Source organism: Acidovorax sp. GW835-FHT14G06 (genome assembly GCF_058793595.1).
In genome coordinates this window covers 171,689-281,953 of the sequence record NZ_JBXAGA010000008.1, presented here as the reverse complement: position 1 = coordinate 281,953, position 110,265 = coordinate 171,689, and the positions used below count along the sequence as shown (strand labels likewise).

Here is a 110,265-nt window from a genome sequence, read left to right as displayed (position 1 = left end):
CGTGGCCTTGTCCAGGCGCGGCAGCATCACCAGCGTAAGGGTGCTGTCGTTGCCCCTGGCGGATTCGGCAATCTGCTGCAGGGCCACGCTGCCGTCCTTGCCGGGCTTGCCCGAGGGGATGCGGATCTCGACGATCTGCTTGTCGGCAAACAGGCTCAAGGAGCCACCTGCCGCCAGCACCGCACTCCAGTCGAAATGGGCGCCGGCCACGGTGTAGCTGCTGCGCTCGGTGTAGCCCTGAGTGCGGGCGGTGGCGCGGATGGCGTCGGCCGCCTCCTGCTGCAGCAAGGGCTCATCGCCATGCAGGACATAAAGCGGCGACAGGCCCCGTTGAAGATGCTGAGAGAGTTGGGCCAGGGCGACTTGCATACGGCAAAGTTTATCGCCTAGGCAGGCCCGGCACTGCGCAAATTGCCAGCGTATGCCCTCACAGTGCACAAGAGAGACCACGAACTGATCAGCTGCAGCGCTATTCATTGGCGCCCAAAGCCCCGAGAATTCCCCCGGGGCGCGTGCACGCGCCCGCACCGACATTGACCGCCTTCCCAGAAAGCCCCCGTACCATGCCACCCACCGCCCTGCGCAGCGCCCAGCCCACCAGCCTGATCGGCGCCCCCACCGACATCGGCGCCGGGGCGCGGGGCGCCTCCATGGGGCCCGAGGCACTGCGTGTGGCGGGCCTGCAGGCAGCACTGGAGTCGCACGGACTGCAGGTGTTTGACCGGGGCAACTTGAGCGGCCCCGCCAACCCGTGGCTGCCGCCCGTGGACGGCTACCGTCACCTGCCGGAGGTGGTGGAGTGGAACCAGCGCGTGTTCGACGCTATGTATGCCGAGCTGCAGCTGGGCCACCTGCCCATCCTGCTGGGCGGAGACCACTGCCTGGGCCTGGGCAGCATCAGCGCCGTGGCCCGCCATTGCGCAGAGGTGGGTAAAAAACTGCGCGTGCTGTGGCTGGATGCCCATGCCGACTTCAACACCAGTGCATTGACTCCCAGCGGCAATGTGCATGGCATGCCCGTGGCCTGCCTGTGCGGGTTTGGGCCCGAGGCGCTGACCGGGCTTGCCCGCATGCCGGGCGGTGGGCCGGCGCTGCACCCGTCGCAGATCCGGCAGATCGGCATCCGCAGCGTGGACGCGGGCGAAAAGCGTTTTGTGCACGAGCAAGGCCTGGAGGTGTTCGACATGCGCTACATCGACGAGGTGGGCATGCGCCAGACCATGCAGCAGGCGCTGGCCGGACTGGATGCGCACACTCACCTGCATGTGAGCTTTGATGTGGACTTTCTGGACCCCGACATTGCGCCCGGGGTGGGCACCACGGTGCCCGGTGGCCCCACCTACCGAGAAGCGCAGTTGTGCATGGAGATGATTGCCGACAGCGGGCGTTTGGCCTCGCTGGACATTGTGGAGCTCAACCCCGCGCTGGATGTGCGCAACCGCACGGCCGTGCTGGCGGTGGACCTGGTGGAGTCGCTGTTTGGCAAGAGCACGCTCATGCGCGTGCCCTCGCACGGCCATGGGCCGACGCTGAGCGCCTGAGCGCGCACATTCTTAGAGCAGCTCACAAAACTCAGCGAAGCGGCCATGGCCAGGCGTTTCGCCGCAGGCAGCACGACTAGTACGACAAGGCGAGACAACAACGCCAGGGGAGTTCTGTGAGCTGTTCTTAGCGCTTGGCAGCCGCCAGGCGGCGCATAAGCTGCTGCACCAGATCCGTCCGCATGTCGCGGTAGAGCAGCGCCTCTTCGGCCTCTTTGGCCAGCGCAATGGTTTCGTTGTAGCTGATGTCGCGCTGCTGCAGCAGCTCGGTGTCAGGAATCAGCTCCACCCCAGTGGGCGTGCGCAGGCGGAACTTGATGCGCAGGCGCAGCTGCAGTTCGCGCACCTGGCCCGACGCATTGAGGCCCACCACCACACGCTCCTGCTGCTCCTGCAGCAGATCGAAGATGGCCTCTGCCGTCGGCATGCTGGCCGGGTCGCGCAGCAGCTTGAGCTGGCTGCCCGATCCGTCGAGTGTGCGCTGCAGCTCACGCGCCAGCGGCGAGGTGGAGGGGGCCGCAATGTAGAGCGAGCCAAACCCGAACTCCGGCACACCACGCAGCCGGAATCCGCAGGCAGACAACAGGGCCACCGGGGCCAGGCTGAGCAGGGTGCGTTTGTTCATGGGGTCAGACCACCACGTTCACCAGACGGCCCGGCACCACGATCACACGTTTGGGCGCGGCCCCGGCGGCCTGGGCGGTGAAGGCCTCGCTGGCCAGCGCAATGCGCTCGATCTCGGCCTTGTCGGCCTGGGCGGGCACATGGATGGAGCCTCGCAGCTTGCCGTTGACCTGCAGCATGAGTTCGATCTCGTCCTGCACCAGCGCACCGGCATCCACCTGCGGCCAGGGCGCATCGAGCAGATCGCCCAGCGCACCGGCGTAGCCCAGGCCCGTCCACAGGCTGTGGGCGATGTGGGGCGTGGCGGGGTAGAGGCAGCGCAGCAGGATGCCAAAGCCTTCGATCAGCGCCACCTGCGCACCGGCCGAGTCCGTGGCCTTGAAGTCTTCGAGCGCGTTGATCATCTTCATCGCGCCCGAGACCACGGTGTTGTACTGCATGCGCTGGTAGTCGTAGTCCACCTGCTTGAGCACGTAGTGGATCTCCAGGCGCAGGGCCTTGGCCTCCTTGCCAAACTGCACGTCCTGCAGGCTGCTGGCACCGGCCACGCTGGCCATGGCCGCATCGCGGTCAATGGCCGAGAGCTTGAGGCCGAAGTTCCACACGCGGCGCAGGAATCGGTAGCTGCCTTCGACGGCGGCGTCGTTCCACTCCAGCGTGGCTTCGGGTGGGGCGGTGAACATGGTGTACAGGCGGGCGGTGTCGGCGCCGTACTTTTCGATCAGGTCCTGCGGGTCCACGCCGTTGTTCTTGGACTTGGACATGGTGCCCACGCCCTCGTAGTCGATGGGCGTGCCCACAGGCAGCATGCCGTCGCCGCTGGTGGCTTCGTTCTTGAGCTTGGCGCCGATGATCTTGCCGCCTTCGTCCAGCACATGCTCCACGTCGTGCGGCCAGAAGTAGTCCTTGCCGCCCTTGGCGGTGCGGCGGCTGTAGATGTGGTTGAGCACCATGCCTTGCGTGAGCAGCTTGGTGAAGGGCTCGTCCACTTTCACCAGGCCCAGGTCGCGCATCACCTTGGTCCAGAAGCGCGCGTACAGCAAGTGCAGGATGGCGTGCTCAATGCCGCCGATGTATTGATCCATCGGCATCCAGTAGTCGGCACCGCCAGCCACCATCGCGTCCGCGTTCTTGGGGTCGCAATACCGCATGAAGTACCACGAGCTGTCCACGAACGTGTCCATGGTGTCCGTCTCGCGGCGGGCGGGCTTGCCACACACGGGGCAGGTCACGCCAGCGTGGAAGCCTTCGTGCTTGTGCAGCGGGTTGCCCGAGCCGTCAGGGATGCAGTCTTGCGGCAGCACCACGGGCAGGTCTTTTTCGGGCACGGGCACGGCGCCGTGCTCGTCGCAGTGGATGATCGGGATGGGTGTGCCCCAGTAGCGCTGGCGGCTCACGCCCCAGTCACGCAGGCGCCAGGTGGTCTTCTTCTCGCCCAGGCCCTTTTGCTGCAGCGCATGGGCCACGGCGTTCACGGCTTCCTTGTACGACAGGCCGCTGAAGCTGTCGGAGTTGATGGTCACGCCGCGCTGCTTGTCGCCGTACCAGTCATTCCACTGGTGGTAGTCAAAGTGCTCGCCATCGACCAGCACGACCTGCTTGATCTCGATGCCGTACTTGAGCGCAAACGCGAAGTCGCGCTCATCGTGCGCAGGCACGCCCATCACCGCGCCGTCGCCGTAGCCCATCAGCACGTAGTTGCCGACCCAGACCTGCACCTTCTCATCGGTGAGGGGGTGCGTGACGTACAGGCCTGTGGGCACGCCTTTCTTCTCTTGCGTGGCGAGTTCTGCCTCGGTGGTGCCGCCGCTCTTGCATTCTTCGATGAAGGCCTTGAGCGCAGGGTTGGTCTTGGCAGCGTGTGCGGCCAGCGGGTGCTCTGGGGCCACAGCGCAGAAGGTCACGCCCATGATGGTATCGGCCCGCGTGGTGAACACGTACATCTTGCCGTCGCCGATCAGTTCGCCGTCTTCACCGGCGATGTCGTGCGTGAAGGCAAAGCGCACGCCTTCGCTCTTGCCGATCCAGTTCTCCTGCATCAGCTTCACGCGCTCGGGCCAGCCGGGCAGCTTGTCGCCGGTCACAAAGCCCAGCAGCTCTTCGGCGTAGTCGGTGATCTTGAGGTAGTAGCCGGGGATCTCGCGCTTCTCGACCGTGGCGCCGGTGCGCCAGCCCTTGCCGTCAATCACCTGCTCGTTGGCCAGCACGGTCTGGTCCACTGGGTCCCAATTCACCACCTGGGTCTTGCGGTAGGCAATGCCCTTTTCCAGCATCTTCAGGAACAGCCACTGGTTCCACTTGTAGTACTCAGGGTCGCAGGTGGCCACTTCACGGCTCCAGTCGATGGCCAGGCCCATGGCCTGCATCTGCTTTTTCATGTACGCGATGTTTTCGTACGTCCACTTGGCAGGCGGCACGCCGTTCTTCAGCGCCGCGTTTTCGGCGGGCAGGCCGAAGGCGTCCCAACCCATGGGCATCAAGACGTTGTGGCCGTTCATGCGCAGGTAGCGCGTGAGCATGTCGTTGATGGTGTAGTTGCGCACATGGCCCATGTGCAGCTTGCCGCTGGGGTAGGGCAGCATGGAGCAGGCGTAGAACTTCTTCTTGCTGGTGTCTTCCGTCACGCGGTAGGCGTCGGTGGCGGTCCAGTGGTCGTGCGCCGCGCGTTCGACGTCTTGGGGAGAGTATTTGTCTTGCATGGGAGCTCGGGGGTGAGAGAAGAGTGCAGCCGCAGGGCCGCGCTGCAGGGATTTTAGGCGGTCAGGGACTGGCACCAGCGTGCCAGCAGCCGGGGTGGGTCAGCGGGACGGGGCTGGAGACGCAGGCGACACAGGATTCGCCGCAGGTTCGGCCACAAATCCGATGCGCTGCAGCCCAGCCAGGTGGGCCGCGCCCATGACTTCGACCACGCGGCCATAGGGCACGGCAGCGTCGGCGCGCAGCTGCACCTCGGTGTCAGGGCGCTCGGCGCCGATGCGGCGCAGGCGCTCTGCCAGCGCGGTTTGCGACAAAGGCTGGTCATCCAGAAAGGCCTGCCCCGAGGCATCGACCACCAGCGTAACGAATTGCGGGGCCGTGCCGGGCGTGGCGCCTTCGGTGCGCGGCAAGTCCAGCCGGATGGAGCTGGCCAGCAGCGGTGCCGTGAGGATGAAGATGACCACCAGCACCAGCATCACGTCCACCAGCGGCGTCATGTTGATGTCGCTCATGGGCTGCGGCCCTGTGGTGCGCTCCAGTCTTCCGAAGGCCATGGTGAGGTCACCCTTGCTGGCGCTCAGGGCCGGGAATCGGCGTGGGCCGATGTGTCGATGACCAGCTCGCGCAAATCACGCGCAAACCCTTCCAGGTCGGCCTCGATGCGGCCAATCAGGCGGCCAAACACGTTGTACGCCAGCACGGCGGGGATCGCCACGGCCAGCCCTGCAGCCGTCATCACCAGCGCCTCGCCCACGGGGCCAGAGACGCGGTCGATGGTGATCTGCCCCGCACCTGCCATGGCAGTGAGAGCGTGGTAGATGCCCCACACCGTACCCAGCAACCCCACAAAGGGCGCCGTGGAACCCACCGTGGCCAGCAGCACCTGGCCAAACTGCAGGCGGCCCAGCACATCGTGCAGGGCATCGCGCAACACGCGCGTGAGTTGCTGGGACAAGCTACCCGCCGTGGCCAGCGTGGGCTGGGCACCGCCGCCCGCATGAGTTGCTATTAAATTTGCAGCAATCACCAAAGGAAGCACTAGCGCATCCCGGTCAAAAGCCTGCAAACGCTGCTGCGCAAGAGCGAGCGATGGCGCCTGCCAGAACGCGGCCGTGCAGCGGGACACGTCGGCACTGGCGCGCCGCATGAGCCGAAGCTTCCACACAATGACCACCCAGCTGGACACCGACATGGCCAGCAAGACCAGTGCCGCGCTTTGCGTGACGGCATCGCCCTGGCGCCACCAGTGGAGCGCGTCCATGGGAGTCGGCGGATCAGTGCAAGCCCAGCACGTCGAACATGTCGAACATGCCAGTCTTGTGGGCCGACAGGAAGCGCACAGCGCGCAAGGCGCCCTGCGCGTACGTGGCGCGGCTGGAGGACTTGTGCGTGACCTCGATGCGCTCGCCGATGCCCGCAAACAGCACGGTGTGGTCGCCCACGATGTCGCCACCACGGATGGCGGCAAAGCCGATGCTGGAGGGGTCGCGCTCGCCCGTCACGCCTTCGCGGGCGTACACGGCGCAGTCCTTGAGGTCGCGGCCCAGGGCCTCGGCAATCACCTCGCCCATCTTGAGCGCGGTGCCCGAGGGTGCATCGACCTTGTGGCGGTGGTGGGCTTCGATGATTTCGATGTCGTACCCCGTGGCCATGGCCTTGGCGGCCATTTGCAGCAGCTTGAGCGTGACGTTCACACCCACGCTCATGTTGGGCGAGAACATGATGGCGGTGCGCTGTGCGTAGGCGTCGAGTTCGGCCTTTTGCGCATCGGTGAAGCCGGTGGTGCCGATGACGGCCTTCACGCCCAGCTGGCTGCACACGGCCAGGTGGGCCAGCGTGCCCTCGGGGCGGGTGAAGTCAATGAGCACCTCTGCGTTCTTCAGGCCGGCCGCCACGTCGGCCGTGATGGCCACTCCGCTGGCGTAGCCCAGAAAGGCGGTGGCGTCCGAGCCGATGGCCGGGCTGGCGGCCACATCCAGTGCACCGGCCAGCACGCAGTCGTCGCTGGCGCGGATGGCCTCGATCAGCATGCGGCCCATGCGGCCCGAAGCCCCGGCGACGGCCACACGGAGGGGGGATGCCGCGGGAGCCGCAGGCGAAGAAGTCGCGGTCATGAAAAGGTCCTGTTCAATGAAAGGGCAGCGAGCGCACAAGGCGCACTGCCAAGCCGCAAGGATCAGCGCGCAGGCGCTTCGAGCGGCGGGTAACTGGTGGTGGCAGGCAGCGCAGGCGTTGCAGCGGCTGCCGGTGCGGGACGTTCCTTGACGGGGTACTTGGCCAGTTGCTCCGGCGTGGCCTCGAGCACCGGCACCTTGCCCTTGGCGCCGTCGCGCGCGCCGAGCGTGGCGACGAATTCGGTCTCGGACGGCATTTCATCGCCTTCGGAGCGCTCCAGGGCATCGCCCTTGAAGAACACGGTCAGCTTGCGGGTCTGGATCTCTTCACCAGGGCGTTTGAGCGTGAACACGTACTCCCAGCGGTCCGCGTGGAACAGGCTGGTGACCAGGGGCGTTCCGAGAATCTCGCGCACCTGCTGGCGGCTCATGCCAGGCTGCAGGGCTTCGACCTGCTCACGGGACACGAAATTGCCCTGCACCACGTCCACCCGGTAGGGCTTGACGATGCTGGCGATGCGACTGCTGGCACCATCCAGACTGCCGCAACCGGTCAGGGCGGCCATGCTGGCACCGATCAACACAACCAGGCCCAGACGGGCGCTGTAACGGGCTTGGACGGGCATGGGTAAAAGGCCAAAGGATATGATCGTCCCATTGTAGCGGCAGCCCCTCCAGACCCTGAGGCGGCGGCCCGCCCCCGAAAGAGCCAGCCATGACCAATATCGACGAACTCAAAAGCACGGGACTCAAGGCCACACTGCCTCGCCTGAAGATTCTGGAGATTTTCCAGAAGGGTGCGCAGCGCCACATGACTGCGGAAGACGTGTTCCGCGTGCTGCTGGAAGAACGCTCGGACATTGGCCTGGCCACCGTCTACCGGGTGCTCACACAGTTCGAGCAGGCGGGCATCCTGATCCGTAGCAACTTCGAGAGCGGCAAGGCCGTGTACGAGCTCAACGAGGGGCAGCACCACGACCACTTCATCTGCACCTCGTGTGGCAAGGTGGAGGAGTTCTATGACCCCGAGATCGAAAAGCGGCAGCATGCCGTGGCCAAGGCCAAGGGCTGGCTGGTGCAGGACCACACGATGGCGCTGTACGGGCAGTGCGCCGACTGCGCAAAAAAAGGGTAACACCCTGAGTCGCTTCGCGCTTGCCCCCTGGAGGGGACGCCCCCGGCACAGCGGGGCAGATCTTGCGCGGGGACAGCGGCCTGGAGCGCGCCAGTGAGCACGCGTCTTTGGGCCTCAAAATCGGCCTTTTAGCCCGTACATCAAGCGCCAGCAGCTATCAAATACGAAGCAGACTAACCCCCTGCGTCGCGCTCCATGGCGCGGCGGTGGCGCTCGACGAACTCCTGGTAGGTGTCGATTCCGCGCAGTTGCAGGATGGTGTTGCGCACAGCAGCTTCGACCAGCACGGCGATGTTGCGGCCGGCTACCACCTGGATCACCACCTTGAGCACGGGCACGCCGAGCACGTCCTGGGTGAGCGGCTCATAGGGCAGGCGCTCGTAGTCACGCTCCAGCGTCTCTTTGCGCACCAGGTGCACGATGAGCTTGAGGCGCATCTTGCGACGCACGGCCGTCTCGCCAAAGATCGCGCGGATGTCGAGCAGGCCAATGCCGCGGACCTCCAGCAGGTTCTGCAGCAATTCGGGGCACTTGCCCTCGATGGTGGTCTGGTTGATGCGAAACAGGTCCACGGCATCGTCGGCCACCAGGCCGTTGCCGCGCGAGATCAGCTCCAGACCCAGCTCGCTCTTGCCCAAGCCGGACTCGCCGGTGATCATCACCCCCAGGCCCAGAATATCCATGAACACGCCGTGCATGGTGGTGCGGTCGGCGAAGTGCTTGGACAGGTAGGCGCGCAGCACGTCGATGACAAAAGCCGACGACTCGTGCGTGGAGAACATCGGAATCTGCGCACGTTCGCACATCGACACCAGCGCGTCAGGTGCGGTCTGGTTGTCAGCCAGCACCAGCACGGGCGGCTCCAGCGTCACGATGCGGGCGATACGGCGCTTGCAATCGTCGGGGGACGCGTTGCTCAGGTAGGCAATTTCGCGCTCGCCCAGAATCTGGACCCGGTAGGGATGGATGTAATTGAGGTAGCCGACGAGATCGGCCCCGGACCGCGCAGAGCGCACGGCCACTTCATCAAAACGGCGCTCGGAAGCTCCGAGACCTGCCACCCACTCCCATTTCAGGGGACCGCGAAATTCCTCAAAAAGGACATCGGCACTGACAACATTGGGCTTCACGGCAGGTCAGTCAGGATGAGCAGCGCAGGCGGCGGCTGGGGCACTCAGGCCGTTTGGGTGGACTGCCAGCCCGCGATCATGCCGTGCAGTTCGGCGGCATCGGCGCAGCCCTTGAGCTTTTCGCGCAAGGCCGAATCGCTGAGTAACTCGGCGATCTCGGAGAGGATTTCCAGGTGCTTTTGCGTGGCCGCCTCGGGCACCAGCAAAAAGATCAGCAGACCCACCGGCAACTCGTCCGGCGCATCAAACCCAATGGGATTGAGCAACTGAAACACGGCGGCCATCGGGGCCTTGAGGCCCTTGATGCGCCCGTGGGGAATGGCCACGCCATGACCCAACCCGGTGGAGCCCAGGCGCTCACGAGCAAACAGGCTGTCGGTGATCAGCGCCCGGGAGAGGCCGTGCTGGCTCTCGAACAGCAGACCCGCTTCTTCAAAAGCACGCTTCTTGCTGGTGGCGTCCACGCTCACAAGCACTTGAGCGGAGGGCAGGATGGAGGCGAGTCGGTTCATGGTCAAGGGTAACAATTATGCACATATTGGCGAAAACCCTGAGCGCGGCGCGTCAGGCAACAAAAAAACCGCCCGAGAGGGGCGGCTGCTGTGCCAAGCTCAGGGCTGGCGCATCAAGCGTGCAGTTCGCGCTTGGCGGCTTCGTGGTGGTGGTCTTGCAAACGGTCCTTGTGGCGCACCACCTGGCGGTCCATCTTATCGACCAGTTCGTCCACAGCCGCATACAGGTCGGCGTGGGAACTCTCGGCAAACAAGTCGCTGCCCTTGACGTGGATGTTGCATTCCGCTCGCTGTCTCTTTTCCTTTTCCTTTTGCTTCTCTACCGTCAGCAGTACCTTGACATCGACAACTTGGTCAAAATGGCGGGTGATCCGGTCCAGCTTGGTCGTGACGTAGTTGCGCAAGGCGGGAGTAACTTCGAGGTGGTGACCGCTGATCGTCAAGTTCATAAATAAGTCTCCTGTGGCTCTCGGTGGAAAAACGCCGCCCTGGATCAGAGGAGCGGCTCGGCGAACTTGGATGCATCTGTTGTTGACGTCGTGGGTTCACTATGCCCCCGCCCTCCCTGAAATGCAATCCCATACCGCCGCAGGCCACTGGGTTATGCCCGGCAAGGTGCCAAGCACCCGAAAAGCGCGCACAATGGACGGATTGAAGGGACCGGCCAAAGTGCAGCGCAAGCCCCTCCCTTGTCACCGTGCCGACGGCGTCGCACCATGCAGCGTGAGGCGCCCCACCACCAGCATCGACAGCAGGCTGGCACCGATGCCCACCAGCGCAGCCACCCAGTAGTTCTGTACCAGCCCCTGCGCATCGCGGCTGATCAGCACCCCTCCCACAAAAGACGCAACACCCATCGCCGCCGATTGCACGGAGGCGTTCAGCGTCATGAAGGTCCCCCGCAACGGCGCATGCGCCGCGGAGGCAATGATGGCCATGCCGGGAATCATGCGACCACTGACAAAAGTGAACATCAGCGTGGACACCATCAAGACGCCCCACAGCGGCAACCCCTGCACCAGCGTGATACCCAGGATGCAGGGAAGGCCTGCGAGCGCCAGCCACCGGAAGGTGGGCACTTTGCCATTCCGGTCGGTCATGCGCCCGAACAGGCGTGCCGTGAACAAGGTCACCACCCCGCCGCACAGGTACACCAGCGGCACCTGATCGGCGCGCACACCCGCATTGGTCTGCATGTAAATGGTGATGTAGGGAATCACCGTAAAACCTGTAAACATCAGCAACGCCGAGAACAGAAATGCCCAACGGTGGTTGCCATCCGCCAGCACCTGGGTGATGCCGCTCAGCACAGACCGCCCGTGGGCAGCCTGCACATGGCCTGCCATGGTCGGTAGGGTGCGGGCCGCCTGCACGGCCAGCACTCCCACCATGGCGGCAATGCCAATGAACGGCAGGTTCCAGCCCCCATACTGCGCGAGGATCAGCCCCAGGGGCACGCCAGCCACCGTGGACACAGAAAACGACGTCATCACGATGCCCATGGCACGCCCGCGCCGCTCGAAGGGCACCACGTCCGCCACGATGGTCTGCGACAGTGCTGACAGCACGCCGCCAAAAGTCCCCGCGAGAATGCGCGCCACCATCAGTGTGCCGTAGGTGGGCGCGAGGCCGCAGGCCAGCGTCGCCAGCCCAAACAGAACATACAGCACCAGCAGCAGCCGCTTGCGCCCGAAGCGGTCGATGTAAGTCGAAGCCAGCAGGCCCGACGCCCCCGCCGACAGCGTATAGGCCGACACCAGCAAGCCAAACTGCGCATCGGTGATCGCAAACAGCTGCGTGAGCTGCGGGCCCAGCGGCATCATGATCATGAAGTCCAGAATGTGGGTGAACTGGATGCCTGCCAGCGTCAGCAGCAGCCACAGCTCACGGCGGGGAGAAAGCTCGGGGGTAGAAGAAGACACAGCAGACGGCCGCAGGGGCCCAGGCAGGTTCAGGGCCGCCCAGTGTGCCGCATGCATCCCGGCTCGCACCCCTGCCGCCGCATTCCTTTGTGAAACCGCCGCGCTCCAGGTCGGCGCGTAAAATCCCTAGGTTGCGCCCAGGCGCTACCTGTCGCATCCCCTCCCCCTACGTTCTTCGGACTGCCCGCAGCGGATACCCACCGCCCACACCGACACCATGACCCAGCCCAGCTCCACCGCCCTGCACACTTCGGCCCTGACTTCGCTGCCCCTGCTGGCACGCGGCAAGGTGCGCGACAACTACGCCGTGGGCGACAACCGCATCCTGATGGTGGCCAGCGACCGCCTGTCGGCATTCGACGTCATCATGGGCGAACCCATTCCAGGCAAAGGCGAGCTGCTCACGCAGATGGCCCTGTTCTGGTTCGACAAGCTGGGTCATATCTGCCCCAACCACCTGACAGGCGACGCCCCCGAGAGCGTGGTGAGCCCCGAAGAAGCGCCCCAGATCCGTGGGCGCTCGATGCTGGTCCAGCGCCTCCAGCCTATCCCGGTCGAAGCCGTGGTGCGCGGCTACCTGGCCGGCAGCGGCTGGAAGGAATACCAGGAGTCGCGCTCGGTCTGCGGCGTGCCCCTGCCCGAAGGTCTGACCAACGCCGCCAAGCTGCCCGAGCCCATCTACACGCCCGCTGCCAAGGCCGCCATGGGCGAGCACGACGAGAACATCACCTTCGAGCGCACGGTGGAGATGATCGGTCTGGACCTGGCCACACGCATCCGCGATCTGAGCATTGCCATCTACAAGGCAGCGGCCGACATCGCGCTCACCAAGGGCATGATCATTGCCGACACCAAGTTCGAGTTTGGCCTGGCACCCGACGGCACGCTGGTGCTGATGGACGAGGTGCTGACCCCCGACAGCTCCCGCTACTGGCCCGTGGAAGGCTACGCGGAGGCTCTGGCCAAGGGCGAAAACCCGCCCAGCTACGACAAGCAGTTTGTGCGTGACTGGCTGGAGCAGGCCCAGGTCAACGGCAAGCCCTGGGACAAGACCCCCCCATCGCCCCGCCTGCCCCAGGCGGTGATTGAAAAGACGGCGGCCAAGTACCGCGAGGCCCTGGAGCGGCTGACAAGCTGACCTGGACTGCTACCAGCGTCTGTGCACCCGTGAAAAAGGCCCTTGACGGGCCTTTTCTCTTTGGCAGTGCGTTGTCTCAGCTCAGCACGACGCTCGACAACCGCCGGCGGTAAGTCGCCACCACCGGATCTTCGGGCGGGATCTGGCCATCGGCGACCTTGGGCTTGGGCGCCTCGATCAGTTCGAGGATGGCGACATAGGTCTTGCGGGCGATCTCTTCGCTCCACGCCTTGTCGCGCATGAGGATTTCGAGCAGCTCATCCATGGCGTCGGTCCAGCGCTGCTGAGTGATGAGCCAGCGGGCCCGGGCATAGCGGGTGTCAAAATCCCGCTTGTTCGCGGCGATTTTTGCCTCAAATCCGGCCTCAGCGCTAGCGTCATATGCGCCAGACGCTACAAAATCAAGAGCATCCATCCAGACCTTGAGGGCGCCTAGCTTGCGCGACATGGCGGCCTTGGCGATCACGGGTGCAAAAGCCACCTTGGCATCGTCCTCGCGCCCGAGCTGCAGCAGCAGCTTGACGTAGTCAAAGCGCGCGTCGTCGTTGGCAGGGTCTGTCACGACGGCGTGTTGCAGCTTCTCCAGTGCGGTGCCGGTATCGCCCTCGGCCAGAGCTTCCTGCGCTTCTTCTTCCTCGGCCTCGGCCACCATTTCTTCGGCAGTAGGCACGTGCTTGTCGAGGAAGGCGCGCACCTGGCCTTCGGGCAAGGCGCCCATGAAACCATCGACAGGCTGACCGTTCATCAGCAGCACGCAGGTGGGGATGCTGCGGATGCCGAACATGCCTGCCAGTTGCTGCTCCTGGTCAGAGTCGATCTTGGCGAGCTTGAAGCGGCCGGCATATTCCGTCTCCAGCTTTTCCAGCACCGGACCCAGCGACTTGCAGGGGCCACACCAGGGCGCCCAGAAGTCCACCAGCACGGGCACGTTCATGGAGGCAGCTACCACCTCGGCTTCAAAGTTCTCTACGGTGACGTCAATCATGATGGTGTGGGGCCCGGGGCCTGTGGAGCAGTTTGCGCTCTATTTTGGCCCATCGAAACAGCCCCACACCCGCCAGGGAGGCGCAAAAAGTAAAATCGCGGGTTCTACCTACAGCGGCTGGGCAGGCAACGCCTGCCGGCCAGCACCCTCCACACCATGAAACCCATCCAGATCGGCGTGGTCATGGGTTCCAGCAGCGACTGGGACACCATGCAACATGCAGTGCAAATCCTTGAACAGTTCGGCATCGCGCACGAGGCCCGCGTGGTGTCGGCCCACCGCATGCCCGATGACATGTTTGCCTACGCCGAGGTCGCTGCAGGCCGGGGCCTGAAGGCCATCATCGCCGGGGCCGGCGGCGCTGCGCACTTGCCCGGCATGATCGCGGCCAAGACCACCGTGCCCGTGCTGGGCGTGCCTGTGGCCAGCCGCCACCTGCAGGGCGTGGATTCGCTGCACAGCATTGTGCAGATGCCCAAGGGCATCCCTGTAGCGACGTTTGCCATCGGCACAGCCGGCGCGGCCAATGCAGCCCTGTTTGCCGTGGCCCTGCTGGCCAATGAGAGCCCCGAGCTGCGCCAGCGCCTGGAAGCCTTCCGCGCCGAGCAGACGGAAGTGGCCCGCAACATGACCCTGCCGCCCGCTGCATGAGCGCCGCCATGCAACCCTTGCTTCCCGGATCGACGTTGGGCGTTCTGGGTGGCGGCCAGCTGGGCCGCATGTTCGTGCACCAGGCCCAGGCCATGGGCTACTTCACGGCCGTGCTAGATGCCGACCCCACCAGCCCTGCCGGGCTGGTGAGCCACCACCACATCCAGACGGGTTACGAAGACCCGCAGGGCCTCGCGGAGCTGGCCCGCCTGTCGGACGCGGTGACCACCGAGTTCGAGAACGTACCCGCCGCTGCATTGGCCACCCTGGCCACGCAACGCCCCGTGTCGCCCGCTGCCGGCGCCGTGTCGGTGGCGCAAGACCGTGCGCGCGAGAAGGCGCACTTTATGGCCTGCGGCGTGCCCTGCGCGCCGTATGCCGTGATCGAAGCCGCAGAGCAACTGGCCGCCGTATCCCCCCACCTGTTGCCCGGCATCCTCAAGACGGCCCGCATGGGCTACGACGGCAAGGGCCAGGTGCGCGTGAAGACGCCCGCCGAGCTGGCCGCTGCATGGGATTCGGTCGGCCAGGTGGCCTGCGTGCTGGAGAAGATGCTGCCGCTGCAGCTGGAATGCTCCGTCATCGTGGCGCGTGGTACCGATGGCACGATGGTGCACCTGCCCGTGCAGCGCAACCTGCACCGCGACGGTATCCTGGCCGTGACCGAGGTTTATGAAGGAAATCTGCCGCAAGCGCTAGTGGTTCAAGCGGTAACCGCTGCAAAATCTGTAGCAGAAGGCCTGCAGTACGTGGGTGTGCTGTGCGTAGAGTTCTTTGTGCTGCAGGACGGCAGCCTGGTGGTCAACGAGATAGCCCCACGCCCGCACAACAGCGGCCACTACAGCCAGAACGCCTGCGATGTGTCGCAGTTCGAACTGCAGGTGCGCACCATGGCCCGCCTGCCGCTGACGCAGCCGCGCCAGCACAGCGCTGCCGTCATGCTGAACCTGCTCGGCGACCTGTGGTTTGCCCACGGCGACGCGGCGCAGACCCCGCCCTGGGCCCAGGTACTGGCCCTGCCCGGCACCCACCTGCACCTGTATGGCAAGCGCGACGCCAAGCGCGGCCGCAAGATGGGGCACCTGAACATCACCGCCGCCACCCCCGAGGCTGCGCGCGCCACGGCCCTGCAGGCTGCAGCGCTGCTGGGGATCGAGCCCTTCTGAGCCAGGCTGTTTCCATGATTCTCGACGGCAACGACCCCCAGGCCATCGCCACCGCTGCACGCGCAGTGCGCAGCGGCGCCCTGCTGGGTCTCCCCACCGAAACGGTGTATGGCCTCGCGGCCGATGCCAGCAGCGATACCGCCGTGGCGCAGATCTTTGCCGCGAAGGGGCGGCCCAGCGACCACCCACTGATCGTGCACGTGGCCAATGCCGAGGGCATTGCGCATTTCGCCAGTGAAGTGCCCGGCTTTGCACAAAAGCTCGTGGATGCCTTCTGGCCCGGCCCGCTCACGCTCATCCTGCCGCGCTTGCCCAGCGTAGCCACCGCCGCCACCGGCGGGCAGGACAGCGTGGGATTGCGCTGCCCCGCGCACCCCGTGGCCCACGCCCTGCTGGTGGCCTGCGCAGCCGCTGGCGACAGTAATGAGGCCGGCGGCCCTCCCGTGTGGGGCGTTGCAGCCCCCAGTGCCAACCGTTTTGGCCGCGTGAGCCCCACCGCCGCCCAGCATGTGCAGGACGAGCTGGGCGACGACCTGCTGGTGCTGGACGGCGGGCCCTGCGATGTAGGCATTGAAAGCACCATCGTGGACTGCACGCGTGGTGTGCCCGTGCTGCTGCGGCCCGGCGCCATCACCCGGGCGCAGATTGCGGCCGCTTGCGGCATGGCCCCGCTGTCCAAGGAAGACCTCCCCACGGCCACACCCCGCGCCTCGGGCACGCTGGAGGCTCACTATGCCCCTAGCGCCAAGGTGCGGCTGATGGACGCGAAGGCGCTGCAGACCAGCCTGGACCTGCTGGGTACCGATGCCGCCCACATTGCGATCTATGCCCGCGCTGCGTTGCGCAGTCGGTCCTCCAAGCTGGTCATGCGGCGCATGCCCGATGACGCGGCTGCCACAGCGCAGCAGCTGTTCGCCGTGCTGCGCGGTTTTGACGACGAGGGCGTGAAGCTGATCTGGATCGAGACCCCGCCGGCGAGCCCCGACTGGGAGGGCGTGCGCGACCGCCTGCAGCGCGCCTCCGCCGCCTGACCAGGCACGATGGCGCCGCTTTACATCCGTTGACTTTGCGTCGTTAAACTACCCCCCACTTTTCTGGAGAAATACATGGCAGCAAATTGGATGCGCCGCACCATCATGGTCGCCGCATGTGCGTCGGCCGCGTTGCTCGCGGCCTGCGGTTCCAGCACCACCGAATCGGCCATCTCGCCCCAGCGCTTTATTGCGTTCGGCGACGCCATGAACGATGTGGGGCAAAACGGCTCGCGTTACACCGTCAATGACGGCAGCGTCAACAACTGGACCCTGCAACTGGTGGCCAACTACGGCAAGTCGCTCGCCCCGGTCTCCGCAGGCGGCCTGAGCTACGCCACTGGCAACGCACGGGTCAGCGCCAAGCCCGACGCCGCAGGCAATGCCAGCACCCGGACCGTCACCGAACAAATCGATACCTTTCTGGCCAGTGGCAGCTTTGCGGCCACCGACGTGGTGATCGTGAGCGGTGGCGTCAGCGACGTGATCGCCGGCATGGCCGCTGTGAACGCAGGCACCCAGACCCAGGACGCCATGGTGGCCGCCGCCCGCAAGGCTGGGGAGGACCTGGCTGCACAGGTGCGCCGCTTGGTGACGGCGGGCGCCAAGTATGTGGTGGTGACCGGCACCTACGACCTGAGCAAGACCCCCTGGGCCAAGTCCATTGGCCGCGAAGCCCTGCTGAGCAACGCCAGCAGCCGCTTCAACGAAGGCCTGCTGGTGGGCATCGTGGACCTGGGCGCCAACGTGCTGTACGTGGACTCGGCCTACTACGTGAACCTGTACACCAGCGTGCCGGGCAACTATGGCTTCAACAACTCCACGGCGGCCGTGTGTACGTCGGTGGACGCGAACAACGGTATCGGCATCGGCGCGGGCCAGGTCAATTCGGCCCTGTGCACGTCGTCCACGCTGCTGTCGGGCGCGAATGCCACCTCGTTCGTGTTTGCCGACAGCGTGTACCTGACGCCATCGGCCCAGCGCCAGTTTGGCACCTACGCCTACGACCGCCTGCGCGCACGCTGGTAAGCCGGTGCGCTCCGCGCTCCACCCAGCAAAAAGCCGCCCAGTGGGCGGCTTTTTTGTGGGCCATCGATCTGCCCCGGATGAAGGTCAGAACCGATACACCATGCCCAGCGCCACCACGTTGGGGTTGAGCTTGACGTCGATGGTCTGGCCTGTGGACAGGGTGTTGCGGGTCTTCACAAAGGTCTTGTAGTACGCCACGTCCAGCGACCATTGGTCGTTGAGCGCAATGCTCACCCCCACCTGAGGCGTGAGGCCAAACCGCGATTCAGCGCTCAGCGTGGTGGGACGGGAGGGACTGCCACCGGTCAGACCAGTCAGCGCGGCGGTCCCCCGCTCCTTGAAGAACTTGGCGTAGGTCACGCCCAGGCCCACGTAGGGGCGCACCCGCGCATTGGCCTCCAGAAAGCGGTACTGCGCGAACACGGTCATGGGCAGCACCTTGACCTCGCCGATCTTGCCCACGCCGCCGATGGCTCCGGCGCCCATGATGTTGTGCTTGAAAGGCAGTGCCAGGGGCACGTCCACCGCCCAGTGGTCAGTGAGCATGTAGGTGATGCCGCCAGCCAGCTGCGTGTCGGCATGCACGTCCACCTTGGTGCCCGTGAAGCTGGGCGCGGACAGGTCGCCACTGGTGACCTGGGGCGCGATTTGCGTGGCGCCCGCGCGCACCAGCCAGCTGCCAGCGGTCTGGGCCTGCGCGCCGCCGGACAGGGTGAGCGCCAGTGCGGCCCCAACGCCAGCCAGGGAAGGGGTGATGGTTTTGTTTTGCATGGTGTATGAACCCTTCAACTGCCGATTACAGCCAGCCCGCGCGGGCCAGCGAACGCGATACCAGCTGGCTGACCAGCTGGTGGCCATACGGCGTGGGGTGGAAGCTGTCGGAGAACGCATAGGTCTTCCACCAGTCCGCGCCGCCCGTGGCGCCTGCGGGCGGCGTCTGTGCCGACAAAGCTGCCGCCGTGCACGTGGGGAAGGTATAGGTGGGCAGGCCGTCAGCACCTTGGCCGGTGATGGGGCACGCGGTGTTCTTGGCGTTGGTAAGCCCGAACTGTGCGGGGTTCGCCACCTGGTCGTTGAACGAGGTGTAGAAGTCCACCACCACCACCTTGCTATTGCCCGCAAAACGTTTGGCCAGCTGGGCGTTGAAGGCTTCGAGCCAAGCCTTGAGCAGCCCCTGCACTTGCGCGCTGGTGGCGGCGCCCGCTGACGCCGTGATACCGCCGAGCACCTGCTGCAGACGTGGCGTCTTGTCGATGGCCGGCATGTTGAGCACAGCCACACGCTGCGCGCCCTTGTTCAGTGCGTTGGCTTCTATCGCGTCGTGGAACTTGTCAGCCAGCGCCACCATATAGGCGCCGCCCACCTGGGCCTGACCCGTGGCGCCACCCGCGAGGCCGGCGTTGACCGTGGCCGCAGGCAGCAGAGTGGAGAGCAGGGCACCAAAGGCGGCACCGCCGTCCCTGGAAGCCGACAGGTAGGCACCGATGAGATCCGCAGCATCGTTGCCACCGCCGTCGATCAGCAGCAGATCACCCGCACTGAAGCCGTCGGCGCCTGCGTCAGTCAGTTGCTTGACGATGGACACGGGCGACGTGGGGGCCGTGAAGTTGTTGATGCGACCACCGCCGATGGCGTAATTGGTGCAGCCCGCCGCGTTGTTGAAGGCGCTGCCTGTGGACACATAGCGGGGGCACAGCGTGTTGCTGTAGCTGCTGGCCACCAGCTCCGGCCAGATGGGGGTGGACAATGGGCCTGTAGGCGCGCTGCCCTGCACCGTGAACTTGAAGCCGAACGTGCCGCTGTCGGCAATGCTGTCACCCATGACCTTGACGGTCTTGATGGGTGCCACCGGGGAGGTGTCGGCACCGCCGCCTCCGCACGCTACCAGCAACGACGCTGCTGCCAGAGAAACCCACAAAGCCTTGCGCTGGAAAACCATCGGTATCACTCCTGTTATCGTAAAAATAGAACGATCGTGCTATTCCTTTCCATCTTAGTTGCCAAAACAAAAAAACCCCACCGGGTAAACACCGGTGGGGCTTAGGGTGCAGGTTCTAAAAGCCTGTGTGGCGCTTCACACACGCCTCACAGCCGTCATTTGACGGTGTCGAACACCGCCTTGGCCTGCGCATGGCAGAAAGGTGGCTCATAGGTGCCGTGGTAGCTGCCGTAGTAGGTGGCAAACGCCGCCGAGGTGGGGTCGGTCGGCGCCTTGCCGCCGGGACCATAGGTGGCCTGGATGGCGGCGTCCACATCAACGGACGTCACATTGGTCACGCCACGGCTGTCAAAGTCGGCCTTCATGACGGACTGGTGCACGGCAGGGGGCACGGTGGGGTCACCTGCGCCACCACACAACATCACACGCGCCTTGGGGGTCCAGCCCAGCAGGTCGTTCTTTTTGGCGGCCAGGTACAGCGGGTGGGTGGTGCTGGTCTGCGAGCCAGTGATGAATGCCGACTGGAACAGCGCGTCACGCGCCTGGTTGGGTGTGCCCGAGGGCAGCGTACCCGTGGTCACCAGGGTGGTGTAGTTGAGCGTGGGATTGGGCAGCAGGTTCTCGATGTAGCCCGAGTACGGTGCCTTGAACACATCCTTCACATCGGTATAGACGTTGCCATAGACCTTCTGCCAGGCCGTGACAAGGTAGGGCACGAAGAACTGCACGCCCGCGATCGCGTCCGGAATGCGCAGCGAACCCGACAGGTTGTAGGGGCCTGCCAGGTGTGCGCCTGCGACCACATTGAATTCGTTGCCGTAGTCCCGCTCAGCGGCGCGCTGCGCTGCCATGGACGAGTGGCCGCCCTGCGAGTAACCAGTGAACATCACCTTGCCAGACAGCGTGGCTCCCACCGTGCCGGCCGCATTGCGTGCAGCACGCACCGAGTCAATGACCGAGGTGGCTTCCGAGTCGGCATGCAGGTAGGGGTGATAGCTGTAGCCCGACTTGGCAAAGCCCAGGTAGTCGGTGGCCACCACCGCATAGCCCTGCGCGGCGTACATGGCCGCCAGCAGGAAGGTTTCGCTGTCTTGCGGGTTGGCCAGGGTGCGTGGCTTTTGCATGTCGGTGCCCTTGGCATAGGCCACCAGCGGGGCGGCCGTGGTGCACGTGCCGGCCGGCACCAGCATCACGCCAGAGGCGTTGGTGTTTTCGCCGCTCTTGGCACCCACAGTCGCATAGTTCAGAGACACCACCTTCACATCGCACTTGGCCTTGCCGCTGAGCGCCTGCAGGCCGCTGCTGGCCGTGGCCGCGTCGATCTGCGCCACGGTGAGCGTGGTGAGCGTGGCAGGTGGGTCGATCAGTGCGCCGCGCGCCGGGTCGTCAGAGCCACCGCAGGCGACAAGCAGGACCGCTGCAGCGGCCACACAGGTAAGGCGGAAATAGGTCATGGATGGATACCTCGGTCAGTGAAGAACGACGCATCGTGCGCGCACCTGCGCTGCAGCATCCATAGGGGATAACGCGGGAGACCACGCGCGGCCAGACACCTAGGCGACAGCGCGCCGGCGCCTGCGTGACCGCTCAGTCGGGACGGCGTACGCCGTACAACACCTTCATGCCCAGAATGGTGCCCGCGAGGGCCAGGGTGATGGCATTGGCCACCACGATGGGCCAGGCCGCCAGCGCCAGGCCGTAGGCCAGCCACAGGGCAACCCCCACCGTGAAAACGCTGTACATGCCCAGCGAGATACCGCTCACGTCCCGCGTGCGAAAGGTATGCAAGGCCTGCGGTACAAAGCTGCAGGTGGTCAGGCAGGCGGCCAGGTAGCCGATCAGTTCATAGAGTTGCATGGTGGGGAAAGCGCAGGGCAGCAGCGATTATTCACTGCTCGCGCGCCGTCCAGTCGATGAGGCTGTCGAGTACGGGCCGCGCTGCCCCTGCATTGGCGTGGTTGACCACGGCCACCAGCACATAGCGGCGCCCGCTGGCGGCATGCACATAACCTGCGACAGCCATCACGTCGCGCAGGCTGCCTGTCTTGAGGTGGGCGGTGCCAGCACGGCTCTGGCTGCGGCGCAGCGTGCCGTCCACCCCCGTGATCGGCAGCGACGCCACCAGCTCGGGCATCACGGGCGACACCCAGGCCACCTGCAGCATGCGGGCGAGGGCCTGCGCAGTCAGGCGGGCGTCGCGGCTGAGCCCGGCGCCGTTGTCCACCTGCGGCAGGTCGGCATCGCCCATGCGGGCCTGCCACCACTGGCGCAGCACCTCGCGGGCGCCGTCGAACGTGGCCACACCGTTTTTTTGCAGCGCCAGGGTCAGAAAGACCTGCTGCGCCATCACGTTGTTGCTGTACTTGTTCACGTCGCGCACCACCTCGGCCAGTGCGGGGGACGTGACCACAAACGCGGGCTTGAGACCCGGGGGCACCTTGCCGTCGCGCACGCTGCCCGTGAGCTTTCCACCCAGTTCGCGCCACATGCCCTCCACTGCCCGCGCCGCAAAGCCGCGCGGGTCGGCCGCCGCCACCGGCCACACGCGTTCGCCACACGCTGCGGGGTACACGCCCTGGAAAGACACCCTGGAGGGGTCGGACAGCTCCGCCCGCAAGGCCGTGCGCCAGTCCCCACAGTCTGCGCCCGGCGCCGCCAGCGCCACCGTGGACTGACGCTGCACCCCGGCCAGAGGCGGGTCGTACTGGATGCGCGCCAGACCGGCGGCCCCATCGGGCACAAAGGTCATCACCGACGATTTGTAGTTGAGCAGCAGGGCGTCGGGTGAGGCGTTGTAGGGCCGCAGCGGCTCGCCATCAAACCGCGCCGGGTCCTGGTCGGGCACGTCGAACGCCGTGCGGTCCAGCACGATATCGCCCACGATGACCTGGATGCCCTGGCCCTGCAGCCGCCGCATCAGCAGCCACAACCGCTCCATGACCAGCTTGGGGTCGCCCTGGCCCTGGATGTACACATTGCCCCGCAAGCTGCCGTCCTGCACCGTGCCCTGCACGTACACCGGCGTGTTCCAGACATAGGCGGGGCCCAACTGCTCCAGCGCCGCGTAGGTGGTCACCAGCTTCATCACTGACGCGGGGTTCACGGGGGCCTGGGCGCGGTGCGAAAGGCGCGGGCCGGCCTTGCCGGCAGGTTGCGCGTCCACCACCATCACCGCCAGGGCCTCGCGGGGCAGCTTGGCGCGGGCCAGCGCGGCCTCCACCTCGGGCGGCACAGGGCCGGTTGCCGGCGCCACTGTCTGCGCACCCGCCGGGCCCGCCGCGCCCACCACAACGAGCCACGCAGCACCCCAACCCAACACACCACGCAGCACACGGCGGCGCCAAAGAGCAGAAACAGACAACATGGCGGTGAGTCTATCGCCCGCACACCCGCACTGGGCCCCGCGTCAGCACAGCATGCGGCGGGCGCCGATAATCGCGCGATGCGTTTTTCTCCCCGCACCATCGGCTTGCTGGCGGCCGTGGTAACCGTCACCATCTGGACGGGCTTCATCATCATCGCCCGCGCCTCGGCCCAGCGCACGCTCACCCCGTTCGACATTGCGCTGCTGCGCATCGTGGGCGCCAGCCTGGTGTTGCTGCCCTGGGGCTGGTGGATGGTGCGACAGCGCCAGGCGGCATCGGTTGCCTCGGCACCGCCGTCCAGCCTGGCGGGCATCTCCCCCCTGCCCTTGCGCACCACGGCGCTGCTGGGCAGCTTTGGCGGGCTGCTGTATGCGCTGCTGGCCTATTCAGGGTTCTTCCATGCGCCAGCCACCCATGCGGCCGTGCTCATGCCGGGCAGCCTGCCACTGTGGACGGCGCTGCTGGCCGCCTGGCTGCTGCGCGACTACATCACCCCGCTGCGCGCCGCCGGCCTGGCGCTGATCGTGGCAGGCGATCTGCTGGTAGGCGGGCGCAGCCTGCTGGCGGCGTTTTCGGGCGGGGACGTCTGGAAGGGCGACCTGCTGTTCGTGCTGGCCGCGTCGTCCTGGGCCACCTACAGCGTGCTGGCGCGGCGCCACGCGGTCGATGCGGTGCAGGCCACCATCGCCATCACCGCGTTTGCCTGCATGGTGTACCTGCCCAGCTATGCGATGCTGGTCTGGCTGGGTGCGGTCACCAGCCATCTGGCCCAGGCGCCGTGGAGCGAGATCGCGTTCCAGATGCTGTTCCAGGGTGGCGGCTCCGTGGTGATCTCGGGCATTGGCTTCACGCGCATGATCCAGCACTATGGCCCCGTACGCTCGACCATGATCACAGCCTTGGTGCCCGGCCTGTCGGCCATGGGGGCAGTGATATTCCTCAATGAGCCGATGCACTGGAACCTGGTGGCCGGCCTGCTGCTGGTCACCGCCGGTATCCTCGTGGGCGTGCTGCGCAAAAGCCAGGCTCCGGCGGCCGCTGCCAACGCAACCTCCTGAGAGCCTGTGCCCCGACCGCGCCACCCAAGACCTCCACACCCTGCCCATGAATCTGCTCGCCTTTGACACCAGTACCGACACCCTCTCCATCGCCGTGCAGCATGGCGATGGGGTCTGGCAGCACCAGGGGCCGGGGGGAGCGCAGGCCTCGGCGGCACTGATCCCTGCCGTGCGCGCGCTGATGGCGGAGGCGAGCTTGACCTTCGACACACTGGATGCGGTGGTGTTCGGGCGCGGCCCCGGCTCATTCACCGGGCTACGCACCGCCTGCGCCGTGGCCCAGGGGCTGGCCTTCGGTGCCAAGGGCGGTCAGGGCGTGCCGGTATTGCCCGTGGACACCCTTCTGGCCGTTGCCGAGGAAGCCCGCCAGCAGCACGGCTGCACCCACGTGGTGGCAGTGCTGGATGCCCGCATGGATGAGGTCTATCACGCGCGCTGCGAATGGTTGCCCGCCGAAGCCCGCTGGCAAGCAGACGAAGATTTTGGCCTAGGGGCGCCCGAGTCGGTGCAACCGCCAGATGGTTGGACGGTAGCCGGCAATGCCCGCGCAGCCTATGGCGACCGACTGGCACCGAACGCCACGCACGTCACCGCTTTGCCCACCGCCACGGCCCTGCTGCGCCTGGCGCCCGCGCTGATTGCAGCGGGCCATGCCGTGGCCGCTGGTGACGCCCTGCCGCGCTATATCCGCGATAAAGTGGCGCAAACCACCGCCGAACGCACCGCACTGCGCGCCGCCCAGGCGGCTGTGACGCCCTGAAAAAAGGGGTGAACGAATCCAGCATGAGCGCACTGCCTACCTCCTCCACATCGCCGTCCGATGCCAGCCAAAACCGCCCCGAGGCGCGCTTTGAGGCCCTGACCCTGGCCCGGCTCGACGCCTTGCTGGCCGTGGAGCAGCGCGCCTATTCGCACCCCTGGACCCGCGGCAACTTCACGGACGCCATGGCGTCTGGCTACGAGGCCCAGCTGCTGATGGCCGATGAGCACCTGCTGGGATACTTTGTGGCCATGATGGGAGTGGATGAGGTGCACCTGCTCAACATCACCGTCACCCCCGAGTACCAACGCCAGGGCTGGGCCCGCGTGCTGCTGGACGCCCTGGCCCTGTGGTCACGGGGGCGCGGTGCACAATGGCTGTGGCTGGAGGTGCGGGCAAGCAACCTGCGCGCCCAGCAGATCTACCAGACCCACGGGTTCCGCCGCGTGGGCGACCGCAAGCGTTACTACCCCGCAGCACACGGACAGCGCGAAGATGCCGTGGTCATGAGCCTGGCGCTCTGACCCCGCACCGCACCCCGTACCTGCTGAACCACCGATGGCCTGTTTTCTTTCCGTATGAGCCTCCACCTCGATGCGCGCCAGCGCGCCATGCTGCAAGAAATGGGCGTCACCGTGTGGGGCCCATCCCCCGCCCAGGAGGCCATCGCCCAGCCCCCGGCAACCGCCTCTGCGGCTCCTGCGGCCGTGGCAGCACCTGCCATGGCGTCGCCGCGCGCACAACCACAGACACCGTCCCCTGCGCTCGCCGAGCGCCCCCAAGCGCCGCCGGCCCACACCACCAACCGCAGCGCACCGCCGGCTCCGACTCCTGCACCTGCCACCACAGGCGCGGCCACGCCCGCCCTGCGGCTGCACCCACCCCAGACGCTCTACCCCACCGCCGACCCGGCGCAAACGCCCGCCGGGTTGGGCAGGGGCTGGCTCATCGTGGCCGAGAGCTTGACCCCCGCCGAGCCCCTGGGTGGCGATGCGGGCCGCTTGCTCGACAACATGCTGCGGGCCATGCAACTGCACCGCCACCCGCGCGTGTTCCTGGCCGCCCTGGAGCGGTCTGCGCCTGGCACCGAAGCCAGCACGGACATCCCAGCCGCCCTGGCCGACACCGTAGCCCACTTGCAGCCCGCCATGGTGCTGGTGCTGGGCCACGTGGCGGCGCGCGCGGCGCTGGGGCGCACCGAGCCCCTGGGCCGCCTGCGCGCGGGGCCACATGTACTGGCCGGATGCCCGGCCGTGGTGACCTACGACCCCGCCTTTTTGCTGCGCTCGCAGGACAACAAGGCCGCCGCCTGGGCGGACCTGTGCCGGGCGCTGGCCATGGTGCGCAGTGCCGAGGCCGGGGGTGACGCCCGCTGAAAGCGGCTCTGCCCCCATGCCACGCCACACCGGGCGCCCGCGAGGTCATCGCCCGGTGCCATAATCCGCCGCTTGCCTATTTTTACGGAGACAGCTCCTTGGAAACCTACCCGAGTTGGTAGCTTTCAGCTCCCGGCGCATTTGACTGCTGTGGGGTTGAAAGCACCCCTACCCCCACACCGCAGACGCCAAAAAAACAAGGGAGTGAGCCCATGCTCAACATCTTTACGCTCGCCAATGGCCGGCTGTTCCAGGAAGAAATCGAGTCCCTGGAAGAGCTGACCAAGTTCCAGCCGATCTGGGTGGACCTGGAAGCCCCCACGCTCGAAGAGAAGCGCTGGATCAAGCAGCACTACGGTCTGTCCATTCCCGAGGATGCGATGGACGAGGACATCGAGGAATCCGCCCGCTTCTACGAGGAAGACAACGGCGAGCTGCACATCCGCAGCGACTTCTTGATCGATGACGACGAAGACCCCCGTTCGGTGCGTGTGGCCTTCATCCTGAACCAGCACAACACCAACCTGAAAAGCCGGGGCGTGCTGTTCTCCATCCACGATGAAGACGTGCCCGTGTTCCGCCTGCTGCGCATGCGCGCGCGCCGCGCGCCCGGCCTTATCGAAGATGCCAAGGAAGTGCTGCTCAAGCTGTTCGACGCCGACGCCGAGTATTCGGCCGACACGCTGGAGAACATCTACGACGAGCTGGAGGCCGTGAGCAAACAGGTGCTGGCCGGCGACGTGACCGACACCCGCGCCGGCGAGGTGCTGGCCGCCATCGCGCGCCAGGAAGACTTGAACGGGCGCATCCGCCGCAACGTGATGGACACGCGCCGCGCCGTGAGCTTCATGATGCGCTCCAAGATGCTCAACTCCGAGCAGTTCGAGGAAGCCCGCCAGATCCTGCGAGACATCGAATCGCTGGACAACCACACGGCCTTTTTGTTCGACAAGATCAACTTCTTGATGGACGCCACGGTCGGCTTCATCAACATCAACCAGAACAAGATCATCAAGATCTTCTCGGTGGCCAGCGTGGCTTTGCTGCCGCCCACGCTGATCGCGAGCGTGTACGGCATGAATTTCAAGTTCATGCCGGAGCTGGATTGGTCGCTGGGCTACCCGTATGCGCTGGGCCTGATGCTGGCCAGTGCGCTGGGGCCGATGTGGTACTTCCGCAAGCGAGGCTGGTTGAAGTAGCCCCTGTGGCGTTGCACGCCTTCCCCCCGAGGGGGACACCTCCAGCGGCCCGGCAAAGCCGGCTCCGCGGTGGCGCTGGTAGATGCACAGCGCCGGTTTCAGAGCATTGCGGCAAATGGCCTGTGGTCGGGTCCTTACATAGGAGCCAAATCTACCACTAGCGCCCGTTCAATATGCCTCGAAAGCTATCAATTTCATAGCTTTTGCAAAAACGACAGCACCATGTGCTCGGCATAACGGCTGGCCACGGTCTGCACGAACTGGGAGAAGTCGCCGTGGGCTTCGTCGTCGGCCCGGTCGGAGATGGTGCGTACGGCGGCAAAGGGCAGACCGTAGTCGTGGCAGACCTGAGCGACGGCGGCGCCTTCCATTTCTACGGCCAGCACGTCATGCCCGGCGTCGCGCAGGGCAGTGCGCAGGCGCTCAGATTCGTGCGCGGTGGAGACAAAACGGTCGCCGCTCGCCACCAGGCCCCGGTGTGCGCGGTGAGCATCCCCGTGGATGGTTTTCAAGCCCCAGAGGCCGCTTGCGCTAGTGACGCATAGGTTGGCAGCTTCAAAAAGCATAGCAGTCAGCGCGGTATCGCACGCCAGGCGGCTGCAGGCGTAGCCTGGCAGCTCCCAGCGCGGAAACAGCGGCGAGGCATCCATGTCGTGCTGCACATAGTCTTGCGCCACCACCACATCGCCCCGGTGGACCCCATCGCCCACGCCCCCGGCCACACCTGTGAAGACGATGCGTGCCACTCCGAAATGTTCGATCAAGGCCGTGGCTGTGGTGGCAGCCGCCACCTTCCCGATGCCCGACAACGCCAGCACCACCGGGCGGTCATGCAGTTCCCCGCACCAGAACGCGCGGCCTGCATGCATCACCCGGTGGGGGTGCGCCAGGTGTTGCAGCAGCGAGCTTTGCTCTTCGGGCAACGCACTCAGGATGGCAGTGCTCATGCAAAGGTCCTCTTGGTCATGTCATCGGGTCACAAAATACGCGCGCCAGCATCGCGGCGCGGTCGCAAAAAAGGCGGCCGAGGCCGCCTGGGGATTGTGGCGCGCCAGTGGCTGCGTTACTTCTTGTCGCGCAGTTCGCGGCGCAAGATTTTGCCCACGGGCGTCTTGGGCAGCTCGGTGCGGAACTCGATCACCTTGGGCTGCTTGTAGCCCGTGAGTTCATGGCGGCAGAACTCCTTGACCTGCGCTTCGGTGAGCGCCGGGTCCTTCTTCACGATCACGAGCTTCACGGCTTCACCGGTCTTTTCGTCGGGCACCCCCACCACGGCACATTCGAGCACGCCAGGGCAGTTGGCCACCACCTCTTCGACCTCGTTGGGGTACACATTGAAGCCGCTGACCAGCACCATGTCCTTCTTGCGGTCTACGATCTTGAAGAAGCCGCGCGCATCCATCACGCCGATGTCGCCGGACTTGAAGTAGCCGTCCTCGGTCATGACCTTGGCGGTTTCATCGGGGCGCTGCCAGTAACCGGCCATCACCTGCGGGCCCTTGATGGCGATTTCGCCCGGCTCGCCCAGCGTGGTGACCTCGCGGCCCTCGTCGTCCAGCAGCTTCATGGAGGTGCTGGGCAGCGGCACGCCGATGGTGCCGGTGTATTCGGTGCTGGTGGTGGGGTTGCAGCTGGCCGAGGGGCTGGTCTCCGACAGGCCATAACCTTCGCAGATGGGGCAGCCTGTCTTTTCGAGCCAGAGCTTGGCCACGGCGCCCTGCACCGCCATGCCGCCGCCCACCGAGACCTTGAGGTTCTTCCAGTTGACGGTGTTGAAGTCCGGGTGGTTGGCCAGGCCGTTGAACAGCGTGTTGACGGCTGGGAAGCTGTGGAAGGTGTGCTTGGACAGCTCCTTGAGCACCGCAGGCAGGTCGCGCGGGTTGGGGATCAGGATGGTCTTGCCGCCCGTGCGCATGCTCAGCATCATGTTCACGGTGAACGCGAAGATGTGGTACAGCGGCAGCGCGCAGATGCTGGTGGGCTGCTCGCCCGCCGGCACCTTCTTCATCACGGGCTCGTTCCAGGCCTCGGACTGCAGCACGTTGGCGATCACGTTGCGGTGCAGCAGCACGGCGCCCTTGCTCACCCCCGTGGTGCCGCCGGTGTACTGCAGCAGCGCGATGTCGTCAGGCTTGATGTCGGGTTTCTTGAGCGTGCCCCGCGTGCCCTGGGCCACCGCGTCGTTGAAGCGCACCGCCCCTGGCAGGTTGTAGGCGGGCACCATCTTCTTGACGTTGCGCACCACGTAGTTGACCAGCGCCCCCTTGAGCAGACCCAGCTGATCGCCCATGGCACACAGCACCACGTGCTTGACGGGCGTGTGCGCAATGCACTGCTCCAGCGTGGTCGCGAAGTTCTCGATGATGACGATGGCCTTGGCGCCCGAGTCCTTGAGCTGGTGCTCCAGCTCCCGCGGGGTGTACAGCGGGTTCACGTTGACCACCACAAACCCCGCGCGCAGCACGGCAGCCACGGTCACGGGGTACTGCGGCACATTGGGCATCATGATGGCCACGCGGTCGCCCTTGACCAGGCCCAGGCTCTGCAGGTAGGCAGCAAACGCGCTGGAGAGCGAATCGGTCTGGGCGTACGTCACGTCCTTGCCCATGAAGCTGTAGGCCACGCGGTTGGCGTACTTCTTGAACGCTTCGTCCATCAGCGCCACAAGGGAGCTGTACTGCGTGGTGTTGATGTCTGCGGGAACACCTTGTGGGTAGGCGGCCAGCCACGGGCGGTCGGTCATTGGGATTGTCTCCTGTTAGGTTTTATGGGGGTCCTGAAAGTACGCCGATGTTTTTCAGCACGGTCGTGCTTTTATTGTGGAGGAATTATGCCCGTCAGCTCTTGAGCGCGGTCAGTACCTCGTCCAGCATTTTCTTGGCATCGCCAAACAGCATGCGGTTGTTGTCCTTGTAGAACAAGGGGTTGTCCACCCCGGCGTAGCCCGAGGCCATCGAGCGCTTCATCACGATGGAAGTCTTGGCCTTCCACACCTCCAGCACCGGCATGCCGGCGATGGGGCTGGACGGATCGTCGAGCGCGCTGGGGTTCACGATGTCGTTGGCGCCAATGACCATGGCCACATCAGCATCGGGGAAGTCCTCGTTGATCTCGTCCATCTCCATCACGATGTCGTAAGGCACTTTGGCCTCGGCCAGCAGCACGTTCATGTGGCCGGGCATGCGGCCTGCCACGGGGTGGATGGCAAAGCGCACATCCACGCCTTTTTCGCGCAGGGTCTTGGTGATCTCGTACACGGTGTGCTGGGCCTGGGCCACGGCCATGCCATAGCCGGGCACGATGATCACGCTCTTGGCGTCGCGCAGCAGCTCGGCCGTTTCGGCCGAGCTGACGGGTACGGCCTCGCCCTGCGGCTCTGCAGCTTCGCCCTTTTTGGCGGGCGCGCCAGCACCCGAGCCGAAGCCGCCCGCGATCACGCTGATGAAATTGCGGTTCATCGCATTGCACATGATGTAGCTCAGGATCGCGCCCGAGGAGCCCACGAGCGCGCCGGTCACGATCAGCAGGTCGTTGGACAGCATGAAACCCGTGGCCGCCGCCGCCCAGCCCGAATAGCTGTTGAGCATGGACACCACCACCGGCATGTCGGCGCCACCGATGGCCATGACCATGTGGATGCCGAACAGCAGCGCAATCACTGTCATCACGACCAGCGGCACCAAGCCTTGCTCAACGGTCTCGGCGCGCAGAAACTCGCGGCCGAACCAGATCACGATCAGCAACGCGGCCAGGTTGAGCCAGTGGCGACCAGGCAGCAGCAGCGGCTTGCCGCCGATCTTGCCGTTGAGTTTGCCGAAGGCGATCAGCGAGCCGCTGAACGTGACGGCACCAATCAGGATGCCGACATAAATCTCCACCTCGTGGATGATCTTTTCAGCGCCCTGCAGCTGGATCGAGGTATCGACATAGCTGGCAAACCCCACCAGGCAAGCAGCCAGGCCCACCAGGCTGTGCATGAGTGCGACCAGCTCCGGCATCTGGGTCATCTTGACGACCTTGGCCGCATACAGGCCAATGCCGCCGCCAATGACCAGTGCACCGACGATCCAGGCCACGCCTGCAGGGCTGACGCGCGGGCCGAACACCGTGGCCAGCACGGCCAGCGCCATGCCGACCATGCCAAAGAGGTTGCCCCGGCGCGAAGTTTCGGGGTTGGAGAGCCCGCCCAGACTCAGGATGAACAAAATGGCCGCGCCCAGGTAGGCCACGGTAGCGAGACTTTGGGACATGTTCTGTGCTCCTTGTGTTCTTGTCGTTATGGAGTTATTTGCGGAACATGGCCAGCATGCGGCGCGTGACCGCAAAGCCACCGAACATGTTGATGGCCGTGAGCACCAGCGCCGCAAAGGCCAGCCAGAGGATGAGCCCGTCCGGTCGTCCGTTCACACCGGCATCGGGCGGCGCAATCTGCACCAGCGCACCGATGGCGATGATGCTGGAGATCGCGTTGGTCACGCTCATCAGCGGCGTGTGCAGCGCAGGGGTGACGTTCCAAACCACCATGTAGCCGATGAAACAGGCCAGCACGAACACGGTGAAGTGCCCCAGGAAGGCCAACGGCGCATAGGCACCGATGGCCCAGAACAGCACGGCCAGCACGGCAAAAACAATGGTCAGCGTCTTGGCGGACATGGGTGCACCGGGGCCATGGCTGGATTTCTTGGCAGCCACGGGTGCCGCTGCTGCCTTGGGAGCGGGTGGTGGTGCCTGCTTGAGTGGCGGTGCGGGCCAGGTAATGGCACCCTCCTTGACCACGGTGAGCCCCCGGATCGCGTCGTCCTCCATATTGACCACGGCTACGCCATCCTTGGCCTTGCACAGCTCTTCTGTCAGGCGCAGCAGGTTGGTGGAATACAACGTGGACGACTGCTTGGCCAGGCGCGAGGCCAGGTCGGTGTAGCCGACGATGGTCACACCATGGCGTACCACGGCCTCGCCGGGCACGGTCAGTTCGCAGTTACCGCCCTGCTCGGCGGCCATGTCCACGATCACGCTGCCGGGCTTCATGCTCTGCACCATCTCGGCGGTGATGAGCTTGGGCGCGGGCTTGCCTGGGATCAGCGCGGTGGTGATGATGATGTCGGCGTCTTTCGCCTGCTCCGCGTACATCTTGCGCTGCGCAGCCTGAAAGCCCTCGCTCATGACCTTGGCATAGCCGCCGCCGCCCGAGCCTTCTTCCTCGTAGTCCACCTTGACGAACTCACCGCCCAGCGACTTGACCTGGTCGGCCACCTCGGCGCGCGTGTCGTTGGCGCGCACGATGGCGCCTAGGTTGGCCGCGGTGCCGATGGCCGCAAGCCCCGCCACGCCAGCGCCTGCAATGAACACCTTGGCCGGCGGCACTTTGCCTGCGGCCGTGATCTGGCCGTTGAAGAAGCGGCCGAAGGCGTTGGCCGCCTCGATGACGGCGCGGTAGCCGCTGACGCCTGCGGTGGAAGTGAGCGCATCCATCTTCTGGGCGCGAGAGAGCGTGCGCGGCAGGCAGTCGATGGCCAGCACCGTCGCCTTGCGGGCCGCCAGCTGCTGCATCAGTTCGGGGTTCTGGGCGGGCCAGATGAAGTCGATGAGGGTCGTGCCCTCGCGCATCAGCGCCACTTCATCGCTGCTGGGCGGGCGGACCTTGAAGACGATGTCGGATGCGGCCCACAGCCCGGCAGCGTCGCCCACGATCTGGGCCCCGGCGGCGCGGTAGGCGTCATCACTGAAATTGGCGGCATCCCCAGCCCCAGACTCCACCGTGACAGTGAAGCCCAGCTTGATCAGCTTCTCCACCACATCGGGCACGGTGGCCACGCGCTTTTCGCCGGGAAAGATTTCCCTTGGCACGCCGATACGCTGCGGCTGCGGGACGGGGCTTGTCTGCATCAGAGGTCTCCTCAAGTTTCGTAATCGTTATGCAAGGCCGCCAGGCAGGGGAGGACTGGCGAGCTAGGGCCTGGAAGTGGGCGCGGGGAAGGGAAAGGGCGGAATGGCCAGGTGGCCGTCCACCATGCCGGAGCTGAGGCGCACGGCCTGAGCCAGGTCATAGGCCCATTGCTGGGCAGGCCGGCCGGCCACCAGGAATTCTTCGTTGTTGCGCGGCCGGGAACTCAGCAGCCGCTGATCGACCAGGGCATCCACCACCACCCAGACACCCGCTTCAGTGACGTAGCGGTAGCCCACATACGAATAGGGGGAGTTCAACGCGATCTGGTGGCTGGCCATCCATTGAACGAGATCGGGCCGGTTCTTTTCGAGCCACTTGGGGCTGCTCGCCCAAAGCTTGAAGCGCAGGCAATCGGCCCGCACAGGGCTGCCATCGGCGGCATCCTTCACCATGACGTCCTGTTGCGCCGGGCAGTACCCCACCCCTTGCGGAGACCCACGCAGGTCGCCAGTACGGTTGGTCTGCACGCGCAGCGCACCCAACCATTCGCCTTGCGCACCACGCAGCCCCACGTCACGTGTTTGAAGTGAGGTGCGGCCTCCAGAACCAGCAATGGCTTCATCGGAAGTACCCAGGTCCTGCCATGCCCCCGGCGGCAAGACCAGACGGGCACGACCCACGGGATATTCGGACTTGGGAGGAACGGTCAGGGGCGCGCACGCCACCGTGAACATCGTCACAGCCAACACAGACAAGAGAGGCAACAGCCGCCGAAACTTTGAAATGGTCAGAGTCATAGAGAAAGGTTCATACGAATTCGCCTTCAATCATCCCACGGCACCCGAGTCCGTCCCTCGACGGCTCTTGCCATGCAACAACCAGCTCGGTGTAGCTGGTGAGAAATGTGTTGAAAGCGCCCTGGTATCAGACACTTCTTGCGGCGCTGCCGGTGGGCAAGCTGACCGCGAGCTTACATGAAGAAATTCTTATCGCTGTCGCCTTTGTCTTCTGTAGAGGGAACTCCCCAGTCAACGCGGCGACTGGGCAAAAAAAAGCCTGGCAGCACAATGCAGCCAGGCTGGGCAGTGGCCCCGAAGAGCCTTGTGCCGTTGATCAGTTCACCACTTGGGCCAACGCACCCGAAGCGTACTGCGCAGCCACGGCCTGCAGGCTCAGGCCCTTGATCTTGCTGCCCTGGCCTTCGCAGCCGAACTCCAGGTAACGTTGCTTGCAGACCTGCTTGGCCGCTTCGCGAGCGGGCTTGAGCCATTCGCGGGCGTCGAACTTGTCGGGGTTTTCGAACAGGAACTTGCGCACCGCGCCAGTCATCGCCAAGCGAATGTCGGTGTCGATGTTGATCTTGCGCACGCCGTGCTTGATGGCTTCCTGGATTTCCTCGACCGGCACGCCGTAGGTTTCCTTCATCTTGCCGCCGTACTGGTTGATGATGGCCAGCAACTCGGCAGGCACCGACGAGGAGCCATGCATCACCAGGTGGGTGTTGGGGATGCGCTGGTGGATTTCCTTCACACGGCTGATGGCCAGGATGTCGCCCGTGGGCTTGCGGCTGAACTTGTAGGCGCCGTGGCTGGTGCCGATGGCAATGGCCAGTGCGTCCAGCTGCGTGGCCTTCACGAACACCGCGGCCTCTTCGGGGTCGGTCAGCATCTGGCTGTGATCGAGCTTGCCGACCGCACCAATGCCGTCTTCTTCGCCCGCGTCCCCGGTTTCGAGGTTGCCCAGGCAGCCCAGTTCGCCTTCGACCGTCACGCCCACCTTGTGCGCCATGTCCACCACCTTGCGCGTCACTTCAACGTTGTAGTCAAACGACGAAGGCGTCTTGCCGTCCTCCATCAGCGAGCCGTCCATCATCACCGAGCCAAAGCCCAGGTCGATCGCACCCTGGCAAATCTTGGGCGAGGTGCCGTGGTCCTGGTGCATCACCAGCGGGATGTGAGGGAAGGCCTCGACCGCTGCCTGGATCAGGTGCTTGATGAAGGGCTCGCCCGCGTACTTGCGTGCGCCAGCGCTGGCCTGCAGGATGACGGGAGCGCCCACTTCGTCCGCAGCAGCCATTACGGCCTGCACCTGCTCCAGGTTGTTGACGTTGAAGGCAGGGATGCCATAGCTGTTGGCAGCGGCATGGTCGAGCAGTTCGCGCATCGAAACGAGGGGCATGGTCGTGGGGTCCGTGGTGGGTTGATGAAGGAGGGGGCGAGGCGCTGTAGCACCGGGCAACGCGGTGGTAACCGCTTCGTAACTCGCAATTTTAACCGGGGGACAACACGGAGGGCGATGGCAAATCCAACCGGTAGCAGGTGGTAAAGGGCGCTAGCGCAGGTGCGGCACCAAAGTGCCCCCCATGGATGTCCGCCACGCGGCGCAGGATTTCATGACCCAGGTGCAGGCTGTCCACCGGTGAGGCCGCAGTACGGCCCACCGCACTGCCCACCTGCTGGCGTGCCCCATCGTCACACACCTGCAGCCACGCGCCACCGGTGTCGGTGGAGCCCAGTTGGACCGCGATCTGGGTGCCTTCGGGCGTGTGCTTGAGCGCGTTTTCCACCAGATTGCGCACTGCAATGTCCAGCAACACCGCATGGCCGGGCACGGTGAGAGCAGGCGGGGCTGACAGGGCCAGGTCATCGCCGCGTTTCCACGCCGCCTGGGCATAGTCGGCGCACACCGACCGCGCCAGTGCGCTCAGGTCCACGGGCGCCTTGGCTTCGTGCAGCTCAGCCCGGCTGGCGCGGGCCAGGGCCAGCAGCTGGTTGAGAACGTGACCCGCGCGCAGAGCATCCTGGCCGATGCGCGCCAGCGCCTGGGCACGGGCTTCTTCCGTCAGTTCCCCCGCCAGGGCGCTGGCCTGCAGTGCGATGGAGGACAGCGGCGTGCGCAGCTCGTGGGCCACCTCATTGGCCAGGCGGCGCTCTCGCACCATGGCGACCTGCTGGCGGTCCAGCAACGTATTGATCGACGCCACCACCGACTCGAACTCGCTCCAGGCATGGCGCGAGGCCAGGCGCTGGGCGCTGGCCGGGTCCAGCGCCGCCACATCGGCCGACAGTGCATAAAGGGGCCGCAAGCCGCGCCACAGCGCCAGCCCCAAGGCCAGGGACACCACAGGCAGCAACCACAAGCCGGGTTCGATGAGCTGCCCGGCAATGTCATCCGCCAGCTCGTCCCGCTCGCGCAGCTCCAGCATCACCATGATCTTGCGGGTGCGCCCGGCATCCCATTGCGAAAAGCTGCGCCAGGCCACCTTGTCGGGCCCCAGTGTCAGGTCGGCAAACCCCTCGGCATCGCTGAAAGGCGGCTCGGACACCGAGCCCGTGAGCGAGAGCACCCGCCCCTGCGCATCCCACTGCACCACGCTGATGGTCTGCTGATAGTCGTGCGTCTTGAGCCAGGGTGTGGGGGTGCGCTCGGTCCGCTGTGGGCCTTCCATCGCCTCGGTGGCCCGCAGGTTGAGCAGCAGCGCGGCCACGCTGGCCAGGTGCCCGTCAGTCAGCTCATCGGCCTCATGCACACCGGTCCGGTAGCCAATGAAGACGAAGCTGCCCCAGACGATGGCCAGCGCGCCCAACGACCACAGCAGCAGCTGCCGGGTCAACGATGGGCGGCGCCCGGGCGCCGGGCGACGAGATGCGGGCGCGTTCACGCGGGCTTCTCCTGCGGCATGAAGTAACCCACCCCGCGCATGGTCTGGATACAGGCGCTGCCCAGCTTGCGGCGCAGGTGGTGGATGTGGACCTCGACCGCGTTGCTCTCCACCGCGGCATCCCAGCTGTACAGGCGTTCCTCAATCTGCTGGCGCGACAGCACCCGGCCCCGCGCCTCCAGCAGCACCAGCAGCACGGAAAACTCGCGCGGAGACATCTCCACGGGGTTGCCTTGCTGGCGCACCGTGCGGGTCGCGGGGTCCAGCTCGATATCACCCAGACGGATGGTGGGCGACGCCCGTCCTGCTGCACGCCGAAGCAGCGCCCGCAAGCGCGCGTCCAGCTCGTCCACATCAAACGGCTTGGTCAAGTAGTCGTCGGCGCCTTGATCCAGCCCCGCGATGCGCTGGTGCACCTGGTCACGCGCCGTGACGATCAGCACCGGTGTAGAGGGGTCCGGCAAGGCGGACGACGCGGCCCCGGTGGCGGGCGGGCTCAGGCGGAGGCGCCGCAGCAGTTCGCTGCCATCACCGTCCACCAGCCCCAGGTCCAGCAGCACGGCATCGAAACGCTCGGCGCGCAGGGCACTCCAGGCGCTGGCGACGCCGTCACTGACATCCACTGCATAGCCGCGTTGCTGCAGATTGCTGCGCAGGCCACTGGCTATGCCCGCATCGTCTTCGACCACGAGTATTCGCATGCGGGCATTGTCGCAGCCCATCGGACAGGGGCGGGACAAGGGCAGCATCGGCTTTAAGACGGCGTTAAGTACGACCGCCTATCTTGCAGCCCATGCAGCCTTCGCCCGTCACGCCGTCCACCGCACCCATTGCGTCCCGAACCCCCTCCCACCGCCACACACTGCTTGTCTGGACTCTGGGAGCACTGGCCTGTGTGGTGGCCTGGGATGCCGCGGGGCAAGACCTGGCGTTTGCCCAGGTGTTTGGGTCGTCCAACGGATTTCCGATGCGGGACCAGTGGTTTTTTGTGCAGGTGCTGCACGAAGGAGCCCGCCGCCTGGGATGGTTGCTGGTGTTGCTGCTGGCCCTGAGCGTGTGGTGGCCACGCGGCTTTCTGCGTAAGCTGGACGCCAGCGAGCGCCTGCAGATGGCCGTGAGTGCCCTGCTCTCGCTGGCCGTGGTCAGCATCACCAAAAACCTCAGCGCCACCAGTTGCCCCTGGGACCTTGCGCAGTTTGGCGGCGTGGCACGCCACGTGTCGCACTGGGCGCTGGGCGTGCTCGATGGCGGCAGCGGTCGCTGCTTCCCGGCGGGCCATGCGTCAGCCGGGTTCGCATTTCTGGGGGGCTACTTTGCGCTGCGTCACAAGGCACCCGCCGCAGCCCGCTGGTGGCTGGCTGGCTCATTGCTGGCGGGGTTTGTGCTGGGCGCAGCGCAGCAGGTGCGTGGCGCCCATTTCATGAGCCACACGCTGTGGACAGGCTGGCTGTGCTGGACGACCGGCTGGCTCTGCGACCTGGCGGCCACAGCACTGCGCCCGCGCTTTCCACATTTCGCCAGCACCACCACGCCACCGGACAGCTCCCATGCTTGAACTCGACCTGGCCTTGTTTCAGGCCCTCAATGCCGACGCCGCCACCTTGCCCGCAGTGGTGACGGTGGCCCGGTGGGTGTCGCAGCAACTGCCCACCGCCATGGGCGGCCTGCTGCTCGGCAGCTTTGTGCTGGGCAATGCGGCGCAGCGGCGCGCACTGGCACTGGCGCTCGCGTCCATGGCCCTGGCGTGGGTGGGGGTGCAACTTTTGCGGCTGGCCGTCCCGGCGCCACGCCCGGCGCAACTGGGCCTTGGCGTGCAGTGGATTGAACACGCCGCGCGGGCAGGCTTTCCCAGCATGCATGTGGCAGGAGCCGCCGCGCTGGCGGCCAGCCTCGCCCTGCGGCCGGTCACGGGGCTGACCTGGCTGGCCATCGCAGTGACAGCGGCCATGGTGTGGAGCCGCGTGTGCCTGGGCGTGCACTTTCCGTCCGACGTACTGGCAGGCCTGCTCACCGGTGGACTGGCGGCAGCAGCCATGCATGCACTGGCTGCGCGGGCAACGCGCTGGCAAGCCCTGCTGCACAAATCGCCGCAAGGCAACGCACCGTGACCTGCGGCTGTCCTCAGCTGGCTACGCAGATCTTCAGCATGTTCGTGCCACCTGGCGCGCCCATCGGCTCGCCGCAGGTGATGGCATACACGTCGCCCTTTTGCACGATGTTGCGGCTCTTGAGGTGGCGCTCGGCCTGGTCCAGCGCGGTGTCACGGTCGGCGCTGGTGTCCATGAGCAGGGGACGCACATTGCGGTACATGGCCATCTTGCGCTGGGTAGCCACCTTGGGCGTGAGGGCGTAGATGGGGATACGGATGCTGTGGCGGCTCATCCACAGCGCCGTGGCGCCGCTGTCGGTCATGGCCACGATGGCCTTGGCGCCCAGGTGGTGCGCCGTGAACAACGCCCCCATGGCAATGGACTGGTCGATGCGACCAAAGGTCTGGCCGGTGAAGTCGGCATCCAGCTGGTGGTCTTCCGCCGCCTCGGCCGCGGCGCAGATGGTGGCCATTTCTTCCACGGTTTCGAGCGGGTAGCGGCCTGCGGCCGTCTCGGCACTCAGCATCACGGCATCGGTGCCGTCCAGCACGGCGTTGGCCACGTCACTCACCTCGGCACGCGTGGGTACGGGGTTGGTGATCATGCTTTCCATCATCTGCGTGGCAGTGATCACGACCTTGTCCAGCTCGCGCGCCATGCGGATCATCTTCTTTTGCAGCGCGGGAACGGCCGCATTGCCAACTTCTACCGCCAGGTCGCCGCGCGCCACCATGATGCCGTCGGAAACGCGCAAGATGGCCTCCAGGTGCGGGATGGCCTCGGCGCGCTCGATCTTGGCGATCAGGCCCGGCTTGTGGCGGTACTCGGACGCGGCCACATTGCACAGCTGGCGCGCCATTTCCATGTCGGTCGCGTTCTTGGGAAAGCTCACCGCTACATAGTCGGCCTGGAAGCTCATGGCCGTGCGGATGTCTTCCATGTCCTTGGCCGTCAAGGCCGGTGCCGTGAGGCCGCCGCCCTTCTTGTTGATGCCCTTGTTGTTCGACAGCTCGCCGCCTACCTTGACGGTGGTGAGCACCTCTTCGCCGCGCACCGCATCCACGGTGAGCACGATCAGGCCATCGTTGAGCAGCAGCAGGTCACCCGCTTTCACGTCACGCGGCAGCTCCTTGTAGTCCAGCCCCACGCCATCGATGTCGCCCAGTTCGGTGCGCGAGGCGTCCAGCACGAATTTGGCACCCGATTCCAGCTGCACTTTGCCCTCGGCAAACTTGCCCACACGGATCTTGGGGCCCTGCAGGTCGGCCATGATGGCCACTTCGCGCCCTGCGCGCTGGGCAGCGGCACGCACGGTGGCGGCACGGTCGATATGGTCCTGCGCCTTGCCGTGGCTGAAGTTCAGCCGCACCACGTTCACGCCCGCTCGGATCATGGCCTCCAGAAGTGCCGGGTCGCTCGATGCGGGGCCCAGGGTGGCAACAATCTTGGTGGCGCGACGGGTAGGCATGGACATGTCTCTTTTCTCTCGGTTGTTGGCGATGTAATCGAGTTTCAATTCTCACACGAAGCGGTTACATACGAGTTACCCCTTGCAACCGACCTGTGACGCAGCGCCGTGTCAGAGCACCGGGAATGACAACAGATGCGCCAGCACGTGCGCAAAAATCGCGGCCTCCAGGCCGTGGCGCGCATAAAGCCAGCCCGCCACCAGGCCAAAGGCGGTGTTGCCCGCCAGAACGAACAACACGACCGGCGCGGTCAACTCCCCGGCCAGCGCCTGCGCGGCAGGCAGGTGCCCCAACGCAAACAACAGGGCACTGAGCAGCACCGCCACAGCCACCACCACCATGCCCGGCTGACCCTGCCCGCGCTGCAGCACGCGCCAGCCCATCCACAGCAGCAGGGTCATCACACCCCAGCGCACCAGCAGCTCTTCGGTGATGCCACCATACAGCAGCTTGACCACCAGAGGCATGGCGCTGGCAGGGTCCGACGGTTGCAGTGCGGCGGGCGCCACCTGGGACAGCACCCACAACCACGCGGCACCCACCACACCGCCCAAGATGCCGGGCAGGGACTGGGCACGCAACGCGGGGCCGATGGGCCTACCGGACAGCAAGGACGACACAGCGGGCGCCTGCAGGCCCACACGGGGCGCCAACCACACCCCCAGCGCCACGGCCAGCGCCAACAGTGCGGCGGTCTGCAGCCCGCTGAGCAGCAGCACGGCCCACGGTGGCAGCGGCAACAGGGCATCGTTGGCCTTCAAGGTGGGAAACAGTGTCCAGACCACCGCCACCACGCCGGGCATGCCCAGCAGCCACAGCGCGCCACCCAACCGCCACTTGCCGGGTTGCGCCAGAGCGCGCGCCGCGTCTGCCTCGGCAGCGTTGTCCACGGCCATGGTTTTGCCCACGTTCAGGCTCGCATTAGCGCTTCGATCTCGTCGGCCTTCACGGGCACGCCGCGCGTGATCAGTTCACAGCCCGCGTCCGTCACGATGGCATCATCTTCAATACGGATGCCGATGTTGTGGAACTGCTCGGGCACGCCGTCGGCGGGGCGCACGTAAATGCCGGGCTCGATGGTCAGCACCATGCCGGGCCGCAGGATGCGGCTGGGGCGGTTGGTGATGGTCTCGCCCGAAAGCGGGTCCTTGCGCTCGCTCACCTGTCCCACCTCGCCCGGCTCCACATAACTGCCGCAGTCGTGCACGTCCATGCCCAGCCAGTGGCTGGTGCGGTGCATGTAGAACTGGAAGTAGGCGCGCTTTTCGACCACGTCCTGCGCAGACCCCACCTTGTTCTTGTCGAGCAGGCCGAGGTCCAGCATGCCCTGTGCCAGCACCGCCACCGTGGCATCGTGCGGGTCGTTGAAGCGCGCCCCAGCCTTGGTGGCCGTCACGGCGGCATCCTGGCTGGCCAGCACCAGGTCATACAGCACACGCTGCGGGCCCGTGAATTTTCCGTTGGCAGGGAAGGTGCGGGTGATGTCGCTGGCGTAGCTGTCCAGCTCGCAACCCGCGTCGATCAGCACCAGCTCGCCATCGCGCACCGGTGCCGCATCTGCGCGGTAGTGCAGCACGCAGGCGTTCGCGCCCGCCGCCACGATGGAGCTGTAGGCCGGGTACTGCGAGCCCGCCTCGCGAAACGCGTGCAGCAACTCGGCATCGAGGTGGTATTCGCGCACATCCGCCCCGGCGCGCAGCATGCGGGCCGAGCGCTGCATGGCGCGGATGTGGGCCCGCGCACTGATGGCGCTGGCACGGCGCATGATGTCCTGCTCGTGTGCGTCCTTGAACAGGCGCATCTCGTCGAGCAAGGTGCACAGATCGTTCTGCTCGGCGGGACAGATGGCGCCATAGCGCACACGGCCGCGCACCACGTTAAGCCAACCCTCCACCCGCGCGGCCAGGCCGCTGTGTGTGGCAAACGGGTACCAGACGCAGGCGGTGTTTTCGAGCAGGCGCGGCAGCTTGCTGTCCAGCTCAGCCATCGAATGCGCAGCGTCTACGCCCAATGCGGCAGGGGCAGCGGCCGGGCCCAGGCGGTAGCCGTCCCAGATCTCGCGCTCCAGGTCCTTGGGCTGACAGAACAGCGTACTGCGGCCATCGTGCGCCAGCACCAGGCAGGCGCCGGGCTCGGTGAAGCCGGTCAGGTAATAGAAGTAGCTGTCATGGCGGAACAGAAAGTCGCTGTCCCGGTTGCGCGGGCGCTCCAGCGCCGTAGGAATGATGGCGATACCCCGGGGGCCCAGCTGGGCAGCCAGGTGCGCGCGGCGCTGGGCGTAGACAGAGGCAGGCACGGTGGTGTTCATGGCGCGTTGGAAGAAAAGGAGTTGAGTTCGGCCAGCCGCTCTGGCGTGCCCACGTCGGTCCAGCGGCCGGTGTAAAGCTGCGCACTGACGCGGCCATTGTCCATTGCACGGCGAAGCAGCGGCGCCAGGGGGGCTTTGATGCCGCCGGGGTTTCCGGGCGGAATGTCGCACCACGGCGCTCCAAACAGCTCGGCGCGCAACAGGGCGATGGTGCTGTAGGTGTAGCGTGGCGCGGGGTCATCGGCGGGCAGGTTCAGCGCCAGCCCGTCTGCCGACAGGCCAAAGTCACCACGCGGGTTGTGGGCGGGGTTGGGCACCAGCCACAGGTGGGCCAGATGGTCGCTGGCCTCGAAGGCCGCCACCGCTGCGCTGTCGAACACGAAGTCGGGCGCAAACACATCGCCCGCCGCCAGCCAGAACACAGCCCCCAGCTGGGGCAGCGCGCGTGCGATGCCGCCGGCGGTTTCCAGCGCGCTGCCAAAGTCCACCCCTTCGTGCGAGTATGAAATTGATAGCTGCCCAAGCATGTTTTTCAAGCGCTTGGAGGCAAAAACGCTGGAAAAATGCGCGCTGATCTGCCCACCCAGCCATGCGGTGTTGATCACCGCCCGCTCTACGCCTGCGTCCCGCAGAGCCTGCAGGTGCCACTGCAACAGCGGCTGGCCTTGCACTTGCAGCAGCGGCTTGGGTGTGCTGTCGGTCAAGGGGCGCATGCGCTCGCCCCGGCCCGCTGCCAGCAGCAGGGCAGGCACCTGGTGGCGGGCGGGACTCATGCCGCCACCCCGCTCACAGTGCCTCGCTGGAGCGCTTGGCGTTCCACGGTGGTGGGGTCGAACAAGGCCAGCAGGGCTTCCATCAGCGCACGCGCCTTGGCCGAATGGTCGGCGCCGAAATTGCACACATACACATCCAGCGTGACGCCGCGCTGCTCAGGCCACGTGTGCACGCACAGGTGCGACTCGGCCAGCAACACCGTGGCAGTCACCCCGCCGGGGCCATGCCCCGTGGCAGGAAATTCGTGGAACAACTGCCCCACAGGCTGTAGCCCGGCGGTGCGCACCGCATCGGTACAGGCGCGGCCCAGGGCGGTGGCGTCCAGCAGCCATGCGGGGGCGCAACGGCAGCCATGGAGATCGGCGGTGAGATGCAGTCCTTGCATGGGCCGCACTGTAGTGCATTGTGGTGGCGCACCCGGCCCGCAGGCCACGAATTCAGGTGGGAGAAAGACACCCCGGTAAAATGCCGGGTTTCCCCCGACTCACCCACCCTGAACCCTCCCCCCATGGCCAACACCCAGCAATCCCAACAGATGGCAAATGCGATCCGCGCATTGGCCATGGACGCCGTTCAACAAGCCAACTCCGGCCACCCGGGCGCCCCCATGGGCATGGCCGACATGGCCGTGGCGCTGTGGAGCCGCCACCTCAAGCACAACCCCACCAACCCCCAGTGGTTTGACCGCGACCGTTTTGTGCTCTCCAACGGCCACGGCTCCATGCTGCTGTACGCACTGCTGCACCTCACGGGCTACGACCTGCCCATCGGCGAGCTGAAGAACTTCCGCCAGCTGCACAGCAAGACTGCAGGCCACCCCGAAGTGGGCATCACCCCTGGCGTGGAAACCACCACCGGCCCGCTGGGCCAGGGCATCACCAACGCGGTGGGCTTTGCGCTGGCTGAAAAGCTGCTGGCCGCCGAGTTCAACCGTGAAGGCCATGCCGTGGTGGACCACCACACCTACGCCTTCCTGGGCGATGGCTGCCTGATGGAAGGCATCAGCCACGAAGCCGTGTCCCTGGCGGGCGCCTGGAAGCTGAACAAGCTGATCGCCCTGTACGACGACAACGGCATCAGCATCGACGGTCAGGTCGCGCCCTGGTTTGCCGACAACACCCCCCTGCGTTTTGTGGCCAGCGGCTGGAACGTGATTGGCCCCATCGACGGCCACGATGCTGACAAGGTGGCCGCGGCCATCGAAGAAGCCAAGAAGCAGACCGAGCGCCCCACGCTCATCGTGTGCAAGACGCACATCGGCAAGGGCAGCCCCAACCGCGTGAACACGGCCAAGGCCCACGGCGAACCTCTGGGCGCCGAAGAAATCAAGCTCACGCGCGAAGCCCTGGGCTGGACCAGCGAGCCCTTCGTGATCCCTGAAGAGGTGTACGCTGGCTGGGACGCCAAGGCCACAGGCGCCGCCGCTGAGGCTACCTGGAACGAACGTTTTGCGGCCTACAGCGCAGCCTTCCCCGAGCTGGCTGCCGAATACACCCGCCGCATGCAGGGCGACCTGCCCGCCAACTTTGCGCAAGTGGCCGTGGACACCGTAGTGGCCGCGCACACCAAGGGCGAGACCGTAGCCAGCCGCAAGGCCAGCCAGCTGGCCCTGGAAGCCTTCACCGCTGCGCTGCCCGAACTGCTGGGCGGCAGCGCCGACCTGACCGGCTCCAACCTGACCAACACCAAGAGCACACCCAACCTGCGTTTTGACATGCAGGGTAACGTGGTGCAGACCACGCTGGAAAACGGCCAGAAGATCGGCGGCCGCCACATCAACTACGGCGTGCGCGAATTCGGCATGGCCGCCATCATGAACGGCGTGGCACTGCACGGCGGCTTCATCCCCTACGGCGGCACCTTCCTCACGTTCAGCGACTACAGCCGCAACGCCATCCGCATGGCCGCGCTGATGAAGCAGCGCGTGATCCACGTGTTCACGCACGACTCCATTGGCCTGGGCGAAGACGGCCCCACGCACCAGTCCATCGAGCACGTGGCCAGCCTGCGCCTGATCCCCAACCTGGACGTCTGGCGCCCAGCCGACACGGCCGAAACCGCCGTGGCCTGGAGCGTGGCCCTGAGCAACCGCGACAAGCCCACCGTGCTGGCCCTGTCGCGCCAGAACCTGCCCTACGCGCCCAAGCGCGATCTGGGCGACATCTCGCGTGGCGCTTACGTGCTGAGCGAGCCTGCCGACGTGGGTATCAAGAAGAAGCCCGTAGCCGTGATCATGGCCACCGGCTCCGAAGTGCAGCTGGCCCTCAAGGCCCAGCGCCTGCTGGCCGACAAGAAGATCGGCGTGCGCGTGGTCTCCATGCCCAGCACCACCACCTTCGACCGCGAAGACGCCAAGTACAAGAGCAGCGTGCTGCCCGCCGGCGTGCCCCGCGTGGCCGTGGAAATGGGCGTGACCGACGGCTGGTGGAAGTACGGCTGCGCTGCCGTGGTGGGCATCGACACCTACGGTGAATCGGCCCCTGCGCCCGTGCTGTTCAAGCACTTTGGCTTCACCGAAGAAAACGTGGCCGATGCAGTGCTGGTCGCCATCGGCGCTGCACGCCTGAAGCCTGCCAAAAAGGCCAAGGCCCACTGAGTCCCCTCCCGCCCGCTGCACGCCCGCTGCAGCAGTGGGTGCGCCCCGGCAGATTCCTGATTTCGACTTTGCAACTTTGAAGAGGCACCCTATGACGATCAAGATTGGTATCAACGGCTTCGGCCGCATCGGCCGCAACGTGCTGCGCTCGGCCATCCAGAACTTCAGCGACATCGAAGTCGTGGGCATCAACGACCTGCTGGAGCCCGAGTACCTCGCGTACATGCTCCAGTACGACTCGGTGCATGGCCGCTTCAAGGGCGAAGTCTCGGTCGAGGGCAACACCCTCGTCGTCAACGGCAAGAAGATCCGCCTGACGCAAGAGCGCGACCCCGCCAACCTGAAGTGGAACGAAGTCGGCGCCGACGTCGTGATCGAATCCACCGGCCTGTTCCTAGACAAGGTCACCGCGCAAAAGCACATTGATGCTGGCGCCAAGAAGGTCATCCTGTCGGCTCCTTCCAAGGACGACACCCCCATGTTCGTGTTTGGCGTGAACCACGACACCTACGCAAGCCAGGCCATCATCTCCAACGCCTCGTGCACCACCAACTGCCTGGCCCCCGTGGCCAAGGTGCTGAACGACAAGTGGGGCATCAAGCGTGGCCTGATGACCACCGTGCACGCAGCCACTGCCACGCAAAAGACCGTGGATGGCCCTTCGAACAAGGACTGGCGCGGCGGCCGTGGCATCCTGGAAAACATCATCCCCTCCAGCACTGGCGCAGCCAAGGCTGTGGGCGTGGTGATTCCCGCGCTGAACAAGAAGCTGACCGGCATGTCCTTCCGCGTGCCCACCTCCGACGTGTCGGTGGTCGACCTGACGGTGGAACTGGACAAGGCTGCCACCTATGAAGAGATCAAGGCCGAGATGAAGGCCCAGTCCGAAGGCGCGCTCAAGGGCGTGCTGGGCTACACCGAAGACAAGGTGGTGGCCACCGACTTCCGTGGCGACACCCGCACGTCCATCTTTGACGCCGACGCCGGCATCGCGCTGGACGGCACCTTCGTCAAGGTCGTGAGCTGGTACGACAACGAATGGGGCTACTCGAACAAGTGCCTGGAAATGGTGCGCGTGGTCGCCAAGTAAGCTTTTTTGGGAAGTTGAAAAAGCGCGAGGGATCCTCTGCACGAATCGAGCGGAAAGTGCGCTCTGCGGATCGGGAGGGGCTGCCAGGAGCAGAGCACAGCAATAGCCCAGCTATTGCGAGCCTTTGCAACGCAGCAGACCGCCCGAGACCACAGATGCACACGGCGCGGTGATGCGTGCAAAGGATCCCCAAAAGCAACTACCCTGTTCAAGCCGGTCGCCTGCAAAGGCCGCCGGTTTTTTTCGTCTGCGCGTTGGCGGTGGCTCGCCCCGCCTCAGGGCATGGCAGCGGCAGACGCCTGTGGCGGCGCGCTGGCAATGTGCACCGTGCGGGTGGGGAAAGCAAACTCCACGCCCATGGCCTTGAACTCGCGCAGCAGCCCCAGGTTGATGGACTGCTGCAGGTCCATGTAGAGGTTGTAGGCCGGGTCTTCCACGATGTAGACGACCTCGTAGTCGAGCGAGCTGGCGCCGAGCGCCTTGAAGTGCGCACGGTCAAAACGCAGTTGCGGGTGGGCTTCGATGAGCTTGCGCACCACACCCGGAATGGCCTCGGCCTGCTCGGGGGTGGTGTCATAAGCCACACCGAAGGTGAACACAATGCGCCGCCGCTCCAGCATGCGGAAGTTGCTGATGGTCTGCTTGAGCAGGTCGGTGTTGGACATCACGATCTGCTCGCCCTGCAGGCTGCGGATGCGTGTGGTCTTGAGACCAATCACCTGTACCGTGCCCGACACACTGCCCACCACGATAAAGTCGCCCACCTCAAACGGCTTGTCCACCGCAATGGCCAGGGATGCGAACAGGTCGCCCAGAATGTTCTGCACCGCCAGCGCCACGGCAATGCCACCCACCCCCAGGCTGGCGATGAAAGCCGTGATGTTCACACCCACGTTGGACAAGATGGCCAGCAGCACCACGCTCCACAGGAGAGTGCGCAGCCCCCACGACATGAGCGTGGCCGAAGCGCTGACCTGTGTCATGCCACTGGACGAGTGCCGCTCCACATAGCGGCGCACGCCGATGCCAATGGCACGCATGCCCCACAAGCCCATTTGCAGCGCTACGGCCACAAACCACAGCTGGCTCAAGCGGCTCTCCCAGCGGCCCGGCAGGTCGAGCAGGCTTGCGCCCACCAGCAGCGCCACCACCAGCATCAGCGTGCGGCTCGTGCCTTCCAGCACATCCACCAGGGTCAGCGCCATGCCGCTGTGCGACTGCGTGGCCCACACCTTCGCGCGCCGGGTCAGCAAGTGCAGCACCACGAGGATGGCTGCGTAGGTGGCGACAGCCGCCGCCAGGGCCACGCACAGGCTCCATAGCGGCACGCCCGCAAAGGTGGTCTCCTGGACCCAGGTGAAAAAGGTGGATGGTGGCATGCAGTAACTCTCCTCTTCGTAGTGCAGTGGTGATGGGGAAGGCGTGCGCGGCACCCCGCAGGGGCCCGGCCATGGGCCTTGGCGTACGGGTGGCCAGCACCCGCAGCTACACGATGAGTGCGCGTGCTGTCATTGATCGAGACCTGGGTGGGATGAGAGTTCCCGAAGGCAACAAGTCACTCTCCTTCACGCAGATGGTGGACGCCTTGTTTGCAAGTGTTCGTAAGACATACCCCACAGCAATACAGAGGCAGGGCCTACGCCTGCTTGCAGGTCGGGCCCCAACAATGCATCAACACCAGAACCCCCTGGTGGCCCGCCCGATGCGTCGGTACGGCCTACCCAACCACCTCCAGAGGAGTCCACCACACCATGCATTCATCCGCACTGATCCGTACCGCCACAGCAGCACTCGCACTGGGCGCACTGGCCGCCTGTTCATCCACCCCGGCGCCCACCGAACAGATGGCGGTCACCCGCACCACCGTCAACCGCGTGGCGGCTGCCCCGGCTGTAACCACCAGTGCCCCCGTGCAGTTGCAGCAAGCACGCGAGAAGCTGATGCAGGCCGAAAAAGCGATGGCCGAAAAGGACTATGTGGCAGCACGCCGCCTGGCCGCTGAGGCCGAGGTAGATGCCCGCGTGGCCGAGACCCGCGCAGACGCGGCCAGCAATGCCGCCAACCTCGCCCAAGTGCAAGACGGTATCCGCGCACTGCAAGAAGAAATCAACCGCCGATCGCCCCGCTAAGCCAGCGCCAAACATGGGGCCATAGCGCCCCTTGGCTTCGCCTCAGGCACCACACCGTTGAGGCCCCGCGATTGCCCCACCCCCACTTCAAGGAACACCTGACCATGCACCGCTTTTTTCATCGCACTACCGCCCTGTGCACCAGCCTGATTGCCGTTGGCCTGCTGGCCGCATGCGCCAGCACCACGCCATCGCCCGCACTGGAAGAGGCACGCACCGCAGTGAGCACCGCTGCCGGAGACCCCGCCGTGAACCAATACGCACAGCTCGAACTGAAGCAGGCCACCGACGCACTCGCCAAGGCTGACCGCGTGTGGGCCGACGACCACGACACATCCGAGACCAACCACTTGGCGTACATCGCCCGCCAACGCGCCGAGATCGCCACCAACGCGGCCCGTGCGCGCCAGCTCGATGCCAACATCCAGCAAGCAGGCGGCGAAGCGGACCGCATTCGCCTGCAGGCTCGCACCCAAGAGGCTGACACCGCCCGTCTGCGCGCGCAACAGGCCCAACAGCAGGCGATGAGCGCCGAGCAGCGCGCAGCCCAGCAGCAAGCGCAGGCCACAGCCGCCATGGCCCAGGCCAATGCTGCACAAGACCGTGTGCGCGAACTCGAAGCCCAGCAGACCGAGCGCGGCTTGCTGGTGACCTTGGGCGATGTGCTGTTTGCCTTTAACAAGGCCGATCTGTCGGCCCAGGCAGGCCCGCGCCTGGACAAGCTGGCAAACTTCCTCAAGCAGTTCCCGGACCGCAAGTTGCTGATCGAGGGCTACACCGACAGCGTGGGGGGCGACAGCTACAACCAGGACCTGTCAGACCGCCGCGCCCAGGCCGTACGTGTCGCGCTGGTGCAGCGCGGCGTCGACAGCAGTCGCATCAACGCACGCGGCTACGGCAAGGCCCACCCGGTGGCGGACAACGCGTCGCCCGAAGGCCGCGCCATGAACCGCCGTGTGGAGATCGTGATTGCCGATGACAAGGGCAACTTGCGCGGCCGTTGACGCCCCACAAAAATCCCACCATCAAGCCGTGGTGAAGCGGCAGTGAATCCGCACTGACGCCCACAAAGACCGCGCCGCTTACGCCGCGCGGTCTTCAAACGTCTCGGTATCCACCTCACTCGCGCTCTGCGCGTTGTAGCGGTGGCCCACCACCGTGCGCTCGTTGATCAGCGCATCCAGCCGCGCCATGGTGGCCGCATCCAGCCACACGCTGGCAGCCCCCAGGTCGTCATGCAGGTGCTCCACGCTGGTGGTGCCGGGGATGGGGATGATGTGCTCTGCCTTGTGCAGCAGCCAGGCCAGCGCCAGCTGGGCGGGGGTACAACCCACATCGCGCGCAATGGCCTGATAGCCATCGAGCAGCTTCAGGTTGGCAGCATAGGCTTCGGGCGCAAAACGGGGCATGGCACGGCGGATGTCCTTGGCATCCAGCGCACTCACATCGCGCAGATCGCCACACAGAAACCCCCGCGCCACGGGGCTGAAGGCCACAAAGGCCGCGCCCAGTTCGCGGCAGGCGTCCAGCACGGCGATCTCGGGGTTGCGCGTCCAGAGCGAATACTCGGTCTGCACCGCAGCAATGGGATAAACCGCGTGTGCCTTGCGCAGCGTGGCAGCAGACACCTCCGACAGGCCGATGCTGCGGATCTTGCCCGCGCGCACCAGATCAGCCAGTGCGCCGACGCTGTCTTCAATGGGCACCTTCTTGTCCCAGCGGTGCAGGTAGTACAGGTCGATCACATCGGTCTGCAGACGGCGCAGGCTGTCTTCGCAGGTCTGGCGCAGCGTGGCGGGCCGACCATCGATCACGCGCACCAGCTTGCCGTCACCATTCACGTCCACGCCCTGCATGCCGCATTTGCTGGCCAGGGTGAAACGGCTGCGATGCTGCTTCAGCACACGGCCCACCAATGTTTCGTTGGCGCCAAAGCCGTACAGCGTGGCGGTGTCGAACAGCGTCACGCCTGCATCCAGCGCGGCCAGCAGCACGCGTTCGCCCTGCTCGGCAGACACCGGGGCGCCATAGGCGTGCGACAGGTTCATGCAGCCCAGGCCGATGGCCGAGACGGAGAAAGGTCCAAGGTTTCTTTGTTGCATGCCGCGAGCTTACGGCAAGCGCGCCAACCCACCGGGTGGCTCGGGCTTGGAGGCAGGCCTAAGTCTTTTCCGCCGAGGGCCGCTTCGCCCACAACGCAATGCGCTCGCCCGCAGCACAGGCTGCCACCAGCTGCGCAAACCGCGCTTCCCGGGTCGCATCGCGTTTGGCGGATGTGACCCAGTGCAGCATCCCCTTGCGATAGCTGGGCGGTGTGGATTCCTGAAAGTACCGCCACGCGGCCTTGTTGCGCTGGAACGCACGCTGCAGCGCCAGTGGCAGCTCGGCCACCCCCACCTGCTCGTGCGAGTAGATGGCCGACTTGTCTGCCTTGCGGTGCGCGAAGGCGGCCAGGCCAGCAGGCGTCATACGGCCGGCCGCCTGCAATTGTTCCACCTTGGCGATGTTGACCGCGCTCCAGATGGACGAAGGCTTGCGCGGGGTGAAGCGAATCGAATACGTGTCCTCGTCAATGCGCCGCCGCACCCCATCGATCCAGCCAAAACACAAGGCCTCATCCACCGATTCCGACCACCCCATGCTGGGGCGGCCCGAGCCCACTTTATGAAAACCCACCAGCAGTTCTGGCGCGCTGGCCGCATTGCGCTCCAGCCATTGGCGGAAAGCCTGCGGGGTGGCGAAGAAGGTGGGCGTGAAGTGCTGAGTCATGGTGCTGCAACCGTCCTTCCGTCGTGCCACTTCCTGACCGCTGCCACTGCAGGTGTGCGGCTTAGGCCACCACGGAGTCTTGCGCCTGTTCGGCGCGCGGCCCCAGGGGCACTATGCAGAGCATCACCCCATCCAGCGTGAGCACCAGCCCCAGCTGCCCGCCCACCTGCACCACGCCACTCACTGTGGCGGGCGCGTGTGGGGAAACCGTCGGCAAGGGCATCACTGACTGCAATGCCCTCACAGCACCATGGGTGCCGAAAGCGCTGCCGGGCGGCTGGCGCAGCAGGGCCCAAAGCGTCTGCGGGTCTCGCGATTGCAGCGACTGCAGGTACAGGCGCAGCACAGCAGCGTTGGCGTCGTTGGGCTCATCGCGCGATTCGCCACCCTCCTGAGCCTGCCGCAGGCGCTGCAAGGCGCGGTGCAGTTGCTGGCGGCTGGCCGCTTCAGACCGACCGCTGGCCTGCGCCAGCTCGGCATGGCTGGCGTCGAAAACCGCATGCAGCAGCACCGCAGCGCCCTCTGCGGGAGTCACACACTCTGCCAGCACCCGCAGCGCCAGCCTTGCCTGCTGAGCAAGAGCCGCATCAGCCTCAGCCGATGGTGCGACCATGCCAGCGACATCGCCGGGTGCGGTCTGCATGGCTTCAGCCAGCCATTGCGCCATCCACTGGCGCCGCCGCAAGCGGTCGATGGCCAGATTGCGCACCACCGTCAGCAACCAGGCCTGGGCCGCATTGAGCGCAGGGACATTGGCCTCCAGCGCGCGCACGTAGGCGTCTTGCACGGCGTCTTCAGCATCGGCTGGGCCCAGCAGGCGCGTGGCGGCGCGGATCAGGGCACTGCGGCTGGCGTCTAAGAGCGATGCGGCGTGTTCGTCTTTTCGCATCGGATCATGGTGCCACAGGCTGACCAAAAGCAGACTAGGCCAGAAGTTGATGGTCGAATACAGGGATCTGGCGTTGATTCGAAGGACGGGGTTGGGCCCGTTGCAGTCCTAACAGTTGCTCCATAGCTGACATTGACGGGGCAGCCTAGACCTCCTCCAGAGCTTCAGGCCCGTAGATATCGACTGACAACTGAATGCCGCGCTGCCCCAGCGCGACCATGGTCTCGGGTGAAATCGCTACCCCCTCATTTCCACTGCACATAAACCAACCGCAGAACAAGTCGACGCGAAACCGAGCCCTAATGCTGCTCCAGACTGATAAGTCTGACGTAAGTTGACCAAGCAACTCAGAGACCTGCCAGTTCAAATTTTCAGGCTTGGTCTCCTTCGCGCTTAGACGCCACACGCCGGAGTTCCTCGTGACTATGCGCCCCGAAGGACCTGGCGGGAGATGATGCCCTTTTGCATGACCTGACGTTGGCACCGCTCCTAGCAGTCTTGAGATCTCCTCTGGAACAAGCTCGTCGCCCATGATGCGCAACGTTGCCACAGACCGTTCAAGATGTGCCATCAGTGAAGTCTATTCAGATTGATGAAGGACCGCTGTTGGCGGCGCATTCAACCGGTCGATGCAACACACTGATAACTGCGTAAGCAGACGGAGTGTTGCAAATGAAGTATCGGACACGAAACTACTACACCGACAGCCAAAAGGCGCTGATGTGGGACCGCTGGAAGGAAGGTTGGACGCTGCACCAGATAGGCCAGCTGTTTGACCGGCCACACACCTCGATCCAAAACATCTTGGTGAAGACAGGTGGCATTAGGCCTCTAGAAAGACGTCGCTATGCGAAGTATTGAATTCCCAGCCAAACAAGAAGTGCGCTGAAAGCCGCCACCTGAATACGCTTGCTAATTGCATTTAAACGGTCAATTTCTACATCGAGTTGCGCAGATTTTTCTGAAGAATTTCGCTTGCTTAGCCTGGCGATCTTTATCGCCATGACTAACTGCACAACGGCAAATATGAGCAGAATTATTGCGACTTGATACTTGGTCATAGCGGCTTATTCTGGTCGAGTTGAACGGCATCAGCCAGCGGCAGGTAATGGCCGATAGCACTCGTCCAGAGGCACAACCCAGCGATTGCAATACGGGGCAGCCCTTTGTTCTGAGCAGCATATGTATATGTCTGCGCCTGACAAGTCTGGCTGTACTGGCGCAGCCGGCAGCACCAAGCCATCCGCCATCCGCCCCATTCGCCTGCGGCATCAGTGACAGGCTCTAACCGCCGTTGCATGGACAATCTCGGCATGTCTGGCGCACCTACTACTTCAAACACCTCTTCCCCCCGCCCCGTGCTGATCGCCGGTGGCGGTATCGGCGGCATGGCCACTGCCCTCACCCTGCACCAGATCGGCGTGCCCTGCATCGTCTTTGAATCGGTGTCCGAGCTTCAGCCGCTGGGCGTGGGCATCAATCTGCAGCCCAATGCCGTGCGGGAGCTGCACGACCTGGGGTTTGGCAACGATGTACTGGACACCATTGGCCTGCAGGCGCGTGAATGGGCGCTGGTGGGCCGCAACGGCAACGAGGTGTACGCCGAGCCGCGCGGCCTGGAGGCGGGCTACCACTGGCCCCAGTATTCGGTGCACCGGGGACAGCTGCAGATGATGCTGTACCACGCCGTCAAAGCCCGCCTGGGCGACGACGCCGTGCAACTGGGGCAACGGGTGGTGGGCTACCGGCAGGATGCGAACGGCGTCACCGCCATCGTCGAGACACGCGACGGCACGAAACGCGAAGTGGCAGGTTCGCTGCTGATAGCGGCCGATGGCCTGCACTCGGCCGTACGGGCGCAGATGCACCCCGCGCAGCCGCCCATCCAGTGGGGTGGCGCCATCATGTGGCGGGGCACCACGCCAGGAGTGCCGGTACGCACGGGCGCTTCGTTTGTGGGCGTGGGCTCGCTGCGGCACCGCGTGGTGTTCTACCCCATCACGCCGCCCGATCCGGACACGGGCCTGGCCACCATCAACTGGATCGCAGAGATCACGGTGGACAATCAGGGCGGCTGGCAGCAGGGCGACTGGAACCGGCGCGTGGCCCTGGAGGAGTTCGCTCACCACTTCGAGGGCTGGAACTACAGCTGGCTGGACGTGCCCGCCATGCTGCGCGGCGCCAAGGATATTTTTGAGTACCCCATGATCGACCGCGACCCGGTGCCCACCTGGGTGGATGGCCACGTGGCACTGCTGGGCGATGCGGCGCATGTGATGTACCCCGTGGGCTCCAACGGTGCGAGCCAGGCGATTGTGGATGCGCGCGTGCTGGGCGCGCAGCTCATTGCACATGGCGTGGGCCCGCAGGCACTGCGCGCCTACGACGACAAGCTGTGCAAAGACATTTCAGCCCTGGTGCTGCGCAACCGGGGCTCTGGCCCCTTTGGCCTGCTGGGGCTGGTGGATGAGCGCTGCGGTGGGGTGTTCGACCACATCGACGACGTGCTTCCACGCGAGGAGCGCGAGGGCTTCATGGCCCGGTACAAGGCGGCGGCGGGATTTGCGATCGAGACACTGAATGCGGCGCCGCCCACCATCGCGCCGGGGCAGCGCGTGGCCATGGGCTGAGAACGTGTTGACGATCTGATGTCACGCCCGGCGTGTCTCGTTCGTCAAGGCAGTCCCATCTCTCAAAAAGGACTAGCCTCCATGGACACACCGGACACCCCCACAGCCCCTTCCAGCTCTACCCACAGCACCGAGCCGCGCACCTCTTACCTGGAAGAAAAAGCCTTCAAGGCGCGCACCCTGCTGGTCTTCGGCACCATCACCGACACCCTGGCCGCCGATGTGGCGCGGCGGTTGATTGCGCTGGATGCCGAGAGCGCCGAGCCCATCGACCTGCTGGTGAGTTCGCCCGGCGGGCACCTGGAGTCGGGCGACACGATGCATGACCTGGTGCGCTTTATCAGCGCGCCGGTGAACATGATCGGCACCGGTTGGGTGGGCAGCGCGGCCACACACCTGTACCTGGCTGCGCCGCGCGAGCGGCGGTTCTGCCTGCCCAACACGCGCTTTCTGATCCACCAGCCCAGCGGGGGCGCAGGCGGCCCGGCCAGCGACATCGCCATCCAGGCACGCGAGATCGTGAAGGCCCGTGAACGCATTGCACACACCATCGCCCGGCAGACGGGCAAGCCGCTGGACGTGGTGCTGGCCGACATCGAGCGCGACCACTGGCTGTCGGCCGAGGAGGCTGTGGACTACGGCCTGGTGTCGCGCATCATCGAGCACAAGGCCGAGCTGCGCGCGCTTTGACGCCTCGCTGAGACGGGTGCTGGCTGCGCTACGCCCGCATCTGCGCCAGCCGCAACCCCACCAGCCGCACCCAGGCCGGGCCGCCATAACCGGCCACCAGGTCGTGACCCAGCGCGGCCCATGCGGGGTCCTGCGGGTCTACGCCCAGCTCTGCCACAAACTCTGCCTGCACCAGCATGCACTGCCGCCGGTAGGGCAGCACGAAGGCGCCGGGGTCTTGCGCGTGCACCGCGCGGGCTTCGGCATGGGTGGCGAACCACTGGTTGAGCAGGATGCCCGTGCGCGCGGCGTGCCAGAAGGTGCCAAAGTCATCCCCAGGCCGCGCAAAGCCGCCCAGTACGGTGCGCGCATAGTCCCAGTGCACAAACCCCGCGTGCCGCGCGGCGTCGTTCAGGCAATAGCGCAGTTTGGCGTCGTGGTCACCGGCACGCCGGGCCACATTGAGTGCGATGCGCGCACGGGTCTTGAGTTCGTCGAGCGGTGTGGAGGTGGTGCTCATGCAGCGTCCACACCCAACTCTTCGCGCCACAGCGCCAGCAATGCAGCCAGGTCTTCACGCCGCTGGGCTTCGGTGGCGTCCTCGCGGCGTTTGAGCACGTCCAGCAACTCAAAGCTGAACGCAGCCTCGCCGTGCTGCTGCCACTGCTGCTGCAGGCGTTTGTCGGTGTGGCTGCGCATGCGCAGCTGAAACCGGGCACGGTTGATGGCGCCGGCTACGTTCGTGGACGCGTGCACCTGCACGCCAGCGTGGCCGATGGCCGTGCAGCGGATGGCGTACACGCCCGCATCGGGCGGGTTGTCCTTGTAGTGGCGCAGCAGCTCGCGCTTGCGCTCGCCACGGGGCGCAAGCGGCGCCGTGGCGTTCAGCGCGGCTGACGGGATGTGGGAGGACGATTCGGAAAGAGAGGATGGAGCTTCCATGACAGGTTCCTGGTTTGCACAACCGGCCCTTCCCGCAAAGGGCCGATAAAAGCAAAGGTCTGTCAGGTCTACAGCAAGACGGTGACGTGAGGGTGAGAGCCTCTTGTGCGGGCAGGCGCCCCTCAGCACCTGTGGTGCGCATTGTAGTGCGCCAGCCCGCCAGCGCCTGAAGCTATCACTTTGATAGCTTCAGGCGCATTACATATCGGCGCTACCGGCCGATTTGGCTTGCAATCAGCCTGCGTTGAGCTGCAGCTCCAGGTCGTGCAGCACCTGATAGCAGGGCAGCACCTGTGCCACGCTGGCGTTGGGCTCGCGGCCCTCCTGGATGGCGGCGAAGAACTCGCGGTCCTGCAGCTCGATGCCGTTCATGCTCACATCCACCTTGCTCACGTCGATCTTTTCTTCCTTGCCATTCACCAGATCGTCGTAGCGCGCGATGTACGTGGCCGAGTCGCCGATATAGCGGAAGAAGGTACCCAACGGGCCGTCGTTGTTGAACGAGAGCGACAGCGTGCAGATGGCGCCGTTGGCGGCCTTGAGCTGAATGCTCATGTCCATCGCAATACCCAGCGTGGGGTGGATGGGGCCCTGGATGGCGTTGGCTTTGACGACGGGGCTGCCCGCCTGGTAAGCGAACAGGTCCACCGTGTGGGCAGCGTGGTGCCACAGCAGGTGGTCCGTCCAGCTGCGGGCCTGGCCAAGCGCATTCATGTTGGTGCGGCGGAAGAAGTAGGTCTGCACATCCATCTGCTGGATGTTGAACTCACCCGCCGTGATCTTTTGGTGCACGTACTGGTGGCTGGGGTTGAAGCGGCGGGTGTGGCCACACATGGCCACCAGGCCCGTCTGCTTTTGCAGGGCGATGACTTTCTCGCCATCGGCCAGTACGTCGCACAGCGGAATCTCGACCTGGACGTGCTTGCCCGCTTCCAGGCAGGCGAGGGTCTGGCTGGCATGCATCTGCGTGGGCGTACACAGGATGACGGCGTCCACCTCCTTGATCGCCAGGCTGTCCTTCAGGTCGGTGGTGACGTGCTTGATGCCGTATTTGTCCGCCACTTCCTGGGTCTTGGCCAGGTCGCGGCTGATGAGGGAGACGACTTCGACGCCGTCAATGTTCTTGATACCGTCCAGATGCTTGATGCCGAAGGCGCCAGCGCCTGCGAGTGCGACTTTGATGGTCATGGTGTGTGTGTCCTTTTACGTGTTCTCAAGAATCAGGTGGCCCACGGCGGTGTTGGACGCGGGCACATGGTAGAAGCGGTGCGCCAGCTTCGGTGGCTTGCCTCCGGCCACATCGTCCATGGCACCGCGCGCGATGAGCCACATCACCAGCTCGATGCCCTCGCTGCCCGCTTCGCGCACGTAGTCGATGTGCGGGATGCTGGCGGCGGCCTCGGGATCGTTGATGAGCTTGTCGAGGAAGGCGTTGTCAAACTCTTTGTTGATGAGGCCTGCGCGCGGGCCCTGCAGTTGGTGGCTCATGCCGCCCGTGCCCCAGATGTGCACGTTCAGGTCTTCGTCGTAGCTCTCTACCGCCTTGCGGATGGCCTGGCCCAGGTTGTAGCAGCGGCGGCCGCTGGGCACGGGGTACTGCACCACGTTGACGGCAAACGGGATCACTGGGCAGGGCCAGGCGCCGGTCTGCGGATGCTGTTCGCCACACATCAGCGACAGTGGCACCGTGAGGCCGTGGTCCACGTCCATCTTGTTGACGATGGTGAGATCGAAGTCCTGCTGGATGACGGACTGCGCAATGTGCGCGGCCAGGTCCGGATGGCCCTGCACCACAGGCACGGGGCGGGGGCCCCAGCCCTCGTCGGCGGGCTGGAACTGCGCGGCCGTGCCGATGGCGAACGTGGGGATCATCTCCAGGCTGAAGGCCGTGGCGTGGTCGTTGTAGACCAGGAAGATCACGTCGGGCTTGTTGTCCTTCATCCATTGCTTGGAGAAGTCGTAGCCCGCGAACAGCGGCTTCCAGTAGTCTTCCTGCGTCTTGCCCAGGTCCAGCGCGGCGCCAATGGCAGGCACGTGCGACGTGAACACGGAGGCGGTGATCTTGGCCATGGTCAGTTTCCTTTCTTGCCCGCCGCACCTTGCGGCTGGCGGTGCGCCTGGGCATCGCCGTCTTCGCCGATCACGCGGTTGCCGTTGGCCGAGCGGCCGCCGTTGATCATCATGTTGCGGTATTCCTCTTCGGTCATGCCGGTCATGCTGCCCGCCATCTGCTGGAAGCTCTTGCCATCGGTGGCGCCGATCTTGGCCAGAAAGTAGATGTTGCCGCCCAGGCGGATGCACCAGTTGAGGTCGCGTGCCAGCACAGCCTGCTTCTGCTCTTCGGTCATCGCCCACTCGTCCAGGTAGGCGCGTTCGTTGGCCTTGAAACGCTCGCGGTTGCCGGCTTTCATCAGGCTCATGCAGAACTGGTTGAGCCAGTAGCCCTTGCGGCTTTGCTCGGCGTCAAAGATGGTCGTGCCGGGCACGTCCAGGTAGGGTTTATCAAGAGACATGGTGTCAGTCTTCCACAGTGACTTCTTCGGGCCAGTAAAGGCGCATGGGGTTGTCCACCAGGAGCTTGTGCTGCAGCTCGGCCGTGGGCGCGATGTGCGGAATGAAGTCCACCAGCAGGCCGTCGTCGGGCATGTGGTCCTTGAGGTTGGGGTGCGGCCAGTCGGTGCCCCACAGCACACGGTCGGGAAACTCTTGCACCACACGGCGGGCAAACGGAATCACGTCGGTGTAGGCGTTCTGTTCACCGTTCAGGGCCTTGGGACCGGTCACAGACAGGCGCTCGGGGCAGCTCACCTTGCTCCACACATTGGGGTGCTGGCGCATGAACTTGAGGAACAACTCAAACTCAGGCCCATCGACAGGCTTGTTCACATCGGGGCGGCCCATGTGGTCCACCACCACGGTGGTGGGCAGTGCGGTGAAGAAGTCCCACAGCTCGGGCAGGTCCACCGCCTCGAAGTAGATCACCACGTGCCAGCCCAGCTTGTGGATGCGTGCGGCAATCTCCATCAGCTCGTCCTTGGGCGTGAAGTCCACCAGGCGCTTGACGAAGTTGAAGCGCACACCGCGCACACCAGCGTCATGCATGGCCTGCAGCTCTTCGTCCGTGACCGAGCGCTTGACGGTGGCCACGCCACGCGCCTTGCCGCCGGAGTGGACCAGCGCATCGACCATGGCGCGGTTGTCGGCCCCGTGGCAGGTGGCCTGCACCACCACGTTGCGCGCAAAGCCCAGGTGGTCGCGCAGCGCGTACAGCTGGTGCTTGCTGGCGTCGCAGGGCGTGTACTTGCGCTCGGGCGCGTAGGGGAACTCGGCACCGGGGCCGAACACATGGCAGTGCGCGTCCACAGCGCCTGCAGGCACCTGAAAGCGGGGCTTGCTGGGGCCGGCGTACCAGTCCAACCAGCCAGGGGTCTTGGTGAATTCGCTCATGGGCTTGGGTCCTTGGTTGCTTGGGGTGGCGCGGATCAGTCGAGGGACACGTTGGCCTTCTTGATCACCTCGCCAAAGCGCTGGCTCTCGTCCTTGACGAACTGGGCGAACTGCGCTCGGGTGGTGGGGAAGGGCTCGTAGCCAAAGCTCTTGAACTTTTCCTGCACATCGGCGCCGGCGAGGGCCTGCTCGATGTCCTTGCGGATCTTGTCGGTGACCGCTGCGGGCAGGCCGGGCGGCACGGCGATGGCGTTCCAGCCGGTCACCTCAAAGCCCTTGGGGCCACCCGATTCGCCCACGGTGGGCACATCCGGAAAGCTGGCCAGGCGCTGCGGCGCAGTGACGGCCAGAAAGCGCAGCTTGCCCGCGCGCTGCAGCGGCCCGGCGGTGGCGGCGCTGCCCAGCGCAAACGAAAGCTCGCCGGTGGAGACCGAGGTGTAGAGCTGCGTGGTCTCTTTGTAGAGCACATGCTCCATCTGCGTGCCGGTCGCGCTTTCGAACAGCTCGGAGCCCAGGTGCACCGGGTTGCCGATGGACCAGGATCCGTAGTTGAGTTTGCCGGGGTTGGCCTTGGCGTCGGCCACGATGTCGCCCACGGTTTTGTATTTGCTGTTGGCGGCCACCGTGAAGAAGAAATAGGTCTTGAACAGCGGCAGCAGCGTGTCGAAGTCCTTGGCCGTGTCGTACGGCAGCTTCTTGAACAGGCTGGGGTAGGCGGCCAGATGCACGTTGTCGAGCACGATCAGGTCATGCCCGTCCTTGGCGCCGCGCTTGAACGCATCGATGGCGATGAAGCCGTTGCCGCCGGGGCGGTTCTCGACCACCACGGGTTGGCCCCAGCTCTTGGACAGCTTATCGGCCACGAGGCGGGCTACACCGTCCGGGCCACCGCCCACGGGGAACGGCGTGATGATGCGCACGGGCTTGGACGGAAACGCCTGCGCCGATGCGATCTGGGGCACACAGCCCAAGGCAGCGGCCAGGCCCACAGCCAGGCCTGCACGGCGGGAGAGGGAGACGGGAGACACGGAACAACGCATGGAGAGAAGAGAATCTATTTGCTATGAATTACATAGCTGCCAGCACATGATTCACTAGCGCTTGCAGCCCAAAAGACTGAAAAAATCCGCTCAGTCGATGTACTTGAGGCCCGCCTTCTCCAGGCCGGGGCGCATGTTGTACATGTCCAGGCCCAGCACGCCGCTGGCGAGCTTGGCGCGTTTTTCGCCTTCAAAGCTCTCGCGCTTTTGCGCAGCGGCCAGGGTCTCGGCCGCGCGGGCGGCGGGCACACACACCACACCGTCGTCGTCGGCCACGATCACGTCGCCCGGCGTGACCAGTGCACCGGCGCACACCACGGGGATGTTGACCGAGCCCAGCGTGGCCTTGATGGTGCCCTTGCTGCTGATCGCGCGGCTCCAGACGGGGAAGTTCATCTCCTGCAGCGTCTTCACGTCGCGCACACCGGCGTCGATGATGAGCGCGCGCGCGCCCCGGGCCTGAAAGCTGGTGGCCAGCAGGTCGCCAAAGTAGCCGTCGGTGCACTCCGAGGTGACGGCCGCCACCACGATGTCGCCGGGCTGGATCTGCTCGGCCGCCACATGCATCATCCAGTTGTCGCCGGGCTGCAGCAGCACGGTGACCGCCGTGCCGCTGACCTGCTGGCCGCTGTAGATGGGGCGCATGTAGGGCTTGAGCAGGCCCACACGGCCCATGGCCTCGTGCACGGTGGCCGAGCCGAGAGCGGCCAGGCCGTCGGCGGCTGCGCGGTCGGCGCGGGTGATGTTGCGGTAGACAACGCCAAGTTCAAACATGTCAGAGCCCCTTTGCCTTCAGGCGTGAATCGAGTCGGGAGAACACGCGGCGCGTGTTGGCTTCGTAGATCTGGTGCTTGTCGTCGGCACTCAGGATCGTGGACGCCTCGATGTAGCGCTTGGTGTCGTCGTAGTAGTTGCCGGTGGTGGGGTCAATGCCCCGCACCGCGCCGATCATTTCGCTGGCAAACAGCACGTTCTTCACCGGGATCACGGTGTTGAGCAGGTCGATGCCGGGCTGGTGGTACACGCAGGTGTCGAAGTACACGTTGTTCATCAGGTGCTCGTCGAGCAGCGGCTTCTTCATCTCCTGCGCCAGGCCACGGAACCGGCCCCAGTGGTAGGGCACCGCACCGCCGCCGTGCGGAATCAAAAACTTGAGCGTGGGGAAGTCCTTGAACAGATCGCCCTGGATCAGCTGCATGAAGGCAGTGGTGTCGGCGTTCAGGTAGTGCGCGCCGGTGGTGTGGAAGCACGCGTTGCAGCTGGTGCTCACGTGGATCATGGCGGGCAGGTCGTATTCCACCATCTTTTCGTAGATGGGGTACCAGTGCTTGTCGGTCAGCGGGGGGCTGGTCCAGTGGCCGCCCGAGGGATCGGGGTTCAGGTTGATGCCCACGGCGCCGTATTCATGGACGCACTTTTTCAGCTCAGGGATGCAGGTGGCCGGGTCCACGCCGGGGCTTTGCGGCAGCATGGCCACGGGCACGAAGTGGTCGGGGAACAGCGTGGAGACGCGGTAGCACAGCTCGTTGCAGATGGCGGCCCAGGTGCTGGACACATTGAAGTCGCCGATGTGGTGGGCCATGAAGCTGGCGCGCGGGCTGAACAGCGTGATGTCGCTGCCGCGCTCCTTCATCAGCTTGAGCTGGTTGGTCTCGATGGACTCGCGCAGCTCGTCGTCGCTGATGTGCAGGTCTGCCACTTTGGGCATGGCGGCTGGGTCTTTGATGCCGGCGATCTGCGCATTGCGCCAGTTCTCCAGCGCCTTGGGGGCCGTGGTGTAGTGGCCGTGGCAGTCGATGATAAGGCTCATTTTTGGGTGCTCCTGGAAGGTGTTCTTGTGATCGGTCAGGCGGGGGTCATGCCCTGCTTTTGCTTGGCGTCTGCCGCAGCGGGAGAAGCCAGGTAAGCCAGCAACGCACGTGCTGCATCCGCCTGTTGCGCATGCACGCCAACGCCTGCGGAAAACGTGGTGGTGATCTGGATGGCCGGTGGCAGCGGGCCCACGATCTGGATGCCCTGCACGTGCAGCAGCTCACTCAGTTGCTGAAAGCCCAACGCCACCTCGCCCTTGGCCACCAGCGAGCCCACGGGCACGCCTGGGGGCGCCTGCACCATGCGCGGGGCGATCTGATCGGCAATGCCCCAGCGCTCGAACAGCTTGGCCAGCGCCACGCCGCTGGGACCGGTGGACAGGCTGATGCTGGGCGCGGCCAGCACGGCCTGGCGCACAGCGTCTTCGGTGCGGATGTCGGGCAACGGTGCGCCTGCAGGCACGGCCACGGCCACGCCGGAGTGCACCCAGTCCACCTTGCTGCCGGGCACCAGATGGCCCGCAGCCAAAAGCTTGTCGATGGCGTCGGACGCAAGGATGACCACGTCGAACGCCTCACCGGCCGCCACGCGCTTGGCCGCGTCCACGCCGCCCACCGATTCAATGGTGGCCTGCGTGCCCGATTGCTGCGCAAAACCGACCACCAGGTCGGCCAGCACCTGGCGCGTGGCCATGGAAGAAATGCCTCGGATCACAGGCGCCGTCATGCGTTGTCTCCTGCCGGGCTGCGGATGGCCCAGGCGGTGCGTGCAGTTGTATACATGCCGTCGATTGTGGGCAGCACCAGCCCAAACATGAAGGCGGCACCAGCACTACCAGATATATCATTCCGTGATCGTTGACCCACAGCTATTGCAAATAGCAGAGAGCCTTGCCATGGACCTCAAACAGATCGAGTACTTTGTGCGGGTGGCCGAGCTGGGCAGCTTCACCCGCGCCTCGGTGGTGCTGGACATTGCCCAGCCCGCGCTGAGCCGCCAGGTGCGCCTGCTGGAGGTGGAGCTGCGCCAGAACCTGCTGGTGCGCAATGGCCGGGGTGCCACGCCCACCGAGGCGGGCAAACTGCTGCTGGAGCATGGGCGCGGCATCCTGCACCAGGTGGAGCGCGCCCGCGAGGAGCTGGGCCGCGTGCGCGGCGCGCTGGCCGGGCGTGTGGCCATCGGCCTGCCGCCCAGCATTGCCAAGGTGCTGACAGTGCCGCTGACCCGTGCCTTCCGCGTGAAGATGCCCGATGCGGCGCTGGCCATCAGCGAGGGGCTGTCGGTGGCCATGCGCGAGTCGCTGACCACCGGCCTGCTCGACATCGCGCTGCTCTACAACACCACGCCCGCGCCGGGCATCGAGACCACGGCGTTGCTGGAGGAAGACCTGTTTCTGGTGCAGCGCCGCGCCGTAGGCCAGAGCGAGGCAGAAGCCGACGCCCTGGCACGCACGCCCCTGCCGCTGGACGAGCTGCCGCGCTTTCCGCTGGTCATCCCCACCCGCCCCAACTCCATCCGCATGCTGGTGGAATCTGAGCTGGCCGCACGCGGCAAACGCCCGCAGATCAGCCTGGAGATCGACGGCGTGGCCGCCATCCTGGACCTGGTGGCCGATGGCGCGGGCTGCGCGGTGCTGCCCATGAATGCAGTCACCACCTCGGGCAAATCGGAGGTGTTCAGCACCCGGCCCATTCACGGCGCGGGCAGCGATGGGGATGGCGAGGGCGAGGGCGGCAGCACCCGCCTGCGCAGCAAGCTGTTCATGGCCGTGAGCTCACAGCGCCCGGCCACGCTCACACAGCAGGCGATGGCGGAGCTGATCCGCACTACGCTGCAGGCGTTGTACAGGTCTCCCCCCTGAGCAGCTGCGCGGTCTCCCCCCAGAGGTGGGACGGCGCCGTCGCTGCGGGGCGGCCCTTGCTTGGCGCCTCTGGCATTGCGCCGCGCCAGTTTCACCGGCAGGTGGCGAATTGCTGGGCTCAGTCGTTCGCGGGTGCGGTGGGCAAACTACCTAGCACCCGGTCTGCATAGTCCTGCCAGCGTGCGTCCTTGGGCAGGCCTTGAAACACGGCTTCGCGCGCCAGGTCGGCCACCCACTGCTGCTTGGCGGCGATGGCCGAGGCCATCAGCGGTTCCATGCCGGCCTCGCGCACCGTGTGGGCCGATTCGCGCATCTCTTCGGCTCGGCGCTGGCCGTGTTGCACGACACGGCTGAAGAAGTAGCGGCCCTGTTCGTGCCAGTCGATGGACGGAAAGGTCTCCGCCAGGGTCGGCAGCACATGGTCTTCCACGCCGTAGTGGCGGGCCGTGGTGTAGCTTTCAACGACCAGCGCCTCCAGGCCCTTGATCATGATGCTGCGGCACATCTTGATGGCGCTGGCCACACCCAGTTGCTCGCTCACGGGGTTGGCATCCATGCCCCAGCCGGTCAGCACAGCCGCCAACGCTGCAGCCTGCGCACCGCCCAGCAGCATGGGAACGCGGATGCCGTAGGGCGGCACCGAGGTCATCACACCCGCCTCGACATAGTGCGCGCCGCGCGCCTCGATGAGCGCAGCGGCCTGTTGCTTGGTGCCCGGCGATGCGGAGTTCAGGTCCAGGAACACGGTGCCGGGGCGGATGTGCTGCGCGGCCTCCTGCGCCACGGCCAGCGTGTTCGAAGCGGTGACAGCCGAGATGATGCAATCGCAGCGTGCGCACAGCGCCTGCATCGCATCCACGGCCACTACACCCGCTTGCGCGGCGTGCTGCCGCGTGGCATCGCGGTGCGCGGCATCGGCCAGCTTCAGATCCCATGCGGCGACGGAGGCCACGCCGGGCTGGACGCGCAAGCCCGCACTGAAGATCTTGCCCACCTCGCCATAGCCCACCAGGCCGATGTGTGTGATGTTCATTCGATGTTCCTTTCAGCCCCTGTATCACCGCTGGCACCGCCGGTACCGCTGACATGCAGCGGTGGTGCTCACTGCCGCGCGATCTTGGCCCTGGCGATCACGTCGCTCCAGCGGCGCACATCGGCCGCCAGGTGCTCGCCCAGCTGCGCGGGCGTACTGCCCTGGGCGTTCAGGTTCAGTTCCAGCAGGCGCTTTTTCACGTCGGGAAGGGCCAGTGCGGCCTGCACCTCGCGCGAAAGACGCTCCACCACCGCAACAGGAGTCTTGGCGGGCACGGCCAGACCGTTCCACGACGTGACGTTGAAGCCCGTCAGCGGCCCGCCGCTTTCGCGCACCGTGGGCACATCGGACAGCTGCGCCGCACGCTGCGCGCCCATCACCGCCAGCGGCCGCAATGCCTTGGCACCGATCTGCGGCATGAGGCCACCCAGGATGTCGATCATCACGTCGATCTCGCCGCCCCGCAGCGCCGTGATGACGGGCGGCGTGCCGTTGAAAGGCACCACCTGCGCATCGATGCCCGCCGTCACCTTGAACAGCTCGGCCGCCAGGTTCTGCGTGGTGCCGATCTGCGGGGTGCCGATGTTGAGCTTGCCCGGGTGGGCACAGGCGTAGGCCAGCAGCTCGGCCAGGGTGGCGAAGCGCCCGCCCTCCTTCACCACCACGGCCAGGTCGAAGGTGGCCAGCAGCGAGACGGGTGCAAAGTCCTTGAGCGTGTCGAACGGCAGCGACTGGAACAGCGCGGCGCTCACCGCCGTGCCACTGCTCACCAGCAGCAGCGTGTGGCCGTCTGGCTCGGCGCGCGCTACCAGGTCGCCTGCCACCACGCCGCCGGCGCTGGGCTTGTTCTCGATGACCACGCTTTGCCCCAGCGGGCCGGCGATCTTCTGGCCCACCGTGCGCGCCGTGATGTCGGCCGCGCCACCGGCGGCGTTGGGCACGACGATGCGCAGCGGGCGCGATGGAAAGGCCGCTTGCGCACTGGCCACACCGCTGAACGACACCGCCAGCCAGGCCAGGAGGGTTCTGCGGTGCACGGCGCTCATGGCGCGCGCTACCTCGCCACGCCCAGCAGGCGGTCCAGCAGCTCGGGCTGCGCGCTCAGCTCGGCAGCGCTGCCGGTGTGCACCACCGTGCCCCGGTCCAGCACAGCCGCGCGGTCGGAGATGGCCAGGATGGCTTGCGGGTGCTGCTCCACGATGATGGCCGACAGGCCCTCTTCGCGCGTGATACGCCGGATGGCGCGCAGCAGCTCTTCCACGATGATGGGCGCCAGGCCTTCGAGCGGCTCGTCGAGCAGCAGCAGGCGCGGGTTGAGCACCAGCGCGCGGCCCACGGCCAGCATCTGCTGCTCGCCACCCGACAGCTGCGTGCCCAGATTGGTCTTGCGCTCGGCCAGGCGAGGGAACATCTCGTACACGCGCTCGGGCGTCCACTGCCGCGCGGTCGAGCCTTTGCGTGCCGGGCGCGCCACGGCCGTGAGGTTCTCGTGCACGGTGAGCGACTTGAAGATATTGCGCTCTTGCGGCACCCAGCCGATGCCGGCCGCTGCACGTTCATGCGACGCCAACTTGTGCAGCGCCACACCGCCCAGGGTCACTCTGCCCGCGTGCTGGCGCGTGGCCCCGGCCAGCGTATTGATGAGCGTGGTCTTGCCCGTGCCGTTGCGGCCCAGCAGGGCCAGCGTGTCGCCTTCGGGCAGGGCCAGTGAAACCCCTTGCAGCACCACCGCCTCGCCATAGCCTGCGCTCAGGCCTTCAATGCGCAGCAACTCAGACATGGGCGTCCTCCCCATGGCCGAGGTAGACAGCCTTCACCTGCGGGTCGTTGGCAATCGTGTCCGGGTCGCCCTCGGTGAGCACCGTGCCGTTGACCAGGACCGTCATGCGGTTGGCAAAGCTGAAAACCAGGTCCATATCGTGTTCGATCAAAAGCACTGACACATCGGCGGGCAAGGCCGCCACGGTCTGCAGCAGCTCTTCGCGCTCGCCCGCAGGCACGCCAGCCACGGGCTCGTCGAGCAGCAGCACACGCGGCTCGCAGGCCAGTGCAATCGCAATCTCCAGCAGGCGGCGCTTGCCGTAGGCCAGAACGCGCGTTTCCTCGGCCATGACGGAGGTCAGGTGAAACTGCTCCAGCAGTTGCTCGCAACGTTCGGTGACCGCCTTGCGCGCACCCAGCGGTTGCCACCACTTGCCGCCCAGGCCCTGCTGCTGCGACACGGTGAGCGCCAGTGTCTCCAGCGGCGTGAGGGTGTCGAACAGCTGGTTGATCTGGAACGTGCGCACCATGCCGCGCTGCACGCGCTGGTGTGGCGCCAGGCGCGTGATGTCCTGGCCTTCGAGGGTGATGGAACCTTCGGTGGGCTCCAGCACGCCGGTCAGCAGGTTGATGAGCGTGGTCTTGCCCGCGCCATTGGGGCCGATGAGCGCATGGCGTGCGCCCTTTTGCAGGTTCAGCGTAACGTTGTTGGTGGCTGTGATGCCGCCAAAACGCTTGACCAGACCCTTGGCCGATAGCACGGTGGTGGAGGTTGTCGTGTTCATATCAATGGCCTCCCGCTTTGGAGGCAACCCCGGCCTTGCGACCGGCGCCAAACCAGGCCCAGGGGCGGAACAGACGGTCGCGCCCCACCAGCACCAGCACCACCAGGAACAGGCCGACCCAGAAGGTCCAGTACTGGGGTGTGATGGACGAGATCACATCCTGCAGCAGCTTGAAGCCGATGGCGCCGAGGATGCCGCCGTACAACCAGCCCACGCCGCCGATCACGAGGATCAGCATAACGTCGGCCGAGCGGTGGAACTCAAAAAGGTCGAGCGAGGCAAAGCCCGTGGTCTGCGTGAGCAAGGCGCCCGCAGCGCCAGCCAGCGCAGCGGCCAGCGTGTACACCTGCGCCAGCTTGGCCGTGACCGGAATGCCGATGGCCATGGCGCGCAGCCGGTTGTCGCGGATGGCCTTGAGCGTGGCACCAAAGGGCGACTGCACGATGCGGCGCGCGAGTAAAAAGAACACCAGCAGCACGGTGAGCGAATACCACGCGGCCGTGCGGCCGTACAGGTCGAACTCAAATTTGCCAAGCACCGGGCCCATCATCACGCCCTGCAGGCCGTCGGCACCGCCGGTCAGCCAGTCGAGCTTGTTGGCCAGCTCCAGCATCACCAGGCCCACACCCAGCGTGACCATGAGGCGGGTGAGATCGGTGCCGCGCATGATGGTGAGCGACGCCACGGCGCCCAGCACGGTGGCCGCGCCAATGCCCACGGCCAGGCCCACCAGCGGGTCGGGCATCACATGCTTGGCAAACAGCGCGGCCGCGTAGCCGCCCAGCCCGAAGAAAGCCGCGTGGCCCAGCGAGACGATGCCCGTGTATCCCAGGATGAGGTCCAGCGAAATCGCAAACAGCGCCACAATGGCAATCTCGTTGATGATGAGCGCGTGGCTCGGCAACGCCAGGGGCGCGGCAAAGGCCAGCAGCCACAGCACGGGCTCCCACCAGCGAAAGCGCCGGGCCTGCAGCAAGGTGTTTTGCGGGTTCGTCATCACTTGCCCCCCTTGCGCACAAAGAGGCCCTGGGGGCGCCAGATCAGGATCAGGATCATGAGGCTGTACACAATGAAAGCGCCCAGCTTGGGGATGTAGTACTTGCCTGCCACGTCGGCAATGCCGAGCAGCAGCGCAGCCAGCAGCGGGCCGGTGATGGAGGATGTGCCGCCCACAGCCACCACGATCAAAAAGTAGATCATGAACTTGAGCGGAAAGCTCGGGTCGAGCCCCAGCACTTCAGCACCCAGCGCGCCACCCAGCCCCGCCAAACCCGAGCCAAACGCAAAGGTGGACAGGAACACGATGTTCACGTTGATGCCCATGCCCGCAGCCACGCGCTGGTCGTCCACACTGGCGCGCAGGCGGCTGCCAAAGCGCGTTTTGGTCAGCACGTACTGCAAGCCCACGGTGAGCGCCGCGCACACCGCGATGATGAAAAGGCGGTAGTGACCCATGCCCAGCATCAATGCGCCGCTGCCGATCTCGGTACGGCCCTTGAGCCATTCGGGCAGCTGCATGATCTGCTGCGTGGAGCCCACAAAATAGTCCACGCTGGCCACGGCCATGAACACCAGGCCAATGGAGAACAGCACCTGGTCCAGGTGGGCCTTGTGGTACAGCGGGCGGTACAGAGTGCGCTCCAGCACACCGCCCAACAGGGCCGTACCGACAAAGGCGATGGGCAGGCAGACGAGGAACGGCACATCCAGCCGCTGCATGAGCAGCACCGTGATGTAGCCCCCCGCCATGGCAAAGGCACCGTGCGCGAGGTTGATGAAGTTCATCAGCCCCATGGTCACGGCCAGGCCCACCGCCAGAATGAACAGCAGCATGCCGTAGGCAACGCCGTCGAAAAGAATGGTCAGCATGAAATCACTTCATTGAAGACAAAAATGAACCACGGCACTGAGGCTGTGGCGGTGCCGGGGATTGCCAGGGCTGTGCGCTCAACGAACACGCCCCGGCTTCGACAGGCTCAGCCCGAACGGTTGTGGGGGACATCCCAGGATGCATGACACATGCCGCACCCCGAATCAGAACCCCGCCCTCAAAAACTGGCGCGCCCCAGGCCAGTGCCGCCGTGCAAGGGCCGCCCCGCCGCAGGGGCGGCGTCCCCTTGGGGGGAAGCCGCAAAGCGGCTCAGGGGGGCTTTCTATCCAGGGGTTACTTAGTTTTGCCGGGGTCCTTGACGTCCTTGATCACGTCGAACTCCACGTTGTACAGCTGGCCGTTCACACGCTCCACCTTGCGCAGGTACACGTCCTGCACGATGTCGCGGGTCTGCGCATCGATGAACACCTTGCCGCGCGGGCTTTCGAAGATCTGGCCCTTCATGGCGGCCAGCAGGGCGTCACCGCCGCCGGCACCCTTGGTGGTCTTGAGCGCTTCATAGATCACGCGCATGCCGTCATAGCCGCCCACGGCCATGAAGTTGGGACGCAGGCCCTTGTTGGCCTTTTCGAACGCTTCCACGAACTTCTTGTTCATGGGCGAGGGGTGTGCGGCCGAGTAGTGGTGCGAGGTGACCACGCCCAGCGCGCCATCGCCCATGTCGTTGAGTTGATCGTCATCGGTCACGTCGCCGGTGCCGATGAGCTTGATGCCGGCCTTGTCCATGCCGCGCTCCAGGAACTGCTTCATCACCGCTGCGCCTGCGCCCGAGGGCACAAAGACGAACAGCGCGTCGGGCTTGGCGTCGCGCACCTTCTGCAGGAAGGGGGCAAAGTCGGGGTTGCGCAGGGGCACGCGCAGGGCTTCGGTCACCTGGCCGCCGTTGAACGTGAGGCGCTGGTTGAAGAACTTCTCGGCGTCGATGCCGGGGCCGTAGTCGCTCACCAGGGTCACGACCTTCTTGATGCCGTTCTTGGGTGCCCAGTCGGCCAGGGCCACCGACACTTGCGGCAGCGTGAAGCTGGTGCGCACCACATAGGGCGATGCCTCGGTGATGCTGGAGGTGGCGGCAGCCATCACCACCAGGGGGGTCTTGGACTGCGTGGCCAGCGGGGCGGTGGCCATGGCCGAGGGCGTGATGCCCATGCCGGCGAGCACGTTGACCTTTTCGTTGACGACCAGCTCCTGGGCCAGGCGGCGGGTCACGTCAGGCAGGCTGGTGTCGTCCTTGATGATGAGCTGCACCTTCTTGCCACCCACCATGTCGCCGTTCTGGGCCATGTACAGGCGCGCTGCGGCTTCGATCTGGCGGCCGGTGGTGGCTTGCTGGCCGGTCATGGGCAGAACCAGGCCGATCTTGAACACGTTGTCCTGTGCCATGGCGGGCAGCACGGCCAGGCTGGTGGACAGCGCGATGGCGGCAGCAGCCGAGGCACGAAGAAGGTGGCGTTTTTGCATCGTTGTCTCCTGTGGAAAGTCGTTGTATACAGAAAAGGCTGGCGGGAGTTTCGCGTGGGCTGGGTTATTTCACAAGCGCAAATTCAAGCATTCAGGTATCGCCAAATGCAATAACTAACGGGGTGCAGCAGGCCGGTACTGACCGTTATGCCCGCTCGCGGATCAGCTGTACACCGGGCAAGCCCTGCACCTGCGACGCCTGCACCGCCGCCAGCAGGTTGCGCCGGGTGATGCGCGAGTGCTCACGCAGGATGGCCTCGGCCCGCGCGCCTTCGCGCCGCTCGATGGCGTCCAGCGCCTGGCGGTGCTGGTCCTGCGCCACCACCAGCATGTCGCGCGCCTGGGCCGAATGCGTCTGCACCACCACAAACGCAGAGGGCGACGCAAACGGCAGGCCCTTGACCCGGTCCAGCTCCCGCGCCACCACATCGCTGCCCACCATGCGGCTGAGCAGCAGGTGAAACCGCGCATTGAGTTCCACATAGCGCGAAAAGCCTTCGTCATCCAGCGTGGGAGGGGCCAGAGCACTGTCAATGGCGTCCAGGCAGGCGTGGGCCTCGGCCAACAGGGCGGGGGCCACGCCACGCTCTGCTGCCAGCCGGGCGGCCAGGCCTTCCATGGTGCCGCGCAGTTCAATGGCATCGGCCACGTCGGTTTCAGAGAACGTGCGCACGGCGTAGCCTCCCCCGGGCAGCCGGTGCAGCAGGCCCTCCTGCTCCAGCCGCATCAGCGCGGCGCGGATGGGCGTGCGCGACACCCCGAGCTTCTCGACGAGGGTCAGCTCGGCAATGCGGGCGCCGCCGGGCAGCTCGCCCGCCAGGATCATTTCGCGCAGGCGCAGCTGCGCCTTGACGGCCTGCGAGGTGCCTGCCTCGGAAGCCTCGGCCGGTGAAGCAATGGTCAGGGAGTCGGAAAGGTTCATGGCGGGTGATGGGATGGAATTCAGCCACCAGAATGTATACAGGAATCGGGGCGACTTCTACCCAAAAGCATATCCACCCATTACAAAACAACAGCTTATGAGATATACAGAAGTGTGATAGCTGTTTTACGGCTTTCTTATGTATACAGTGAATCGCCTTTTTCGCACAATTGCAGCAACTCAGCTGCGATCCGCACGCGGGCTGTATACCAAGACTGCGACAACACCTTCCACCCACGGAGAGAGACAACCATGTATCCCAAGAACGCCTGGTACGTAGCCTGCACGCCCGACGAGATCGCGGACAAGCCCCTGGGCCGCACCATCTGCGGCGAGAAGATCGTGTTCTACCGCCCCGCGCCCGATCAGGTCGCCGCGCTGGACGACTTCTGCCCCCACCGGGGCGCCCCGCTGTCGCTGGGCACGGTATGCGAAGGCCACCTGCAGTGCGGCTACCACGGCCTGCGGGTGGAATGCACGGGCAAGTCGGTGTCCATGCCCGGCCAGCGCGTGCAGGGGTTCCCCAAGGCGCGCGGCTTTCCGGTGGTGGAACGCTATGGCTTCATCTGGGTGTGGCCGGGTGAAGTCGACAAGGCCGACCCCGCCACCATCCACCACCTGCCCTGGGCGAACAACCCCGAATGGGCTTACGGTGGCGGGCTGTATCACATCGCCTGCGACTACCGCCTGATGATCGACAACCTGATGGACCTGACGCACGAGACCTATGTGCATTCCACCAGCATCGGCCAAAAGGAAATCGACGAGGTTCCCTGCAAGACCCGCGTGGAGGGTGAGGAGGTAATCACCAGCCGCTTCATGGAAGGCATCGAGGCACCACCGTTCTGGAAGATGGCGCTGCGCATGAACGGCCTGCCCGACGACCAGCCGGTGGACCGCTGGCAGATCTGCCACTTCACGCCGCCCAGCCATGTGCTGATCGAGGTGGGCGTGGCGCTGGCGGGCCACGGCGGCTACAACGCCCCGGCCGACAAGAAGGCATCGAGCATCGTGGTGGACTTCATCACACCCGAGACCGAGACCTCCATCCACTACTTCTGGGGCATGGCGCGCAACTTCAAGCCGCAGGACCCGTCGCTCACCACCCAGATCCGTGACGGCCAGGGCAAGATCTTTGCGGAGGACCAGCAGATGCTGGAGCTGCAGCAGGAAAACCTGCTGCGTTACCCCGACCGCAAGCTGCTCATGCTCAACATCGATGCGGGTGGCGTGCAGTCGCGCAAGATCCTGGACCGCCTGCTGGCGGCAGAACGCGCGCCTGCCGCATCGCAGGGAGTGGCCGCATGACCGCGCAGGAGACCCTGCAGGTCCGCGTCGTCAAGAAGCAGATCGAAGCCGAAGGCATCGCCAGCTATGAGCTGGCGCGCGTGGATGGCGCTGCGCTGCCGCCCTTCAGCGCAGGCTCGCACATCGATGTGCACTTGCCAGGCGGGCTGACGCGGCAGTACTCGCTGTGCAACGCTTCGCACGAGTCGCACCGCTACCGCATCGCCGTGTTGCGCGACGCGGCATCGCGCGGCGGCTCGGTCGCCATGCATGACAGCGTGCATGAGGGCGACGTGATCGCCATCAGCACGCCGCGCAACCACTTTGCGCTGCACCCCGCACAGCACACCCTGCTGCTGGCAGGCGGCATTGGCGTCACGCCGCTGCTGTGCATGGCCGACCGGCTGGCGCGCACGGGTGCTGACTTTGCGCTGCACTACTGCACACGCTCTGCCGAACGCACGGCATTTGCCGCCGAAATTGCCGCATCGGCGATTGCGCCCCACGCCCACTTTCACTTTGATGCGGGCGCCCCCGAGCAGAAGCTGGACACCGCCGCCGTGCTGGCTGCGCCCGACCCTGACAAGCGCCTGTATGTGTGCGGCCCGGCAGGCTTCATCGACCATGTGGTGACCACCGCCAAGGCCCTGGGCTGGGCGCAGGACCATATCCACCTTGAATACTTTGGTGCCCCCGCGCAGGACACCTCGGGCGATCAGGGCTTTGACGTGCGCATTGCCAGCACCGGCAAGGTCTACACCATTGCACCCGACGTGTCGGTGGTGGAAGCGCTGCGCGTTGAAGGCATCGACATCCTGACCTCGTGCGAGCAGGGCGTGTGTGGAACCTGCCTCACGCGCGTGCTGGAGGGCGAGGTGGACCACCGCGACATGTACCTGACGGACGAGGAAAAGGCAGCCAACGAGCAGTTCATGCCCTGCTGCTCTCGCGCGAGCAGCAAGCTGCTGGTGCTGGATTTGTAGGCGGCGAAAAACAAACGGCGCTGCAACTTTTTGGCTGCAGCGCCTTCTGCATTTACTCCTGAATTAATAGCTGCCAGCGCATATCAATCATGCGCCTGCGGCCTTTTTAGCTCAAAACAACGCTGCAAGGCCCCCCAGCCAGGCATGTGCTGCGCGCGAGAGGCTTGTGCAGCGTTACCTTCACTACTCTTCCGCCACCGCCGTGCGGATGGTGTCGCGGCCGTTGCGGTCCTTGGCGCGACCCAGGTCGGTGTCAAGAGCGCGGGCCAGCTTGTCGGCCGCGCCGATGAAGGCGTTGGCCATCTTGTCGGCCTCATCGGTCACGGTAACGGGCTGGCGGCCGGTGACGCGTGCCTCGATGCGGCAGCGCTTGTCATTGGCGCCGGACTTGCCCGCATCCACGTCGGAGAGAAACACCTCCAGCCGCGTCACATGGTCCTGAAAGCGGGACAGCCGGCTCTTGCACTCGTCCGTGATCCAGTGGGCCAGTGATTCGCCGCCGTGGATGTGGTCGTCCGTGTTGACTTGTACTTGCATGGGGAGAGTCCTTCCTGATGAAGTTGCGAAGCCCCCATCATGGCACCCGTATCCATACCCCCGGTAAATACATGTCAAAGGATGTTTACAGCTTGTCCAGCGCCACGGCGGGTTGCCAGGGGGTATCGGCGGACACCGCCCGCGCTTCGTCCACACGCTCCAGGAGGCGCGTGGCAGCCAGGTCGCCGGGCAGCCGCTCCAGCACCGTTCGCAGGTGCGACTCGGCCTCGGCCCAGTCGCGCGCATGGAAGGCGGTCAGCGCGGTCAGGCTGGCATCGCGCACGGCCGCATCGTCGCACGGTGTGAACACGCGCACGGGCTCGGTCTTGCCTTTGACGATCACATCGTCCAGTGCGCGCAATGCCACTGTCGGCGGCAGCTGCGCTGCGGTGGCGGCCGACAGCAGGATGCCGGTGCCAAACGCCTTGTTGGCGCCCTCCAGCCGCGCAGCGAGGTTCACCGCGTCGCCAATGGCTGTGTACGAAAAGCGCTGGTCCGAACCCACGTTGCCCACCACCACACGCCCCGTGTGCAGGCCGATGCGCATGTGGATAGGCGGCAGCCCGCGCGCACGCAGGCCGGCCACCAGCGCCTGCATGGCCTGCTGCATGGTGATGGCAGCGGCCACGGCGTGTTCAGCATGCTGCGGGTCGTCCAGCGGCGCACCCCAGAAGGCCATCACCGCGTCGCCAATGAACTTGTCCACGGTGCCGCCCGTGGCGTGCACGATGGGCGTCATGGCGTTGAAGTAGCCGGTGAGCACCTCCACCGTCTGCTCGGCGCTCAGCTGCTCGGACAGCGTGGTGAAGTTGGCCAGGTCAGTGAACATGAGCGTGACCTCGCGTGCCTCGCCGCCCAGGCGCATCAGCTCGGGCTGGGCAATGAGGCGAGAGACCACGGCGGGCGGCACGTACTGTGCAAACATCGCCCGGGTCTGGCGCGCGCGCTGGCGCACGACCGCATAGCCCACCAACGCAGCCGCCCCATAGATGGCCACCGCAGCCACCGCAGGCAGCAGCGGCGGCCACCACAGGCGCAAGCTGACAAACAGCCCCCAAGACACCGCGCCCATCGCCACCACCAGCGCTGCAGTCAGTGCCGCCGCGCCCGCCGGATGCAGGCGTCGGCTGGCCCACAGCAGCACCGGCAGCAGCAGCACGGTGATCGCCAGGGTCCATGCGTCCGACATGCTGCGCAGCCCGCCGCCGGAGAGATAGTTGTCCAGCAGCGTGGCTTGCAGCTCCACGCCCGGGAAAAGCCGCTCACCGCCCGCCGTGCCAAACGGCGAATTGAACAGGTCGGCCTGCGAGTGCGCCAGCTCGGTGGCGGTGCGCGCCGAGCGCCCCACCAGCACGATCTTGCCCTTGAAGAAACCTGCAGGCAGCAGCCCCGGCTCCAGCGCCTGGTAGAACGAGCGCGTGTCGAACGTGCCACGCGGTCCCCGGTAGCCGATCCAGTCGAAGTGGTGCAGCTCCGGCGTCTGGCCGCGCGCCTCGGTCACGCGCTGGGCCAGCCGCAGCGCAAAGCCTTCGCGCGCGACGGGTGCGCGGCGCACCACGAAGTCGTCGTCCGGCTCCACCCCGGCATCGCCCGCATCGGCGCCCGCATCGAGAAACCGCTGCAGCGGCTGGATGTCCATCCACAGCGCGGCATTGGCACTGTCGATCTTCTCGCGGGTGGAGGCCAGCACCACGGGCAAACCATGCCCCGCCTGGGCAATCGTGCGGTCCAGCGCTGCGTCCTCGGCCTCGGGGGTGGGTTCGGCAAAAACAATGTCCAGCCCCACGGCCAGGGCACCGTCTGCGCGCAACCGCTCCAGCAGCGCCGCATGCACGCTGCGCGGAAACGGCCAAGTCTGCTGCAGCTCCTGAAACGTCGGCTCGTCGATCGCAAGAATCACCACCGGCACGGCCGTGCGATGGGGCGCCGCCCACGCCGTCAGCACATCGAAGGTCTTGAACTCCAGCACGTGCCAGGTGCGGCTGAGCGTGGCGACCCCCACCAGCAGCAGCGCCAGCACACCCGCCGCCAGCGAGAGCCACCGCTGGCGGCGGGTGTGCGGCACCGTCGCCAGATCAGAAGCGGTAGCGCGCATCCAGAACATAGCGGGTCTTTTGCCGGTCGGACTTGGGCGCCCACAGGTTCAAGGCAGCAAAGCCCACCACCCAGCGTTTGTCCTGGGTTTCCCAGAAACCCATCAGGTCCACGCCCCAGCCCGGCGCGCGGCGCGTGAGGTTCTCCTTGTCCTCAAACCGCTCGGACCGGTACACCGCGCGCGCGCTCAGGTACAGGCGCTGCGCGCTGGCCCAGGTGGCGCCCAGTGCCACGGTATGGCGCGGGATGTAGGGAATGCGCCCCACCACCTCGGCACCAACGTCGAGCAAGCGGCTTTCGCTGTGCTTGTACAGGTACTTGGCGTAGCCCGACCAGCGGCGGCTGAACATGTGGTTGACCATGCCACCCAAGGTCTGCAGCGTGCCACGCTCAAAACTCGGCGTGTCTTCCAGCAGGTCGCTGGTGGACAGGTTGACGAGCTGCGCGTTGCGCATCTCTTCGAGGAACGGCAGGCTGGGCGTGCGCAGGTCCACCCCGACGGTACCCGGGTTGTTCACCCGCAGATGGTCAGCGCGCAGGCCCAAGAAGGTGTTGGCTCCCACCTCCATGCCCAGCTGCGCCACTGTGCGCTTGTGGCGGCCACCGGCTTCCACCAGCCGATCTTCGACAGGGATGCCTGCGGTCTCCACGCTGGCAAGGGTGGAGACGCTCAGGGGCCGCAACCAGTCCTGGTAGGCCACACGCAACGTGGTGCCCGCAGCGGGCTGCCACACCGCGCCCAGGCGCGGCGTGACCACGCGCTCGGTGTCCGCGCGGCGGGCCTGGTCTTCACTGAGAGCATCCAGCCCCACCAGATAGCTCTGCGTGAGGCCGTCCACACGGTGGCGGATCTGTTGCAGGCCCAGGGCTGCGTCCAGGGTCAGCGCCGGGTCGAGCCGCTGGGTAGTCGCCAGCGTGAGGCCGGTGTAACGACGGTCAATGCGGTTGTAGCCTGCCAGGACGAGGTAGTCGCGGTACAGGCCCACGCCGGGAATGTCTGCCACCACAGCGGCCTCGCCCGCCAAAAGGTTGTTCTGGCGCTCGCGCACATGCTCTAGCGTTACGCTCCAGCGGCTGCCGGGGGTGGTGTCCACGGTGTGGCGTAGCTGAATGTCGCTGAAGTCCTTGCGAGGGGCACTGCTCACGCCCATGACGGTCAGGAAAGGTGGCTCGATGTAGGCCGTGGGGTAGCGCAGCAATTGCAGGTTGTCCACGCTGCGGCCCAGCTTGATCCAGGTCTGCTCGGTCGGCCCCCATCGATAGGCCATACCCAGGGCCCCCTGGGTGACGGTGTCGTCCAGCGCCGTCTCCTGCGCGTTCTGGCCGCGCAGGCGCATGCTGAACTGGTTGGCGTAGGCAAACAGGTTGATGCGCTCGGTGGGCTGCATGCCCACCCCAGCGGTGATGGCATGGGCACGCAGGTCTCCCTCGCCCGCGCGCATGGCAGGAAGTCGGTTGACCTGCAGGTCGAACGGATAGGCACTCACATCCGCCGTCTGCGCCTTGAAGAACCACGACACGGGCACATGGCTGTTGTCCAGGCCGTTGAGCGTGACCGCTGGCGCACGCATGCGGTAAAACTCGCGGTCCAGGGTCATACCCACAGACCCGTGGCTGCCGGGCTGCTGCAGCAGCGGCGAATAACGCTGGCTGCCCCCAAACGCCATGGGGTCCGTCAGAAAGCCCTGGAACAGCGCCGAGTTCTTGTTGAATTCGCCCGCATAGCGGTCTGCCATGAACAAATGGCTGCCGCCCCAGTAGGGGTAGAAGCTCTGCTGCGCCATCTCCAGCGCCCAGTCCTCCATGCCAAAGAACGCGAGCGATGCGCCCAGGTTGGCACTGCCCTTCTGGTCGTTGGCCACCTGGTTGAGCGACTTGAGGTACGGCATGCGCACCACGGCCGCGCGCGCAGCCTCCACCGCTTCGCCGGGCTGGAACAGATCGGTGTGGATCTGCGCAAGCAGCATGTAGGGCACCGGGTCCTTGTCGTCCAACACGGTCGCCTGCTGCAAAGTGGTCAGCGCATCCTGATGGCGGCCCAGCTGGTAGTACGCCACGGCGGTCCAGGTCTTGGCGCGGGCATAGCGTGGCTCCATCACGCCCGCCCGCAAGAAGGCATCCAGTGCGGCATCCGGCTGCCCCTGCTTGAGGTGCAGCAGCCCCTGGCCGGTGTGCGCGACGTAATCCGCCGGGTTGTCGCCCAGCGCGGTGGCAAATGCCTGGCCCGCTTCGGTGAACTGGTTCACAAAGGTTTCCAGCGTGCCCAGCTCGCCCCAGGCGCCGGGCGACTGCGGTGACAGCTGCAGGGCTCGCCGCAGGTTTTCGCGGGCGGGGCGTGGGTCTTCGCGCTCGGTGTGTGCACTGCCCAGGCCCTGCCAGGCGCGCGCATCGCCAGGTGCCAGCGTCTGGGCTTCGGCGTACGCGGCCAGCGTGCCGGGCGCATCGCCCCGGCGCCGGGCCAGCTCTGCACGCACCAGCGCCAGATCGGCATGGGCTGTGCCTTGCGCAGGGGCCAGGGTGGCTGCGGCTTCGTCCATACGGTCGCTCAGGATCTGCACCCGCGCAAGCTGCGCCACCAGGGCCGGGTGGGCCGGCCAGCGCTGCAGCGCGGTGCGCAGCGTACCGGCCGCTGCAGCCCCTTCGCCCTCCATGAGCTGCACGTCGGACTGCATGAGCCACGCGGGCAGCGGCGCGGCGTCCACCGCAGCCACCTGCCGCGCCAGCGACCCGCGTGCGGCCAGCAGGTCGCCCGCCTGCAGGGCCACGGCCGCATCAAACACATCCACCCATACAGGCGCTGCGGTAGTGCGCGCCTGCGCCAGCGCGGCACGGGCCGCCGCGAGGTCGCGCGCCGCCAGGGCATCCCGTACGGGCACCATCACTGCAGGTACGGGCTCGGCCGACAGATGGGGCACCGGGTCGGCCCGCAGCGCGTTGACCCACTGGATGCGGTCTCGCGGCTGGCTCAGCACCAGCTTGACCGGGGCCTTGCCCACTTCGGCCAGCGCCGCTTCGTTGGCGCCCACCGACACCGAGCCCTGCGCGTTGGAAAACTCCACCGTGCCCGAGAGCACCGTTATCAGCGTGCGGCCATCGTCTTCGACACTGATGTCCCAATCAGTGCCACGGATCGCTGCGGTCGCGGCCGGTGTCTCCAGGTTCAGGCGGCTGCCGTTGGCGCGTTTGGTCTGCGTCCAGGCGCGGCCGGCGTTGAGCAGCAAGGTGGTCACGGGCTGTGCCGGGGTGGCCACGCCCTTGACCTGCAGCACCGTGTTCTGGTGCAGTCGCAGCTGGGTGTCGTCCGCGAACAGCAGCGCCATCTTGGCGGCCTGGCGCGTGCGCACAAAGTCGCCCTGGGCCAGCGCCTGGGCCAGTCGGGCAGGGCCCCAGTCGGCTGCGGTGGCGGCACGCTGGTCGCCGGTGCCTTGCAGGCTGATGATCTCGGCCGCCGCACCGGCGGGCACGGTGGCCTGGGCCACCAGCGGGCAGGCGACCGCTGTCGCGGCCACCAGCGCAGCCACGGCGGACAAACGGAATCTTGGATGGGACATTTTTCTGCTTTCGGGGAAGGCATGCATCGCTCCACCGGGCGCCCCTCCCTCGCGCTGGGTGAGCCGAAATTATGGCCAGCACCCCCACAAAATTCGCCAGCCTCCAAGAGCCATACAGACACAATTCATGAAGAAAGCCACATTTCGCAGCAGGTTGTGACAGATGGCGCGCCCCGTCAACCCGGGGAGGGCGCGGCGGCGCTCCGCACGGCCCTTTCCTACAGACGCCGTAGGGCGCGCGGTGCTACAACTGCACTGATCGCGCGCACAAGCGCTGCCCGGAGCTTTCCCACATGCCTGCTGCCCCCCGCCTCAAGATTGGCCTGTCCGCCTGCTTTCAACACGCCGACCCTGCGCGCCCGCTGTTCAAGGGCAAGACGCTGCAGTACGTCGAGCAGTCCATCGCCCACTGGCTGATGTCGGCCGGTGCCATGGTGGTGATGGTGCCCTGCCCCACGGGCGAGACGGCACGTGGCGATGTGACGCTGGACCACTATGCCGAATGGCTGGACGGTATCGTGATGCACGGCGGCGCCGACGTGTGGCCGGGCAACTATGGCGAGGAGCCCCTGCGCGAGGAGTGGGTGGGCGACCGCGTGCGCGACCTGTACGACCTGGCCGTGGTCAAAGCCTTTGCCCAGGTGGGCAAGCCCATCTTCGGCGTGTGCCGGGGCCTGCAGCTCATCAACGTGGCCTTTGGCGGCGCGCTGTACCAGGACATCGAGTCACAGCACCCCGGCGCGCAGCAGCACCGCAACGCCACCACCTACGACCAGCATTTCCACGACATCCAGATCCTTCCCGACTCGCACCTGGCCAAGCTGTACCCCAACACGCCACGCGCTCGGGTCAACAGCATTCACCACCAGGGCATCAAACGCGTGGCGCCCGAGTTTGTGGTCGAGGCCCTGAGCGAGCCCGACGGCGTGCCCGAAGCCATCCGCCTCCAACCCGCGCCAGGGCGCGGCTACATCGCCGCCACGCAGTGGCACCCGGAGTTCCACAAGCAGGGATCGGATACGCTGGACGACACGGCCATCCTGAATGACTTTCTGGCAGCCTGCGAGCAGGCCAAGGCGCACCCGCGACCTGTGTCGCGCCCCGCGCCATCGCTGCGGGAGCGGGCGGCGCGGCGGCTGCGAAAGGCGCTGTCACGGCAGCGCGACTGACCCTGCGGGTCAGGCTCCTTCCACAGGCAACACAGCGGCCGAGACATCCTGCAGCTGCGCCCGCAGCCAGCGGTGTGCCGCGTCCTGCTGGTAGCGCACATGCCAGATCAGGTACATGGGCAGGCTGGGGCAGGCCACAGGCACCGGTACACCCGCCAGCGCAGCCAATGCAGTGCGCCCCATCAGCGACGGCGCGGTGGTGAGGAGCGAAGTGCCCCGCACAAACGCTGGCAGCGCAGCAAAGCCCGGCACGCGCACCACCAGGCGGCGGCACACGCCACGTGCTTCCAGTTGCCGGTCCAGGTCCAGCCCCCGGCGCGCCTCGTAGGCTACCGTGGCATGGTCTGCGGCCAGGTACTCGGCCTCTGAGACCGGGGCACTGCGCATGGCGGGGTCATAGAACACACGGTACTGGTCTTCCAACAAGCGCTTTTGCACGATGTCGGTGCCCTCGGGCGGGCGGGGGCTGATGACGAGCTGGCATGCATCAGACCGCAGCAGCTCCGCGCTGGGCGCGCCGCTGGGCACGATGCGCAGCGTGACGCCCGGCGCTGCGCTGCGCAGGCGGGCCGCCAGCGCGGGCAGCAGCAAATCACGCTGGAAGTCGTTGGCCGCAATCGTCAGTTCGGCCTGCCACGCTGCAGGGTCAAACTCGGCCCCTTGGGCAAACAGCTGCATCTGGTGCAGCATGTCGCGCGCAGGCTGGGCCAGGGCCTCGGCGCGGGCGGTAGGCACAATGCCGCGCCCGCGCTTCACAAACAGCGGGTCGCCGGTGATGGCGCGCAACTTGTCGAGCAAGTGGCTCACCGCCGACTGGGTCACGCCCAGGCGCTCGGCCGCCGCCGTGATGCTGCCCGTCTCCAGCACCGCCAGCAGCAGCTTCAGCAGGTGGCCGTCCAGCGCTGATCCATCGAAATTGCTCATGCATTCGATGATGTTTTCAGGCTTCATCTTTGGCAATGGCGTCGCGACACTGCGGGCTGACTTACATCAAGCCCCGGAGACTTCCATGCCTTCCCCACTGCCCCCGATCCCCGGCACCACGCCGTTCGATGGCGACCAGGCCCGCAAGGGCTATGCGCTGAACAAGATGTGCTTTTCGTTCAACGACGAGACCAACCGCAAGGCCTTTGTGGCCGACGAAGAGGCGTACATGCGCAAGTACGGCCTGAACGAACAGCAGGCCGCCGCCATCCGCGCCAAGAACGTGCTGCAGCTGATTGCTGCAGGCGGCAACGCCTACTACCTGGCCAAGTTTGCGGGCATCTTCAAGCTGGACATGCAGGACATCGGCGCGCAGCAGACGGGCATGACCAAAGACGAATTCAAGGCCATGCTCGTGGCCGCAGGAAAAGACTGAGCCCCCACGCTCCCCACTGCGTGTGGTTCGCTGCCCCCCAGGGGGCCTCAGGCGGCTTGGGGCGGCCCGGCGCCGCCTGAACAACACACGCCACAACAACCTTCATCAGGAAAACGAAATGGCACAACTCATCGGCGGCCTCGGCACCTCGCACATCCCGGCCATTGGCAACGCCATCCACAAGGGCCTGCAAAACGAGCCGTACTGGAAGCCCTTCTTCGACGGCTTTCCGCCCATCCGCCAGTGGCTGGGCGAGAAGCAGCCTGACGTGGTGGTGATGTTCTACAACGACCACGGCCTGAACTTCTTCCTCGACAAAATGCCCACCTTTGCCGTGGGCGCAGCGGCCCAATACAACAACGCCGACGAGGGCTGGGGCATCCCCACGCTGCCGCCGTTCAAAGGCGAGGTGGAATTGTCGTGGCACCTCATCAACACGCTGATCGACCAGGAGTTTGATGTGACCACCTGCCAGGAGATGCTGGTGGACCACGCCTGCACGCTGCCGCTCAAGCTCTTTTGGCCCGAGGGCGATTGCCCGGTGACGGTGGTCCCTGTGTGCATCAACACCGTGCAGTTTCCGCTGCCCTCGGCCAAGCGCTGCTACGCGCTGGGCAAGGCCGTGGGCCAGGCGATCCAGAGCTCGGACAGCGACAAGAAGGTGGCGGTGATTGCGTCGGGCGGCCTCAGCCACCAGCTCGATGGCGAGCGCGCAGGCTTTATCAACAAGGCGTTTGACCTGCAGTTCATCGAGAGCCTGACCACCAACCCCGAATGGGCCACGCAGTACAGCGTGCACGAGCTGGTGGAAAAGACCGGCACCCAGGGCGTGGAGCTGCTGATGTGGCTGGCGATGCGCGGGGCGCTGTCCACCGCCAGCGCGGGCGTGCGGCGGGTGCACAGCAACTACCACATCCCCATTTCGAACACGGCCACGGCGGTGATGGCCCTCGAAACGGTGTAATCCAGCAGATTTTGGGGGTTTTTGACTGCAAGCGCTTGATTTACAAGCACCCTAAGCTATCAAATTAGGAGCAAGCAGCAGACATCGCTTGACCCCAGACTGGCGTCAGGCAATCAAAATACTGTAAATTCATCCAGTGAATTTACAGTCCAAACTCGCCATCCTGGCCGACGCCGCCAAGTACGACGCCTCGTGTGCATCGAGCGGCGCTGCGCCGCGCAACTCGGTGGGCGGGCGCGGCATGGGCTCGACCGAGGGCATGGGCATCTGCCACAGCTACGCGCCGGACGGGCGCTGCATCTCCCTGCTCAAGATTCTGCTCACCAACTTCTGCCAGTACGACTGCCTGTACTGCGTGAACCGCGTGACCAGTAACGTGCCCCGGGCGCGCTTCACGGTCGATGAGGTGGTGCGGCTCACGCTGGACTTTTACCGCCGCAATTGCATCGAGGGGCTGTTCCTCTCCAGCGGCATCATCCAGAGCCCTGACTACACCATGGAGCAGGTGGTGGAGGTGGCCCGCGTGCTGCGCGAAGAGCACGACTTTCGCGGCTACATCCACTTGAAGACCATCCCCGACGCATCGCCCGAGCTGATGGAACGCGCCGGCCGCTATGCCGACCGCCTCTCCATCAACATCGAGCTGCCCACCGCCGAGGGCTTGAAGGCTCTGGCTCCTGAGAAAGACAGCGCCGCCATCGACCGGTCCATGGCCCGCATGGCGGTGCACATTGGCGAATCGCGTGCGGCCCGCAAGGAGCAAGCCGCGCAGACCATCGTGTCCATGCCGCAGTCGCGCACCACACGCCGCGCCAGCGTGCCGCACTTCGCGCTAGGCGGGCAGAGCACGCAGATGATCGTGGGGGCCGATGCCACCAGCGACCGCACCATCCTCGCCACCAGCGCGCGGCTGTATGGCGCGCACCAGCTGCGGCGCGTGTATTACTCAGCCTTCAGCCCCATCCCCGACGCGGCCCACGCCCTGCCGCTGGCCGCACCACCCACGGTGCGCGAGCACCGGCTGTACCAGGCCGACTGGCTGATGCGCTTTTACGGCTTCACCCACGACGAGATCGTGCCGCCCTCCCAAGTGGGCATGCTGGCGCTGGACATGGACCCCAAGCTGGCCTGGGCGCTGGCGCACCGCGAGCGTTTTCCGGTCAACCTCAACACCGCCCCGCGCGAACTGCTGCTGCGCGTGCCCGGGTTTGGTGTGCAGACGGTGGACCGCCTGCTGGCCGCCCGCCGCGTGCGCCGCCTGCGGCATGCGGACCTGGCGCGGCTGCACGTGCCGCTGAAGAAAGTGCTGCCCTTTGTGGAGGCGGCCGACTACCGCCCCGGGCGTGCGCTGGACGCAGCGGACCTGGCTGCACAACTGGCGCCGCCGCCGGTGCAGCGCAGCCTGTTCTGAGCTGGAGAGGCCCGCATGCAGCGCCACACCATCACGCTGGACCTCCCCACCGACTGGCCCGGCTTTCGCCAAGCGGCACGCGTCCTGGTGCAAGCCAACGTGCCCCCGCAGGCGGTGGACTGGCGCTGCCCGGCGGATGCCGCTGAAGACCTGTTTGCGCCCGAACCTGCCGCTAGCAACACCCTGCCCAGCCCAGCCCCCGATGCGCTGCCGCTGCGCGTGCCCCCCGACTTTGTGGACCTGTGTGAGCAGCTCATCCTGCACCGCGACCCCGCCCGCTTTGCGCTGATGTACCGCCTGCTGTGGCGCATGGCACAAGGCGGTGCGGAGGCCGATTCCGCGCGGCACGACCCGCTGGACGCGGACCGCATGTTGGCCCACCACATGGTCCGCAGCGTGCGGCGGGACATCCACAAGATGCACGCATTCGTGCGCTTTCGGCCTGTGGTGGAGCCCGATGGCCAGACCCTGCATATGGCCTGGTTCGAGCCCGACCACTACATCACCGTGGCCAACGCGGGATTCTTCATCCGCCGCTTTACGCAGATGCGCTGGGCCATCCTTACACCCGACGCCAGCGTGCGCTGGGACGGGCAGCAGCTGCACACCGGCCCCGGCGCGCAGCGCAGCGACGCACCGCCGCCCGATGCGGGCGAGGCGCTGTGGCTCACCTACTACCGCCACATCTTCAACCCCGCGCGGCTCAAGCTGGCCATGATGAAAAAGGAGATGCCCACGCGCTACTGGCACAACCTGCCCGAGGCCGCGCTCATCACCGAGCTGGCGCAGACAGCGCACGAGCGCAGCGGGCAGATGGTGGAGGCCGAAGCCACCGTGCCGCGCAGGCGCATTGCGGGGACAACGACACCCCGTGCGCTGCCCGCTGGTGGTGCGCCACTCAGTCCAGCGCCGCCTCGCGCATCACCCGGAACTGGGGGGCCGACACCGGCGGTGTCCAGCGCCACGGCAGCACCTGCGGCCGCCACAGGGCGCGCAGCACTGTGAGCCGCAGCACGCGCTGCGCACCGGGCCAGGGCGCACGCGCTGCGCTGTCCCACAGCACCTCGGCCTGCGCTGCAATGTGCAGCAAGCCACCCTCTTCATAGTCCACCACCAGCAAGCCTGCCAGCGGGTGCAGCGCAAGGTTGCCCAGGGTGTTGAAGAACTGGTTGCCAGGGTAGTCCGGAAGGCTCAGCACCACGCCGGCCTCCGTGTGCGCCACCTGCACAAAGCCCGGCTCGCCGCCCCGGTGCGATACATCCACGCCTTCGCTGTGCCCGGCACCAGGGCGTGGCGCCGAGGCACTGGCAATGAAGAGGGTGTCGGCACGCTGCACGCGCGCGATGGCGGCGGCGTCCAGTCCCACGCCCAGCCACTGCACCGGGCCCGGAGCTGCCAGCGCAGCGCGCAGGCCTGGCTGCCGCGCCTGGATGTATTTGGGGCAGTTGCCAAAGCTCTGCACCACCTGCACGTCCAGGCCGTTATCGCCAAACGCTGCCACCCGCCCGTTCATGCGGTTGCGCCGCCGCGTGTGCGGCTCCAGCCCCAGCACGCCCACGGCCGCGCCTGGCGCCAGGTGTGCGAGCACCGGGTCCTGGGAATCCGGCGCGGTCGCGATCTGCATGCGCTGCGCATCGGGGGTGTGCACAAACCCAGGTGGGCCAGCGAGCATCGTGGCCCACGGCTGGCCTTGTTCATCCAGCGTCCCCAGCAGCAAGGTGGGCAGCTTCTCAAACAGCTCACGGTGCTGGTCGGGCATGTGATCGCGCAGCACCATCGCACCCACGGCCGCCATGCGCTCGCGCACGCCCACGCGCGCCTGCAAGGCCTGCTCACCGGGGTGGAATGCCTCGGGCGGCACCGGCACCCCAACCGATGCAGCGGGCACGGTGGCTGTCATGCCGCCACCTGCTCGGCAGCGGGCAGCTGGTCGGCCAGCACCGGGTAACCCGGCAAGGCCTGCATGCGCGCCACCCAGGCCGCAATGCGCGGGTAGACATCCAGCGGCAGCCCCGCCAGGTGGGCCTGCGAGGTGTAGCTGACCATGGCCACATCGGCCAGGCTGGGCGCTGTGCCCCCGAGCAACCAGGCACGCCCCTGCAGCTCGTCCTCCATGAAGGTGAGCAGGCGCTTGCCGGTGGCCTGCGCCACCTCGTTCATGGCGCGGCCGGTCAATGTCGCAAAGCGCGGCCCACCAATGCCCGGCGCCAGAAAGCCCGCCGCCAGGCTGAACCAGCGCTGCAACTGCGCCTGCCCCACGGCGTCTTGTGGCAGCCAGGCACTGCCAGGGGCGTAGCGCTGAACCAGATACACCAAGATGCCATTGCTGTCGCTCAGCACCTGGCCTGAGTCCACCAGCACGGGCACCTGGCCTAGCGGGTTGAGTGCCAGGAACTCCGCGCGCTGGTGTTCGCCGCGCAGCAGGTTCACGTCGATCAGTTCATAGGGCAGCCCAAGCAGGGACAACATCAGCTCCACACGGTGGCAGTGGCCCGAGATGGGCATGCGGTAGAGCTGGAGCGGGGTGGTAGGGAGCATGGTGAAGCCTCGTCGGGGGTGAGTGAAAAGATGGCTCGACGATAGCTATTGCAAATAGCGATGTGAATAACCAATCACCGCTTTTCATAATTGCGGCATCCGCAATAATGGGTCGCATGGACTATCTCGACACCCTGCGCTGTTTTGTGGCCGTGGCGGACGCTGGCGGCTTTGCCGTGGCGGGTCGGCGGCTGGGCTGCTCCGCCACGGCTGTCACGCGCGCCATTGCGGCGCTGGAGGCGCGGCTGGGTGTGCTGCTGTTCCAGCGCAGCACGCGTTTGGTGCGCTTGACCGAAGCTGGCGAGCGCTTCTTGCAAGACTGCCGCCCCCTACTTAACGACCTGCACGAGGCCGAGCAGGCAGCCAGCGGTGCACAGGCCGAGGCCCAGGGGCTGCTGTCCATCACCGCGCCGCAGATGTTCGGCATCCAGCATGTGGCGCCCATCGTGCAGGGCTTTTTGCAGGCCCAGCCGCGCGTGCAGGTGCGCACGCTGTTCGTCAACCGCCTGGTGCATTTGCTCGATGAAGGCATGGACGTGGCCATCCGCATCGCGCACCTGCCTGACTCCGGCCTCACGGCCGTGCAGGTGGGTGCGCTGCGCCGCCTGGTGGTGGCGTCTCCCGCCTACCTGGCGCAACACGGCAGGCCACGCAGCCCGGCCGACCTGAGCAGCCACCAGGCCATCGGCTTCGCCTTTGACGCACGCACGCCAGCGCCCTGGAAGTTTCGCGATGGCGCCACAGGCCAGCCGCAATTCACCTGGATCAGCAACAGCAACGAGGTGGACATTGCCGCCGCAGAGGCCGGCATTGGCCTGACCCGCTGCCTTGCCTACCAGGCCGCAGCCAGCCTGCGCGCAGGGCGCTTGCGCATCGTGCTGGCCGACCACGAACTGCCACCTGTGCCCGTGCACATCGTGTACCCCGCAGGGCGACGGGCCCCGGCGAAGGTGCGTGCCTTTGTGGAATGGGCACGCGAGCATCTGGCCAAGGAGCCGGTGCTGAACGGGCGGGGACTTGGGCGCGGTAACGCCTTGTTGCCAATGACTTCGTAACCTGTCATCGCGCCGCATCCGAGCACCGTTGCATAGCTAAGTCCGACGCTGTGTCGGGCGGTTATCCGATCTGAAAGGATTTCTCATGAACAAGCTCCTCGCTGCCCTGCTCGCTGGTTTCTTTGTGACCGCATCGTTTGCCCAAGCCCCTGCGGCCCCCGCAACGCCAGCAACTCCCGCGAAGGCCGCGGCGCCTGCGACCCCTGCCACATCGGCCATGCCCGCCACCCCAGCGACTCCAGCCACACCCGCCACCCCAGCGGTCAAAGCCGAAGCCAAGCCCGCAGTAACGCCAACCGCCACCGCGTCGGCCCCTGCAGAAAAGAAGGCAGAGAAGAAGGCGAAGGCCAAGAAGACCAAGGCAGCGGCACAGAACAAAGCCGACGCTGCCAAGCCTGAAGCAGCCAAGTAAGTTCCCAGTCGACCACCACACAACGCCCGCTCTGCGGGCTTGGTGTTTTTCCATCGCAGGACTCAATGCTGTGGCTATGGCAACCGCAGAGATGCGAGGACAAAAAATGCGATAGCAAGCTCCAGCGCGGTGCGTTTCATACGCCGTGGGCACTCACCGCGGGACAGGCTCCGGCAAGCGCAGTGCGGCTGCGGTTGCATTCAGGATTTCGTTCGACAGCTCTTCATCGTCCACCGCGCGCGCCAGCACCATGGCGCCCACCAGATTCGCATAGTCGGCCAGCGCACGCTGGCGCTTCGCGGCCTTGGTACGGCCAGACACCAAGGTGGCCAGTCCTTCCAGTTGGGCGCGCACGCCCTCGGTCACAGCATGACGCACGGCCGGCCCCTGCCGCGCTGCATCACCGCCCAGCGCGGCCAGCAGGCAGCCCTGCCCGGCTGCATCACGGTGGCGTGGCGAAAGATAGGCCGCCTCGATAGCTGCCAAAGGGTCCTGCCCCTGCTCCACAGCCTCACGCGCAATGGCTGCCCAGGCGGTCTGCAGCCGCTGCAAGGCTCTTGCGCTGGCCTGCGCCATAAGCTCGTCCTTGGACGCAAAGTGCCCATAGAACCCGCCATGCGTGAGCCCCGCGCTCTTCATCAGGTCGGCCACTCCAATGCCGTCGAAACCCTTTTCGCGAAACAACTGCGCTGCGGCATCAAGGATGCGCTCACGGTTCTCCGCCATCTGTTCCTTGCTGACCTTCATTGTCTATCTCTCCCCGGGGATGTTGGCCCTGAAATTCAGTCTTGACATTTTAAATGATGATCGTCATATAATTTAAACGTGACGATCATCATCTAAAACAGCTTTCAGGAAACCGCCATGACCACCACAGCAAACCATTCCTCGCGCCCATCGCTGGGCACAGCCCTCATCACCGGCGCGTCGTCCGGCATTGGTGCCGTGTACGCAGACCGGCTGGCGCGGCGTGGTTACGATTTGATCCTTGTAGCGCGTGACGCCGTACGCCTGGCTGCACTCGCCCACCGTCTGGCGCAGGAGAGCGGGGTGAAGACTGAGGTGCTGCAGGCGGACCTGACCGACCGCAGCGACCTGATCCGTGTGGAGCAGCGTCTGCACAACGACGCCAGCATCACGCTGCTGCTCAACAACGCGGGCATTGCGGTGACAGGGACATTGCTGGACGCCGATATCGATGCCGTGGAACGCATGGTGGCGCTGAACGTGCTGGCACCCACCCGGCTCGCTGCGGCCGCAGCCAGGGGCTTTGCGGCGCGCAGGGCAGGCACGCTGATCAACATTGCCTCCGTTCTCGCACTGCTGCCGGAGATGTTCAACGGCACGTACAGCGGCACCAAGGCCTATCTACTGAACCTCACCCGGTCCCTGCAGCAGGAGCTGGGGCCGATAGGCGTCCGCGTGCAGGCTGTGATGCCGGGTGCAACACGCACCGAGATCTGGGACCGCGCGGGAACACCCATCAGCCACCTGCCGCAAGACATGCTGATGGACGTGGACGCCATGGTGGATGCCGCGCTGGCCGGTCTGGATCAGGGCGAAGCCGTGACCATCCCCTCGCTGGAAGCGGTGCACGAATGGAACGCGCTGGAAGACGCGCGCCGGGCGCTCGGACCTTTCCTGTCGCTGCGTCAGCCAGCCCAACGCTACGCGGTCACCACCAGCGTCTGAGCCTTCCTGCCCCACACCCGAGGTCTGACCATGCAAGCACTGATTTCTGCCTATGCCCGCTCCCCGTTCCACTTCGCCCGCAAGGGAGCGTTGACCGAGGTGCGGCCCGATGCCCTCGCCGCGCAGGTGGTCACGGGCCTGCTGCAGCGTACCGGTATCGACCCTGCAACCCTTGAAGACGTGATTGCCGGCTGCGCCTACCCGGAGGCAGCACAGGGCAACAATATCGCGCGCATCGTGTCGCTGCTGGCGGGCCTGCCCCACGAAGTGGGCGGCATGACGGTGAACCGCTTTTGCGGATCATCCATGTCCGCCATCCATATCGCCGCCGCACAGATTGAGGCGGGCCTGGGCGAGGCCTTTCTGTGCATTGGCGTCGAGTCCATGACCATGGTTCCGCAAGGGGGCTTCAACTTCTCGGCCCACCCCACGTTGTACGAGCACAGCGATGCGTACATCAGCATGGGAGAGACGGCCGAGAACGTTGCCCACCGATACGGGGTGAGCCGCGCTGATCAGGAAGCACTGGCCGTGTCGTCACACCACAAGGCTGCGGCAGCGCGCGAGGCCGGTCTGCTGCAGGCTGAAATCGTACCTATTGCCCTGGCGTCGGGCGAACTGGTGACTCAGGACGGCTGCATCCGCCCCAGCACCACGCTGGAGGCACTGGCGGCGCTGCGACCCGCATTCCGCGAAGATGGTGTGGTGACCGCTGGCACCTCGTCGCCCCTGACAGATGGCGCGGTGGCTGTCTTGGTGACCACCGATGCATATGCAGCGCGGCACGGACTTGCCCCGTTAGCCCGCATCCGCGCAATGGCCACTGCGGGCGTAGATCCTGCGTACATGGGCATGGGCCCCGTACCCGCCACACGCAAGGCACTGGCCCGCGCGAAGCTGTCGGTCAGCGATCTGGATGTCGTGGAGATCAATGAAGCGTTTGGATCGCAAGCCCTGGTTTGCATCCGCGAACTGGGCCTGCGCGAAGACATCATCAATCTGGATGGGGGTGGCCTGTCCATCGGACACCCGCTGGGCGCCACAGGTGCGCGCATCACGGGCAAGGCCGCTGCGCTGCTGCAGCGCGAGAAGGGCCGTTATGCGCTGGCCACGCAGTGCATTGGTGGCGGGCAGGGCATTGCGACGGTGCTGGAAGCGCTGTAACCAGCGGGCGCAAACCAGGGGCCCGAGCAGCGGCCCCTGGACTGGCTATCAATGGTGGTGGCCGTGCGCACCATGCACATGGCGGTGCGCAACTTCTTCGGGGCTGGCAGCGCGCACTTCGGTCACCTTGCAACTGAAGGTCAACGCCTGGCCTGCCAGTGGGTGGTTGCCGTCCAGGTGCACTTCGGGGCCCTTGATCTTGACCACGTTGAACACGGTGGGCTGGCCGTCGTTGCCCACGCCTTGCAGCTGGCCGCCGACCTTCACGCCGGGCGGGAACTCGCTTTTGGGAATGGTGCGCACCAGGCTTTCATCGCGCGCGCCAAAGGCGTCTTCCACCGCTAGTTGCAGCGTGGTGCTGAAGCCCACGGCCTGGCCATCGAGTGCGGCCTCGACCTTGGGGAAGATGTTTTCGTAGCCACCGTGCAGGTACGACAGGTGCCCCGCATCCAGCGGCTTGCCCTGGGGGGTGGTGACCTTGTAGGTGATGGTGACGGCGGAGTCTTTGGTGATGGTGGTGGCCATGGTGGTGCTTGCGCTTTCAGGCGGTGAAAAACCGCGCGAGGCTGGCAGGGGTGAGCCGCCTGCCGCCGCGCGGGTCAGAACGAAACCCCGGATTGTCCACGAGGCGCCTGACTGCTGCCGCAGGGCCTCGTGGAGGCTTGGCAGGGCCTGGTGAACAACCCTATGCGCCCGCCGGGGCCTCGGCCGGGCGCTCTTCCTCCGTCTGGCCGGGGTAGCGCGCAAAACGCCGCGCTTCGGTGCCGTGCACCGGGTCCTGGTCGGGCCAGGGCCAGCCGCCGAACTGGGTACGGCGGTAGTCGTTCATGGCCTGCATGATCTCGGCCTGTGTGTTCATCACAAACGGGCCGTACTGCGCCACGGGCTCGGCGATGGGCTGGCCTTGCAGCAGCAGGCATTCCAGCGGCGTGGCGCCGGTGTTGGTCAGCTGCCAGTCCTGCCCGGCCACCAGCTCCAGCGCGGCGTGCTGGCCCACGTCCTGCGGGCCCACGCGCAGGCTGTCGCCCACAAAGAAGTACAGCATGCGGCGCGTGCCCTGGCCGCGCGCGGCAGGCAGCGTCCACTGTGCGCCAGGGTCCATGCGCAGCGTCCAGATGGCCACATCGCCCTCAGGCTGCGAAGCCCAGGACTCGGGTGGCGGCGCCAGCGGCGCGGGCGCGCCGGGCAGAGCGCCCGCCACCACCGTCACCGTGGTGGCGCGACCTGCGTCGTCGTGGTGGACCAGGCGCGGGATGCGCTCGTTCCACAGCATGGTGAAGTGTGGCTCCACCATCTTGTTGCGCGCAGGCAGGTTCAGCCAGATCTGGAACAGTTCCAGCGGGTTGGGCTCGGTGGCGTTGAGCAGCGGGAACATCTCTGAATGCACGATGCCCTTGCCAGCAGTCACCCACTGCACATCGCCCCCGCCAAAGCGCGCGGCGGCGCCCAGCGAGTCGGAATGGTCGATCAGGCCCTTGCGCACCAGGGTCACGGTTTCAAAGCCCCGGTGCGGGTGGCCCGGAAAGCCCGGCACGGTGTCGCCGTGGTACATGCTCCAGCCGTCTTTGCGGCTGAAGTCGCTGCCGATCTGGCGGCCCTCCAGCGACACGGCGGGCGCAAACGCGCCATTGCCTGCGGGGTAGGCATCGTCATGGTGGGCGCAGAACAGGAACGGGTCCATCGTGGGCCACAGCGGACCCAGCGCCTGGGCCTGCACGACGGGCAGACTGGCGGCAGACGAAGACACGGTGGGGGAGGACGACATCAAGGGCTCCTTGGGTTTGCGCCACCGGCCATCGGGCAGCACGCCTGCCAAAGATAAGGCCAGAGGCTGCTTTCAGAAGTGCGCTGGGTAGAACAGTGCGGTGCGGCATACAGGACAGTGCCGCACAGCATGCGCACACAGTTTCGCCACCATTTCAAACAAAATTGGCCGCATGCGCTAGTGCAATATGCCTGAGAAGCTATCAACTAGATAGCAGACCATCTCCTCATGCAGCACCAGGGTGGGAAGGCGCGGCACCTGACGGGCGCGGTGCCGGGCGCAACACGAAGCCGCCCAATACGGCGGCCACCAGCGCACACAGGGCCGACACCCAGAACGCCAGTTGGTAGCCCGCATTGAGCGCCTGCTGCACGCTGGCCCCGGCCTGGCGCAGATGGTCGGTGCGCGCATCGGCCAGGCTGGCCAGCATGGCCAGGCCCAGGGCACCGCCCATCATGAAGGCCGTGTTGACCACTCCCGACGCCAGCCCAGAGTCTTCGGGCTTCACGTCGCCCATGGCCGCCAGCAGCAGCGGGTTGAGCGCAATGCCAGCCCCCACGCCCAGCAGCAGCATGCCGGGTAGCACGTGGATGACAAAGCGCCCCTCGGTGGGCGCCAGCGCAAACAGGGCCAGGCCCACCGCCGCTAGCAGCAGCCCCCAGCCCAGCGTGCGGCAAATGCCAAAACGCATCACCACCCAGGCCGACAGCCCCAGCGAGCAGCCCGCCATGATGAGATTGGACGGCAGGAACGCCAGGCCCACCTGCATGGCGTCGTAGCCCAGCACCAGCTGCATGTACAGCGCCGACAGGAAGAACCACGCAAACATCGACGCCGCCCACAGCACACCCACCACGTTGGAGATGGCCAAATTGCGCAGCCGCAACAGCGGCAGGGGCACCAGCGGCGCAGCCACATGCGACTCGATGAATAAAAAGGCCGCCAGCAGCGCCGCCGCAGCCCCCAGCAGCCCCAGCGACTGCAGCGAGGTCCACCCCGCCGCGTTGCCATTGACGATGGCGTACACCGCCAGCATCAACGACGCGGTGATGGTGACGGCGCCCGCCATGTCCAGCCGCTGCCCGTGCGCCTGGCCCTTGCCGCCCGGCAGCAGCGCCAGGCAGGCCAGGTAGATGGCCACACCCACGGGGATGTTGACCAGAAAGATCCAGTGCCAGCTCAGTAGGCTGGTGAGCACCCCGCCCAGCAACACACCAATGCTGCCGCCACCCGCACACACAAAGCCATACACCCCCATGGCGCGCGCACGCTCACCCGGCTCGGTGAACAAGTTCATGATGAGCGACAGCGCCACGGCAGACACCACGGCGCCGCCCACGCCCTGCACCGCCCGCGCCGCCACCAGCAGCCCTTGCGTTTGGGCCAGCCCGCAGGCCAGCGATGCGATGGTGAACAGCGTGATGCCCGCCAGAAACAGCCGCCGGTGGCCATACAGGTCCCCCAGCCGCCCGCCCAGCAGCAGGCAGCCGCCAAAGGTGAGCATGTAGGCGTTGACGACCCACACCAGCGAGGTTTCGGTAAAGCCCAGGTCGGCCTTGATGCTGGGCAGCGCGACATTCACGATGGTGGTGTCGAGCACGATCATCAGCTCGCCCAGGCACAGCAGGATGAGTGCGGGCCAGCGTGCGCGGCCTTCGATGCGGAGGGTCATGGGACGGTGGAAATCAAAAGAGATTGGCAGCGCAGTGTGTCATGCGCGTTGCGCTGGCGACTGGCGGGGTGGAATACCAGTGCGGCTGTGGATCTGGCTTGGCCAGCCCTCCGGTTACGTCGCCTTTCAGGGGGAAGCCGCGCAGTGGCTCAGGAAGTTCGGGTGTACCTGGCTTGCATGAACTGCTTCCAGCTGCCGTCCGGCTGCTGGCCGAACGAGGTGAGCGTGCGCTCGTTGGCGCTGATGACGGTGATCACGTCCCGGTAGCGCATGGTGGCGCCGTCGGCCTTGAAGCTGGGGCCTTCGGTCTCCAGCGTCAGCACCTTCTGGTCGGCATCCAGCGTGCCACGGTACACCCACATATGCGTCATCATCGAGCCCACCCAGGTGCCGACGAACGCCTGCTGGTCCGGGTCGTAGCCCAGCGTCATCAGCATGCGGGCGTCGCCGCCCCCGCCGGGCATGGCGCCCGCCCCATCGCAGAGCACCCACAGGCTGCCCAGCGCGCGCACTTGCTCGGTGCCCCGGCTTTGCGCGGGGGGTTCGCCCGGGCCCATGTCGGCCAGGGACTCGCAGGTCCAATCGCCCAGCAGCTGCTGCAGCCAGCGGTGCATAGCGTGGGGTTCGGGATTCATCATGGGAGTCTCCTGGTGAAGTGGTGGGGACGCCGCTCAGTCGCGGTCGGGCGCCCCGAGTGGAAAGTAGTGGCGGTAGGGGCGCCCGCCCTCCACCGCGCGTGCAAACGAGGGGCGTGCGAGCAGCCGGGCGCGGTAGGCGCGCAGCTGCGGGTAGGTGGCCGCGATGGGGTGCGTCCAGTCGGCATAGAACAGCGAGGGCGCCGCAGCGCAGTCGGCCAGCGAGAACGACTCGCCCGCCGCCCAGGTGCGCCCTGCCCACATGCCCTCTAGCCAAGCGTAGGCCTTCTCCAGCTTCTCGGTGGCCCAGGCCACGCCTTCGGCCTTGCGCTCGGCGTTGCCGGTCAGCGCGGCATTCACCGCGTGCTGCACCGGGGCCATCACGTGCAGGTCAAAGAAGCGGTCCATGAAGCGCACGTCCAGTGCTGCCCGGGCATCGGCGGGAATCAGCGGCACAGGCCCCGGGTGCGCGAGCTGCAGGTGCTCGATCACGATGCTGCTTTCCACCACTGTGCGGCCTCCGTCCACCAGCACCGGAAACTTCGCCAGCGGCCAGTGGCGCAACCAGTCGGCCGAATGGCTGACGGGCTCTGCGGGGTCGAGATTGAGCAGTTCGAACGGCGTCCCGTTCTCGTACAGCGCGATCAGCACCTTCTGGGTGTAGGACGAAAAAGGGTGGCCATAGAGAGCGAGCATGCGGGTTCCTGTGGGGGAGTCGGTGGGGGTGATGGCGGTTGCACTCATTCAGGGGCCACCACCATCCAGGGCACGCCAAAGCGGTCGGCCACCATGCCAAACGCCTGCGAGAAAAAGGTCTTGGTGAGCGGCATCTGCACCTTGCCACCATCGGCCAGCGCGTCGAAATAGCGTTTGGCATCGGCCGCATTGGCGGGGCTCAGCGCCAGCGAGATGCCCTGGAAGCTGGCGTGGCCCGAGCCCATGCCGTCCGACGCCATGATCTGCGTATCGCCCACGGTGAACGAGGCGTGCATGACCATCTCGGGCGTGGGGCCCGGGCCGCTGCCATCGGCGCAGCCCTCGCCGGCGGCGGGCTCGGGGTTGTCCTTGTAGCGCATGAGCATGGTGACTTGGGCGCCCAAAGCGTGGCGGTAAAACTCCAGCGCTTCATCGCAGCGGCCTTCGAACATCAGGTAGGGCTCGACTTTCATGGGGGTCTCCTGGGGAACATGGACGGGGCAGGAAGGGTTTCGGCGTGCAATTGTGAACACCGTCCACAAACAATAACAAAGATAATGGACAGTGTCCACATCCCAACGATCCATGACCGTAAGCACCCGCAACAAAGCTGCCCCCTCCAGCGCACCCGCCGCACGCGCCACCTACCGCCACGGGGATCTGCACCGTGCGCTGCTGGACGCGGGCATCGAACTGGCGCGCCAGGGCGGGCCGGATGCGGTGGTGCTGCGCGAGGCCACGCGCCGCGCGGGTGTGGCACCCAATGCTGCCTACCGCCATTTCGCGAACCGCGACGACCTGCTGGGCGCCGTGCGCGCCGCTGCCGTGGCCGCCGCCGCGCGGTCCATGGAGGCCGAGCTGGCCCTTGTGCCCACCACGGGCACGCCCACCGAGCAGGCCCACGCCAAGGTGCGCGCCGTGGGCGCCGGCTACCTGCGGTTTGCGCACACCGAGACAGGGCTCTTTCGCACCGCCTTCGGTGGCCGCTTCACGGTGCAGCAAACCCCCGACCCCGCCATGGGCGGTGCCACGGGGCTGAACCCCTTCCAGCACCTGAGCGCCGCACTGGACGACCTGGTGGCCGCGGGCGCCCTGCCGCCCGGGCGCCGCCCCGGCGCCGAATACCTGGCCTGGTCCACCGTGCATGGCATGGCGCTGCTGGCCATTGACGGGCCGCTGCGTGGCACACCTCTGCAGATGCTGGACCTGCTGGGCCAGCGGCTGCTGGACATGGTGGAGCGGGGGCTTTGAGGGGCGGTCTGGGAAGCCGAACCGGCGGTCCCCAGCCAAACCATTCACGAATCTGGATTTGCGGTGCAGAAGGCCATGCGTCGCCACGTCTGACTGTGCGATGTGGCTCGCGCACGACGGCAACCTTGGCTGGTCGCCGTATTCCACGGCGCAGCTCCTAACCACGCGCCGTAAAGCGTCAAAGGGCAGTCAGCGACCTGAGTGACCGGTGCCAGACAGCATCCGCCAGCCTGAGCGGTACCGGCGCAGCCGTGCCTTGATGGGGATTGCGGGCCACAGTTCTGCGCTTCGCCACGGAACCGTCGCCTTCTTCGCAGCAGGATGCAAAGTCCCACTGAGAGCATAGGAAATTATGATTAAAATGCTATAAATGATTTTAATGAGCATAATGGAGGAACCGCAAAGCCCTGCCCCCGCAGTGCCGCCCTCCGTTCTCAGGAGCACCACCATGGACTTTCAGAATCAAACCGTCTCCCGCAAGCTTTTCATTGCGTTTTCCGTGCTGGTCACCATCCTCATCGGCGTTTCGATCCTGTCTGTAGTCAGTCTGAGCGAATCGCAAAGTGACTTCGACAGCTTCGTCAGTGACGAATTCAGCCGTGGCAGCCTGTCACGGGACATCCGGGCTGCAGCCAGTGCGCGAGCCATCTCGGCGCGCAACCTGATCCTGCTGAACGGCCCAGAGGACGTACGCGCCGAAACGGAGGCGGTCAAAGCAGCGCATGCACGGGTGCAGGAGAGCTTGGCCACCCTCAAAAAGACACTGGCATCAACCAGCGGCATATCGGCAGAGGAACTCGCGCTGTTCGACAAGCTTGAGCGTCTGGAGAGTCGCTACGGTCCGGTGGCGCTGGACATTGTTGCCAAGGCGCTGGCTGGTCAAAAAGACGAAGCGACGGCGAAGATGAATGCCGAATGCCAGCCGCTGCTCAAGCAGCTGATCGGCACCACCACGGAATACTCCAAGCTCATCGCCACATCAGGCGCGCAAGAAATCAAGAAATCGGCAGAAAAATTCAGATTCAAGCGGCTGCAACTGGTGTTGGCTTCGCTTTCCGCCATTGCTGCAGCCATTGCGCTGGCCACGCTCATCAACCGCAGTCTCATGCGGTCCCTGGGTGCCGATCCTGTGCAGCTGCGTGCGGCCGCCAGGCTTGTGGCCTCTGGCAACCTGAGCCACGTGGAGGGTGCGTCCAACGCGCCCTCGGACAGCGTACTGGCGTCGTTGGGCGAAATGCAGGCGGCACTGGCCAGCATCGTGAGCCGCGTACGCTCGTCGGCCACGGCCATCGAATCTGGATCTCAAGAGATTGCTGCGGGCAACACCGACCTTTCGCACCGCACGGAACAGCAGTCCAGCAACTTGCAGCGGACCGCTGCTTCGATGGAAGAAATGACAGCCACCGTGCAGCAAAACTCGGACACAGCGCAGCAGGCAAGTCAGCTTGCGTCAACGGCACGTGCCGCAGCAGAACACGGCGGCACCGTCGTAGCCCAGGTGGTCATTACCATGGGTGACATCACTGCCAGCTCACGCCGCATTGGCGACATCATCAGCGTCATTGACGGGATTGCCTTCCAAACCAACATCCTGGCGTTGAATGCGGCCGTGGAAGCAGCCCGCGCAGGTGAGCAGGGTCGCGGCTTTGCGGTAGTGGCCAGCGAAGTGCGCAACCTCGCACAGCGCAGCGCTGAGGCCGCCAAGGAAATCAAGTCGCTCATCGAGGCGAGCGTGGAAAAAGTGGAAACCGGCTCTGCGCTGGTAAACACCGCAGGCTCGGCAATGACTGAGATCATGGGCGAAGTCAAACGTGTGACGGACCTGATTGGCGAGATCAGCGCCGCCACACGCGAGCAGAGCGCTGGCATTGGTCAGATCGGCGAAGCCGTGGCCCAGCTGGACCAGTCCACGCAGCAAAACGCCGCACTGGTCGAGGAAATGGCCGCCGCCGCGCAGACACTGAACCAGCAGGCCCACGGGTTGGTGGAATCGGTGGCAGTGTTTCGCGTGGATGGCAGTGGTCTCGCCTTGACAACTACCCGCTGACCAGAGCCGAGGTGGCCGGCGCGGCCACCCTCGTCGCCCTCAAGGCAAACGAGCCCAGGCGCCCTTTGCAAAATCGCCCACACCTACTTCACTCATAGCAAAGATTCCTTGTACAGCGCAGCGGTGGCCAGTACCCGCTCCACCAGAGCGCGGCGCAACGCCAACGGCCGCAGCACCTCCACCTGGGGAGACAACCGCATCAGCTGCCCGCAGGCATGCTCCACCGATTCGATGGGGATCGTCACGGCCGTGCGGCCATCCTTGCGGCGGGACGGTGGCGCGGCAGCCACTGCGCGTGCCACGGCGCTGCTGAGGGCGCGCAGGCCACGCAAGCCTTCTGGCGTAGCCAGCAGCGCGGCCTCGCCCGTGTACAGACCTGATTCAAAACGCTGAATCGACGCGGCCCAGTAGCCTGGCAGATCAAAGCGTGCGGGGCGTCTGGCCGGCTTGCCCAGCGCCGTGACCGCCAGGATGTTCGAGACCCGGTACGTGCGCGGCCCGCGCTCGTCCGCGCCCGTGGGCAGGGCCACCAGGTACCACACGCCCGCCTTCAGCACCAAGCCCAACGGACTCACGGTGCGCTCCACCGTGTGGGCCCAGCTCTCATAGCGCAGGGTGACCTGGTGACCGCTCCACACCGCTGCGGCCACGGTGGGCAGGTGCGGCGTGGGATCGCTCTCGCGGTACCAGTCCACCGGGTCCAGGTGCAGGCGAGCGCTCACGCGCTGAGCGTCCTCGCGCCAGGACACAGGCAATGACGACAGCAACTTCAGGCGCGCGCCCTCCACATCGCTACCCAGCCCCAGGTCCTGTGCGGGACCGGGCAGCCCGCTCAAGAACACGGCCTGTGCCTCCGACGGCGTGAGTCCGGTGAGCGTGGTCTTCCAGCCCGGCAGCAGCGCAAAGCCACCGTTGCGCCCGCGCTCGGCATAGATGGGCACACCGGCCGCACTGAGCTGGTCCACGTCCCGGTACAGCGTGCGCACCGAGACCTCCAGCGCCCCGGCCAGCGCCTGCGCGCTCATGCGGCCACGCGTTTCCAGCAGCATCTGAAGGGACAACAAACGGCTGGCGCGCATGGGGTCTGGTGTAGAAGAAAAAGGCAGAAGACCAAAGATAGCGCAAATACCTGCCATAGGTTGGCAGGTATGGGCGCACACACTGCGGGCTGGTCTTTGCCTTGTTGCCAATATGCCTTTTCAGGAGCCCCCATGCCTACCACCGATCCCAGCGCCATCGTCGAACTGCGCCAGTACACCCTGCACCCGCAGCAGCGCGATGTGCTCATCGATGTGTTCGACCGCGAGTTCGTCGAGACCCAGGAGGCGCACGGCATGCGCGTGCTGGGACAGTTCCGCGACCTGGATCGGCCTGACCGGTTCGTCTGGCTGCGCGGCTTTGCCGACATGCGGGCGCGCCACCGCGCACTGGAGGGCTTTTACGGCGGCCCCGTCTGGGCCACGCACCGCGATGCTGCGAACGCCACCATGATCGATTCGGACAACGTACGCCTGCTCCGCCCCGCATGGCCCGGCGCCACATCCACACTGCCGCAGTACGCCCGGCCCGAGCCGGGCGCCACAGGCACCGCTGCGGGGGTGCTGAACGCCACGGTCTTCTATCTGCACGAGCCCGCCACCCCGGCGTTGCTGGACTATTGCCGCCACAACATGGCCCCCACGCTGCAGCGCGGCGGCGCGCGCCATCTGGCGTGGTACAGCACCGAAGCCAGCCCCAACAGCTTTGCCCGCCTGCCGGTGTGCACAGGCGAGCATGTGCTGCTGGGACTGGCGCTGTTTAGCGATGCAACGGCACTGCAGGCGTTTGCAGACAGCGGCGCCTGGGCGCGGGACGTAGCCCCAGGGCTTGCCCCCTGGCTGGCCCGGGCCCCCGAGATGCTCCGCCTGCAGCCCACGGCGCGCTCGGCGCTGCATGCGTGAAGCGCCCGCATACCTCTCCCCATTCATGCCCCACCACGGAGCCCCACCATGCCCAGCCAAGCCCGCCTCATTCCCATCCCCTCGCCCACCGTGGCGCCCAGCGCCCAGCGCGACTTCGACTTCCTCATGGGCCCCTGGCGCATCCGCAACACGCGCCTGGTGCGCAGGCTGGCAGGCTGGAACGACTGGGAGGTGTTCGATGCCACCGGCACCGCACACGCACTGCCCGGCGGCATCGGCAATTTCGACGACTTCACGCCGCTGGCATGGCAGCCCGGCTATGTGGGCATGTCGCTGCGCGTGTACTGCCCGGAATCCCAGCGCTGGAGCATCTACTGGCTGAACAACACCACCGGCGGCCTGGATGCCGCCACGGGCCTGCTGAGCCCGCCCGTGGTGGGCGGGTTCAGCGACGGCATCGGCCGCTTTGAAGGCCAGGAGTTATTCGAGGGCCGCCCGGTGCGCGTGCGGTTTGAATGGTCTGGCATGCACACCGGGGCGCCGCGCTGGCAACAGGCGTTTTCGGACGACGGCGGCGCCACGTGGGAGGTGAATTGGGTGATGGAGCTCGCGCGCCCGGTTTGAGCACGCATTCACTTCCATCCCGGTCTCCTACCCCATGGCGCGCCAGGCCGTCAGGCCGCAAACCCACCATCGATCAGCAAGCTGGCCCCGGTGACCATGCCCGACTCCGGCCCCGCCAGGTAGGCCACCATGCCCGCGATCTCATCTGGGTGGGCGTGGCGGTCCAGCGCCATCAGGCCGTGCATGTCGCGCGCCATGGGGCCGTCGGAGGGGTTCATGTCGGTGTTCACGGGGCCAGGCTGCACGTTGTTCACCGTGATGCCACGTGGCCCCAGGTCGCGGGCCAGGCCCTTGGTCAGGCCCACGATGGCGGCCTTGCTCATGCCGTAGACACTGAACCCCGCCCATGGCACACGGTCGGAATTGGTACTGCCGATGGTGATGACACGGCCATACGCGCCGCCCTGGCCCATGTGGCGCACGGCGGCCTGGGTAGCCACGAACACGGCGCGCACATTCACGTTGAGTGTGTGGTCAAAGTCGGCCAAGGCAAAGCTGCCGATCTCGCCCGCAATGGCCACGCCTGCGTTGTTGACGAGGATGTCCAGGCGGCCCAGCTCGCGTGCAGCGCGGTCCACGACCTGCGTGAGGGCGGCAGCGTCCGCGCTGTCAGCCTGCAGGGCCAGGGCCTTGCCACCGCTCGCTTCAATGTCCGCCACCAGCGCCAGGGCGGGCGCGGCGGAACTGCTGTACGTGAAGGCCACGGCCGCACCGTCGCGTGCCAGACGCCGCACGATGGCCGCGCCAATGCCGCGCGCGCCGCCGGTGACAAGCGCAACCTTGCCCGTCAGGGGCTGGTGTAGTACAGGGGATGTTGCCAACGCAGAAGACATGGTGTTTCTCCAAATAAAGTGATCAGGAAGGTTCAGCAACGAACCGGGAATAGCTGCAGTGTCGGCAATCCATTGCTCTTCCGGTAGCCATCAATGGGATGGATCTATTTCAACCTTCAGTTGAAAATACAGTCCATGCAACCCCTGACCCACCTCGAATCGTTCGTCAAATCAGCCGAGTCCGGCAGCTTCTCGGCAGCTGCTCGGCTCATGGGCCTGACGCCCGCCGCCGTGAGCAAGAACGTGGCGCGGCTTGAAGCCGGCCTGGGTGTACGGCTGTTCCAGCGCAGCACGCGGCGCCTCACGCTGACCGAGGGTGGGCAACGCTTTCTGGCACAGATTAGCCAACCCCTGTCGGACCTGAATGACGCGGTAGACCACGCCGCAGAGTCCGATCAGCAGCCCGCAGGCACGCTCAAGGTCAGCGTGGGACTGGGCTTTGGCCGCGCATACATCGTTCCGCTGCTGGCAGAGTTTCTGCAGCGTTACCCAGCCATCCAGCCTGACTGGCGGTTTGACAACCGATATGTCGATCTGATCGGCGAAGGTTTTGACGCAGGCATCGGGGGTGGCCTGAACAGGAACCCGGACATGGTGATGCGCGTGCTGGGCCCCACACACCTGGTGGTGGTGGCATCCCCCACGCTTCTGCGGGGCCGCAGGAAAGCGCCACGCCAACCCGCAGACCTGGCGCAGTGGGATGGCATCGTGCGGCTCAACATCCGCACGGGGCGCATCAACGTCACAACGCTGCGCAACAAGGCCGGTGACGCTGCACCCGTGGAGCTGCGCCCACGCATCGTGTTCGACGACCCCGAGGCCATGTGCCAGGCCGCGCTGATGGGCCTGGGCCTGGCGGTGCTGCCCATGCCGTTTGTGCAGCCCTGGCTGGCGCGTGGCGACCTGGTGCGGGTACTGCCCGGCTGGTGGGCCGACGCAGGCCCGACCTCGCTGTACTACCCCAGCAAGAAGCTGCTGCCCGCACGCACCCGGGTGTTTGTGGACTTTGTGCTGGAGCAGTTCACCACACGCGGATTCGCGCAAAGGGTGCGCGGAGACTGACGGGAGCAGCGGTTGAGCCGAGCCACAGCAGCGCTGTTGGCAATAATGGGACTTTGCAACCGCCCTGGACCACCGTCATGCCCCAACACATCGGCATCGTGGGCTGCTCCGCCGAAGGTGCCGCCCTGTGTTACCGCACCCTGTGCGCCGAAGGCGCCGCATTGCTGGGCCGCCCGCATGCGCACCCCGAGGTGACGCTGCACACGCCGTCGCTGGCCGACTATGTGGACTGCCTGGACCGGCATGACCTGCAAGGCGTGGCCGACCTGATGCTGGCCTCCGCCCACAAGCTGGCCCGTGCGGGCGCAGATTTTCTGATCTGCCCTGACAACACCATCCACCAGGCGATGGACCGGGTGCTGCCCCACTCGCCGCTGCCCTGGCTGCACATTGCCGAGGTGGTGGCGGCAGAGGCGGCAGCGCGCGGCCACCATCGCCTGGCCATCACCGGCACACGCTGGCTGGTGGACAGCAGCGTGTACCCCGATGCGCTGCAGGCCCAGGGCCTGCAATGGGTGCGCCCCACCGAGGCCGAGCGCAGCGAGATCAACCGCATCATCATGGACGAGCTGGTGCCCGGCATCATCCGCCCCGAGGGCGTGGCCATGTTCCAGCAGATCATCGCCCGCATGCAGCGCGAGGACGGCTGCGATGCCGTGGTGCTGGGCTGCACCGAGATCCCGCTGATCCTGAGCGACGCCAACTCCCCGCTGCCCACGCTGGACTCCACCCGCCTGCTGGCCCGTGCCGCGCTGCGGCGGGCCGTGCAAGCGGACTGAACGCAACTACTTGAGCCGCTGCGCCACCACCGCATCCAGCGAGGCCATGAAGGTCTCCACGGCCAGCGTGTAGGCGCTCTCCAGGCCCAGCTGCGCGTTGATCTCGCCGTGGGTCAGCTCCTGCGGCAGCACCTCGGCACGGCCGCCCAGGTCGCGCACGCGGCGGGCCATGCCCTGGGCCTGCAGGCAGGGGTGGTCCGGGCGCTCGGTGGAGCAGACGAACTGGAACGGCGGCACGGGCCCCGACAGCGCGTGGTACGGCGACACTGCGGCCCAGAACAACGGGTTGGCGCCCATCACTTCGTCATAGAACGGGTAGTGCGGCGCGGTCATCACCACCGGCACATTGAGCGCCGCGCTGTCCAGCGACACGGTGCCCAGCCAGGGCCAGGCCCCCTCGCGCTGGGCCAGGGTGGGCGATGCATTGATGAGCGACACCAGGTGCGCACCTGCCGAGTGCCCCATGAGGATGAACCGCGATGCATCGGCGCCCCAGCTGGCGGCGCGGCTTTGGGCGGCGGCCAGTGCCATGGCCACGTCCTGCGCCTCCTGCAGCACGTTCACGGCGGGGTACAGGCGGTAGTTCACCGAGATGAACACAAAGCCCTTGGGCACCCAGCGCGCCACTTTTTCCTGCACCACGCGGGACATGGCCTTGTCGCCCGTGCGCCAGGCGCCGCCATGCACCATGAAGATTACCGGCGCGCGTGTGCCGGTGGCCACCGCAGCGCTGCTGGCGGCGCCGCCAGCGGCGGGCAGGTAGACATCCATGCGCTGCAGCGGGTCTGCGCCATAGGGCACATCGGCCAGGCGCTGCACACCGGCGGGCAAAGCCGCAGCGGTGTCGCGCACCTGCGCGAAAGGCCCCAGCCCCCGCAGCTGGGCGTGGGCGGGTGGGGTCAACACGGCGGCCAGCGCGCACAGCGCTGCGCCCAGGCCTGTGCGCAGGGGGACCATTGCGAAGAGTGGGCTTGAAGGACGGTACATGCGGAATCTCCTGGCTCAATGAAATGAAGATGAAAAATCAGGGCCGTGCAGGGCAGGCCATCGGGGCGCCGCTGGCGTCAAAGCAGCTGGCGCTGCGGGTGCGGCCGTTGTCTGCGGTGTACGAGCTGCTGGTCTGCACGCTGTTGCCGGTGGCTGCGCTGGTGGCTGTGGTGGTGCGGCCCTGGGTCACGCTGCCGTCGGCGCTGCGCGTGGCGGCGCCCGTGCTCTGCAGCGTGCCCCGGTCGCCCTGGGCGGCCAAGGCGCTGCTGTGGCTGGCCGTGCCATCGGCATTCCTCGCACTCTCGCCCTGGCGCACGGCCGTGGCGCCCTGGGGGCCAGCCACGGCGGCGCCGCTGCGCACGCTGCCGTGGCCCTGGCCGTCGGTGGTCACGCTGCGGCCGCGCAGCACGCCTCCACCGCCCGGAGCAGCGCGGACCACGCCGCTGCGGGCGGTGGCGCTGCCATCGGCGTTGTGCTCTACCGTGTGGCGGCTGTGTGCGCTGGCATCGCTGGCTGTCAGGAGCAGCATCGCCGCCACGGCCAAGGCGGCCAGCAACACGGCGCGGTGCGTGGCAACGGATACAGGCGGTGTAGGGACGGAAGGGAACATGGCGGTCGGCTCCTTGCAACAGAACAGGGGGTGCGAAGCAGCGGGGTGCTGCGCTGATCTGAACTATGGCCGCCAGGTATGAGCCAGTTGTGGCGCCCGCTGCACGATGTATGACAAAGCATGACAAACCACGCGCGCGTGTCATGCGTTGTCATGCACCGGAGCGACTGCCCGCGATGCCACCCTGTGTTTTCGGCCCTACCATTGGCACGCAGCCTTTGCTGCCCCCAACCGCCGCCATCCACATCCACCGCCCCATGACGGAAGCCCTGGCCAAGATCCTGGTCGCTGATGACGAGCCCGACCTGCGTGCGCTGCTGCAGCGCTACCTGAGCGACCAGGGCTATACCGTGCGCACGGTGGAAGGCGCTGGGCCGCTGGACGCCCTGCTGCAGCGCGAGCGCTTTGATGTGCTGGTGCTCGACGTGATGATGCCGGGCGAAGACGGTCTGTCCATCTGCCGCCGCCTGCGTGCGCAGGGCGAGACCATTCCCATCCTGATGCTCACCGCGCGCGGAGACCCCGTGGACCGCATCGTGGGCCTGGAGATGGGCGCCGACGACTACCTGCCCAAGCCCTTCAACCCGCGCGAGCTGCTGGCCCGCATCCAGGCCATGGTGCGCCGCCAGCGCATGCTGGGCGCGCACACCGGGCCCCGGCAGACGGGCGGGCGCATCGCGTTTGGCGCGTTCACGCTGTGGCTGGACGAGCGCCGACTGGAGCGCAACGGTGGCGAGGGCGGCAACGGCGCCCAGGACGTGCCCCTGACCACGGGCGAATTCGCACTGCTGCAGGCACTGGCGCAGCAGCCGCACCGGCCTCTGGGCCGTGACCGGCTCATCGCACTGGCTTATGGCCCCGACCACGCCGCCACCGACCGCAGCATCGATGTGCAGGTGATGCGCCTGCGCAAACTCATCGAGGCCGACCCGGCACAGCCGCGCCACATCCGCACCGTGTGGGGTGTGGGCTATGTGTTTGTGCTCGATGGTGCCGCGCCGGGCCATGGAGGCAAGCCATGACACCCTCCGCCACACCCCAGGCCACCCGGAGCTGGTGGCCGCGCAGCCTGCTCGGGCGCAACCTGCTGCTGATGGCGGTGCTCATCGTGCTGGGGCAACTGGTGGCGGCCATGCTGGTACGGCAGATGATTTTTCAGCCCCGCGTGGCGCAGGTGGCCGATGGCGTGGCACGCAATGTAGCGGCACTGCGCGCAGGGCTGCAGGCGCTGCCTCCGGTGCAGCGGGCGGCGTTTGTCGAGGCGTTCAACCGGCAAGCCGTGTTGTCCGCACCGCCCGTTGCGCCGGACAGCGCCACGCGGCGCGCGCTGCTGTCGCCCATGGAACAGCAGTTTGTGCAGGCGGTGTCGCGCCGCCTGGGGGCGGACAATGCGGCAACAAACACTTCGCAACCCGTATGGCGCCGCGACAGCACCGGCGTGCTGGCCCTGCGCGTGATGCACCAGGGGCCGGAGGGGGCGGAGACCTATTGGCTGAACCTGCCCAGCGTTTTCCCCACGCGCGAGTTCAGCGGCGCCTGGCTGGCCGCCACGCTGGCCAGCATGCTGCTGGCGCTGCTGGGGGCCTGGTGGCTGCAGCGGCACATCAACCGCCCGCTGGCGCAGGTGGTGGCGGCGGCCCGGCAGCTGGCGCAGGGCCAGCCCCCAGCACCGCTGCCCGAAGACGGACCCGAAGAAATCGCCACCGTGGGCCGCAGCTTCAATCACATGGCGCACAGCCTGGTGGTAGCTGACCAGGAGCGCGCGCTGATGCTGGCCGGTGTGTCGCACGACCTGCGCACGCCACTGACCAAGCTGCGGCTGGGGGTAGAGATTGCCGGGGCGCAGATCGATGCGCCGCTGGCCGCGAGCATAGCCCGCAGCATCGACGAGATGGACGGGA

General features: G+C 66.1%; 111 protein-coding genes and 1 pseudogene (2 of these 112 only partly in view). 41 read left to right on the top strand and 71 right to left on the bottom strand.

Translation table 11 applies throughout. The features are described 5' to 3' along the window. Window positions 1–369, bottom strand: partial view of a DNA polymerase III subunit delta gene (holA, locus tag AC1Q64_RS16450; RefSeq protein WP_492252084.1) — the start only. Its footprint begins 687 nt before the window's first position; only the first 369 of its 1,056 coding nucleotides appear in the window; the start codon lies at window positions 367–369; the stop codon falls past the left edge of the window. 194 nt (window positions 370–563) lie between these two features. On the opposite strand from holA, the gene rocF reads away from it, so the two are divergent. Then, on the top strand, window positions 564–1,541 hold the full coding sequence (gene rocF / locus AC1Q64_RS16445; RefSeq protein ID WP_492252083.1) for an arginase: 978 nt from the start codon (window positions 564–566) through the stop codon (window positions 1,539–1,541). A gap of 127 nt (window positions 1,542–1,668) precedes the next feature. On the opposite strand, the gene AC1Q64_RS16440 is transcribed toward rocF, so the two are convergent. From AC1Q64_RS16440 to AC1Q64_RS16415, 6 genes are all read right to left on the bottom strand, one after another. Further along, a complete protein-coding gene (locus tag AC1Q64_RS16440) occupies window positions 1,669–2,166 on the bottom strand; it encodes an LPS-assembly lipoprotein LptE (RefSeq protein ID WP_492252082.1) in 498 nt (165 codons plus the stop codon). A 4-nt stretch (window positions 2,167–2,170) separates the two neighbouring features. Beyond that, window positions 2,171–4,864 carry a leucine--tRNA ligase gene (gene leuS / locus AC1Q64_RS16435; RefSeq protein WP_492252081.1) on the bottom strand — a complete coding sequence of 898 codons (2,694 nt, stop codon included), beginning with the start codon at window positions 4,862–4,864 and terminating at the stop codon, window positions 2,171–2,173. Between the two features lie 99 nt (window positions 4,865–4,963). Next, entirely contained in the window at window positions 4,964–5,416 is a 453-nt protein-coding gene (locus tag AC1Q64_RS16430) for an ExbD/TolR family protein (RefSeq protein ID WP_492252080.1), read from the bottom strand. A gap of 23 nt (window positions 5,417–5,439) precedes the next feature. Further along, window positions 5,440–6,123, bottom strand: a complete 684-nt coding sequence (locus AC1Q64_RS16425; protein ID WP_492252079.1) for a MotA/TolQ/ExbB proton channel family protein — start codon at window positions 6,121–6,123, stop codon at window positions 5,440–5,442. A gap of 13 nt (window positions 6,124–6,136) precedes the next feature. Beyond that, the gene (gene dapB / locus AC1Q64_RS16420) at window positions 6,137–6,976 is read right to left on the bottom strand and encodes a 4-hydroxy-tetrahydrodipicolinate reductase (RefSeq protein WP_492252078.1); all 840 of its coding nucleotides are present in this window, start codon (window positions 6,974–6,976) and stop codon (window positions 6,137–6,139) included. A gap of 62 nt (window positions 6,977–7,038) precedes the next feature. Next, complete coding sequence (locus tag AC1Q64_RS16415) at window positions 7,039–7,602, bottom strand: outer membrane protein assembly factor BamE (RefSeq protein ID WP_492252077.1); 564 nt, start codon at window positions 7,600–7,602, stop codon at window positions 7,039–7,041. 89 nt (window positions 7,603–7,691) lie between these two features. Here AC1Q64_RS16415 and fur point away from each other — a divergent pair, with 89 nt between their 5' ends. Further along, window positions 7,692–8,111, top strand: a complete 420-nt coding sequence (gene fur / locus AC1Q64_RS16410; protein WP_015016128.1) for a ferric iron uptake transcriptional regulator — start codon at window positions 7,692–7,694, stop codon at window positions 8,109–8,111. Between the two features lie 173 nt (window positions 8,112–8,284). Here fur and hprK read toward each other — a convergent pair whose 3' ends face one another. From hprK to AC1Q64_RS16390, 4 genes are all read right to left on the bottom strand, one after another. Then, window positions 8,285–9,241 (bottom strand): HPr(Ser) kinase/phosphatase, encoded by a 957-nt coding sequence (gene hprK / locus AC1Q64_RS16405; RefSeq protein ID WP_291437743.1) that lies wholly within the window; start codon window positions 9,239–9,241, stop codon window positions 8,285–8,287. Between the two features lie 44 nt (window positions 9,242–9,285). Then, on the bottom strand, window positions 9,286–9,753 hold the full coding sequence (locus AC1Q64_RS16400) for a PTS sugar transporter subunit IIA (protein WP_291437745.1): 468 nt from the start codon (window positions 9,751–9,753) through the stop codon (window positions 9,286–9,288). Between the two features lie 113 nt (window positions 9,754–9,866). Further along, complete coding sequence (hpf, locus tag AC1Q64_RS16395) at window positions 9,867–10,202, bottom strand: ribosome hibernation-promoting factor, HPF/YfiA family (RefSeq protein ID WP_015016131.1); 336 nt, start codon at window positions 10,200–10,202, stop codon at window positions 9,867–9,869. A 243-nt stretch (window positions 10,203–10,445) separates the two neighbouring features. Further along, entirely contained in the window at window positions 10,446–11,675 is a 1,230-nt protein-coding gene (locus AC1Q64_RS16390) for an MFS transporter (protein ID WP_291437748.1), read from the bottom strand. A 217-nt stretch (window positions 11,676–11,892) separates the two neighbouring features. Between AC1Q64_RS16390 and AC1Q64_RS16385 the strand changes: the two genes are divergently transcribed. Beyond that, complete coding sequence (locus AC1Q64_RS16385) at window positions 11,893–12,813, top strand: phosphoribosylaminoimidazolesuccinocarboxamide synthase (protein ID WP_291437751.1); 921 nt, start codon at window positions 11,893–11,895, stop codon at window positions 12,811–12,813. 76 nt (window positions 12,814–12,889) lie between these two features. Here the strand turns inward: AC1Q64_RS16385 and trxA are convergent, their stop codons facing one another. After that, window positions 12,890–13,798 carry a thioredoxin gene (trxA, locus tag AC1Q64_RS16380; RefSeq protein WP_492252076.1) on the bottom strand — a complete coding sequence of 303 codons (909 nt, stop codon included), beginning with the start codon at window positions 13,796–13,798 and terminating at the stop codon, window positions 12,890–12,892. Window positions 13,799–13,954: 156 nt separating this feature from the next. Between trxA and purE the strand changes: the two genes are divergently transcribed. The 4 genes from purE (at window position 13,955) to AC1Q64_RS16360 (ending at window position 17,675) form a co-directional block, all read left to right on the top strand. Beyond that, window positions 13,955–14,449 carry a 5-(carboxyamino)imidazole ribonucleotide mutase gene (gene purE / locus AC1Q64_RS16375; RefSeq protein ID WP_291437755.1) on the top strand — a complete coding sequence of 165 codons (495 nt, stop codon included), beginning with the start codon at window positions 13,955–13,957 and terminating at the stop codon, window positions 14,447–14,449. Further along, window positions 14,446–15,615 (top strand): 5-(carboxyamino)imidazole ribonucleotide synthase, encoded by a 1,170-nt coding sequence (locus AC1Q64_RS16370; protein WP_492252075.1) that lies wholly within the window; start codon window positions 14,446–14,448, stop codon window positions 15,613–15,615. The genes purE and AC1Q64_RS16370 overlap by 4 nt, the downstream gene beginning before the upstream one ends. Before the next feature lie 14 nt (window positions 15,616–15,629). Continuing rightward, window positions 15,630–16,646, top strand: coding sequence for an L-threonylcarbamoyladenylate synthase (locus AC1Q64_RS16365; RefSeq protein ID WP_492252074.1), 1,017 nt, complete (start codon window positions 15,630–15,632; stop codon window positions 16,644–16,646). A 75-nt stretch (window positions 16,647–16,721) separates the two neighbouring features. Continuing rightward, window positions 16,722–17,675, top strand: coding sequence for an SGNH/GDSL hydrolase family protein (locus AC1Q64_RS16360; RefSeq protein ID WP_492252073.1), 954 nt, complete (start codon window positions 16,722–16,724; stop codon window positions 17,673–17,675). A gap of 84 nt (window positions 17,676–17,759) precedes the next feature. On the opposite strand, the gene AC1Q64_RS16355 is transcribed toward AC1Q64_RS16360, so the two are convergent. From AC1Q64_RS16355 to dacB, 5 genes are all read right to left on the bottom strand, one after another. Beyond that, window positions 17,760–18,446: an OmpW/AlkL family protein gene (locus AC1Q64_RS16355; protein ID WP_492252072.1), complete on the bottom strand. Its 687-nt coding sequence runs from the start codon at window positions 18,444–18,446 to the stop codon at window positions 17,760–17,762. A 25-nt stretch (window positions 18,447–18,471) separates the two neighbouring features. Then, window positions 18,472–19,614 (bottom strand): SGNH/GDSL hydrolase family protein, encoded by a 1,143-nt coding sequence (locus AC1Q64_RS16350; RefSeq protein ID WP_492252071.1) that lies wholly within the window; start codon window positions 19,612–19,614, stop codon window positions 18,472–18,474. A 155-nt stretch (window positions 19,615–19,769) separates the two neighbouring features. Further along, window positions 19,770–21,068: a lipase family protein gene (locus AC1Q64_RS16345; RefSeq protein WP_291437767.1), complete on the bottom strand. Its 1,299-nt coding sequence runs from the start codon at window positions 21,066–21,068 to the stop codon at window positions 19,770–19,772. 133 nt (window positions 21,069–21,201) lie between these two features. After that, window positions 21,202–21,471, bottom strand: a complete 270-nt coding sequence (locus AC1Q64_RS16340; RefSeq protein ID WP_492252070.1) for a SemiSWEET transporter — start codon at window positions 21,469–21,471, stop codon at window positions 21,202–21,204. Window positions 21,472–21,502: 31 nt separating this feature from the next. Continuing rightward, window positions 21,503–22,978: a D-alanyl-D-alanine carboxypeptidase/D-alanyl-D-alanine endopeptidase gene (gene dacB, locus AC1Q64_RS16335; RefSeq protein ID WP_492252069.1), complete on the bottom strand. Its 1,476-nt coding sequence runs from the start codon at window positions 22,976–22,978 to the stop codon at window positions 21,503–21,505. A gap of 78 nt (window positions 22,979–23,056) precedes the next feature. On the opposite strand from dacB, the gene AC1Q64_RS16330 reads away from it, so the two are divergent. The 5 genes from AC1Q64_RS16330 to corA all read left to right on the top strand — a co-directional run bounded on the left by AC1Q64_RS16330 (window position 23,057) and on the right by corA (window position 27,372). Beyond that, window positions 23,057–24,037: a DMT family transporter gene (locus AC1Q64_RS16330; protein ID WP_492252068.1), complete on the top strand. Its 981-nt coding sequence runs from the start codon at window positions 23,057–23,059 to the stop codon at window positions 24,035–24,037. A gap of 46 nt (window positions 24,038–24,083) precedes the next feature. Beyond that, window positions 24,084–24,797: a tRNA (adenosine(37)-N6)-threonylcarbamoyltransferase complex dimerization subunit type 1 TsaB gene (tsaB, locus tag AC1Q64_RS16325; RefSeq protein ID WP_291437773.1), complete on the top strand. Its 714-nt coding sequence runs from the start codon at window positions 24,084–24,086 to the stop codon at window positions 24,795–24,797. 23 nt (window positions 24,798–24,820) lie between these two features. Further along, window positions 24,821–25,321 carry a ribosomal protein S18-alanine N-acetyltransferase gene (rimI, locus tag AC1Q64_RS16320; RefSeq protein WP_291437775.1) on the top strand — a complete coding sequence of 167 codons (501 nt, stop codon included), beginning with the start codon at window positions 24,821–24,823 and terminating at the stop codon, window positions 25,319–25,321. A 54-nt stretch (window positions 25,322–25,375) separates the two neighbouring features. Further along, entirely contained in the window at window positions 25,376–26,173 is a 798-nt protein-coding gene (locus AC1Q64_RS16315; RefSeq protein ID WP_492252067.1) for a uracil-DNA glycosylase family protein, read from the top strand. 212 nt (window positions 26,174–26,385) lie between these two features. Next, window positions 26,386–27,372, top strand: coding sequence for a magnesium/cobalt transporter CorA (gene corA, locus AC1Q64_RS16310; protein ID WP_015016148.1), 987 nt, complete (start codon window positions 26,386–26,388; stop codon window positions 27,370–27,372). 194 nt (window positions 27,373–27,566) lie between these two features. Here the strand turns inward: corA and AC1Q64_RS16305 are convergent, their stop codons facing one another. From AC1Q64_RS16305 to AC1Q64_RS16270, 8 genes are all read right to left on the bottom strand, one after another. Then, window positions 27,567–28,319: a 5'-methylthioadenosine/adenosylhomocysteine nucleosidase gene (locus AC1Q64_RS16305; RefSeq protein WP_291440049.1), complete on the bottom strand. Its 753-nt coding sequence runs from the start codon at window positions 28,317–28,319 to the stop codon at window positions 27,567–27,569. 116 nt (window positions 28,320–28,435) lie between these two features. Further along, window positions 28,436–30,115, bottom strand: coding sequence for a long-chain-fatty-acid--CoA ligase (locus tag AC1Q64_RS16300; RefSeq protein WP_291440047.1), 1,680 nt, complete (start codon window positions 30,113–30,115; stop codon window positions 28,436–28,438). A gap of 94 nt (window positions 30,116–30,209) precedes the next feature. Next, on the bottom strand, window positions 30,210–31,622 hold the full coding sequence (pntB, locus tag AC1Q64_RS16295; RefSeq protein ID WP_492252066.1) for a Re/Si-specific NAD(P)(+) transhydrogenase subunit beta: 1,413 nt from the start codon (window positions 31,620–31,622) through the stop codon (window positions 30,210–30,212). A 34-nt stretch (window positions 31,623–31,656) separates the two neighbouring features. Then, window positions 31,657–33,258, bottom strand: a complete 1,602-nt coding sequence (locus AC1Q64_RS16290) for a Re/Si-specific NAD(P)(+) transhydrogenase subunit alpha (protein WP_492252065.1) — start codon at window positions 33,256–33,258, stop codon at window positions 31,657–31,659. 63 nt (window positions 33,259–33,321) lie between these two features. Next, entirely contained in the window at window positions 33,322–34,056 is a 735-nt protein-coding gene (locus AC1Q64_RS16285; RefSeq protein ID WP_492252064.1) for a hypothetical protein, read from the bottom strand. A 316-nt stretch (window positions 34,057–34,372) separates the two neighbouring features. Beyond that, window positions 34,373–35,437 carry a class II fructose-bisphosphate aldolase gene (fba, locus tag AC1Q64_RS16280; RefSeq protein WP_099731867.1) on the bottom strand — a complete coding sequence of 355 codons (1,065 nt, stop codon included), beginning with the start codon at window positions 35,435–35,437 and terminating at the stop codon, window positions 34,373–34,375. Window positions 35,438–35,528: 91 nt separating this feature from the next. Next, window positions 35,529–36,920, bottom strand: coding sequence for a histidine kinase dimerization/phospho-acceptor domain-containing protein (locus AC1Q64_RS16275; protein WP_492252063.1), 1,392 nt, complete (start codon window positions 36,918–36,920; stop codon window positions 35,529–35,531). Beyond that, entirely contained in the window at window positions 36,917–37,621 is a 705-nt protein-coding gene (locus AC1Q64_RS16270) for a response regulator transcription factor (protein ID WP_099732317.1), read from the bottom strand. The genes AC1Q64_RS16275 and AC1Q64_RS16270 overlap by 4 nt, the downstream gene beginning before the upstream one ends. Before the next feature lie 92 nt (window positions 37,622–37,713). Between AC1Q64_RS16270 and AC1Q64_RS16265 the strand changes: the two genes are divergently transcribed. Continuing rightward, window positions 37,714–38,475 (top strand): phosphatase PAP2 family protein, encoded by a 762-nt coding sequence (locus tag AC1Q64_RS16265; protein ID WP_492252062.1) that lies wholly within the window; start codon window positions 37,714–37,716, stop codon window positions 38,473–38,475. Beyond that, window positions 38,468–39,028, top strand: coding sequence for a phosphatase PAP2 family protein (locus AC1Q64_RS16260; protein ID WP_492252061.1), 561 nt, complete (start codon window positions 38,468–38,470; stop codon window positions 39,026–39,028). Before AC1Q64_RS16265 ends, AC1Q64_RS16260 begins: the two co-directional genes overlap by 8 nt. 13 nt (window positions 39,029–39,041) lie before the next feature. On the opposite strand, the gene pyk is transcribed toward AC1Q64_RS16260, so the two are convergent. From pyk to AC1Q64_RS16235, 5 genes are all read right to left on the bottom strand, one after another. Continuing rightward, a complete protein-coding gene (gene pyk / locus AC1Q64_RS16255; RefSeq protein WP_492252060.1) occupies window positions 39,042–40,478 on the bottom strand; it encodes a pyruvate kinase in 1,437 nt (478 codons plus the stop codon). 111 nt (window positions 40,479–40,589) lie between these two features. Beyond that, a complete protein-coding gene (locus AC1Q64_RS16250; RefSeq protein ID WP_492252059.1) occupies window positions 40,590–41,375 on the bottom strand; it encodes a CPBP family glutamic-type intramembrane protease in 786 nt (261 codons plus the stop codon). Window positions 41,376–41,389: 14 nt separating this feature from the next. Next, window positions 41,390–42,787, bottom strand: coding sequence for an aminopeptidase P N-terminal domain-containing protein (locus AC1Q64_RS16245; protein ID WP_492252058.1), 1,398 nt, complete (start codon window positions 42,785–42,787; stop codon window positions 41,390–41,392). Next, window positions 42,784–43,560 (bottom strand): nucleotidyltransferase family protein, encoded by a 777-nt coding sequence (locus AC1Q64_RS16240; protein WP_492252057.1) that lies wholly within the window; start codon window positions 43,558–43,560, stop codon window positions 42,784–42,786. Before AC1Q64_RS16240 ends, AC1Q64_RS16245 begins: the two co-directional genes overlap by 4 nt. Next, the gene (locus AC1Q64_RS16235) at window positions 43,557–43,946 is read right to left on the bottom strand and encodes an S-adenosylmethionine decarboxylase family protein (protein ID WP_492252056.1); all 390 of its coding nucleotides are present in this window, start codon (window positions 43,944–43,946) and stop codon (window positions 43,557–43,559) included. Before AC1Q64_RS16235 ends, AC1Q64_RS16240 begins: the two co-directional genes overlap by 4 nt. Before the next feature lie 123 nt (window positions 43,947–44,069). Between AC1Q64_RS16235 and tkt the strand changes: the two genes are divergently transcribed. Both tkt and gap read left to right on the top strand, forming a co-directional pair. After that, entirely contained in the window at window positions 44,070–46,157 is a 2,088-nt protein-coding gene (gene tkt, locus AC1Q64_RS16230; protein WP_492252055.1) for a transketolase, read from the top strand. A 91-nt stretch (window positions 46,158–46,248) separates the two neighbouring features. Continuing rightward, window positions 46,249–47,247: a type I glyceraldehyde-3-phosphate dehydrogenase gene (gap, locus tag AC1Q64_RS16225; RefSeq protein WP_492252054.1), complete on the top strand. Its 999-nt coding sequence runs from the start codon at window positions 46,249–46,251 to the stop codon at window positions 47,245–47,247. A gap of 275 nt (window positions 47,248–47,522) precedes the next feature. Here gap and AC1Q64_RS16220 read toward each other — a convergent pair whose 3' ends face one another. Further along, window positions 47,523–48,626 carry a mechanosensitive ion channel family protein gene (locus AC1Q64_RS16220; RefSeq protein WP_492252053.1) on the bottom strand — a complete coding sequence of 368 codons (1,104 nt, stop codon included), beginning with the start codon at window positions 48,624–48,626 and terminating at the stop codon, window positions 47,523–47,525. 372 nt (window positions 48,627–48,998) lie between these two features. On the opposite strand from AC1Q64_RS16220, the gene AC1Q64_RS16215 reads away from it, so the two are divergent. Continuing rightward, window positions 48,999–49,376, top strand: coding sequence for a DUF4398 domain-containing protein (locus AC1Q64_RS16215; protein WP_492252052.1), 378 nt, complete (start codon window positions 48,999–49,001; stop codon window positions 49,374–49,376). A 104-nt stretch (window positions 49,377–49,480) separates the two neighbouring features. Continuing rightward, on the top strand, window positions 49,481–50,380 hold the full coding sequence (locus AC1Q64_RS16210; protein WP_492252051.1) for an OmpA family protein: 900 nt from the start codon (window positions 49,481–49,483) through the stop codon (window positions 50,378–50,380). A gap of 78 nt (window positions 50,381–50,458) precedes the next feature. Here the strand turns inward: AC1Q64_RS16210 and AC1Q64_RS16205 are convergent, their stop codons facing one another. The 4 genes from AC1Q64_RS16205 to AC1Q64_RS16190 all read right to left on the bottom strand — a co-directional run bounded on the left by AC1Q64_RS16205 (window position 50,459) and on the right by AC1Q64_RS16190 (window position 53,605). Next, window positions 50,459–51,478, bottom strand: a complete 1,020-nt coding sequence (locus AC1Q64_RS16205; protein WP_492252050.1) for an aldo/keto reductase — start codon at window positions 51,476–51,478, stop codon at window positions 50,459–50,461. Window positions 51,479–51,536: 58 nt separating this feature from the next. Next, window positions 51,537–52,145: a YdeI/OmpD-associated family protein gene (locus tag AC1Q64_RS16200; protein ID WP_492252049.1), complete on the bottom strand. Its 609-nt coding sequence runs from the start codon at window positions 52,143–52,145 to the stop codon at window positions 51,537–51,539. A 61-nt stretch (window positions 52,146–52,206) separates the two neighbouring features. Further along, entirely contained in the window at window positions 52,207–53,034 is an 828-nt protein-coding gene (locus AC1Q64_RS16195; protein WP_492252048.1) for an RNA polymerase sigma factor, read from the bottom strand. Window positions 53,035–53,179: 145 nt separating this feature from the next. Beyond that, window positions 53,180–53,605, bottom strand: a complete 426-nt coding sequence (locus AC1Q64_RS16190; RefSeq protein ID WP_492252047.1) for a DUF4279 domain-containing protein — start codon at window positions 53,603–53,605, stop codon at window positions 53,180–53,182. 101 nt (window positions 53,606–53,706) lie between these two features. Between AC1Q64_RS16190 and AC1Q64_RS16185 the strand changes: the two are divergent. Further along, a pseudogene (locus AC1Q64_RS16185) lies at window positions 53,707–53,880 on the top strand (IS30 family transposase); the annotation flags it as partial. Here the strand turns inward: AC1Q64_RS16185 and AC1Q64_RS16180 are convergent. Then, the gene (locus AC1Q64_RS16180; protein WP_492252046.1) at window positions 53,880–54,095 is read right to left on the bottom strand and encodes a hypothetical protein; all 216 of its coding nucleotides are present in this window, start codon (window positions 54,093–54,095) and stop codon (window positions 53,880–53,882) included. The pseudogene AC1Q64_RS16185 and the gene AC1Q64_RS16180 sit on opposite strands and share 1 nt — an antisense overlap. A gap of 252 nt (window positions 54,096–54,347) precedes the next feature. Between AC1Q64_RS16180 and AC1Q64_RS16175 the strand changes: the two genes are divergently transcribed. Further along, the gene (locus AC1Q64_RS16175) at window positions 54,348–55,664 is read left to right on the top strand and encodes a flavin-dependent oxidoreductase (RefSeq protein WP_492252045.1); all 1,317 of its coding nucleotides are present in this window, start codon (window positions 54,348–54,350) and stop codon (window positions 55,662–55,664) included. 81 nt (window positions 55,665–55,745) lie between these two features. After that, window positions 55,746–56,354 (top strand): ATP-dependent Clp protease proteolytic subunit, encoded by a 609-nt coding sequence (locus tag AC1Q64_RS16170; protein WP_492252044.1) that lies wholly within the window; start codon window positions 55,746–55,748, stop codon window positions 56,352–56,354. 28 nt (window positions 56,355–56,382) lie between these two features. On the opposite strand, the gene AC1Q64_RS16165 is transcribed toward AC1Q64_RS16170, so the two are convergent. The 10 genes from AC1Q64_RS16165 to AC1Q64_RS16120 form a co-directional block, all read right to left on the bottom strand. Then, window positions 56,383–56,853 carry a hypothetical protein gene (locus AC1Q64_RS16165; RefSeq protein ID WP_492252043.1) on the bottom strand — a complete coding sequence of 157 codons (471 nt, stop codon included), beginning with the start codon at window positions 56,851–56,853 and terminating at the stop codon, window positions 56,383–56,385. Then, window positions 56,850–57,275 carry a GIY-YIG nuclease family protein gene (locus AC1Q64_RS16160; RefSeq protein ID WP_492252042.1) on the bottom strand — a complete coding sequence of 142 codons (426 nt, stop codon included), beginning with the start codon at window positions 57,273–57,275 and terminating at the stop codon, window positions 56,850–56,852. Before AC1Q64_RS16160 ends, AC1Q64_RS16165 begins: the two co-directional genes overlap by 4 nt. A gap of 234 nt (window positions 57,276–57,509) precedes the next feature. Next, entirely contained in the window at window positions 57,510–58,463 is a 954-nt protein-coding gene (locus AC1Q64_RS16155; protein ID WP_492252041.1) for a Gfo/Idh/MocA family oxidoreductase, read from the bottom strand. A 15-nt stretch (window positions 58,464–58,478) separates the two neighbouring features. Beyond that, window positions 58,479–59,345: a class III extradiol dioxygenase subunit beta gene (locus AC1Q64_RS16150; protein ID WP_492252040.1), complete on the bottom strand. Its 867-nt coding sequence runs from the start codon at window positions 59,343–59,345 to the stop codon at window positions 58,479–58,481. A 2-nt stretch (window positions 59,346–59,347) separates the two neighbouring features. After that, entirely contained in the window at window positions 59,348–59,788 is a 441-nt protein-coding gene (gene ligA / locus AC1Q64_RS16145; RefSeq protein WP_291434235.1) for a protocatechuate 4,5-dioxygenase subunit alpha, read from the bottom strand. Between the two features lie 4 nt (window positions 59,789–59,792). Next, window positions 59,793–60,722, bottom strand: a complete 930-nt coding sequence (locus AC1Q64_RS16140; protein WP_492252039.1) for an amidohydrolase family protein — start codon at window positions 60,720–60,722, stop codon at window positions 59,793–59,795. 35 nt (window positions 60,723–60,757) lie between these two features. Further along, complete coding sequence (locus AC1Q64_RS16135) at window positions 60,758–61,762, bottom strand: Bug family tripartite tricarboxylate transporter substrate binding protein (RefSeq protein WP_291434231.1); 1,005 nt, start codon at window positions 61,760–61,762, stop codon at window positions 60,758–60,760. A gap of 90 nt (window positions 61,763–61,852) precedes the next feature. Further along, entirely contained in the window at window positions 61,853–62,536 is a 684-nt protein-coding gene (gene ligK / locus AC1Q64_RS16130; RefSeq protein ID WP_056067987.1) for a 4-carboxy-4-hydroxy-2-oxoadipate aldolase/oxaloacetate decarboxylase, read from the bottom strand. Window position 62,537: 1 nt separating this feature from the next. Then, a complete protein-coding gene (locus AC1Q64_RS16125) occupies window positions 62,538–63,572 on the bottom strand; it encodes an amidohydrolase family protein (protein ID WP_492252038.1) in 1,035 nt (344 codons plus the stop codon). Window positions 63,573–63,607: 35 nt separating this feature from the next. After that, on the bottom strand, window positions 63,608–64,300 hold the full coding sequence (locus AC1Q64_RS16120) for a substrate-binding domain-containing protein (protein ID WP_492252037.1): 693 nt from the start codon (window positions 64,298–64,300) through the stop codon (window positions 63,608–63,610). Window positions 64,301–64,469: 169 nt separating this feature from the next. Between AC1Q64_RS16120 and AC1Q64_RS16115 the strand changes: the two genes are divergently transcribed. After that, window positions 64,470–65,435, top strand: coding sequence for a LysR substrate-binding domain-containing protein (locus AC1Q64_RS16115; RefSeq protein ID WP_291434224.1), 966 nt, complete (start codon window positions 64,470–64,472; stop codon window positions 65,433–65,435). Window positions 65,436–65,553: 118 nt separating this feature from the next. On the opposite strand, the gene AC1Q64_RS16110 is transcribed toward AC1Q64_RS16115, so the two are convergent. From AC1Q64_RS16110 to AC1Q64_RS16075, 8 genes are all read right to left on the bottom strand, one after another. After that, on the bottom strand, window positions 65,554–66,468 hold the full coding sequence (locus AC1Q64_RS16110) for a DUF1932 domain-containing protein (RefSeq protein WP_492252036.1): 915 nt from the start codon (window positions 66,466–66,468) through the stop codon (window positions 65,554–65,556). A gap of 68 nt (window positions 66,469–66,536) precedes the next feature. Continuing rightward, window positions 66,537–67,514 (bottom strand): Bug family tripartite tricarboxylate transporter substrate binding protein, encoded by a 978-nt coding sequence (locus tag AC1Q64_RS16105; protein WP_492252035.1) that lies wholly within the window; start codon window positions 67,512–67,514, stop codon window positions 66,537–66,539. An 8-nt stretch (window positions 67,515–67,522) separates the two neighbouring features. After that, window positions 67,523–68,248: an ABC transporter ATP-binding protein gene (locus AC1Q64_RS16100; RefSeq protein ID WP_492252034.1), complete on the bottom strand. Its 726-nt coding sequence runs from the start codon at window positions 68,246–68,248 to the stop codon at window positions 67,523–67,525. After that, window positions 68,241–69,014, bottom strand: coding sequence for an ABC transporter ATP-binding protein (locus AC1Q64_RS16095; RefSeq protein ID WP_192419086.1), 774 nt, complete (start codon window positions 69,012–69,014; stop codon window positions 68,241–68,243). Before AC1Q64_RS16095 ends, AC1Q64_RS16100 begins: the two co-directional genes overlap by 8 nt. 1 nt (window position 69,015) lies before the next feature. Continuing rightward, window positions 69,016–70,011 (bottom strand): branched-chain amino acid ABC transporter permease, encoded by a 996-nt coding sequence (locus tag AC1Q64_RS16090; protein ID WP_492252033.1) that lies wholly within the window; start codon window positions 70,009–70,011, stop codon window positions 69,016–69,018. Next, window positions 70,011–70,883, bottom strand: a complete 873-nt coding sequence (locus AC1Q64_RS16085; protein ID WP_060984885.1) for a branched-chain amino acid ABC transporter permease — start codon at window positions 70,881–70,883, stop codon at window positions 70,011–70,013. The genes AC1Q64_RS16090 and AC1Q64_RS16085 overlap by 1 nt, the downstream gene beginning before the upstream one ends. Window positions 70,884–71,178: 295 nt before the next feature. Beyond that, window positions 71,179–72,363, bottom strand: coding sequence for an ABC transporter substrate-binding protein (locus AC1Q64_RS16080; RefSeq protein WP_492252032.1), 1,185 nt, complete (start codon window positions 72,361–72,363; stop codon window positions 71,179–71,181). A 145-nt stretch (window positions 72,364–72,508) separates the two neighbouring features. Next, entirely contained in the window at window positions 72,509–73,285 is a 777-nt protein-coding gene (locus tag AC1Q64_RS16075) for a GntR family transcriptional regulator (RefSeq protein ID WP_492252031.1), read from the bottom strand. Window positions 73,286–73,537: 252 nt separating this feature from the next. On the opposite strand from AC1Q64_RS16075, the gene AC1Q64_RS16070 reads away from it, so the two are divergent. Beyond that, entirely contained in the window at window positions 73,538–74,593 is a 1,056-nt protein-coding gene (locus tag AC1Q64_RS16070) for an aromatic ring-hydroxylating dioxygenase subunit alpha (RefSeq protein WP_492252030.1), read from the top strand. Continuing rightward, window positions 74,590–75,555: a PDR/VanB family oxidoreductase gene (locus AC1Q64_RS16065; RefSeq protein ID WP_492252029.1), complete on the top strand. Its 966-nt coding sequence runs from the start codon at window positions 74,590–74,592 to the stop codon at window positions 75,553–75,555. The genes AC1Q64_RS16070 and AC1Q64_RS16065 overlap by 4 nt, the downstream gene beginning before the upstream one ends. Before the next feature lie 183 nt (window positions 75,556–75,738). Here AC1Q64_RS16065 and AC1Q64_RS16060 read toward each other — a convergent pair whose 3' ends face one another. The 3 genes from AC1Q64_RS16060 to AC1Q64_RS16050 all read right to left on the bottom strand — a co-directional run bounded on the left by AC1Q64_RS16060 (window position 75,739) and on the right by AC1Q64_RS16050 (window position 81,737). Beyond that, a complete protein-coding gene (locus AC1Q64_RS16060) occupies window positions 75,739–76,092 on the bottom strand; it encodes an HPF/RaiA family ribosome-associated protein (protein WP_492252028.1) in 354 nt (117 codons plus the stop codon). 85 nt (window positions 76,093–76,177) lie between these two features. Continuing rightward, a complete protein-coding gene (locus tag AC1Q64_RS16055; RefSeq protein WP_492252027.1) occupies window positions 76,178–78,196 on the bottom strand; it encodes a CHASE2 domain-containing protein in 2,019 nt (672 codons plus the stop codon). Continuing rightward, the gene (locus tag AC1Q64_RS16050) at window positions 78,168–81,737 is read right to left on the bottom strand and encodes a TonB-dependent receptor domain-containing protein (RefSeq protein ID WP_492252026.1); all 3,570 of its coding nucleotides are present in this window, start codon (window positions 81,735–81,737) and stop codon (window positions 78,168–78,170) included. Before AC1Q64_RS16050 ends, AC1Q64_RS16055 begins: the two co-directional genes overlap by 29 nt. A 293-nt stretch (window positions 81,738–82,030) precedes the next feature. Here AC1Q64_RS16050 and AC1Q64_RS16045 point away from each other — a divergent pair, with 293 nt between their 5' ends. Then, complete coding sequence (locus AC1Q64_RS16045; protein WP_492252025.1) at window positions 82,031–82,906, top strand: gamma-glutamyl-gamma-aminobutyrate hydrolase family protein; 876 nt, start codon at window positions 82,031–82,033, stop codon at window positions 82,904–82,906. A 9-nt stretch (window positions 82,907–82,915) separates the two neighbouring features. Here the strand turns inward: AC1Q64_RS16045 and AC1Q64_RS16040 are convergent, their stop codons facing one another. Further along, the gene (locus AC1Q64_RS16040) at window positions 82,916–83,857 is read right to left on the bottom strand and encodes a LysR family transcriptional regulator (protein ID WP_492252024.1); all 942 of its coding nucleotides are present in this window, start codon (window positions 83,855–83,857) and stop codon (window positions 82,916–82,918) included. A 58-nt stretch (window positions 83,858–83,915) separates the two neighbouring features. Here AC1Q64_RS16040 and AC1Q64_RS16035 point away from each other — a divergent pair, with 58 nt between their 5' ends. The 4 genes from AC1Q64_RS16035 (at window position 83,916) to AC1Q64_RS16020 (ending at window position 87,646) form a co-directional block, all read left to right on the top strand. Beyond that, entirely contained in the window at window positions 83,916–84,266 is a 351-nt protein-coding gene (locus AC1Q64_RS16035; RefSeq protein ID WP_492252023.1) for a protocatechuate 4,5-dioxygenase subunit alpha, read from the top strand. A gap of 118 nt (window positions 84,267–84,384) precedes the next feature. Further along, entirely contained in the window at window positions 84,385–85,230 is an 846-nt protein-coding gene (locus AC1Q64_RS16030; protein ID WP_492252022.1) for a class III extradiol dioxygenase family protein, read from the top strand. A gap of 136 nt (window positions 85,231–85,366) precedes the next feature. Next, complete coding sequence (locus tag AC1Q64_RS16025) at window positions 85,367–86,641, top strand: putative DNA modification/repair radical SAM protein (protein ID WP_492252021.1); 1,275 nt, start codon at window positions 85,367–85,369, stop codon at window positions 86,639–86,641. 15 nt (window positions 86,642–86,656) lie between these two features. After that, window positions 86,657–87,646 carry a TIGR03915 family putative DNA repair protein gene (locus tag AC1Q64_RS16020; RefSeq protein WP_492252020.1) on the top strand — a complete coding sequence of 330 codons (990 nt, stop codon included), beginning with the start codon at window positions 86,657–86,659 and terminating at the stop codon, window positions 87,644–87,646. On the opposite strand, the gene AC1Q64_RS16015 is transcribed toward AC1Q64_RS16020, so the two are convergent. Continuing rightward, complete coding sequence (locus AC1Q64_RS16015) at window positions 87,540–88,541, bottom strand: pyridoxamine 5'-phosphate oxidase family protein (RefSeq protein ID WP_492252019.1); 1,002 nt, start codon at window positions 88,539–88,541, stop codon at window positions 87,540–87,542. The two genes, AC1Q64_RS16020 and AC1Q64_RS16015, sit on opposite strands and share 107 nt — an antisense overlap. Further along, window positions 88,538–89,179: a glutathione S-transferase family protein gene (locus AC1Q64_RS16010; RefSeq protein ID WP_492252018.1), complete on the bottom strand. Its 642-nt coding sequence runs from the start codon at window positions 89,177–89,179 to the stop codon at window positions 88,538–88,540. Before AC1Q64_RS16010 ends, AC1Q64_RS16015 begins: the two co-directional genes overlap by 4 nt. A gap of 116 nt (window positions 89,180–89,295) precedes the next feature. Between AC1Q64_RS16010 and AC1Q64_RS16005 the strand changes: the two genes are divergently transcribed. Both AC1Q64_RS16005 and AC1Q64_RS16000 read left to right on the top strand, forming a co-directional pair. Then, on the top strand, window positions 89,296–90,234 hold the full coding sequence (locus AC1Q64_RS16005; RefSeq protein ID WP_291439135.1) for a LysR family transcriptional regulator: 939 nt from the start codon (window positions 89,296–89,298) through the stop codon (window positions 90,232–90,234). 85 nt (window positions 90,235–90,319) lie between these two features. After that, window positions 90,320–90,646 carry a hypothetical protein gene (locus AC1Q64_RS16000; RefSeq protein ID WP_492252017.1) on the top strand — a complete coding sequence of 109 codons (327 nt, stop codon included), beginning with the start codon at window positions 90,320–90,322 and terminating at the stop codon, window positions 90,644–90,646. A gap of 153 nt (window positions 90,647–90,799) precedes the next feature. Here the strand turns inward: AC1Q64_RS16000 and AC1Q64_RS15995 are convergent, their stop codons facing one another. After that, entirely contained in the window at window positions 90,800–91,393 is a 594-nt protein-coding gene (locus AC1Q64_RS15995) for a TetR/AcrR family transcriptional regulator (RefSeq protein WP_492252016.1), read from the bottom strand. A 117-nt stretch (window positions 91,394–91,510) separates the two neighbouring features. Here AC1Q64_RS15995 and AC1Q64_RS15990 point away from each other — a divergent pair, with 117 nt between their 5' ends. Together AC1Q64_RS15990 and AC1Q64_RS15985 are read left to right on the top strand one after the other, a co-directional pair. Further along, window positions 91,511–92,338: an SDR family NAD(P)-dependent oxidoreductase gene (locus AC1Q64_RS15990; RefSeq protein WP_492252015.1), complete on the top strand. Its 828-nt coding sequence runs from the start codon at window positions 91,511–91,513 to the stop codon at window positions 92,336–92,338. A 30-nt stretch (window positions 92,339–92,368) separates the two neighbouring features. After that, complete coding sequence (locus AC1Q64_RS15985) at window positions 92,369–93,502, top strand: thiolase family protein (protein ID WP_492252014.1); 1,134 nt, start codon at window positions 92,369–92,371, stop codon at window positions 93,500–93,502. A 48-nt stretch (window positions 93,503–93,550) separates the two neighbouring features. Here the strand turns inward: AC1Q64_RS15985 and AC1Q64_RS15980 are convergent, their stop codons facing one another. From AC1Q64_RS15980 to AC1Q64_RS15955, 6 genes are all read right to left on the bottom strand, one after another. Continuing rightward, window positions 93,551–94,027 (bottom strand): FKBP-type peptidyl-prolyl cis-trans isomerase, encoded by a 477-nt coding sequence (locus AC1Q64_RS15980; RefSeq protein ID WP_492252013.1) that lies wholly within the window; start codon window positions 94,025–94,027, stop codon window positions 93,551–93,553. Window positions 94,028–94,187: 160 nt separating this feature from the next. Continuing rightward, a complete protein-coding gene (locus AC1Q64_RS15975) occupies window positions 94,188–95,267 on the bottom strand; it encodes a pirin family protein (RefSeq protein WP_492252012.1) in 1,080 nt (359 codons plus the stop codon). A 226-nt stretch (window positions 95,268–95,493) separates the two neighbouring features. Then, window positions 95,494–96,939: an MFS transporter gene (locus tag AC1Q64_RS15970; protein ID WP_492252011.1), complete on the bottom strand. Its 1,446-nt coding sequence runs from the start codon at window positions 96,937–96,939 to the stop codon at window positions 95,494–95,496. A 149-nt stretch (window positions 96,940–97,088) separates the two neighbouring features. After that, window positions 97,089–97,577, bottom strand: a complete 489-nt coding sequence (locus AC1Q64_RS15965) for a DUF1579 domain-containing protein (protein WP_492252010.1) — start codon at window positions 97,575–97,577, stop codon at window positions 97,089–97,091. 33 nt (window positions 97,578–97,610) lie between these two features. Further along, a complete protein-coding gene (locus AC1Q64_RS15960) occupies window positions 97,611–98,270 on the bottom strand; it encodes a glutathione S-transferase family protein (RefSeq protein ID WP_291437864.1) in 660 nt (219 codons plus the stop codon). Between the two features lie 44 nt (window positions 98,271–98,314). Next, window positions 98,315–98,743, bottom strand: a complete 429-nt coding sequence (locus tag AC1Q64_RS15955; protein ID WP_099731825.1) for a VOC family protein — start codon at window positions 98,741–98,743, stop codon at window positions 98,315–98,317. Window positions 98,744–98,855: 112 nt separating this feature from the next. Between AC1Q64_RS15955 and AC1Q64_RS15950 the strand changes: the two genes are divergently transcribed. Together AC1Q64_RS15950 and AC1Q64_RS15945 are read left to right on the top strand one after the other, a co-directional pair. After that, the gene (locus AC1Q64_RS15950; RefSeq protein ID WP_492252009.1) at window positions 98,856–99,521 is read left to right on the top strand and encodes a TetR/AcrR family transcriptional regulator; all 666 of its coding nucleotides are present in this window, start codon (window positions 98,856–98,858) and stop codon (window positions 99,519–99,521) included. Between the two features lie 448 nt (window positions 99,522–99,969). After that, window positions 99,970–101,568, top strand: coding sequence for a methyl-accepting chemotaxis protein (locus AC1Q64_RS15945; protein ID WP_492252008.1), 1,599 nt, complete (start codon window positions 99,970–99,972; stop codon window positions 101,566–101,568). A gap of 92 nt (window positions 101,569–101,660) precedes the next feature. Here AC1Q64_RS15945 and AC1Q64_RS15940 read toward each other — a convergent pair whose 3' ends face one another. Then, on the bottom strand, window positions 101,661–102,647 hold the full coding sequence (locus tag AC1Q64_RS15940) for a helix-turn-helix transcriptional regulator (protein ID WP_492252007.1): 987 nt from the start codon (window positions 102,645–102,647) through the stop codon (window positions 101,661–101,663). Window positions 102,648–102,779: 132 nt separating this feature from the next. On the opposite strand from AC1Q64_RS15940, the gene AC1Q64_RS15935 reads away from it, so the two are divergent. Both AC1Q64_RS15935 and AC1Q64_RS15930 read left to right on the top strand, forming a co-directional pair. Beyond that, a complete protein-coding gene (locus tag AC1Q64_RS15935; protein WP_492252006.1) occupies window positions 102,780–103,508 on the top strand; it encodes an NIPSNAP family protein in 729 nt (242 codons plus the stop codon). Between the two features lie 48 nt (window positions 103,509–103,556). After that, window positions 103,557–104,093 carry a hypothetical protein gene (locus AC1Q64_RS15930; protein WP_492252005.1) on the top strand — a complete coding sequence of 179 codons (537 nt, stop codon included), beginning with the start codon at window positions 103,557–103,559 and terminating at the stop codon, window positions 104,091–104,093. Window positions 104,094–104,143: 50 nt separating this feature from the next. Here AC1Q64_RS15930 and AC1Q64_RS15925 read toward each other — a convergent pair whose 3' ends face one another. Further along, a complete protein-coding gene (locus AC1Q64_RS15925) occupies window positions 104,144–104,926 on the bottom strand; it encodes an SDR family oxidoreductase (protein ID WP_492252004.1) in 783 nt (260 codons plus the stop codon). A 135-nt stretch (window positions 104,927–105,061) separates the two neighbouring features. Between AC1Q64_RS15925 and AC1Q64_RS15920 the strand changes: the two genes are divergently transcribed. Both AC1Q64_RS15920 and AC1Q64_RS15915 read left to right on the top strand, forming a co-directional pair. Further along, the gene (locus tag AC1Q64_RS15920) at window positions 105,062–105,988 is read left to right on the top strand and encodes a LysR family transcriptional regulator (RefSeq protein ID WP_108498082.1); all 927 of its coding nucleotides are present in this window, start codon (window positions 105,062–105,064) and stop codon (window positions 105,986–105,988) included. 77 nt (window positions 105,989–106,065) lie between these two features. Beyond that, window positions 106,066–106,767: an aspartate/glutamate racemase family protein gene (locus AC1Q64_RS15915; RefSeq protein WP_291437858.1), complete on the top strand. Its 702-nt coding sequence runs from the start codon at window positions 106,066–106,068 to the stop codon at window positions 106,765–106,767. A gap of 6 nt (window positions 106,768–106,773) precedes the next feature. On the opposite strand, the gene AC1Q64_RS15910 is transcribed toward AC1Q64_RS15915, so the two are convergent. Both AC1Q64_RS15910 and AC1Q64_RS15905 read right to left on the bottom strand, forming a co-directional pair. After that, window positions 106,774–107,724: an alpha/beta hydrolase gene (locus AC1Q64_RS15910; RefSeq protein ID WP_492252003.1), complete on the bottom strand. Its 951-nt coding sequence runs from the start codon at window positions 107,722–107,724 to the stop codon at window positions 106,774–106,776. Between the two features lie 67 nt (window positions 107,725–107,791). Then, the gene (locus tag AC1Q64_RS15905; protein ID WP_492252002.1) at window positions 107,792–108,364 is read right to left on the bottom strand and encodes a hypothetical protein; all 573 of its coding nucleotides are present in this window, start codon (window positions 108,362–108,364) and stop codon (window positions 107,792–107,794) included. A 257-nt stretch (window positions 108,365–108,621) separates the two neighbouring features. Between AC1Q64_RS15905 and AC1Q64_RS15900 the strand changes: the two genes are divergently transcribed. Both AC1Q64_RS15900 and AC1Q64_RS15895 read left to right on the top strand, forming a co-directional pair. After that, window positions 108,622–109,386 (top strand): response regulator, encoded by a 765-nt coding sequence (locus tag AC1Q64_RS15900; RefSeq protein WP_492252001.1) that lies wholly within the window; start codon window positions 108,622–108,624, stop codon window positions 109,384–109,386. Then, window positions 109,383–110,265: the 5' portion of an ATP-binding protein gene (locus AC1Q64_RS15895; RefSeq protein WP_492252000.1), read on the top strand. The gene runs 506 nt beyond the window's last position; only the first 883 of its 1,389 coding nucleotides appear in the window; the start codon lies at window positions 109,383–109,385; its stop codon lies beyond the right edge, outside the window. The genes AC1Q64_RS15900 and AC1Q64_RS15895 overlap by 4 nt, the downstream gene beginning before the upstream one ends.

Coding starts and splice junctions, on each gene's coding strand:
- rocF (WP_492252083.1), top strand. CDS start 564: ATGCCACCCACCGCCCTGCGCAGCGCCCAGCCCACCAGCCTGATCGGC.
- AC1Q64_RS16440 (WP_492252082.1), bottom strand. CDS start 2,166: ATGAACAAACGCACCCTGCTCAGCCTGGCCCCGGTGGCCCTGTTGTCT.
- leuS (WP_492252081.1), bottom strand. CDS start 4,864: ATGCAAGACAAATACTCTCCCCAAGACGTCGAACGCGCGGCGCACGAC.
- AC1Q64_RS16430 (WP_492252080.1), bottom strand. CDS start 5,416: ATGGCCTTCGGAAGACTGGAGCGCACCACAGGGCCGCAGCCCATGAGC.
- AC1Q64_RS16425 (WP_492252079.1), bottom strand. CDS start 6,123: ATGGACGCGCTCCACTGGTGGCGCCAGGGCGATGCCGTCACGCAAAGC.
- dapB (WP_492252078.1), bottom strand. CDS start 6,976: ATGACCGCGACTTCTTCGCCTGCGGCTCCCGCGGCATCCCCCCTCCGT.
- AC1Q64_RS16415 (WP_492252077.1), bottom strand. CDS start 7,602: ATGCCCGTCCAAGCCCGTTACAGCGCCCGTCTGGGCCTGGTTGTGTTG.
- fur (WP_015016128.1), top strand. CDS start 7,692: ATGACCAATATCGACGAACTCAAAAGCACGGGACTCAAGGCCACACTG.
- AC1Q64_RS16400 (WP_291437745.1), bottom strand. CDS start 9,753: ATGAACCGACTCGCCTCCATCCTGCCCTCCGCTCAAGTGCTTGTGAGC.
- hpf (WP_015016131.1), bottom strand. CDS start 10,202: ATGAACTTGACGATCAGCGGTCACCACCTCGAAGTTACTCCCGCCTTG.
- AC1Q64_RS16385 (WP_291437751.1), top strand. CDS start 11,893: ATGACCCAGCCCAGCTCCACCGCCCTGCACACTTCGGCCCTGACTTCG.
- trxA (WP_492252076.1), bottom strand. CDS start 13,798: ATGATTGACGTCACCGTAGAGAACTTTGAAGCCGAGGTGGTAGCTGCC.
- purE (WP_291437755.1), top strand. CDS start 13,955: ATGAAACCCATCCAGATCGGCGTGGTCATGGGTTCCAGCAGCGACTGG.
- AC1Q64_RS16370 (WP_492252075.1), top strand. CDS start 14,446: ATGAGCGCCGCCATGCAACCCTTGCTTCCCGGATCGACGTTGGGCGTT.
- AC1Q64_RS16365 (WP_492252074.1), top strand. CDS start 15,630: ATGATTCTCGACGGCAACGACCCCCAGGCCATCGCCACCGCTGCACGC.
- AC1Q64_RS16360 (WP_492252073.1), top strand. CDS start 16,722: ATGGCAGCAAATTGGATGCGCCGCACCATCATGGTCGCCGCATGTGCG.
- AC1Q64_RS16355 (WP_492252072.1), bottom strand. CDS start 18,446: ATGCAAAACAAAACCATCACCCCTTCCCTGGCTGGCGTTGGGGCCGCA.
- AC1Q64_RS16350 (WP_492252071.1), bottom strand. CDS start 19,614: ATGGTTTTCCAGCGCAAGGCTTTGTGGGTTTCTCTGGCAGCAGCGTCG.
- AC1Q64_RS16345 (WP_291437767.1), bottom strand. CDS start 21,068: ATGACCTATTTCCGCCTTACCTGTGTGGCCGCTGCAGCGGTCCTGCTT.
- AC1Q64_RS16340 (WP_492252070.1), bottom strand. CDS start 21,471: ATGCAACTCTATGAACTGATCGGCTACCTGGCCGCCTGCCTGACCACC.
- dacB (WP_492252069.1), bottom strand. CDS start 22,978: ATGTTGTCTGTTTCTGCTCTTTGGCGCCGCCGTGTGCTGCGTGGTGTG.
- AC1Q64_RS16330 (WP_492252068.1), top strand. CDS start 23,057: ATGCGTTTTTCTCCCCGCACCATCGGCTTGCTGGCGGCCGTGGTAACC.
- tsaB (WP_291437773.1), top strand. CDS start 24,084: ATGAATCTGCTCGCCTTTGACACCAGTACCGACACCCTCTCCATCGCC.
- rimI (WP_291437775.1), top strand. CDS start 24,821: ATGAGCGCACTGCCTACCTCCTCCACATCGCCGTCCGATGCCAGCCAA.
- AC1Q64_RS16315 (WP_492252067.1), top strand. CDS start 25,376: ATGAGCCTCCACCTCGATGCGCGCCAGCGCGCCATGCTGCAAGAAATG.
- corA (WP_015016148.1), top strand. CDS start 26,386: ATGCTCAACATCTTTACGCTCGCCAATGGCCGGCTGTTCCAGGAAGAA.
- AC1Q64_RS16305 (WP_291440049.1), bottom strand. CDS start 28,319: ATGAGCACTGCCATCCTGAGTGCGTTGCCCGAAGAGCAAAGCTCGCTG.
- AC1Q64_RS16300 (WP_291440047.1), bottom strand. CDS start 30,115: ATGACCGACCGCCCGTGGCTGGCCGCCTACCCACAAGGTGTTCCCGCA.
- pntB (WP_492252066.1), bottom strand. CDS start 31,622: ATGTCCCAAAGTCTCGCTACCGTGGCCTACCTGGGCGCGGCCATTTTG.
- AC1Q64_RS16290 (WP_492252065.1), bottom strand. CDS start 33,258: ATGCAGACAAGCCCCGTCCCGCAGCCGCAGCGTATCGGCGTGCCAAGG.
- AC1Q64_RS16285 (WP_492252064.1), bottom strand. CDS start 34,056: ATGACTCTGACCATTTCAAAGTTTCGGCGGCTGTTGCCTCTCTTGTCT.
- fba (WP_099731867.1), bottom strand. CDS start 35,437: ATGCCCCTCGTTTCGATGCGCGAACTGCTCGACCATGCCGCTGCCAAC.
- AC1Q64_RS16270 (WP_099732317.1), bottom strand. CDS start 37,621: ATGCGAATACTCGTGGTCGAAGACGATGCGGGCATAGCCAGTGGCCTG.
- AC1Q64_RS16265 (WP_492252062.1), top strand. CDS start 37,714: ATGCAGCCTTCGCCCGTCACGCCGTCCACCGCACCCATTGCGTCCCGA.
- AC1Q64_RS16260 (WP_492252061.1), top strand. CDS start 38,468: ATGCTTGAACTCGACCTGGCCTTGTTTCAGGCCCTCAATGCCGACGCC.
- pyk (WP_492252060.1), bottom strand. CDS start 40,478: ATGCCTACCCGTCGCGCCACCAAGATTGTTGCCACCCTGGGCCCCGCA.
- AC1Q64_RS16250 (WP_492252059.1), bottom strand. CDS start 41,375: ATGGCCGTGGACAACGCTGCCGAGGCAGACGCGGCGCGCGCTCTGGCG.
- AC1Q64_RS16245 (WP_492252058.1), bottom strand. CDS start 42,787: ATGAACACCACCGTGCCTGCCTCTGTCTACGCCCAGCGCCGCGCGCAC.
- AC1Q64_RS16240 (WP_492252057.1), bottom strand. CDS start 43,560: ATGAGTCCCGCCCGCCACCAGGTGCCTGCCCTGCTGCTGGCAGCGGGC.
- AC1Q64_RS16235 (WP_492252056.1), bottom strand. CDS start 43,946: ATGCAAGGACTGCATCTCACCGCCGATCTCCATGGCTGCCGTTGCGCC.
- tkt (WP_492252055.1), top strand. CDS start 44,070: ATGGCCAACACCCAGCAATCCCAACAGATGGCAAATGCGATCCGCGCA.
- gap (WP_492252054.1), top strand. CDS start 46,249: ATGACGATCAAGATTGGTATCAACGGCTTCGGCCGCATCGGCCGCAAC.
- AC1Q64_RS16220 (WP_492252053.1), bottom strand. CDS start 48,626: ATGCCACCATCCACCTTTTTCACCTGGGTCCAGGAGACCACCTTTGCG.
- AC1Q64_RS16215 (WP_492252052.1), top strand. CDS start 48,999: ATGCATTCATCCGCACTGATCCGTACCGCCACAGCAGCACTCGCACTG.
- AC1Q64_RS16210 (WP_492252051.1), top strand. CDS start 49,481: ATGCACCGCTTTTTTCATCGCACTACCGCCCTGTGCACCAGCCTGATT.
- AC1Q64_RS16205 (WP_492252050.1), bottom strand. CDS start 51,478: ATGCAACAAAGAAACCTTGGACCTTTCTCCGTCTCGGCCATCGGCCTG.
- AC1Q64_RS16200 (WP_492252049.1), bottom strand. CDS start 52,145: ATGACTCAGCACTTCACGCCCACCTTCTTCGCCACCCCGCAGGCTTTC.
- AC1Q64_RS16195 (WP_492252048.1), bottom strand. CDS start 53,034: ATGCGAAAAGACGAACACGCCGCATCGCTCTTAGACGCCAGCCGCAGT.
- AC1Q64_RS16190 (WP_492252047.1), bottom strand. CDS start 53,605: ATGGCACATCTTGAACGGTCTGTGGCAACGTTGCGCATCATGGGCGAC.
- AC1Q64_RS16180 (WP_492252046.1), bottom strand. CDS start 54,095: ATGACCAAGTATCAAGTCGCAATAATTCTGCTCATATTTGCCGTTGTG.
- AC1Q64_RS16175 (WP_492252045.1), top strand. CDS start 54,348: ATGTCTGGCGCACCTACTACTTCAAACACCTCTTCCCCCCGCCCCGTG.
- AC1Q64_RS16170 (WP_492252044.1), top strand. CDS start 55,746: ATGGACACACCGGACACCCCCACAGCCCCTTCCAGCTCTACCCACAGC.
- AC1Q64_RS16165 (WP_492252043.1), bottom strand. CDS start 56,853: ATGAGCACCACCTCCACACCGCTCGACGAACTCAAGACCCGTGCGCGC.
- AC1Q64_RS16160 (WP_492252042.1), bottom strand. CDS start 57,275: ATGGAAGCTCCATCCTCTCTTTCCGAATCGTCCTCCCACATCCCGTCA.
- AC1Q64_RS16155 (WP_492252041.1), bottom strand. CDS start 58,463: ATGACCATCAAAGTCGCACTCGCAGGCGCTGGCGCCTTCGGCATCAAG.
- AC1Q64_RS16150 (WP_492252040.1), bottom strand. CDS start 59,345: ATGGCCAAGATCACCGCCTCCGTGTTCACGTCGCACGTGCCTGCCATT.
- ligA (WP_291434235.1), bottom strand. CDS start 59,788: ATGTCTCTTGATAAACCCTACCTGGACGTGCCCGGCACGACCATCTTT.
- AC1Q64_RS16140 (WP_492252039.1), bottom strand. CDS start 60,722: ATGAGCGAATTCACCAAGACCCCTGGCTGGTTGGACTGGTACGCCGGC.
- AC1Q64_RS16135 (WP_291434231.1), bottom strand. CDS start 61,762: ATGCGTTGTTCCGTGTCTCCCGTCTCCCTCTCCCGCCGTGCAGGCCTG.
- ligK (WP_056067987.1), bottom strand. CDS start 62,536: ATGTTTGAACTTGGCGTTGTCTACCGCAACATCACCCGCGCCGACCGC.
- AC1Q64_RS16125 (WP_492252038.1), bottom strand. CDS start 63,572: ATGAGCCTTATCATCGACTGCCACGGCCACTACACCACGGCCCCCAAG.
- AC1Q64_RS16120 (WP_492252037.1), bottom strand. CDS start 64,300: ATGACGGCGCCTGTGATCCGAGGCATTTCTTCCATGGCCACGCGCCAG.
- AC1Q64_RS16115 (WP_291434224.1), top strand. CDS start 64,470: ATGGACCTCAAACAGATCGAGTACTTTGTGCGGGTGGCCGAGCTGGGC.
- AC1Q64_RS16110 (WP_492252036.1), bottom strand. CDS start 66,468: ATGAACATCACACACATCGGCCTGGTGGGCTATGGCGAGGTGGGCAAG.
- AC1Q64_RS16105 (WP_492252035.1), bottom strand. CDS start 67,514: ATGAGCGCCGTGCACCGCAGAACCCTCCTGGCCTGGCTGGCGGTGTCG.
- AC1Q64_RS16100 (WP_492252034.1), bottom strand. CDS start 68,248: ATGTCTGAGTTGCTGCGCATTGAAGGCCTGAGCGCAGGCTATGGCGAG.
- AC1Q64_RS16095 (WP_192419086.1), bottom strand. CDS start 69,014: ATGAACACGACAACCTCCACCACCGTGCTATCGGCCAAGGGTCTGGTC.
- AC1Q64_RS16090 (WP_492252033.1), bottom strand. CDS start 70,011: ATGACGAACCCGCAAAACACCTTGCTGCAGGCCCGGCGCTTTCGCTGG.
- AC1Q64_RS16085 (WP_060984885.1), bottom strand. CDS start 70,883: ATGCTGACCATTCTTTTCGACGGCGTTGCCTACGGCATGCTGCTGTTC.
- AC1Q64_RS16080 (WP_492252032.1), bottom strand. CDS start 72,363: ATGCAAAAACGCCACCTTCTTCGTGCCTCGGCTGCTGCCGCCATCGCG.
- AC1Q64_RS16075 (WP_492252031.1), bottom strand. CDS start 73,285: ATGAACCTTTCCGACTCCCTGACCATTGCTTCACCGGCCGAGGCTTCC.
- AC1Q64_RS16070 (WP_492252030.1), top strand. CDS start 73,538: ATGTATCCCAAGAACGCCTGGTACGTAGCCTGCACGCCCGACGAGATC.
- AC1Q64_RS16065 (WP_492252029.1), top strand. CDS start 74,590: ATGACCGCGCAGGAGACCCTGCAGGTCCGCGTCGTCAAGAAGCAGATC.
- AC1Q64_RS16060 (WP_492252028.1), bottom strand. CDS start 76,092: ATGCAAGTACAAGTCAACACGGACGACCACATCCACGGCGGCGAATCA.
- AC1Q64_RS16055 (WP_492252027.1), bottom strand. CDS start 78,196: ATGTTCTGGATGCGCGCTACCGCTTCTGATCTGGCGACGGTGCCGCAC.
- AC1Q64_RS16050 (WP_492252026.1), bottom strand. CDS start 81,737: ATGTCCCATCCAAGATTCCGTTTGTCCGCCGTGGCTGCGCTGGTGGCC.
- AC1Q64_RS16045 (WP_492252025.1), top strand. CDS start 82,031: ATGCCTGCTGCCCCCCGCCTCAAGATTGGCCTGTCCGCCTGCTTTCAA.
- AC1Q64_RS16040 (WP_492252024.1), bottom strand. CDS start 83,857: ATGAAGCCTGAAAACATCATCGAATGCATGAGCAATTTCGATGGATCA.
- AC1Q64_RS16035 (WP_492252023.1), top strand. CDS start 83,916: ATGCCTTCCCCACTGCCCCCGATCCCCGGCACCACGCCGTTCGATGGC.
- AC1Q64_RS16030 (WP_492252022.1), top strand. CDS start 84,385: ATGGCACAACTCATCGGCGGCCTCGGCACCTCGCACATCCCGGCCATT.
- AC1Q64_RS16020 (WP_492252020.1), top strand. CDS start 86,657: ATGCAGCGCCACACCATCACGCTGGACCTCCCCACCGACTGGCCCGGC.
- AC1Q64_RS16015 (WP_492252019.1), bottom strand. CDS start 88,541: ATGACAGCCACCGTGCCCGCTGCATCGGTTGGGGTGCCGGTGCCGCCC.
- AC1Q64_RS16010 (WP_492252018.1), bottom strand. CDS start 89,179: ATGCTCCCTACCACCCCGCTCCAGCTCTACCGCATGCCCATCTCGGGC.
- AC1Q64_RS16005 (WP_291439135.1), top strand. CDS start 89,296: ATGGACTATCTCGACACCCTGCGCTGTTTTGTGGCCGTGGCGGACGCT.
- AC1Q64_RS16000 (WP_492252017.1), top strand. CDS start 90,320: ATGAACAAGCTCCTCGCTGCCCTGCTCGCTGGTTTCTTTGTGACCGCA.
- AC1Q64_RS15995 (WP_492252016.1), bottom strand. CDS start 91,393: ATGAAGGTCAGCAAGGAACAGATGGCGGAGAACCGTGAGCGCATCCTT.
- AC1Q64_RS15990 (WP_492252015.1), top strand. CDS start 91,511: ATGACCACCACAGCAAACCATTCCTCGCGCCCATCGCTGGGCACAGCC.
- AC1Q64_RS15985 (WP_492252014.1), top strand. CDS start 92,369: ATGCAAGCACTGATTTCTGCCTATGCCCGCTCCCCGTTCCACTTCGCC.
- AC1Q64_RS15980 (WP_492252013.1), bottom strand. CDS start 94,027: ATGGCCACCACCATCACCAAAGACTCCGCCGTCACCATCACCTACAAG.
- AC1Q64_RS15975 (WP_492252012.1), bottom strand. CDS start 95,267: ATGTCGTCCTCCCCCACCGTGTCTTCGTCTGCCGCCAGTCTGCCCGTC.
- AC1Q64_RS15970 (WP_492252011.1), bottom strand. CDS start 96,939: ATGACCCTCCGCATCGAAGGCCGCGCACGCTGGCCCGCACTCATCCTG.
- AC1Q64_RS15965 (WP_492252010.1), bottom strand. CDS start 97,577: ATGATGAATCCCGAACCCCACGCTATGCACCGCTGGCTGCAGCAGCTG.
- AC1Q64_RS15960 (WP_291437864.1), bottom strand. CDS start 98,270: ATGCTCGCTCTCTATGGCCACCCTTTTTCGTCCTACACCCAGAAGGTG.
- AC1Q64_RS15955 (WP_099731825.1), bottom strand. CDS start 98,743: ATGAAAGTCGAGCCCTACCTGATGTTCGAAGGCCGCTGCGATGAAGCG.
- AC1Q64_RS15950 (WP_492252009.1), top strand. CDS start 98,856: ATGACCGTAAGCACCCGCAACAAAGCTGCCCCCTCCAGCGCACCCGCC.
- AC1Q64_RS15945 (WP_492252008.1), top strand. CDS start 99,970: ATGGACTTTCAGAATCAAACCGTCTCCCGCAAGCTTTTCATTGCGTTT.
- AC1Q64_RS15940 (WP_492252007.1), bottom strand. CDS start 102,647: ATGCGCGCCAGCCGTTTGTTGTCCCTTCAGATGCTGCTGGAAACGCGT.
- AC1Q64_RS15935 (WP_492252006.1), top strand. CDS start 102,780: ATGCCTACCACCGATCCCAGCGCCATCGTCGAACTGCGCCAGTACACC.
- AC1Q64_RS15930 (WP_492252005.1), top strand. CDS start 103,557: ATGCCCAGCCAAGCCCGCCTCATTCCCATCCCCTCGCCCACCGTGGCG.
- AC1Q64_RS15925 (WP_492252004.1), bottom strand. CDS start 104,926: ATGTCTTCTGCGTTGGCAACATCCCCTGTACTACACCAGCCCCTGACG.
- AC1Q64_RS15920 (WP_108498082.1), top strand. CDS start 105,062: ATGCAACCCCTGACCCACCTCGAATCGTTCGTCAAATCAGCCGAGTCC.
- AC1Q64_RS15915 (WP_291437858.1), top strand. CDS start 106,066: ATGCCCCAACACATCGGCATCGTGGGCTGCTCCGCCGAAGGTGCCGCC.
- AC1Q64_RS15910 (WP_492252003.1), bottom strand. CDS start 107,724: ATGGTCCCCCTGCGCACAGGCCTGGGCGCAGCGCTGTGCGCGCTGGCC.
- AC1Q64_RS15905 (WP_492252002.1), bottom strand. CDS start 108,364: ATGTTCCCTTCCGTCCCTACACCGCCTGTATCCGTTGCCACGCACCGC.
- AC1Q64_RS15900 (WP_492252001.1), top strand. CDS start 108,622: ATGACGGAAGCCCTGGCCAAGATCCTGGTCGCTGATGACGAGCCCGAC.